The 115343-nt window shown below is 68.6% G+C and carries 106 protein-coding genes (2 of these 106 running past the window's edge); 61 read left to right on the forward strand and 45 right to left on the reverse strand.

All coding sequences use genetic code 11. The annotated features are described in order from the left end of the window. A protein-coding gene (locus tag CQ034_RS01075) for a DUF6541 family protein (RefSeq protein WP_105709639.1) crosses the window boundary here: on the forward strand, positions 1-1462 show its 3' portion. 428 nt of this gene lie to the left of the window's left edge; 1462 of the gene's 1890 nt are visible here — the last part of the coding sequence; its start codon lies beyond the left edge, outside the window; it ends in the stop codon at positions 1460-1462. Here CQ034_RS01075 and CQ034_RS01080 read toward each other — a convergent pair. Together CQ034_RS01080 and CQ034_RS01085 are read right to left on the reverse strand one after the other, a co-directional pair. Beyond that, on the reverse strand, positions 1446-1799 hold the full coding sequence (locus CQ034_RS01080) for a DUF2304 domain-containing protein (protein WP_105709640.1): 354 nt from the start codon (positions 1797-1799) through the stop codon (positions 1446-1448). The genes CQ034_RS01075 and CQ034_RS01080 overlap by 17 nt on opposite strands. Before the next feature lie 3 nt (positions 1800-1802). Next, positions 1803-2501, reverse strand: coding sequence for a glycosyltransferase family 2 protein (locus CQ034_RS01085; protein WP_105709641.1), 699 nt, complete (start codon positions 2499-2501; stop codon positions 1803-1805). Between the two features lie 57 nt (positions 2502-2558). Here CQ034_RS01085 and CQ034_RS01090 point away from each other — a divergent pair, with 57 nt between their 5' ends. From CQ034_RS01090 to CQ034_RS01125, 8 genes are all read left to right on the forward strand, one after another. After that, a complete protein-coding gene (locus CQ034_RS01090) occupies positions 2559-3767 on the forward strand; it encodes a glycosyltransferase family 4 protein (protein WP_105709642.1) in 1209 nt (402 codons plus the stop codon). A gap of 60 nt (positions 3768-3827) precedes the next feature. Further along, a complete protein-coding gene (locus CQ034_RS01095; protein WP_258133919.1) occupies positions 3828-4439 on the forward strand; it encodes an acyltransferase in 612 nt (203 codons plus the stop codon). Beyond that, entirely contained in the window at positions 4436-5533 is a 1098-nt protein-coding gene (locus CQ034_RS01100; RefSeq protein ID WP_105709643.1) for a DegT/DnrJ/EryC1/StrS aminotransferase family protein, read from the forward strand. The genes CQ034_RS01095 and CQ034_RS01100 overlap by 4 nt, the downstream gene beginning before the upstream one ends. Beyond that, positions 5530-6516 (forward strand): Gfo/Idh/MocA family protein, encoded by a 987-nt coding sequence (locus CQ034_RS01105; protein ID WP_219860763.1) that lies wholly within the window; start codon positions 5530-5532, stop codon positions 6514-6516. Before CQ034_RS01100 ends, CQ034_RS01105 begins: the two co-directional genes overlap by 4 nt. A gap of 49 nt (positions 6517-6565) precedes the next feature. After that, positions 6566-7774: a hypothetical protein gene (locus tag CQ034_RS01110; protein WP_105709645.1), complete on the forward strand. Its 1209-nt coding sequence runs from the start codon at positions 6566-6568 to the stop codon at positions 7772-7774. 83 nt (positions 7775-7857) lie between these two features. Next, positions 7858-9582 carry an ABC transporter ATP-binding protein gene (locus tag CQ034_RS01115; RefSeq protein ID WP_105710314.1) on the forward strand — a complete coding sequence of 575 codons (1725 nt, stop codon included), beginning with the start codon at positions 7858-7860 and terminating at the stop codon, positions 9580-9582. Further along, positions 9569-11083: a glycosyltransferase gene (locus CQ034_RS01120; RefSeq protein ID WP_181156179.1), complete on the forward strand. Its 1515-nt coding sequence runs from the start codon at positions 9569-9571 to the stop codon at positions 11081-11083. Before CQ034_RS01115 ends, CQ034_RS01120 begins: the two co-directional genes overlap by 14 nt. Then, positions 11080-12381: a glycosyltransferase gene (locus CQ034_RS01125; protein WP_146114780.1), complete on the forward strand. Its 1302-nt coding sequence runs from the start codon at positions 11080-11082 to the stop codon at positions 12379-12381. Before CQ034_RS01120 ends, CQ034_RS01125 begins: the two co-directional genes overlap by 4 nt. Positions 12382-12391: 10 nt before the next feature. Here the strand turns inward: CQ034_RS01125 and CQ034_RS01130 are convergent, their stop codons facing one another. Together CQ034_RS01130 and CQ034_RS01135 are read right to left on the reverse strand one after the other, a co-directional pair. Next, positions 12392-13525 carry a glycosyltransferase gene (locus tag CQ034_RS01130; RefSeq protein ID WP_105709648.1) on the reverse strand — a complete coding sequence of 378 codons (1134 nt, stop codon included), beginning with the start codon at positions 13523-13525 and terminating at the stop codon, positions 12392-12394. Then, positions 13522-14625, reverse strand: a complete 1104-nt coding sequence (locus CQ034_RS01135; RefSeq protein WP_105709649.1) for a glycosyltransferase — start codon at positions 14623-14625, stop codon at positions 13522-13524. Before CQ034_RS01135 ends, CQ034_RS01130 begins: the two co-directional genes overlap by 4 nt. Before the next feature lie 53 nt (positions 14626-14678). Here CQ034_RS01135 and wecB point away from each other — a divergent pair, with 53 nt between their 5' ends. The 4 genes from wecB to CQ034_RS01155 are packed head-to-tail and all read left to right on the forward strand — an operon-like array spanning position 14679 to position 21231. Next, the gene (gene wecB, locus CQ034_RS01140) at positions 14679-15761 is read left to right on the forward strand and encodes a non-hydrolyzing UDP-N-acetylglucosamine 2-epimerase (protein ID WP_105709650.1); all 1083 of its coding nucleotides are present in this window, start codon (positions 14679-14681) and stop codon (positions 15759-15761) included. Further along, positions 15758-17824, forward strand: a complete 2067-nt coding sequence (locus CQ034_RS01145) for an acyltransferase family protein (RefSeq protein WP_105709651.1) — start codon at positions 15758-15760, stop codon at positions 17822-17824. Before wecB ends, CQ034_RS01145 begins: the two co-directional genes overlap by 4 nt. A gap of 10 nt (positions 17825-17834) precedes the next feature. Beyond that, complete coding sequence (locus CQ034_RS01150) at positions 17835-19139, forward strand: nucleotide sugar dehydrogenase (RefSeq protein WP_105709652.1); 1305 nt, start codon at positions 17835-17837, stop codon at positions 19137-19139. After that, the gene (locus CQ034_RS01155) at positions 19117-21231 is read left to right on the forward strand and encodes an acyltransferase family protein (RefSeq protein WP_258133920.1); all 2115 of its coding nucleotides are present in this window, start codon (positions 19117-19119) and stop codon (positions 21229-21231) included. Before CQ034_RS01150 ends, CQ034_RS01155 begins: the two co-directional genes overlap by 23 nt. A 66-nt stretch (positions 21232-21297) precedes the next feature. On the opposite strand, the gene CQ034_RS01160 is transcribed toward CQ034_RS01155, so the two are convergent. Genes CQ034_RS01160 through CQ034_RS01170 form a run of 3 tightly spaced genes read right to left on the reverse strand, consistent with a single transcriptional unit; the run spans position 21298 to position 23887 of the window. Continuing rightward, a complete protein-coding gene (locus tag CQ034_RS01160) occupies positions 21298-22440 on the reverse strand; it encodes a hypothetical protein (RefSeq protein WP_146114782.1) in 1143 nt (380 codons plus the stop codon). Positions 22441-22494: 54 nt separating this feature from the next. Continuing rightward, complete coding sequence (locus CQ034_RS01165) at positions 22495-23466, reverse strand: glycosyltransferase family 2 protein (protein WP_105709655.1); 972 nt, start codon at positions 23464-23466, stop codon at positions 22495-22497. Next, positions 23459-23887: a GtrA family protein gene (locus CQ034_RS01170; RefSeq protein ID WP_105709656.1), complete on the reverse strand. Its 429-nt coding sequence runs from the start codon at positions 23885-23887 to the stop codon at positions 23459-23461. Before CQ034_RS01170 ends, CQ034_RS01165 begins: the two co-directional genes overlap by 8 nt. Positions 23888-23948: 61 nt before the next feature. Here CQ034_RS01170 and glf point away from each other — a divergent pair, with 61 nt between their 5' ends. Genes glf through CQ034_RS01185 form a run of 3 tightly spaced genes read left to right on the forward strand, consistent with a single transcriptional unit; the run spans position 23949 to position 26621 of the window. Beyond that, positions 23949-25085: a UDP-galactopyranose mutase gene (glf, locus tag CQ034_RS01175; RefSeq protein ID WP_029261992.1), complete on the forward strand. Its 1137-nt coding sequence runs from the start codon at positions 23949-23951 to the stop codon at positions 25083-25085. Between the two features lie 10 nt (positions 25086-25095). Further along, positions 25096-25887: an ABC transporter permease gene (locus CQ034_RS01180; RefSeq protein ID WP_029261991.1), complete on the forward strand. Its 792-nt coding sequence runs from the start codon at positions 25096-25098 to the stop codon at positions 25885-25887. Next, positions 25887-26621: an ABC transporter ATP-binding protein gene (locus CQ034_RS01185; RefSeq protein ID WP_029261990.1), complete on the forward strand. Its 735-nt coding sequence runs from the start codon at positions 25887-25889 to the stop codon at positions 26619-26621. Before CQ034_RS01180 ends, CQ034_RS01185 begins: the two co-directional genes overlap by 1 nt. A 35-nt stretch (positions 26622-26656) precedes the next feature. Here CQ034_RS01185 and CQ034_RS01190 read toward each other — a convergent pair whose 3' ends face one another. The 3 genes from CQ034_RS01190 to CQ034_RS01200 are packed head-to-tail and all read right to left on the reverse strand — an operon-like array spanning position 26657 to position 30134. Next, positions 26657-27262 carry a hypothetical protein gene (locus CQ034_RS01190; protein ID WP_258133921.1) on the reverse strand — a complete coding sequence of 202 codons (606 nt, stop codon included), beginning with the start codon at positions 27260-27262 and terminating at the stop codon, positions 26657-26659. Between the two features lie 2 nt (positions 27263-27264). Beyond that, positions 27265-28227, reverse strand: coding sequence for a glycosyltransferase (locus CQ034_RS01195; protein ID WP_029261988.1), 963 nt, complete (start codon positions 28225-28227; stop codon positions 27265-27267). Beyond that, positions 28224-30134, reverse strand: a complete 1911-nt coding sequence (locus CQ034_RS01200; protein WP_105709658.1) for a glycosyltransferase — start codon at positions 30132-30134, stop codon at positions 28224-28226. Before CQ034_RS01200 ends, CQ034_RS01195 begins: the two co-directional genes overlap by 4 nt. Before the next feature lie 148 nt (positions 30135-30282). Between CQ034_RS01200 and galE the strand changes: the two genes are divergently transcribed. After that, positions 30283-31272 (forward strand): UDP-glucose 4-epimerase GalE, encoded by a 990-nt coding sequence (gene galE, locus CQ034_RS01205; protein WP_105709659.1) that lies wholly within the window; start codon positions 30283-30285, stop codon positions 31270-31272. A gap of 39 nt (positions 31273-31311) precedes the next feature. Here galE and CQ034_RS01210 read toward each other — a convergent pair whose 3' ends face one another. Together CQ034_RS01210 and CQ034_RS01215 are read right to left on the reverse strand one after the other, a co-directional pair. After that, positions 31312-32610 (reverse strand): O-antigen ligase, encoded by a 1299-nt coding sequence (locus CQ034_RS01210; RefSeq protein WP_029261985.1) that lies wholly within the window; start codon positions 32608-32610, stop codon positions 31312-31314. After that, positions 32607-34022: an O-antigen ligase gene (locus CQ034_RS01215; protein WP_105709660.1), complete on the reverse strand. Its 1416-nt coding sequence runs from the start codon at positions 34020-34022 to the stop codon at positions 32607-32609. The genes CQ034_RS01210 and CQ034_RS01215 overlap by 4 nt, the downstream gene beginning before the upstream one ends. A gap of 68 nt (positions 34023-34090) precedes the next feature. Here CQ034_RS01215 and manA point away from each other — a divergent pair, with 68 nt between their 5' ends. The 4 genes from manA to CQ034_RS01235 all read left to right on the forward strand — a co-directional run bounded on the left by manA (position 34091) and on the right by CQ034_RS01235 (position 40233). Further along, positions 34091-35221: a mannose-6-phosphate isomerase, class I gene (manA, locus tag CQ034_RS01220; RefSeq protein WP_105709661.1), complete on the forward strand. Its 1131-nt coding sequence runs from the start codon at positions 34091-34093 to the stop codon at positions 35219-35221. Positions 35222-35383: 162 nt separating this feature from the next. Then, on the forward strand, positions 35384-35704 hold the full coding sequence (locus tag CQ034_RS01225) for a WhiB family transcriptional regulator (RefSeq protein WP_081859873.1): 321 nt from the start codon (positions 35384-35386) through the stop codon (positions 35702-35704). Between the two features lie 120 nt (positions 35705-35824). Continuing rightward, entirely contained in the window at positions 35825-38854 is a 3030-nt protein-coding gene (locus CQ034_RS01230) for a glycosyltransferase (RefSeq protein WP_105709662.1), read from the forward strand. Continuing rightward, a complete protein-coding gene (locus tag CQ034_RS01235; protein ID WP_105709663.1) occupies positions 38851-40233 on the forward strand; it encodes a DUF5719 family protein in 1383 nt (460 codons plus the stop codon). Before CQ034_RS01230 ends, CQ034_RS01235 begins: the two co-directional genes overlap by 4 nt. A 30-nt stretch (positions 40234-40263) precedes the next feature. Here the strand turns inward: CQ034_RS01235 and CQ034_RS01240 are convergent, their stop codons facing one another. Continuing rightward, a complete protein-coding gene (locus tag CQ034_RS01240) occupies positions 40264-40692 on the reverse strand; it encodes a hypothetical protein (protein WP_231481666.1) in 429 nt (142 codons plus the stop codon). A gap of 77 nt (positions 40693-40769) precedes the next feature. Between CQ034_RS01240 and CQ034_RS01245 the strand changes: the two genes are divergently transcribed. The 5 genes from CQ034_RS01245 (at position 40770) to ahcY (ending at position 45503) form a co-directional block, all read left to right on the forward strand. Then, a complete protein-coding gene (locus CQ034_RS01245) occupies positions 40770-40976 on the forward strand; it encodes a DUF3499 family protein (protein WP_029261978.1) in 207 nt (68 codons plus the stop codon). A 101-nt stretch (positions 40977-41077) separates the two neighbouring features. After that, positions 41078-42004, forward strand: a complete 927-nt coding sequence (locus CQ034_RS01250; protein WP_029261977.1) for an efflux RND transporter periplasmic adaptor subunit — start codon at positions 41078-41080, stop codon at positions 42002-42004. After that, positions 42001-42804, forward strand: coding sequence for an ABC transporter ATP-binding protein (locus CQ034_RS01255; protein ID WP_105710315.1), 804 nt, complete (start codon positions 42001-42003; stop codon positions 42802-42804). Before CQ034_RS01250 ends, CQ034_RS01255 begins: the two co-directional genes overlap by 4 nt. Then, the gene (locus CQ034_RS01260; protein WP_105709664.1) at positions 42801-44015 is read left to right on the forward strand and encodes an ABC transporter permease; all 1215 of its coding nucleotides are present in this window, start codon (positions 42801-42803) and stop codon (positions 44013-44015) included. The genes CQ034_RS01255 and CQ034_RS01260 overlap by 4 nt, the downstream gene beginning before the upstream one ends. Before the next feature lie 42 nt (positions 44016-44057). Beyond that, complete coding sequence (gene ahcY, locus CQ034_RS01265) at positions 44058-45503, forward strand: adenosylhomocysteinase (protein ID WP_105709665.1); 1446 nt, start codon at positions 44058-44060, stop codon at positions 45501-45503. Positions 45504-45536: 33 nt separating this feature from the next. Here ahcY and CQ034_RS01270 read toward each other — a convergent pair whose 3' ends face one another. After that, the gene (locus tag CQ034_RS01270) at positions 45537-46346 is read right to left on the reverse strand and encodes an RDD family protein (RefSeq protein ID WP_105709666.1); all 810 of its coding nucleotides are present in this window, start codon (positions 46344-46346) and stop codon (positions 45537-45539) included. A 16-nt stretch (positions 46347-46362) separates the two neighbouring features. Here CQ034_RS01270 and CQ034_RS01275 point away from each other — a divergent pair, with 16 nt between their 5' ends. Next, entirely contained in the window at positions 46363-47355 is a 993-nt protein-coding gene (locus tag CQ034_RS01275; RefSeq protein WP_105709667.1) for a stage II sporulation protein M, read from the forward strand. A 27-nt stretch (positions 47356-47382) separates the two neighbouring features. On the opposite strand, the gene CQ034_RS01280 is transcribed toward CQ034_RS01275, so the two are convergent. From CQ034_RS01280 to CQ034_RS01300, 5 genes are read right to left on the reverse strand one after another with little or no spacing between them, the layout of a single operon-like run. Further along, positions 47383-48690, reverse strand: coding sequence for a DUF58 domain-containing protein (locus CQ034_RS01280; protein WP_105709668.1), 1308 nt, complete (start codon positions 48688-48690; stop codon positions 47383-47385). Further along, complete coding sequence (locus CQ034_RS01285) at positions 48691-49614, reverse strand: MoxR family ATPase (protein WP_258134096.1); 924 nt, start codon at positions 49612-49614, stop codon at positions 48691-48693. It abuts the gene before it with no gap. A gap of 44 nt (positions 49615-49658) precedes the next feature. Further along, positions 49659-50864 (reverse strand): DUF4350 domain-containing protein, encoded by a 1206-nt coding sequence (locus CQ034_RS01290; RefSeq protein ID WP_105709670.1) that lies wholly within the window; start codon positions 50862-50864, stop codon positions 49659-49661. Next, positions 50861-51502 carry a DUF4129 domain-containing protein gene (locus CQ034_RS01295; protein ID WP_105709671.1) on the reverse strand — a complete coding sequence of 214 codons (642 nt, stop codon included), beginning with the start codon at positions 51500-51502 and terminating at the stop codon, positions 50861-50863. Before CQ034_RS01295 ends, CQ034_RS01290 begins: the two co-directional genes overlap by 4 nt. Then, positions 51499-52905 (reverse strand): hypothetical protein, encoded by a 1407-nt coding sequence (locus CQ034_RS01300; RefSeq protein ID WP_258133925.1) that lies wholly within the window; start codon positions 52903-52905, stop codon positions 51499-51501. The genes CQ034_RS01295 and CQ034_RS01300 overlap by 4 nt, the downstream gene beginning before the upstream one ends. A 79-nt stretch (positions 52906-52984) precedes the next feature. Here CQ034_RS01300 and mtrA point away from each other — a divergent pair, with 79 nt between their 5' ends. The 5 genes from mtrA (at position 52985) to hpf (ending at position 58598) form a co-directional block, all read left to right on the forward strand. Next, positions 52985-53665, forward strand: a complete 681-nt coding sequence (gene mtrA / locus CQ034_RS01305) for an MtrAB system response regulator MtrA (RefSeq protein ID WP_029261966.1) — start codon at positions 52985-52987, stop codon at positions 53663-53665. 7 nt (positions 53666-53672) lie between these two features. Next, positions 53673-55355, forward strand: a complete 1683-nt coding sequence (gene mtrB, locus CQ034_RS01310; RefSeq protein ID WP_029261965.1) for an MtrAB system histidine kinase MtrB — start codon at positions 53673-53675, stop codon at positions 55353-55355. Continuing rightward, complete coding sequence (locus tag CQ034_RS01315) at positions 55352-57070, forward strand: GerMN domain-containing protein (RefSeq protein ID WP_258133927.1); 1719 nt, start codon at positions 55352-55354, stop codon at positions 57068-57070. The genes mtrB and CQ034_RS01315 overlap by 4 nt, the downstream gene beginning before the upstream one ends. A 256-nt stretch (positions 57071-57326) precedes the next feature. Beyond that, positions 57327-57806 carry a ComF family protein gene (locus CQ034_RS01320; protein WP_231481859.1) on the forward strand — a complete coding sequence of 160 codons (480 nt, stop codon included), beginning with the start codon at positions 57327-57329 and terminating at the stop codon, positions 57804-57806. Between the two features lie 135 nt (positions 57807-57941). Continuing rightward, positions 57942-58598, forward strand: a complete 657-nt coding sequence (gene hpf, locus CQ034_RS01325; RefSeq protein ID WP_029261962.1) for a ribosome hibernation-promoting factor, HPF/YfiA family — start codon at positions 57942-57944, stop codon at positions 58596-58598. Between the two features lie 72 nt (positions 58599-58670). On the opposite strand, the gene CQ034_RS01330 is transcribed toward hpf, so the two are convergent. The 4 genes from CQ034_RS01330 to CQ034_RS01345 all read right to left on the reverse strand — a co-directional run bounded on the left by CQ034_RS01330 (position 58671) and on the right by CQ034_RS01345 (position 64252). Then, positions 58671-59996, reverse strand: coding sequence for a hypothetical protein (locus CQ034_RS01330; RefSeq protein WP_105709673.1), 1326 nt, complete (start codon positions 59994-59996; stop codon positions 58671-58673). Between the two features lie 76 nt (positions 59997-60072). Further along, the gene (locus tag CQ034_RS01335; protein WP_105709674.1) at positions 60073-62913 is read right to left on the reverse strand and encodes an ABC transporter permease; all 2841 of its coding nucleotides are present in this window, start codon (positions 62911-62913) and stop codon (positions 60073-60075) included. Continuing rightward, positions 62910-63635 carry an ABC transporter ATP-binding protein gene (locus tag CQ034_RS01340; protein WP_029261959.1) on the reverse strand — a complete coding sequence of 242 codons (726 nt, stop codon included), beginning with the start codon at positions 63633-63635 and terminating at the stop codon, positions 62910-62912. The genes CQ034_RS01335 and CQ034_RS01340 overlap by 4 nt, the downstream gene beginning before the upstream one ends. Then, positions 63632-64252 (reverse strand): PadR family transcriptional regulator, encoded by a 621-nt coding sequence (locus CQ034_RS01345; RefSeq protein WP_029261958.1) that lies wholly within the window; start codon positions 64250-64252, stop codon positions 63632-63634. The genes CQ034_RS01340 and CQ034_RS01345 overlap by 4 nt, the downstream gene beginning before the upstream one ends. 188 nt (positions 64253-64440) lie before the next feature. Between CQ034_RS01345 and secA the strand changes: the two genes are divergently transcribed. Both secA and CQ034_RS01355 read left to right on the forward strand, forming a co-directional pair. After that, complete coding sequence (secA, locus tag CQ034_RS01350) at positions 64441-67242, forward strand: preprotein translocase subunit SecA (protein WP_105710317.1); 2802 nt, start codon at positions 64441-64443, stop codon at positions 67240-67242. A 70-nt stretch (positions 67243-67312) separates the two neighbouring features. Further along, positions 67313-68539: a pyridoxal phosphate-dependent aminotransferase gene (locus tag CQ034_RS01355; RefSeq protein ID WP_105709675.1), complete on the forward strand. Its 1227-nt coding sequence runs from the start codon at positions 67313-67315 to the stop codon at positions 68537-68539. Here CQ034_RS01355 and CQ034_RS01360 read toward each other — a convergent pair. Then, the gene (locus CQ034_RS01360) at positions 68463-69710 is read right to left on the reverse strand and encodes a P-loop NTPase (RefSeq protein ID WP_146114783.1); all 1248 of its coding nucleotides are present in this window, start codon (positions 69708-69710) and stop codon (positions 68463-68465) included. The two genes, CQ034_RS01355 and CQ034_RS01360, sit on opposite strands and share 77 nt — an antisense overlap. Continuing rightward, positions 69707-70327 (reverse strand): SAF domain-containing protein, encoded by a 621-nt coding sequence (locus tag CQ034_RS01365; RefSeq protein WP_105709677.1) that lies wholly within the window; start codon positions 70325-70327, stop codon positions 69707-69709. Before CQ034_RS01365 ends, CQ034_RS01360 begins: the two co-directional genes overlap by 4 nt. Positions 70328-70424: 97 nt before the next feature. On the opposite strand from CQ034_RS01365, the gene CQ034_RS01370 reads away from it, so the two are divergent. Beyond that, positions 70425-70703 carry a helix-turn-helix domain-containing protein gene (locus tag CQ034_RS01370; RefSeq protein ID WP_029261953.1) on the forward strand — a complete coding sequence of 93 codons (279 nt, stop codon included), beginning with the start codon at positions 70425-70427 and terminating at the stop codon, positions 70701-70703. Here the strand turns inward: CQ034_RS01370 and CQ034_RS01375 are convergent. Continuing rightward, on the reverse strand, positions 70691-71314 hold the full coding sequence (locus CQ034_RS01375; protein ID WP_105709678.1) for a hypothetical protein: 624 nt from the start codon (positions 71312-71314) through the stop codon (positions 70691-70693). The genes CQ034_RS01370 and CQ034_RS01375 overlap by 13 nt on opposite strands. 130 nt (positions 71315-71444) lie before the next feature. On the opposite strand from CQ034_RS01375, the gene CQ034_RS01380 reads away from it, so the two are divergent. Together CQ034_RS01380 and CQ034_RS01385 are read left to right on the forward strand one after the other, a co-directional pair. Then, positions 71445-71831, forward strand: coding sequence for an Rv3235 family protein (locus CQ034_RS01380; RefSeq protein WP_105709679.1), 387 nt, complete (start codon positions 71445-71447; stop codon positions 71829-71831). Positions 71832-71855: 24 nt separating this feature from the next. After that, positions 71856-73340: a sensor histidine kinase gene (locus CQ034_RS01385; RefSeq protein ID WP_029261950.1), complete on the forward strand. Its 1485-nt coding sequence runs from the start codon at positions 71856-71858 to the stop codon at positions 73338-73340. Positions 73341-73404: 64 nt separating this feature from the next. Here CQ034_RS01385 and CQ034_RS01390 read toward each other — a convergent pair whose 3' ends face one another. Continuing rightward, complete coding sequence (locus tag CQ034_RS01390; RefSeq protein WP_017203224.1) at positions 73405-73653, reverse strand: WhiB family transcriptional regulator; 249 nt, start codon at positions 73651-73653, stop codon at positions 73405-73407. Between the two features lie 230 nt (positions 73654-73883). Here CQ034_RS01390 and CQ034_RS01395 point away from each other — a divergent pair, with 230 nt between their 5' ends. After that, positions 73884-74270, forward strand: coding sequence for a hypothetical protein (locus CQ034_RS01395; protein ID WP_036303399.1), 387 nt, complete (start codon positions 73884-73886; stop codon positions 74268-74270). A 38-nt stretch (positions 74271-74308) separates the two neighbouring features. On the opposite strand, the gene bcp is transcribed toward CQ034_RS01395, so the two are convergent. Genes bcp through aroA form a run of 3 tightly spaced genes read right to left on the reverse strand, consistent with a single transcriptional unit; the run spans position 74309 to position 77181 of the window. Beyond that, positions 74309-74782, reverse strand: a complete 474-nt coding sequence (bcp, locus tag CQ034_RS01400) for a thioredoxin-dependent thiol peroxidase (RefSeq protein ID WP_105709680.1) — start codon at positions 74780-74782, stop codon at positions 74309-74311. Positions 74783-74791: 9 nt separating this feature from the next. Beyond that, a complete protein-coding gene (gene rsgA / locus CQ034_RS01405; protein ID WP_105710318.1) occupies positions 74792-75862 on the reverse strand; it encodes a ribosome small subunit-dependent GTPase A in 1071 nt (356 codons plus the stop codon). Positions 75863-75864: 2 nt separating this feature from the next. Then, positions 75865-77181: a 3-phosphoshikimate 1-carboxyvinyltransferase gene (gene aroA / locus CQ034_RS01410; RefSeq protein ID WP_029261946.1), complete on the reverse strand. Its 1317-nt coding sequence runs from the start codon at positions 77179-77181 to the stop codon at positions 75865-75867. Between the two features lie 70 nt (positions 77182-77251). Between aroA and CQ034_RS01415 the strand changes: the two genes are divergently transcribed. Genes CQ034_RS01415 through CQ034_RS01425 form a run of 3 tightly spaced genes read left to right on the forward strand, consistent with a single transcriptional unit; the run spans position 77252 to position 79494 of the window. Continuing rightward, a complete protein-coding gene (locus CQ034_RS01415) occupies positions 77252-77914 on the forward strand; it encodes a sigma-70 family RNA polymerase sigma factor (protein WP_029261945.1) in 663 nt (220 codons plus the stop codon). After that, entirely contained in the window at positions 77911-78156 is a 246-nt protein-coding gene (locus CQ034_RS01420; protein WP_029261944.1) for a zf-HC2 domain-containing protein, read from the forward strand. The genes CQ034_RS01415 and CQ034_RS01420 overlap by 4 nt, the downstream gene beginning before the upstream one ends. A gap of 33 nt (positions 78157-78189) precedes the next feature. Beyond that, a complete protein-coding gene (locus CQ034_RS01425) occupies positions 78190-79494 on the forward strand; it encodes a GNAT family N-acetyltransferase (protein ID WP_105709681.1) in 1305 nt (434 codons plus the stop codon). Between the two features lie 57 nt (positions 79495-79551). Here the strand turns inward: CQ034_RS01425 and CQ034_RS01430 are convergent, their stop codons facing one another. Beyond that, complete coding sequence (locus CQ034_RS01430; RefSeq protein WP_105709682.1) at positions 79552-83226, reverse strand: multifunctional oxoglutarate decarboxylase/oxoglutarate dehydrogenase thiamine pyrophosphate-binding subunit/dihydrolipoyllysine-residue succinyltransferase subunit; 3675 nt, start codon at positions 83224-83226, stop codon at positions 79552-79554. Between the two features lie 161 nt (positions 83227-83387). On the opposite strand from CQ034_RS01430, the gene CQ034_RS01435 reads away from it, so the two are divergent. The 3 genes from CQ034_RS01435 (at position 83388) to CQ034_RS01445 (ending at position 87329) form a co-directional block, all read left to right on the forward strand. Continuing rightward, positions 83388-84842: a GuaB1 family IMP dehydrogenase-related protein gene (locus CQ034_RS01435; RefSeq protein ID WP_105709683.1), complete on the forward strand. Its 1455-nt coding sequence runs from the start codon at positions 83388-83390 to the stop codon at positions 84840-84842. A gap of 112 nt (positions 84843-84954) precedes the next feature. Beyond that, positions 84955-86271, forward strand: coding sequence for a hemolysin family protein (locus CQ034_RS01440; protein WP_029261940.1), 1317 nt, complete (start codon positions 84955-84957; stop codon positions 86269-86271). Beyond that, positions 86268-87329: a hemolysin family protein gene (locus CQ034_RS01445; protein ID WP_029261939.1), complete on the forward strand. Its 1062-nt coding sequence runs from the start codon at positions 86268-86270 to the stop codon at positions 87327-87329. Before CQ034_RS01440 ends, CQ034_RS01445 begins: the two co-directional genes overlap by 4 nt. 66 nt (positions 87330-87395) lie before the next feature. Here CQ034_RS01445 and CQ034_RS01450 read toward each other — a convergent pair whose 3' ends face one another. Next, positions 87396-88463: an NADH:flavin oxidoreductase/NADH oxidase gene (locus CQ034_RS01450; RefSeq protein ID WP_105709684.1), complete on the reverse strand. Its 1068-nt coding sequence runs from the start codon at positions 88461-88463 to the stop codon at positions 87396-87398. Positions 88464-88519: 56 nt separating this feature from the next. Between CQ034_RS01450 and CQ034_RS01455 the strand changes: the two genes are divergently transcribed. Genes CQ034_RS01455 through CQ034_RS01480 form a run of 6 tightly spaced genes read left to right on the forward strand, consistent with a single transcriptional unit; the run spans position 88520 to position 93257 of the window. Next, positions 88520-89362 (forward strand): NAD(P)H-hydrate dehydratase, encoded by an 843-nt coding sequence (locus CQ034_RS01455; protein ID WP_105709685.1) that lies wholly within the window; start codon positions 88520-88522, stop codon positions 89360-89362. Next, a complete protein-coding gene (locus tag CQ034_RS01460) occupies positions 89359-90594 on the forward strand; it encodes a hypothetical protein (protein ID WP_258133931.1) in 1236 nt (411 codons plus the stop codon). Before CQ034_RS01455 ends, CQ034_RS01460 begins: the two co-directional genes overlap by 4 nt. A 4-nt stretch (positions 90595-90598) precedes the next feature. Further along, a complete protein-coding gene (locus CQ034_RS01465) occupies positions 90599-90928 on the forward strand; it encodes a thiamine-binding protein (protein WP_105709686.1) in 330 nt (109 codons plus the stop codon). After that, positions 90921-91397, forward strand: coding sequence for a GNAT family N-acetyltransferase (locus CQ034_RS01470; protein ID WP_105709687.1), 477 nt, complete (start codon positions 90921-90923; stop codon positions 91395-91397). The genes CQ034_RS01465 and CQ034_RS01470 overlap by 8 nt, the downstream gene beginning before the upstream one ends. A 9-nt stretch (positions 91398-91406) precedes the next feature. Then, a complete protein-coding gene (locus CQ034_RS01475) occupies positions 91407-92636 on the forward strand; it encodes an MFS transporter (protein WP_105709688.1) in 1230 nt (409 codons plus the stop codon). Between the two features lie 9 nt (positions 92637-92645). Further along, a complete protein-coding gene (locus CQ034_RS01480; protein ID WP_105709689.1) occupies positions 92646-93257 on the forward strand; it encodes an NUDIX domain-containing protein in 612 nt (203 codons plus the stop codon). Between the two features lie 10 nt (positions 93258-93267). Here CQ034_RS01480 and CQ034_RS01485 read toward each other — a convergent pair whose 3' ends face one another. The 3 genes from CQ034_RS01485 to CQ034_RS01495 form a co-directional block, all read right to left on the reverse strand. Further along, positions 93268-94473: a homoserine O-acetyltransferase gene (locus CQ034_RS01485; RefSeq protein ID WP_105709690.1), complete on the reverse strand. Its 1206-nt coding sequence runs from the start codon at positions 94471-94473 to the stop codon at positions 93268-93270. A 97-nt stretch (positions 94474-94570) separates the two neighbouring features. Then, complete coding sequence (locus CQ034_RS01490; protein ID WP_105709691.1) at positions 94571-95503, reverse strand: endonuclease/exonuclease/phosphatase family protein; 933 nt, start codon at positions 95501-95503, stop codon at positions 94571-94573. Positions 95504-95638: 135 nt separating this feature from the next. Further along, entirely contained in the window at positions 95639-96961 is a 1323-nt protein-coding gene (locus CQ034_RS01495; RefSeq protein WP_029261929.1) for a bifunctional o-acetylhomoserine/o-acetylserine sulfhydrylase, read from the reverse strand. 196 nt (positions 96962-97157) lie between these two features. Between CQ034_RS01495 and CQ034_RS01500 the strand changes: the two genes are divergently transcribed. The 5 genes from CQ034_RS01500 (at position 97158) to CQ034_RS01520 (ending at position 100572) form a co-directional block, all read left to right on the forward strand. Further along, a complete protein-coding gene (locus tag CQ034_RS01500; RefSeq protein WP_181156181.1) occupies positions 97158-97940 on the forward strand; it encodes an SDR family oxidoreductase in 783 nt (260 codons plus the stop codon). Positions 97941-97942: 2 nt separating this feature from the next. Beyond that, positions 97943-98662, forward strand: a complete 720-nt coding sequence (locus CQ034_RS01505) for a uracil-DNA glycosylase (protein WP_105709692.1) — start codon at positions 97943-97945, stop codon at positions 98660-98662. Positions 98663-98681: 19 nt separating this feature from the next. Then, the gene (locus tag CQ034_RS01510) at positions 98682-99512 is read left to right on the forward strand and encodes a hypothetical protein (protein WP_146114784.1); all 831 of its coding nucleotides are present in this window, start codon (positions 98682-98684) and stop codon (positions 99510-99512) included. 29 nt (positions 99513-99541) lie between these two features. Further along, the gene (locus tag CQ034_RS01515; RefSeq protein WP_105709694.1) at positions 99542-99889 is read left to right on the forward strand and encodes a hypothetical protein; all 348 of its coding nucleotides are present in this window, start codon (positions 99542-99544) and stop codon (positions 99887-99889) included. Positions 99890-99960: 71 nt separating this feature from the next. After that, a complete protein-coding gene (locus CQ034_RS01520; protein WP_105709695.1) occupies positions 99961-100572 on the forward strand; it encodes a GNAT family N-acetyltransferase in 612 nt (203 codons plus the stop codon). Between the two features lie 122 nt (positions 100573-100694). Here CQ034_RS01520 and CQ034_RS01525 read toward each other — a convergent pair whose 3' ends face one another. The 6 genes from CQ034_RS01525 to CQ034_RS01550 form a co-directional block, all read right to left on the reverse strand. Then, positions 100695-101504, reverse strand: a complete 810-nt coding sequence (locus tag CQ034_RS01525) for an ABC transporter ATP-binding protein (protein WP_105709696.1) — start codon at positions 101502-101504, stop codon at positions 100695-100697. Next, entirely contained in the window at positions 101501-102292 is a 792-nt protein-coding gene (locus CQ034_RS01530) for an ABC transporter ATP-binding protein (RefSeq protein ID WP_105709697.1), read from the reverse strand. Before CQ034_RS01530 ends, CQ034_RS01525 begins: the two co-directional genes overlap by 4 nt. Beyond that, on the reverse strand, positions 102289-103158 hold the full coding sequence (locus CQ034_RS01535) for an ABC transporter permease (protein ID WP_105709698.1): 870 nt from the start codon (positions 103156-103158) through the stop codon (positions 102289-102291). The genes CQ034_RS01530 and CQ034_RS01535 overlap by 4 nt, the downstream gene beginning before the upstream one ends. After that, the gene (locus tag CQ034_RS01540; protein WP_029261919.1) at positions 103155-104105 is read right to left on the reverse strand and encodes an ABC transporter permease; all 951 of its coding nucleotides are present in this window, start codon (positions 104103-104105) and stop codon (positions 103155-103157) included. The genes CQ034_RS01535 and CQ034_RS01540 overlap by 4 nt, the downstream gene beginning before the upstream one ends. A 17-nt stretch (positions 104106-104122) precedes the next feature. Continuing rightward, positions 104123-105643, reverse strand: coding sequence for an ABC transporter substrate-binding protein (locus CQ034_RS01545; protein ID WP_105709699.1), 1521 nt, complete (start codon positions 105641-105643; stop codon positions 104123-104125). 92 nt (positions 105644-105735) lie between these two features. Next, positions 105736-106662, reverse strand: coding sequence for an alpha/beta fold hydrolase (locus CQ034_RS01550; RefSeq protein WP_258134097.1), 927 nt, complete (start codon positions 106660-106662; stop codon positions 105736-105738). 171 nt (positions 106663-106833) lie between these two features. Between CQ034_RS01550 and CQ034_RS01555 the strand changes: the two genes are divergently transcribed. From CQ034_RS01555 to CQ034_RS01565, 3 genes are all read left to right on the forward strand, one after another. Next, positions 106834-107310: a carboxymuconolactone decarboxylase family protein gene (locus CQ034_RS01555; protein ID WP_105709701.1), complete on the forward strand. Its 477-nt coding sequence runs from the start codon at positions 106834-106836 to the stop codon at positions 107308-107310. Beyond that, a complete protein-coding gene (locus CQ034_RS01560) occupies positions 107310-108020 on the forward strand; it encodes a tyrosine-protein phosphatase (RefSeq protein WP_029261915.1) in 711 nt (236 codons plus the stop codon). The genes CQ034_RS01555 and CQ034_RS01560 overlap by 1 nt, the downstream gene beginning before the upstream one ends. A 74-nt stretch (positions 108021-108094) precedes the next feature. Beyond that, positions 108095-108565, forward strand: a complete 471-nt coding sequence (locus CQ034_RS01565) for an SIP domain-containing protein (protein ID WP_029261914.1) — start codon at positions 108095-108097, stop codon at positions 108563-108565. 16 nt (positions 108566-108581) lie between these two features. Here the strand turns inward: CQ034_RS01565 and CQ034_RS01570 are convergent, their stop codons facing one another. The 4 genes from CQ034_RS01570 to CQ034_RS01585 form a co-directional block, all read right to left on the reverse strand. Continuing rightward, entirely contained in the window at positions 108582-109025 is a 444-nt protein-coding gene (locus CQ034_RS01570) for a hypothetical protein (RefSeq protein ID WP_029261913.1), read from the reverse strand. After that, a complete protein-coding gene (locus CQ034_RS01575; protein ID WP_029261912.1) occupies positions 109022-109825 on the reverse strand; it encodes an arginase family protein in 804 nt (267 codons plus the stop codon). The genes CQ034_RS01570 and CQ034_RS01575 overlap by 4 nt, the downstream gene beginning before the upstream one ends. A gap of 65 nt (positions 109826-109890) precedes the next feature. After that, a complete protein-coding gene (locus tag CQ034_RS01580; RefSeq protein WP_029261911.1) occupies positions 109891-110634 on the reverse strand; it encodes a PspA/IM30 family protein in 744 nt (247 codons plus the stop codon). 58 nt (positions 110635-110692) lie between these two features. Further along, entirely contained in the window at positions 110693-112732 is a 2040-nt protein-coding gene (locus tag CQ034_RS01585; RefSeq protein WP_105709702.1) for a TPM domain-containing protein, read from the reverse strand. Between the two features lie 122 nt (positions 112733-112854). Here CQ034_RS01585 and CQ034_RS01590 point away from each other — a divergent pair, with 122 nt between their 5' ends. The 3 genes in view from CQ034_RS01590 to CQ034_RS01600 are tightly spaced (at most 53 nt apart) and all read left to right on the forward strand, a layout consistent with a single transcriptional unit that may run on beyond the window. After that, positions 112855-113694 (forward strand): DUF3097 domain-containing protein, encoded by an 840-nt coding sequence (locus CQ034_RS01590; RefSeq protein ID WP_105709703.1) that lies wholly within the window; start codon positions 112855-112857, stop codon positions 113692-113694. A gap of 53 nt (positions 113695-113747) precedes the next feature. Continuing rightward, positions 113748-114473, forward strand: a complete 726-nt coding sequence (trmB, locus tag CQ034_RS01595; RefSeq protein ID WP_105709704.1) for a tRNA (guanosine(46)-N7)-methyltransferase TrmB — start codon at positions 113748-113750, stop codon at positions 114471-114473. Continuing rightward, positions 114470-115343: the 5' portion of a CPBP family intramembrane glutamic endopeptidase gene (locus tag CQ034_RS01600; protein WP_029261907.1), read on the forward strand. 17 nt of this gene lie beyond the right edge of the window; only the first 874 of its 891 coding nucleotides appear in the window; the start codon lies at positions 114470-114472; its stop codon lies off the right edge, out of view. The genes trmB and CQ034_RS01600 overlap by 4 nt, the downstream gene beginning before the upstream one ends.

Here is a 115343-nt window from a genome sequence, read left to right on the forward strand (position 1 = left end):
GACGGGAGATGCATCGCCGCTGCACATGACGATGGTCGTGCCCGATCTCGAAACCTCCTTCTACCCGACGCTCTGGCACGCGCTGGTCAGTCTCGTCGTCCCTGCCGCCGGCAGCATCGTGGCGGCGACGAACGTGACCACGGTCGCGGTCATCGCCCTGATCTGGCCGGTCGCACTCGCCAGTCTCACGTCCGTGGCGTTTCCGAACCGGCCTGGCGCAGTCACCTGGGCACCGCTCGTGAGCTTGGGATTCAGCGTCTTCCCGCTCGGATTCCTCAACTGGGGCGTGCTGTACCCGAATCTGCTGGGGACCGTGCTCATCCCCATCCTCCTCACCATCACGCTCATCGCCTGTGCCCCGGCACTTTCGTGGTCGGGGCGAGTTCTGCGCATCCTCGTCGCGCTGGCCGCCGCAGGCGGTGTCGCCCTCGCCCACCCTTCCGCGCTTCTCGCCGCAGCGGTTCTGCTCGTTCCATATCTGCTCTGGCGTGCGTGGGGCACGGCGCGGGCAGGCGGTGTCGCGATTCGGATCTTCGTGTCCGCCGTGGTCCTCGCCGGTCTCGCGGCGTTGGTCGTCGTCTGGGTCCTGGGCAACGTGACGACCCACGAGTGGCATCCGACCGCATCCATGGCGCAGGCACTCGGCGAGGTCGCCTTCCTCAGCCCCGTCGGCCGTGCGACGGGCCTTCTGCTCGGCCCGCTGGCGGCGATCGGCATCTGGCGCGTCGTGCGGGACCGGACGTGGTGGGTCCTCGGTTCGTACGCCGTGAGTATCTTCTTCTTCCTCATGGCGGCCTGGTTCCCGGTCGAGTCGATCCGCAGCGCTTTCGTCGGCGTCTGGTACGACGACACCACGCGTGTCGGCGCTCTGATCGCGATCTGGGGTCTGCCCCTCGCTGCGCTCGGCGCGTCGATCGTCGCGGAGTGGCTCATCGCGGGATGGCGGGCCGGGCGCACGGGCCTCGTGGTCGCGGTCGTCGCCGTGATCGCCGTCGCCGGTGCGAGCCACCTCCTCGCGCTGCGCAACGACCTGAACTACATGCGGGGTGTGAGCTTCCAGTTCAGCGACGAATCGCAGGGGCTGTCACCCGACGAGGCGGAGCTGTTCGAGGAGATCGACGATGAGATTCCGGATGACAGCCTGGTCATCGGCGACCCGTTGACGGGCGCGGGCTTGCTTTATGCATACACCGATCATGCCGTGGTCTTCCCGCATGTGACCGGGCGGTACGGTGGCGATGCCTTGACGCTCGCCCGCTATCTGGCGGATGGGAGTCCCACCGTGTGCGACGCGATCGAGCGTCTCGGCGTGACCCACGCTCTCGACTTCGGTGACAGGGTGCTGTTCGAGAACCACTACACCAAATTCGACGGACTGCACGGGCTTGAGGATTCCCCGATCCTCACCGAGGTGGATCGAGTCGGGGATGCCGTCCTTTATGAGGTCACGGGTTGTGAGTAGCGTCCTTCTCGTTCTCTGAGGCCTCCAGCAGCGCGATCTTCCGCGCGAGGAGTGTGAGCTGCCGCTGCAGCGCGATGTTGCGCCGATACTGCGAGTACACGAACGCCAGGAACATGACGATCAGGGCGTAGAGCACGAGGTCGGTGCCGCGCCCGACACCGACGAGGCGCGCAAGCCAGCTCAGCCACTGCGGGAACAGCACCGACAGTACGGCCACGATGACGAAGAGCGCCATCAGCAGTCGACGGATGGCGAGGTGGCTGTCTGCGCCAGTGCGTCGCATCATGAACGCGGCCAGCAGCACGATCGCTGCGATCAGAAGTATCTGGATCCACATGGCTTACCTCACGACCAGGTCGACGAGGATGTTGACGGAGTTGAGCACGCTCTGGCCCTTCGCCTTCGAGTAGTCCGTGTAAAGGAGCTCCACCGGATACTCCTTCCAGGGGAGATGGGTGCGACCGAGCTCGAGCACGATCTCGGTGGCGTGCGCCATCCGATCCTGACGGAGATCGATGGCCTCGGCGGCATCACGTCGGATCACGCGCAGGCCGTTGTGAGCGTCGGTGAGCTTGAGGCTCGTGGTGAGGTTGGTGACCCACACCGCCGTCTTGAGGATGACCTTCTTGATCCAACCCGGATTCGTGCGGTCGTCGAGGAACCGGGAGCCGAACACGATGGCCACGTCATCGTGACGGGCGAGCTCCAGCATCCCGATGGCGTCCTCGATCCGATGCTGGCCGTCGGCGTCGAACGTGACGATGTATTCGCATTCGGGGTGGGCGAGCGCGTACGCGAATCCGGTCTGGAGCGCCGCGCCCTGACCGAGGTTGACCGGATGCTGCACCAGCAGTGCGCCAGCTTTCGCGGCCTCCGCGGCGGAGCCGTCGCTGGATCCGTCGTCGATGCAGACGATATGGGCGAAATGAGGCTTCAAGCTCTCGACGACGCCACCGATCACGCTCGCCTCGTTGTAGAGAGGGATGACGACCCAGGCGCTGCGGTCGGGTGCGGAAGGCGCGGGGACGCTCGAGGACATGGTTCTATTGTGTCAGGTGTCCGATCGGACGCTCATCCATCGAGCAGCAGGGGCAGGATGCCGAGAAGAACCCCGCGTCCGCAGCGGATCACGATCGTCTCTCGCATCTACACGCCGGAGCCGTCTGCCGCATCACTACGCCTGCAGGCGCTGTCCCGTGAACTCGCCCGAAGGGGACTGCACGTGCGCGTCCTCACGACGAAGGCACCGAGCGGTCTCGAGGTCGCCGACGCGAACGAGACCGTCTCGCGATGGCCGGTCCTGCGCGATCGGGCCGGTTACGTGCGCGGCTACTTGCAGTACATGAGCTTCGATGTGCCGCTCTTCTTCCGCATCCTGCTCGGCCGTCGTGCCGACGCGTACGTGATCGAGCCGCCGCCCACGACCGGTGCTGTCGCCCGTGCTGCCACCTGGCTGATCCGGCGACCGTACGTCTACTACGCGGCGGACGTCTGGTCCGACGCCGCGCAGATGACGGGCGCCGCAGGATGGGTGGTCAGCGTTGTGCGCTGGCTTGAGAAGTTCAGTCTGCGCGGAGCCGCCGCCGACTTGGTTGTCTCGGACGGCGTCGGAGCACGGATTGAGGCGCTGGCACCGGGTGTGGACATGGTCTCGGTCGGACATGGTGTCGACACCGACATCTTCGCGCCTGACGGACCACGCATCGACGACGCTCCGGACATCGTCTATGCGGGGAGCATGAGCGAATGGCACGGCGCGGGTGTGGCGGTCGATGCACTCGCAATCGTGATGCGCACCGACCCGACGGTGAGCGCGGCGTTCATCGGGCAGGGAGCGGACAAAGACGCACTGCAGCGCTCTGCCGAGGCTCACGGGATCGCCGACAAAGTGCGATTCCTCTCCTCGATGCCGGCTGGAGAGGCCGCGGCCTGGACGCGGTCGGCGCGCGTGGCACTGGCGACGCTCCGGCCCGGGCAGGGGTACGACTTCGCCGTCCCCACGAAGCTCTATGCGGCATTGGCCGTCGGTACCCCTGTCGCGTACTCCGGCCCGGAGCCGCTGCGCACGATGGTGGCCGAAAACGGACTGGGTGCATCGGCGGCCTTCGACGCGGAGGAGTATGCGGCGGCGATCACCGGCCTCCTGCGCAGGAGCGACGGTACCGCCGTCCCTCATCTCGTGGCTTGGGCGCATCGGCACGTCTCGGCACGCTCTGTCGCGGAACGCGCGTCCGACGCGGTCCAGGCGACCGCAGCATCCCGGCAGCGGGTGCGGCCTCGGGCTGAGCGGGCATCCAGAGACTGACCGATAGAATTGCACACCGTCGCGTCATCGCATACGCGGTGTCGACCCGAGGAGAGCTTTGTGACCCACCCCACCAGCGTGCGGATCGTTGATTCCGCCGATGTATCGCCCGCTGCCACCATCGGTGCCGGTTCGTCGATCTGGCATCTGGCGCAGGTCCGCGAGGACGCTCAGCTGGGCGAGAACTGCATCGTCGGTCGTGGCGCATACATCGGAACTGGCGTGATCATGGGCGACAACTGCAAGGTGCAGAACTACGCCCTGGTCTATGAACCCGCGAGACTCGGAGACGGCGTCTTCATCGGGCCGGCGGTGGTACTCACGAATGACACCTATCCTCGCGCGATCAATGCCGACGGAACGATCAAGAGCGCTCATGACTGGGAGCCGGTCGGTGTCATCATCGAACGCGGTGCGGCGATCGGTGCTCGCGCCACCTGCGTCGCGCCGGTCAGGGTCGGCGCATGGGCCACGGTCGCCGCGGGTGCCGTGGTCGTCAAGGACGTCCCGGCCTACGCCCTCGTCGCCGGTGTTCCCGCGCGCCGCCTCGGCTGGGTGGGCGAGTCAGGCGTGCCGTTGACGGCAGGTGACGAAGAGAACATCTGGATCTGCCCGTCGACGGGCGCGCGTTACGTAGAGACTGACGGAACTCTGAGCAAGGAGACAATGTGAGCGATTTCATTCCCCCCGCGAAACCCATCATCGGCGACGAAGAGCGTGAGGCCGTCGACCGCGTGCTGCGCAGCGGCATGGTCGCTCAGGGACCCGAGGTCGCGGCGTTCGAACAGGAGTTCTCGGCGCACTTCGTGCCCGGACGTCCGTCCGTCGCGGTGAACTCCGGCACCGCGGGCCTGCACCTGGGACTCCTGGCGGCCGGCGTCGGGGCTGGCGACGAGGTCATCGTGCCGTCGTTCACATTCGCAGCCACCGGCAACTCCGTCGCTCTCACGGGTGCCACGCCGGTCTTCGTCGACATCGAGCCGGAAACGTTCACGCTCGACCCCGAGGCCGTCGCGGCGGCGATCACGCCGAGGACCAAGGGCATCCTGCCCGTGCATCTGTATGGACACCCCGCGCGGATGCGCGAGCTCGAGGCGCTGGCCGCTGAACGCGGCGTCGCACTCTACGAAGACGCGGCCCAGGCGCACGGCGCCTCCCTCGATGGGCGCCCCGTCGGCTCGTTCGGCGAGTTCGCCATGTTCAGCCTGTATCCGACGAAGAACATGACCAGCGGTGAGGGCGGCATGGTCACCACAGCGACCGACGAGATCGCCCGTCAGGTGAAGCTGCTCCGCAACCAGGGCATGGAGCGCCAGTACGAGAACGAGGTCATCGGCTTCAACGCCAGGATGACGGACATCCATGCGGCCATCGGCCGGGTGCAGCTGACCAAGGTCGACGCATGGACGAAGACCCGCCAGGACAACGCGGCGTTCCTCGACGCGAACCTCGAGGGTGTCGTCGTGCCGCCGGTCGCCGACGGTGCGGTGCACGTGTACCACCAGTACACGGTCCGCGTCCCGGAGGACCGTGACGGCTTCGTCGCTGCCCTCAAGTCCGAGCACAACGTGGGGGCCGGCGTCTACTACCCGATCCCGAACCATCGTCTGCCTTCGCTGACGCACTTCGCGCCGGGGCTGGACCTCCCGGAGACCGAGCGCGCCGCGCGCGAGGTCGCCTCGCTCCCGGTGCACCCGTCGCTCAGCCGGGACGACCTCGAGCGCATTGTCGCCGCGGTCAACGCGGTCGCGAAGGCCGGCGCCTGATGGTGCTGCGCGCCGGGCTCCTCGGCGTCGGAATGATGGGCCGACACCATGCCCGCGTCCTGCGCGAGATCGACGGCGTCGACCTCGTCGCGATCGCCGACCCCGGCGGTGACCCGCACGGTGTGGCCGGAGATCTCGAGATCCTTCCCGACATCGAAGCCCTGATCGAAGCGGGCATCGACATCGCGGTGGTCGCGGTGCCCACAAGGTTCCACGAGGACGCCGCGCTCAAGCTCGCCTCCGCCGGTGTGCACACCCTCGTCGAGAAGCCGATCGCGCACAGCGTCGAAGCCGGTCAGCGAATGGTCGATGCCTTCGCCTCGGCAGGTCTCGTCGGCGCCGTCGGACACATCGAGCGCTTCAACCCGGCGGTGCAGGAACTCCGCCGACGGATCGAGGCCGGCGAACTCGGTGCCGTCTACCAGGTCGTCACCCGCCGTCAGGGACCGTTCCCCTCGCGGATCGCCGATGTCGGCGTCGCGAAGGACCTGGCCTCGCATGACGTCGACCTCACCGCCTGGGTCGTGCAGAGCGATTACGAGCGCGTGTTCGCACAGACCGCCTTCAAGAGCGGGCGAGAGCACGAGGACATGATCACCATCACGGGGCGGACCGCATCCGGCGTCATCGTGAACAACATCGTCAACTGGCTCAGCCCGATGAAGGAGCGCGTCACAGTCGTGACGGGGGAGAAGGGCGCGTTCGTCGCCGACACTTCGACCGGCGATCTCACGTTCTACGCCAACGGTACGATTCCCCTGGAGTGGGAGTCCGTGTCGTCGTTCCGCGGGGTCTCCGAAGGAGACGTCACGCGCTACGCGTTCGCCAAGCGCGAGCCGCTGCGCGTCGAGCATGAGGCCTTCCGTGATGCAGTGCTCGGGCAGGACACCGACGTCGTGACGATGGAGCAGGGACAGCGGACGCTCGCTGTCGTCGAGGCGGCGCTCGAATCGGCGAGAACCGGGGCGTCGCTATCCCTGTGATCCGCTCCGCGGATCGCACGGGTTCCGCGTGTGAATTAAGGATGCTGACGTGACGACCTCTCCTGCGGTGCAGACCGCACTCGTGCTCTCGTACTCCGACATCGCGTCGGATCCACGTGTCCGCCGCGAGATCGACTGGCTCGTGTCGGACGGCTGGACCGTCGACACGATCGGCCTCGGCGCGCATCCCACCGCGTCGGTGCGGGATCATTTCGCCCTGGCGGATGCGGGAGCGTTCGCCCGCTCCCGAGTAGGAACCCTGCTGGCGCACATCCTCCTTCCCCACCGCCAGCGGTTCCGCGCGCTCGTCGCTCGACGCATACCGAAGGAAGCCAGCGGCCGGGTCAGGAGTGGCCAGTACGACCTCGTGGTCTTCAACGAGCCCGAATTCGCGCCATGGGTAGAGGATCGAAAAGACTTCACGCCCGCTGCGAGACGGGGACGGATGCACCTCGACCTGCACGAGTATCACAACCCGGACGTCAGGCGCCGCACCCTCGGTGGACGGATCACCGGTCCGCACTATCGGTGGACGCGGCGCCACATCGGTTCGCCGGCCTTCACCAGCCGGACGGTCGTGAACACCCCCATCGGGCAGCTGTACGCGGACGAATTCGATATCCCGGTCCCGGCACAGGTACGTAACGCGCCTCCGTTCGTTCCCGATCTCCAGCCCAGCCCGGTGGATCCGACCGAGATCCGAATGCTCTTCCACGGGCTCCCCAGCTGGTCGCGGGGGTTCGCAGAGCTGCTCGAGGCGTTGAAGGAACTGCCGGAGATCTTCTCCATGACATTCATGCTCACGCCGAACCCGGTGGTGCACGCCCGGCTTCGCGACGAGATCGCCGTGCATCCGGCCAAGGATCGGATTCAGATCGTCCCGCCAGCGCCCATGCGTGAGATCGCGCAGAGGATCAATCCATACGACGTCGAGGTCGTGTTCTACAAGCCCACCGGAATCAACCTCCAGTTCGCGATGCCGAACAAGTTCTTCGAAGCCGCGCAAGGCCGCCTCGCGCTCGTCGTCGGCGAGACCGCGACGATGGCACCGATCGTCCGCGAGTACGGACACGGACTCGTCGTCCCTGAGTTCACTTGGGAATCACTCCGCGACACGCTCGCCGAACTCGACGCGCCCAAGGTGGAGCGGATGAAGAGACGTTCCGCGATCGTCGCAGAGGCGATCAACTCGGATTCGGAAGGGCGTTCGTTCCTCGGGGCCATCGCCGATTCACCGAAGATCGGGGCATCATCGTGAAGGCGAACTGGAAGCTCTACAAAGAGGTCCTGAGCGTACTGCCTCCTAGTGCAGGCCGCTTCCTGGCGGTGTATGCCTCGATCATGGGTGTTCTGGCCCTCATGGATGGCCTCGCGCTCGGTCTGCTCGCCGTGGTGATCGCTCCGCTCGTGGGCAACACGCCGGTCGTCCTCCCCGTGTTCGGAACGCTCGAGGGAGCGCAGATCCTCATCCCGCTCGTGCTCGTCTGCGTGCTCATCGTGCTGAAGGGCGTGTTCGCGCTCACACTTCAGTGGTTCGCGACGCGAAGGTTCGCGCGTTATGAGCTCGAGCTCGGGGTGCGCGTGTTCGACGGCTACATCCGTGCGCCCTGGGTGGATCGGCTGCGGAGGAACTCGTCCGATCTGGTGCGCATCAGCGACGGCAGCGTGAGCACGACGATTTCGGGTTTCCTCCTGCCTGGCGCTTCCGTCATCGGCGACTTCATGAGCTTCGTCTCGCTGATCCTCGTCCTTGCGATCGCACAGCCCATGGTCGGTGCGGTCACCCTGGTGTATCTCGGACTGATCGCACTCGTGCTTCAGCTCCAGATCTCCCGACGCTCCAAGCAGGCGGGGCAGGTGGCGTTGCGCTACTCCATGCGCTCCTCGCGGTTGATCACCGAGATGATCGGCGCTCTGAAAGAGGTCACGCTACGAGGTAGCGCCGCCGAGGTGGCGGGCGTCGTGAGGGAGAACCGTGCACACGCGACGCGTGCCCGAGCCAACTCACAGTTCCTCGGGCAGGTGCCGCGTTACGTGCTCGACGTCGCTCTGATCGGCGGGATCGTGCTCGTCGGCGCGTCCGGTTACCTCGCCGAGGGCGACGTCCAGGGAGCGATGGCATCGATCGCGCTGTTCGGTCTGGCCGGATTCCGTCTCGCCCCCGCGCTGGTGCGGTTCCAGAGCGTGCTGCAGCAGTTGAACGTCAGCACTCCGCATGCCAGGGCTGTGCTCGATGAGATCCGCAACTCCGACCGCTACATGAAAGCCGCGACCATCGGTGACACCGGTACGCTGCCTGCCGAACCCGCGCGCATCCGCCTGCAGGATGTCGGATTCCGCTATTCCCCGGACGCGAGCGAGGCCGTCCATGGGGTGACGCTCGACGTGCCGTTCGGATCTCAGGTCGCCTTCGTCGGGGCATCGGGTGCGGGCAAGTCCACGATGATCGACCTCCTTCTCGGACTCGTCGAACCGACCTCGGGCACGATCTCCATCGACGATGTGCCGCTCAGTACGGCCCTCAACGCCTGGCGCGCGCAGATCTCGTACGTTCCGCAGGAGGTCTCGCTGTTCGACGCGACAGTGGCTCAGAATGTCGCTCTGAGCTGGCGGTCCGACTTCGACCGCGAGCGGGTGACCGCGGCGCTCGACCAAGCACAGGTGCTGCCGCTCATCGAGGCGAGGGCCGGTGGTATCGACGGCCGGATCGGCGAACGCGGGCTGTCGCTCTCAGGAGGACAGCGGCAGCGTCTCGGAATCGCCAGGGCGCTGTACACCGTGCCCCGGGTCCTCGTCATGGACGAGGCCACCAGCGCCCTCGACACGGCGACAGAGGCGGCGGTCACTCAGGCGATCGAAGGGCTCCGTGGGAGCATCACGACGATCACTGTCGCTCACCGACTCTCGACCATCCGCAACGCCGACATCATCTTCTTCATGCGCAACGGCGAAGTCGCCGCATCCGGAACCTTCGAAGAGGTCGTCGCTGCTGAACCGGAGTTTGCGCTGCAGGCGGCGCTGGCCGGACTCATCGCTCAGGAGGAACAGCAGCGTGAGGGCAGCTGAGCCTGTGGTCGACGTCATCGTCGGAGTCCACAACGACCGACGACCGATCGAGCGTGCCGTGGCGTCGGCACTGCGCAACCGACTCCCGATCCGCGTCAGCGTTGTGGCGCACAACGTGGACGTCGCACTGATCAGGGCGCGCCTCGGAACAGTCGGAGATGATGATCGCGTGCGACTTCTCGAGCTGCAGGATGGCGTGCGATCGCCCGCGAACGCCTTCAATCACGGCCTCAATCACGCGACGGGGGAGTTCGTCTCGATCGTCGGCTCCGACGACGAACTGGAAGAGCACGCACTGGACGAGTGGGTGGCTTTGGCCGATCGCCTGGGAGCCGACATGGTGATCGCGCCCGTCGTCCGAGACGGCGGGGAAGGGGTGCCGACACCGCGTGTTCGCGCGTCACGATTCGGACGGATCGCGGACCCCGACCGCGATCGTCTCTTCGAGCGCGCGGCGGCCCTGGGCCTGCAACGACGCGCTCCGACAGAGCATCTCCGCTACGCCACCGGGCTGCCACGCGGAGAAGACCAGGCGTACGGGCTGGAACTATGGGCCGGGCATCGTGTGGTCTTCGACCCGCGGACCCCCGCGTACAGGGAGCATGCCGATCAGGACGACCGCATCACCCACGTCTTCGGGCCTCTCCTCGATGACTTCACTTTTCTCGATGTCCTGCGTCCGGTCCTTGAGAAGGTCGCGCCTGCCGTCCGCCGTGCCGTCGCGGCCAAGATCGTGCGCGTACACCTCGTCCCCGCGATTCGCGTGCGAGCTACTGCCGGCAGCTTGACCCCAGAGGACCGCGCCGCTGCGGCAGGGGTGCTCCGCGCCATGACCGATCTCGCGCCTTCGTGCCTCGGGCTGCTTCCGCGCACCCTCGCTCCCGAGATCCGTGCCGCCTCCGCGGCGGTCGCGGCCCCGTCGCCGGTAAGGGGTCGACTGGGGGTCGTGCGCGATCTGCTGCCGATCGATCTGCGCGCCCTGCTGCATCGCCACGCCCCGTTGCGTCTGCAACTGGCCGGCCGAGTCGTCGCACGAAGGACCGCGCGTTCAGCCGCCGCGCGGTCACGAGCGTTGACATCGGGTCACGGGACCCAGGGCAACGGCGACGTCGTCGTCGTCGCTCCGCATGGTTCGCCGATCGCTGACGGATTGCGCGTAGAGCATTCCGCCGTGGTCGTCGGCTATGTCGGATCCGGCGCATCCGTCGAGGTTCCCGTCCCGGGGGCACGGTCGCGCTGGTTCCGCGACAGGCTCGGCGATTCGTTCCTCGGACGTCTGTTCTCGCGGCTCGTCGGCGTCGACGACTCATCTCGTTTCGCTGCGGCGGTTCGTCGGACGCCGACCGCCGAGGCGTTGCTGGACAGGGCCGATCTGATCGTCGCCGCCGACGAGGATGCTGTCCTGGCATCGTGGCGCGCAGCCCGGCGAGGAGCGGCGAAATCGGTAGTGCTGGGTCATGCCGCGGCGGCGGCGGCCCTTGCCGAGAGGACGAGCCGATGAGTCGACCGCATTTGCTCTACACCGCCTGGAGCTTTCCCCCGAGCAGGGCGGGTGGGGTATACCGCGCCCTCGCCACCGTGAATGCGTTCGCGGCGGCAGGCTGGGATGTGACGGTGCTCACCGTGCCCGAGAGCGTCTTCAGCGGTTCGACGGGAACGGATGCGGCGCTGCTGCAGGAGGTGGATGGCCGGGTCAGGATCGTCCGTGACGAGCCGGATGTTCCCGCCTTCCAGAACGATCTGACGCGTTGGCCGTGGTTGCGCGCCCGTCAGCCGGAGCTGTACAAGCTCATCGATCTGCGTCGCGATCTGCCGCGGTTTCCGGAACCGAACTACGGACGCTGGCGCCCTCGCCTCGAGGCCGTCGCGGAGCGGATCCATCGAGAGCACCCTGTCGACGTCGCCATCGGGACAGCGAACCCGCATGTCGATTTCATCCCCGGCTGGCATCTGAACCGCCGTTTCGGCGTCAGACATGTGATGGACTATCGCGATGCCTGGCAACTCGATGTCTTCTCCGGTCGGCGCCTGATCACGGCTACACCGGACGTGCGTCGGTGGGAGCGTCGCCTCATGGCCTCCGCCGACGAGATGTGGTTCGTCAACGAGGCGATCCGATCCTGGCATGCGGCGCAGCATCCGGGCGAGTCCGAGAAGATGCACGTCGTCGCGAACGGGTTCGATGAGTACGGGAATCCGCTCAGGGTGCCGGTTCGGGACGGGCGTGAACAGGGGCTGGTCTTCGGCTACATCGGGACCATCACCCCGAAGGTTCCGCTGAAAAACCTGATCCAAGGATGGGCGCGTGCTCGTCGGGAGGAGCCGGCGCTGGCAGGGGCTCGCCTCGATCTGCGCGGCTACCTCGGGCACTTCGGGGCCGGGGAGGTGGAGACGCAGCGTCTCGTCGCGGAGGCCGAGACGGATGGCATCCGCTACCTCGGCCCGGTAGCGAAGACGGCGATCTCGGAGACCTACCGCGGGTTCGACGCGCTCGTGCTCGCGCTCGGCACCGGACGCTACGTCACCAGCGGCAAGGTCTATGAGTACGCGGCGACCGGAATCCCCGTGGTGTCGGTCCACGATCCCGGGAATGCGGCGAGTGACGTTCTCCGTGGTTCGCCGAGCTGGGTGCCGAGCCGCTCGCTGTCGGTCGACGATATCGCTGACGCACTCGCAGCGGGCGCCCGCTTGGCCAGGGATCAGACACCGATGGCGCGGGAGGCCGCGCAGGAGTGGGCGGCGGGTTACTCGCGCACAGCACAGCTCGAACCGCGAATCGCTGCGCTCGCCCCGCGCTGAGTGCGTCCTGTCAGCTACGCAGCCGTGCGATGGCGTCGGTCCAGCCTTCGATCTGCCGCTCGGATGAGAGGTAGTCGGCGGCGCGATCCGCTCGTTCCTTCCATTCCGCGACCTTCGCGGGAGTGAGGGAGTCCAGGGCGCGTGCCACGTCCTCCGCGGTGAACCCCGATGCGACCTCCCCGAAGCCGTGACGTTCGACCAGGCCAGCCATGGCGGGGGTGGGGCCGACGATCACCCCGAGTCTCGCCTGGACGAAGTCGAAGAACTTGTTCGGGAGCGCGAGCCGGTTGTTCGTCGAGGTCGCCGGAAGGATATGGATCCCCACATCGTGGGTGGAGAGTGTGTCCACGAGTTCGGCGTGGGGTACGGGTGGAAGGACACGGATCCGCGGTCCGATCGCCCGGGCGCGCGCGCGCAGTCGATCGATATACGCCGGGTCGTTCGGCATGAGATGGAGGGTGAACTCGATGTCGGCGGTCGACATGCCGACAGCTTCGATCATGGTTTCCAGGTGTCGTCCCTGCAACGCGGCGCCGGAGTGAACGAGTCGGATCGGCTGTGACACCGGTCGTACCGGGAGGTCGCGCAGACGAGAGGCGTTGACCACGACTCCGGACGAGAGACCGAGCGCGCGATAGCGCTCGGCGATCTCCTCGGCGACAGTGGTCGTGGACGCAGCGGGAGCAGCGAAGCGCCGCACGAGCCAGGCGTTGTAGGGTCCGCGGAGTCGTGCCCAGCGGGGGTTGTCGTCGTGGAGACCGGGGAAGTACTCGTGAAGGTCGACGTGAACGCGCCGTGCGGGCGCAATCTGGTAGGCGAGCGGTGCCGCATCGATGTCGTTCGCGAGGACGATGTCCGCCTGCACGCCACGAAGCGCCTGCCGTGCTGCCCGGTGCAGCGGGGACGTCGCGTGGATGAGGCGGTACGCGCGTAGCCGCAGCAGCAGCGACTCGATCAGCATCCGCAGCTGCCGAGAACGTCCGCTCGGGGGCTGAGGGAGAACGATGTGGTGCGTTGCTCCGCCAGGCGCAGGGCCCCATCCCGCGGTGATGAGTTCGTACGAATCGGAGAACGCGTCGATCTGTCGCAGCAGTCGCGCGTCGGTGGACAGGTTCGAGAATGAGATGATCAGGAGGCGGGTCATCGTGCGCCCTTCCGGTGCATGCTCATCGCCTGTTCGAATGCTGCTTCGTATCCTCGCAGCACCGCGGATTCCGAGAACCTCTCGCGGATGGTGGCGGCGACGGCTTCAGGATCCATCTGGTCGAGATGCTCGCTCACGTCGAGTAGGGCATCCGCGTAGGCTTCAGGCGTGCGCGGCGCGACGAGGCGGCCGTTCTGTTCGGTCACGTAGTCGCTCTGACCTCCGAACGCGCCCAACACCACGGGACGACCGTGCGAGATCGCCTCGATGGCGCTCAGGCACAGCGTCTCGCCTCGCGTCGGCAGCAGGAAGACATCGGCCGATGACAGGGCGGCCGAGACTCCATCCGCATCGAGTGACCCATGCAGTGTGATGCCGTCGTCGCCGGCGGTGAGGTCCTCGATCTGGGAGCGCAGTGGGCCTTCGCCGACCCAATCCAAGGTCGTTGGCACACCGCGTCGGCGCAGTTCCTGCACGGTGCGGACTGCGAGCATCGGATCCTTGCCCTTCACGAGGTGCCCCACCGCCACCAGACGGAGGACCGAGGCGTCGCGCACGATAGGCACAGGCATCGCCTCGCGGACGACGGACGGGACGATCATCGTCGGTCCCGTCCGGAATCGTTGGACTTGAGTGAGAAGGTGGCTGCTCACCGCGGTGACCACGTCGGGGCGGCGAAGCAACCGGCCCGTCAGCCGAAGCACGAGGCGTCCGCGATCGGTGAGCGAGGTGGGATCGCCGATCCCCGACCAGTGCTCCGAGTGAACCCAGGGCTTGGCCATCCTGTGGCCCTGGAAGGGGAGGAGCGATTGGAACGCGTGAGTGTGCACGAGATCGAACCCAGGGCTCAGAGTCCGTATGCGCCGCCACGCGGAGAGCAGGTCTCCCGGGCGGGACCGTGACATCGGCACGCGGTGTACGGGAAAGGTCGAAGTGGCGTCGGCTTCCAGATCGGCAGTCCTCAGCAGCGCAGGGTCCACGAGATGGACAAGCTCGACCTCGTGGGACGAGCTGATGAGCTCCGTGTCGCGCTGGACGAAGACCCCCGCGATCGGGGACGCGATCGTCGGATACCAGGGCGTGATGACGAGGATGCGCACTTCCCTACGGTACCAACCGAATTCCCTGACGCGGCCGCCTAGACTTGTGTCCCGTGAAGATCGTCAGCGTCGTGGGCGCGCGCCCACAGTTCGTCAAGCTCGCCCCCATCCACAAGGCCGCGCTCGCCGCGGGCGTCGAGCACATCATCGTCCACACGGGCCAGCACTACGACCCGATGCTCTCCGATGTGTTCTTCGAAGACCTCGGAATCGGGAGCCCAGACGTGCATCTCGGCGTCGGCAGCGGCTCCCACGGTGTGCAGACCGGGGCAATGCTCGCGGCGCTCGATGCGGTGTTCGACGAGCACCGCCCGGACTGGGTTCTGGTCTACGGCGACACGAACTCCACGGTAGCTGCGGCGCTGAGCGCGGTGAAGATGCACATCCCCGTCGCGCACCTCGAAGCGGGCCTTCGCAGCTTCAACCGACGCATGCCCGAGGAGCACAACCGTGTGATGACCGATCACGCCGCCGATCTCCTCCTCGCGCCGACGCAGGTCGCAGTCGACCATCTCGCCAGTGAGGGTCTTGCCGCCCGCACCGCCCTTGTGGGGGATGTGATGACCGACGTCCTGTTCGAAATCCGTGATGAGGTCGGGTCTCGCCGGTCGATGCTGGTCGAGGAGCTGGGCCTGACTCCCGGCGGCTACTACGTCGCGACGATCCATCGCGCCGAGAACACCGACGATCCCGCTCGACTCACGGAGGTCGTCGATGCGCTCGGCGGGCTCGACAAGCCCGTGGTCCTGCTCGCGCACCCGCGGGTGGTCGCGAAGGCCGCCGCGCACGGGATCGCGCTCACCCAGGGCTCCCTCGTCGCCCACCAGTCGCTCGCTTACCCGGAACTGATCGCTGCCGCGCTCTCCAGCGCGGGTGTGGTCACCGACTCCGGAGGTCTCCAGAAAGAAGCATTCCTGCTGCGCGTGCCGTGCACGACGGTGCGGACCGAGACGGAATGGGTCGAGACCGTCCAGCTTGGATGGAACGTGCTGGCGAACACAGCCGCCGAGATCTCCGCCGGCGTCACGCGACCTCGCCCCGGTGAGACCTCCGAAGCGCCCTACGGAGACGGCCATGCCGCGGAGCGTGTGATCCAGGAGCTGATCAGAGCCGCTGAGGAGACGTCGCTCGCGTGACCTCGGTCGAGACCGTCAGCCGAACTCGTCGCGAGTTCCGGACCGATGTCCAGGGGCTTCGGGCGGTCGCGGTCGGGCTGGTGCTCCTCTACCATGCGGGCGTGCCCTTCCTGACGGGCGGCTATGTGGGTGTCGATGTCTTCTTCGTCATCTCCGGGTTCCTGATCTCAAGTCACCTGATGGAGTCTCTCGAGCGGGACGGCCGCATCCGCTTCGCCGATTTCTATGCCAGACGCATCCGGCGGATACTCCCTGCTTCGCTCGTCGTCGCCGTGCTCACGGCAATCGCGGCGATCATCTTCTATCCGCCGCTGGCGCTCGAGGGCGTCCTGCGTGACGCGCTCGCGACCATCCTGTACGTGCCCAACATCTGGTTCGCGATCCAGGACACGGACTATCTTGCGGATCACGCCGCTTCTCCCTACCAGCACTACTGGTCGCTCGGAGTGGAAGAGCAGTTCTACCTGGTATGGCCGCTGATCCTCCTCCTCCTGGTGTTCCTCGTTCGCAGGCGCAGAGCCCTCATCGTCGGCGGCATCGCAGTGCTCGCGGTGGCGAGTCTGCTCAGCGGAGTGCTGCTGACCCCCATCGACCAGCCGTCGGCCTTCTTCCTGCTTCCGACCCGCGCGTGGGAGTTGCTGGCCGGTGGGCTTGTGGGAGCGGTGCTGCTGCGTGGTGCCCTGCGACTCCCCGGCTGGATCGAGGCGGTCGGCGGTTGGGTCGGACTTGCCATGATCGTGGGAGCCGCACTGCTGTACGACGACAGCACGGTATTTCCCGGCACAGCGGCACTACTTCCGGTCCTGGGCACGGCGCTCGTGATCCTGTTCGGTGCGCGGGGGCGGGCGATGGGCCCAACCGGAGTGCTCTCGCTCGGACCGATGCAATTCGTCGGGTTGATCTCCTACTCTCTCTATCTCGTGCACTGGCCCCTGCTGATCGTGACGCAGGCCGCCGTCGGCGACCAGAATCCGCTCAGCCTCGCCGTGAAGTTGTTCGTGGGGATCGTGATAGCCCTGCCGCTCGCCTGGCTGCTGTTCCGATTCATCGAGAGCCCGCTGCGTCGGCCCCGTGTACTCGTGGGCAGGCCCGCTCGGGTGACCCTCTGGGGAACCCTTGCGCTGACTTTGGTGCTGGTGGCTGGAACGCTCGGCGCGGTGCAATGGGCCGCGACGCGGGACGTCGGCACCGGCGATGCGGTCGCGGTCGCGCCGGACTTCCCCGTGTCGCCCCCCAACGGCACGCCTTTCGTGCCGCGCAACATCACGCCGGAACTGGAGGCCGTTGCGGATGACATCCCGCCGATGCATCGCGATGGGTGCCACTACGACGCGAAGCGCGAAGACGTGCAGGACTGCCACTACGCGGACCTCGACGGCACACGGACGATCGCGGTCTTCGGTGATTCGCATTCTGCGCAGTGGTTCCCCGCCGTGGAGGAATTCGCGGACGACGAGGGGGGTATCCGCATCGACACATATACGAAGTCCTCCTGCCCGGCGGCAGATGTGACGGTGCTGGACAAGGGTGTTCCCTACACATCGTGCGATCGATGGCGCGACGCCGTTCTGGAGGCGCTGGTCGCCGATCCGCCCGACCTCGTCGTGATATCGAATTACGCGAACCTTGCGCTCGCGGGTGTCGCAGACCAGGAGTCGCGCTCCAGGGCGTGGAGAGACGGGGTCGAGCGCACCGTCGGTCGCCTCAGAGACGCCGGAAGCGAGGTCCTGGTGATTGCAGACACGCCGCGGTTCGCCGTGTCTCCCGCCATCTGCGCATCGTCCAACGTCCTGGATGTCACGCCGTGCGCGGGCGAGCGTGCGGAAGTGCTCGATGCCGATTTCGCTGCCCAGGAGCATGCTGCGGCAGAAGCAGCCGGCGCGGTCTACGTCGACCTCAACGACTACATCTGCACTCAGGACAGCTGCCCGGTGATAATCGACAACATGTTGGTGTATTTCGACGTGAACCACCTGACGGCGACCGTGGTCTCCTATCTCGAGCCGGCGCTCGAGCCGACGTTCGCCTCGCTGCTCGGCATCGACGCCGGAACCGACCCGTAGAATGGAAACCATGCGTATCGCCGTCGTCGCCCTTGGAAAGATCGGGCTTCCCCTCGCCGTCCAGTTCGCCGATTCCGGTCATGAAGTCGTCGGAGTCGACGTGAACCAGAGGGCCGTCGACACGATCAACGCGGGCCTCGAGCCGTTCCCCGGTGAGGCGCACCTCCAGGAGAAGCTCGCCGAGCTCGTCCCGTCGAGAAGGCTTCGCGCGACGACCAACTACGCCGAGGCCATCCCCGGTGCGGACGCGGTCGTATTGGTCGCCCCCGTCTTCGTGAACGACGAGACCTGGGAGCCGGACTTCAAGTACATGGACGCGGCGACCCGGTCCCTCGCCGAGCATCTGACCGCCGGCACCCTGGTCTCGTACGAGACCACCCTCCCCGTCGGCACCACGCGCGAGCGCTTCACCCCGATGCTCGAGGCCGGTTCCGGTCTCACAGAGGGCACGGACTTCCACGTCGCGTACTCGCCGGAACGCGTGCTCACCGGCCGTGTCTTCGCCGACCTGCGCAAGTACCCCAAGCTGATCGGTGCGCTCTCCGACGAGGGCAACCGTCGTGCCCGTGAGTTCTACGAAGCCGTCCTGCAGTTCGACGAGCGCCCCGACCTACCCCGCCCGAACGGCGTTTGGGATCTCGGTACCACCGAGGCCTCCGAGATGGCGAAGCTCGCGGAGACGACTTACCGTGACGTCAACATCGGCCTCGCGAACCAGTTCGGCCTGTTCGCCGCATCGCACGGCATCGACGTCTACAAGGTGATCGAGGCCTGCAACTCCCAGCCCTACAGTCACATTCACCGACCCGGGATCGCCGTCGGCGGGCACTGCATCCCCGTGTACCCGCGTCTGTACCTGTCGACCGATCCCGACGCCGACATCGTCCGCGTCGCGCGCCAGCTCAACGCCTCGATGCCGGAGCGTCTGGTCGCGCAGGCAGAGGGCATCCTCGGCGACCTGAGCGGTCTGCGCGCCGTCGTCCTCGGTGCGGCATACCGCGGTGGCGTGAAGGAGACAGCGTTCTCCGGCGTCTTCCCGACGGTCAAGGCACTCAAGGATCGCGGGGCGGAGGTCGTCGTGCACGACCCGCTGTACTCCGACGAGGAGCTGCGCGGTCTCGGGTTCGAGCCGTACGCGATCGGCGGCGAGGTCGACCTGGCAATCCTGCAGACGGACCACGCCGACTACAAGGAGCTCTCTCCTGCGCAGTTGCCGGGAATCAAGCTCATCGTGGACGGTCGTGCGGCGACGGACCCTGCGCGTTGGGCGGGCACCCCGCGCATCGTCGTCGGTGCGGCGAACACCGGAGTCTGAACTGACGCAGACGCTGTCCGCGCCGACGGCGTCGCGGACCGGGTTCCGACCCGACATCCAGGCTCTGCGCGCGGTGGCGATCCTCGCTGTCGTGCTCAATCACCTGTGGCCGACCAGGTTGACCGGTGGCTATGTCGGGGTCGACGTCTTCTTCGTCATCTCCGGCTTCCTGATCACGAGCCACCTGGTCCGTGAGGCGACCGCGAGCGGACGCATAGCACTGGCGTCGTTCTACGCCCGCCGAGTGCGGAGGCTGCTTCCCGCAGCGCTCCTGGTGCTCGCGGTCAGCGCCGTCGGGACGCTCGTCTTCCTTCCGTACCCCCGCTGGACGCGGGCGGGGGCGGAGATCATGGCGAGTGCCGGCTATGTCGAGAACTGGTACCTCTCGGCGGCCTCAGTGGACTACTCGGCGATCAACGATCAGGCGACCGTCGCCCAGCACTACTGGTCGTTGTCGGTCGAGGAGCAGTTCTACCTCGTCTGGCCGCTGCTCCTCCTCGCAGCCTGGTGGTGGGCGGCGAAGAGGACCTGGCCGCCGCGTGTCGTCGCTGTGATCGCCCTCAGCATCGTCATCGTGACAGGAATCATCGCGAGCGGGCTCGCGACCGCAGGGATGCCGAGTCAGGCCTATTTCGTCACCTACACCCGCGCGTGGGAGTTCGGAATCGGCGGACTCCTCGCCCTCCTTCCGTTCGGCCGCCTTTCGAGACTCGCGGCCAATGTCCTCGCGGTCGTCGGGTTCGCCGCGATCGCGGTCGCGGCCACGGCATTCGGCCCGACGACGCCGTTTCCCGGAGTCTTGGCCCTCGTCCCCGCACTCGGCACGGCAGCCGTCATCGCGGCGGGCACCGCCACGTCGCGCCTCTGGCATTCAGTGCTGACGTCACGGCGCCCGGTGCAGTGGTTGGGCGACGTCTCGTACTCGCTGTATCTGTGGCACTGGCCGCTCATCGTCCTGGTGCCGTTCGCCGTCGGCACCACGCTGTCCACGGTGACGAAAGTGGCGATCCTGTGTGTCGCTCTGGTGCTCGCCTGGCTGACGTACCGGTTGGTGGAGCGTCCAGGACAGCGCTGGCCCCTGGTCGCGGCGTCGAACCGGCGCACCTTCGTGGCGATGCTGGCAGGCATGGGTGCGGTGGTGCTCGCCGGTGGCGCGCTCATGGTGGCGGGGAATCTCCGTGCGGCCGCGGACGTGCCGCCCGTCTCCGTGACGATCGAGGAATGTGTCGGGCCGCAGGCGATGTCCTCGCCGGAGGAGTGCCCGAACCGGTTCGCTCCCGCATCCGAGACGGTGATGGGGGCGAGGAACTCCTACTTCCATGTGCCGTCGGAATGCGTCGCGCGCCCCGATCTGCTGCCGTTCGGCAGTCGGACCGCCACCGTGGAGTGCGATTTCAGTGCGGGCGAGGCGCACCCCACCACGGTGTGGCTCGTCGGCGATTCGCACGCTGAGCAGTGGAAGGGAGCGGTGTTCGATCTGGCGAGGCAGAAGCACTGGTCCGTGCTGGCGAGTTTCGGCGGCGGATGTCCGGTCATCGACGCGCCGTTCATCGGCTTCCGTGAACCGGCGCCGGCAGCGGATCAGGAGCGTTGCCGGGCATGGTCGACAGCAGTCCGCGAGGCCGTCGTGCAGCAGAAGCCCGACTACGTTCTCACCTCGTCCGCAGGGCGAGTCCAGCTCGTCGATGACGGGACGGGGCGACCCCAGGGCATGCAGTTCACCGACGGCCTCGAGCGGACGTGGACCGTGTGGGCGGATGCAGGCGTCACGGTGGTGGCTCTCGGCGGCGTTCCGTTCAACGGAGAGGTGCGCTCTCCCGATTGCGTCCTGGTGAACGCCGGCGACCCGCTGGCCTGTGCAGCGTCACGGGGGGAGGCGCAGCCCCGTGACCCGTACCTCGACGCCGCCGCACAGGCGAATTCTCCCGGGATCCGCGCCTTCGATGCCGATCCTTACTTCTGCGACGCCGACAACTGCTACGCCGTGATCGGCGGCGTGGTCGTGTACTACGACGCCGACCATCTCAATCTCGACTACGTCCGTCGGCTCGCGCCACCTCTTGCTCAGGCGATGGGGATCGACTCGCGCTGACACACCGGCCGGACGCGCGTCCTATTCCGCCCGGGACTGCGGGGACCGAGTCGGAGCGGATGCCGGTTAGGTGACGCTTTCCGTCTGGCGTGACGCTGCGCGCAACGTGAGCGCGGCGGACAGGACGAAGAAGATGAGGCCGGGCACCGCGTAACGGAATTGTGTCGGTGTGCCGTTGGTGATGTTGTACAGCGCCGTTCCGAGGATCGCGCCGAGCAGCAGGTGAGCTTCCGGGCGCCGGAAGAACAGCACCATGCCGACGAGCGCGAGAATGATCAGCAGCAGCAGCGTGAGATCACGTTCCAAGAACGTCCCGAGGTCGCCCGAGAGAATCCGCAGGGCCATGCGAGGAACCGCGAGGATCGCCTCGCCGATGGAGTCGGCTTCGGCCTTCTTGAGGAACTGGTCGAGCTGCGAGAACGAGGGGAAGAGGACCGTCTGCAGGAGCTGGCATCCGATCGCCGTGCCGGCGACGACGAGGGCCGGCCATCCCCATTCGCTCCATCGTCGTCCGAACAGCGATCCGAGAAGCCACGCCATCACGAACGCACCGGCCACGATGAACGTCGCCTGCCGGGTGAATGCCGAGCCGACCACCGTGAGTGCCACGACCACAAGCATCCATGAGCTCCGCTTGCGGAACCACGCCCACGTGGCGACGAGGGTGAGCGCTGTCCACAAAGCCGAGAGCGACTCGGTGAGCATGCCCCCGTTGAACATCATGAGCTGATAACTCGCGTTGACGAGGATCATCACGGTGACGGCGACCCCGTTGCCGAAACGACGACGGAGGATCTGGGTGAACACGACCGTCATCACCAAGGTGATGAGCAGCACCGTCCCGGCGAGACCGAACGGGCCGAAGAGACGAACCGGGAGCGCGGCGAGAGCAGGGAGCACGACGCGCGGCTGCACCAGGCCCCATCCGAACAGCTGATCGACGTCGGGGACGGGTACTCGGTACGCATCGGCGAAGTCGATGGTGAGCTCACGTGCGGATTCCTGCGACTCGCCCCCGAACCAATACGCCATGGCGAGGTAGTACCGGGAGTCCGGGTAGAAGAACGGGAGCCTGCGCACGTAGGCGACGTAGCCGACGGCGAAGCTGCCGAGCACGATGAGCCACGTGAGGATGTCGCCGCTGTGTGTGCCCACCCAGGTGCGTGCGCCTCGAAGACGCGACGGGGCGGAGGGGGAGGAAGAGCTCATGTGACGGTTCTCGTTCGTTGTCGTGCGGCGGCATCGGAGACGCGCAGATCGGTGTCAGTCCGGTGGGTGCGTGCTGAACGGGGAGTAGGTCGGTGTCGAGGGCGTCGCCTGGATGTCGAGTTGCAGGGCGCTGATGAGCATCTGTGTACCGATCATCAGCGGGAGTGCGGCGAGCATGACGGTGGCGGCGGTGGCGACGACGGAACCGGCGATCTGGAAGATCACCCAGATGCTGATACCGACACCGATCACGAACAGCAGCAGCCCCATGAAGAGGAGCAGCGCGATGGGGGAGAACGACCAGAGGACGTAGCGGTACCAGATTCGCGACCAGTATCCGACCGTCAGACGATTGAGGAGCTCCGGGATCACCTTGCTCAGCCGGATGCTGGAGACTTCATCGCCGTACACCGCGGGGATCGGAACGTCCGTCGCCGGCACCTGCAGGATGTTCAGGTGGATGAGGAGATCGTTCTCGAAGCTGTATCGCTTCGCCACGCGATCCAGTGGCACTCGTTCGAGGACCTCTGTCCGGATGGCCGTGTATCCGTTCTGCGGGTCGAAGAGATTCCAGTACCCCGATGCCAGCTTTGTGAAGAACGAGAGCACGATGTTCCCGAAAACGCGGTGCCCCGGCATTCCGCGGAATGACTCGGGGGAGTAGAAGCGATTGGCCTTGGCGAACCCGAAACCGCCGTCCGTCACCCTGTCGAGAAGTGCCGGAAGGTAGTCGGGATCCATCTGCGCATCGCCAGCCATAACCACGTTCACGTCGGCACCCAGCTTCATCGCCGCACGATGCGCGGTGATGATCGCACCGCCCACGCCTTGGTTCTCCTCGTGACGGATGAGTGTGACTCTCGGATCACCGACGTCGCTCACCACCTGGCTGGTCGCATCGGGGCTGCAATCGTCGACGATGACGATGTGGTCGACGAAGTCGGGCATCGTCCTGATGACCGTGGCGATCATCTTTTCTTCCTTGTACGCAGGCACGACCGCCGCGATGGTCGCATTCTTATACATCGGAACTCCGGGTCGAGGGGGTGACGAACACCCAGTAACGATAGGCGAAGTAGTTCCAGAGGGTCGTCGCCACGACGGCGACGACCTTTCCTGCGAACCAACCGGCACCGCTCTGGTCGAGGAGCCAGACGATCCCGGTCGTGGCCAGCGTGTTGAACACGACGAGTGCCGTGTAGCGGGCCACGCTCGGGACGACTTTGGAATCCGACGCGAATGCCACCACGCGCTGCAGCGTGTACGTCACTGCGAAGGAGGCGAGGAAGGCGACGGGAGTCGCGATTGCGAGCGGCACCCCGAGAACGTCGTGGGCCAGCCACAGCAGGCCCACATCGACCAGGAAGCAGAATCCACCGACGATCAGATACCTGACAGCGCTGCTGCTCCAGGCGAGGCGCGCCAGGTCGCGGGCAGTTTTCGGCATGGACCCAGTCTCTCAGACGACACGCGCAGGTTCGAGCAGTCGCCGCCGATACGATTGGTGCATGGATCTTCTCGTCGTCGGGTCGGGTTTCTTCGGCCTCACCATCGCTGAGCGCGCCGCTGAAGCCGGCCGCAAGGTAACCGTCATCGACCGCCGCCCTCACATCGGCGGCAACGCCTACAGCGAGGCGGAGCCCGAGACCGGCATCGAGGTCCACCGCTACGGTGCGCACCTCTTCCACACCTCGAACGCGACGGTGTGGGAGTACGTCAACCGCTTCACCAGCTTCACGAACTACGTCCACCGCGTCTACACGACGCACAAGGGCACGGTCTTCCCGATGCCGGTGAACCTCGGCACGATCAATCAGTTCTTCCAGTCGGCGTACACGCCCGACCAGGCGCGTGCACTGGTCAAGGAGCAGGCGGGCGAGTTCGATGCCAAGACGGCCGCGAACTTCGAGGAGAAGGGCATCGCCCTCGTCGGGCGCCCCCTTTTCGAGGCCTTCTTCCGCGACTACACCGCGAAGCAGTGGCAGACCGATCCGCAGAAGCTCTCGGGCGACATCATCAGCCGCCTTCCCGTGCGCTACACGTACGACAACCGCTACTTCAACGACACCTGGGAGGGCCTTCCCACCGACGGCTACACCGCGTGGCTGGAGCGCATGGCGGACCACCCCAACATCGAGGTCAAGCTCGGCGTCGACTACTTCGACGACGCGCAGCCGCTCAGCAAGAAGGCGACCGTCGGTCAGCTCCCGGTCGTCTACACTGGACCGGTCGACCGCTACTTCGACTACACCGAGGGGGCGCTGAGCTGGCGGACGCTCGACTTCGAGCAGGAAGTGCTGAACGTGGGCGACTTCCAGGGTACGAGCGTCATGAACTACCCGGACATGGATGTGCCGTACACCCGCATCCACGAGTTCAAGCACTTCCACCCGGAGCGCAAGGACGTCTACGCGCAGGACAAGACGGTGATCATGCGCGAGTTCTCGCGTTTCGCCGAGCGCGAGGACGAGCCGTACTACCCGGTGAACACCCCGGCCGACCGGGAAGGGCTGCTGGCCTACCGCGAACTCGCCAAGGGGGAGAAGGCGGTCCATTTCGGCGGCCGGCTCGGTACGTACCAGTACCTCGACATGCACATGGCCATCGGCTCGGCGCTGTCGCTCTGGAACAACACTCTCTCCTAGACTCGACATCGTGAGTCACGCTGCTGTCGGGGCGCCCGGGACGCCCCGGCGCTATCTGCATTCGTTGTGGCTGCTGTCCGCCCGCGACCTGAAGGTCCGGTACGCGACGAGCTCCCTCGGCTACCTGTGGTCGATCCTCGATCCGCTCGTCATGAGCGCGATCTACTGGTTCGTCTTCACGCAGGTCTTCAACAGGAGCGTCGGCGAAGATCCGTACATCGTCTTCCTCATCGTCGCGTTGCTGCCCTGGGTGTGGTTCAACACCTCGGTGTCCGACTTCACCCGGGCGTTCAAGAAGGACGCGCGGCTCGTGCGGTCCACGGCGATCCCGCGCTCGATCTGGGTGAACCGCATCGTGCTCAGCAAGGGGATCGAGTTCCTGCTCTCGATTCCGGTGCTCGTCCTCTTCGCCGTGTTCAGCGGCGCTCATGTGAACTGGATGCTGCTCTGGTTCCCGGTCGCGGTACTCCTGCAGATCATGCTGCTGGTCGGTCTCGGGCTCCTGGTCGCCCCGCTCTGCGTGCTGTACTCGGATCTCGAGCGCACCACCGCGCTGATTCTCCGCGCCCTGTTCTACGCGTCGCCCGTCATCTACAGCTTCCGTGATCTCCCGGCGCCTTTCGACACCATCGGGGCGTTCAACCCGCTCGCGGGCATCTTCACGCTCTACCGGGTCGGTTTCTTCCCCGACCTGTGGCAGACCGCGCCGGTGGTCATCAGTGCCGTGATGTGCATCGTCATCCTCGCTCTCGGTGTGTGGACCTTCCGGAGCCTCGAACGACCTGTGCTGAAGGAGCTGTGATGTCGGCGGCGATCGAAGTGCAGGGTCTCGGAGTCCGGTTCCGCCGGAACCGGAGGGGCCGACGCAGTTTCAAGGACCTCTTCTCCGGTTCCTCGCGACGTTCGCGTCCCGGTGAGTTCTGGGCGCTCCGTGATGTGTCCTTCACTGTGCAACCGGGGGAATCGATCGGCGTGGTGGGACGCAACGGGCAGGGCAAATCCACGCTGCTCCGCCTGGTCGCCAAGGTTCTGCTCCCCGACGAGGGGACCGTCTCCGTGAACGGCGGCGTCGCCCCCCTGATCGAGATCACCGGCGGATTCGTAGGCGACCTCACCGTGCGTGAGAACGTGCGGCTGACGGCCGGCCTGCACGGGATGTCCCGCGACGAGGTATCCCGTCGCTACGACGACATCATCGCGTTCGCGGAGCTCGCCGGCTTCGAGGAGACGCCCTACAAGCACCTCTCGAACGGCATGAAGGTCCGGCTCGCGTTCTCCGTCGTGTCCCAGCTCGACGAACCGATCCTGCTGGTGGACGAGGTGCTCGCCGTCGGCGACAAGGCCTTCCGCGACAAGTGCTACAAGCGCATCGACGAGCTGCTGGCCGAGGGGCGGACGCTGTTCTTCGTCAGCCACAACGAGCGCGATCTCCGACGGTTCTGCACCCGCGGACTCTACCTCGACAAGGGCGCGCTGGCGCTGGATGCGCCGATCGCCGAGGTGCTGGACCGCTACAACGCCGACTACGCGGTGTAGCGATCAGCGCTTCGACGAGCTGATCGACGGTCCGCTCAGAGACCCACCAGGCTCCGGAGGGCGGTGACGGACTTCCGTGCCGCATCCACGGCAGCGGGGACACCGGAATCGTTCGTGATCGCCGCCTGGAGCTGCGTGAGACGCTGGGCGTAGTCCGTCACACCGTCGTACCACTTCGAGGCGATGGATGAAGGCGCCTGCGCATCCGACATTCGCTGCGCGTCCTGCTGCAGCGTGTCGACGACGGGGAGGGCGTCCTGCCCGCTGGCGCCCGCGATGATGTCGAGCCCGCGGGGTGCGGAGTTCAGCCATCCGCTCACCTGTCCGCGGAACACCTCGACGGTGGGGTCGGTCGCCGGGGGAGGCGTGAGGGCCGGTGTCGGCTCCGGCTCGGGAGCGGCGGTGGTCGTCGGCGTGGGCGTCGGTGTGGGTGTCGATGTGGGGGTCACAGATGCCGTCGGCGTCGGCGATGCGGACTCCGACGGGGTGGGGGCGTCGCCCCGCGGCAGGAGGAAGAACAGCAGCAGGCCCACGATCGCGAGAGCGGCGACCGAGAGGCCGACGATGAGCCATATCCGTCCGGTCCGCTTCGGCTGCGGAGGCAGAGGTGCCCAGCGCAGTTCCGGCTGCGAATCGTCCATCGTCACCCCTCCAGAGGAGGCATCGGCTGCCAGCTGCGGTCCCGGCCGGCCTTGCCGCCGTCGCGGATGCCGCGGAAGAGGTTGCTCGTGCCGCGCACGGTCCTCTCGACGAACACGAGCCGGATGAGTTCCTTGAAGAACGTCGCCGCGGTGCCGAGGCCGAAGAGCACCGGGTTGTAGACGCCGTGGACGCGGTAGTACTGCTTGATGAATCCGCGGTTGCGCATGATGTAGTAGCGGTACGCATTGCTGGACGCGTTCATGTGGCGGATGCCCATGTCCCACTGCTTGATCTCACGGGTGCGGCGCAGCACGAACTCGTCGACGATCACCGCGGTCGTCAGCCGCGAGGCCAGCCACCCGTACATCTGGTCGTCCCAGTAGATGAAGAACCGCGGGTCGGGGAGGCCGATCTGCTGCACGATCGAGCGATGGATGAACATGCCCTCGAAGCATCCGCTGTTCATCTCCTTGTAGCCCGTCTCGTCGAAGCCGGACGGAGCGAACGGAATGGGGATGCCCATGCGCTCGGCGATGCGGTACTGCCAGTAGAACTCGCTGCCGTCGTAGTCGAAGCGGCGCCCTTGGATGCTCTTGAACCGGCTGCTCCAGGCGCCCATCTTCGCGAGCCCCTCGGTGAGCACCTCGACGTCGTCGTCCATCATCCAGATCCACTCGGAGCCGAGCTCGTACGCGGTGCGCATGCCTTCGCTGAAGCCGCCGGAGCCGCCGGTGTTCTTCTCGAGTCGCCGGTACACGATCTCGGTGCCGATGTCCTCGCGGAACGATTCGACGACGTCGGTGGTGTCGTCTGCCGAGGCGTTGTCGATGATCACGACGTGGCCGGGCTTGGGGTCCATCGCGGTGATGCTCGTGAGCAGACCCGAGAGCAGGTGAGAGCGGTTGAAGGTGACGATGACGATCGTCGCGGCCGTGGGGTCGAATGCAGCGGGCGCCGCGGTCATGCCTTCTCCTCGAAGATCTGCTGCCAGGACTGGGGTGAGACGAGATCGGGCAGCGCCTCGCGGTACTGCTTCTGCAGATCCGGCCAGCGGCGGCGGAGTTCGGCATGCAGCCGCACCGTGTCACGCAGCATCCGCCGGTACTTCGCGCGATCACGCGTGTAGATGTTCTTTCCGGAGCCGTCGGCGGCACTCACCAGTGCGCTGTCGAACGCCGGGACGCGCCACCAGTGCGCGTCTTCCTTGCCGAACTCGACCTCGGGCTGTGCGATGTTCGCCGGGTTCGGGCGGTGGAGGAAGTGCGAGGTCAGCGTGGAGAGGGTGAACAACCGCAACCGCATCCCCTTCGGGCTGTCCAGGTCGTTCTTCGGGAGCTGCTTGTACACCTGGCGGCCGCGACGCGCGTGCAGCACGGCGGACGGGTCGCGGTGCACGACCGTCTCCGGATAGTCGGCGGCGAGGGCACGGGCGGCGGGCATGGCGGTCGCCAGGTTGCGACGCATGTGTTCGGGTCCGGAGAGGATGTCGCGCAACGCCTGCGCGCGCAGTGCCACGGGGTAGTACTGCATCATCATGAGGTGCTTCAGATCCACGCGGCGGCTGTGGACGAGCAGCCGGCCGCCCCTCGGTGCGTTGGAGTGCAGGAGACCTGCCACGATGCGATTGCGGGCATGGAAATATGCCTGCCAGTCGATCGAGTCGTCCTTATTCACCCACGAGATGTGCCAGAGCGCCACTCCCGGCATCGACACGGTCGGGAAGCCCGCCTCGCCGGCACGGAGGCAGAACTCGGCATCGTCCCACTTGATGAACGCGGGGAGGGAGAGGCCGACCTTGCGGATCGCGTCGAGCGGGATGAGACACATCCACCAGCCGTTGTAGTCGGCGTCCATGCGCATGTGCAGGAGCGTGGACTGCCGCAGGTTCGAGACGCCGAAGTCGTGCGGCATCTTCTCCTGGTACAGATTGCGCCACATGAACGGATATTCGTCGACGACCTCAGCCCAGCCGTGCAGCTTCGGGCGGTCGAGCAGGTCGAACATGTGGCCGCCGACCAGGACCGGGGTCGTCGCGTACTGACCGAAGACGATGGAGCGGCGCAGCGACTCCGGTTCGAGCCGCACATCGTCGTCGAGAAGCTGCACGAAGTCGCTCTCCGGACGCTGGAGCGTCTCGTGCATGGCCCGGGCGAACCCTCCGGATCCGCCGAGGTTGCCCTGACGGATGACCTGGAGCGTCTCGCCGAGGCTCGCCGCGACGTCGTCGTAGCCCTCCTGATCCGCGACGAGCTGGGTCCCCTGATCGATCAGGAAGATGCGATCCACGAACTCCAGAGCGTCCGGCGACGCGGCGAGTGCCCGCAGGGTCTCGACGCAGTAGTCGGGCTTGTTGTACGTCGTGATGCCGAGCGAGGCCTTGCCGGTGCGCTTCGGCTCCTGGTCGGTCGTCCACTCCGCGCCCTCGAGCACGGCGGGCTTCTCATCGGCCACGATGTCGAACCAGATCCAGCCGCCGTCGCTGTACTGTGTGAGCTCGAGGTCGAACGACGTCGATGCCTCGCCCGTCACCTCGCGGGTGGCCACGCGCTGGCGGACTCCGGAACCGTTGGAGCGGTACACCAGGATCGTCGCCGGCCCGGTGGTGCGCACCGTCAGCTGTACCTGTCGGACGCTCGTCCAGTGCTGCCAGTAGGACGCGGGGAAGGCGTTGAAATACGTTCCCATCGACACACGCCGCCCGGCCACGATACGGGCGCGATGCCGACCGAGGATGTTCCCGAGGTGAGCGCGGTTCGAGACGCGGACGGGTTCGTCCTCGATCACGGACCAGGTCTCCGGGTCGGCGTAGAGCGGAAGAAGGTCGGGGTCGCGATCAAGTGGGAAGACGACGTTCTGAAGGACGTGGGCCACTGGCAGGTTCTCCGATGTTGGTGCCGCAGGCCACTGTCAGAGGACAGTGCGGGACTCGACGAGCAGTGAGTAGCCTACCGTCGATGACCTTCGCATCTGCGGAGAGTCGCCCCGTGCCCCCTCGGATGCCCTGGGTAGACTGACCGCGATGAAGGTACTGATCTCCGGCGGCGCCGGCTACATTGGCTCAACCGTTGCGACGGCGTGCATCGAGGCCGGAATCGAGGTCGTCATCCTCGACGACCTCTCCACGGGGCTTCGATCCTTCGGCGAAGGCCGGAACCTCTACGTCGGCGACATCGCCGATGGCCCGGTGGTGGAGGCGCTGTTGGCGGATCATCCCGACATCGACGCCGTGATCCACTGCGCGGCCCGCATCGTGGTGCCGGAGTCGGTCGCCGACCCGCTCGGGTACTACGACGCCAACGTGGGCAAGACGATCGTGCTGCTGCGGCGTCTGCGCGACGCGGGTATCCCGCGCATCGTGTTCAGCTCCTCGGCATCCGTCTACGCCGGTGAGACGGGCGACGGCGTGGACGAGGGCGGCACGCTCGCGCCGTCGAGCCCGTACGCCAGGACCAAGGCGATGGTCGAGCAGATCCTCGAAGACGCCGCGACGGCGGGCGACTTCCGCGCGATCGCGCTGCGCTACTTCAACCCGATCGGTGCCGACCCGCGGCTGCGGACGGGCCTGCAGAACCCGACGCCGTCGCATGCGCTGGGAAAGATCATGCAGGCGCGCGTGGCCGGAGAGCCCTTCACCATCACCGGAACGGACTGGGAGACCCGCGACGGCTCCGGTCTTCGCGACTACATCCACGTCTGGGACCTCGCTCTCGCGCATGTCGCGGCCGTGCAGAAGTTCGACGAGGTCGCCACGCCGGACGACCCCTACCAGGTGATCAACCTCGGCACGGGAGACGGCGTGACGGTGCGCGAACTCGTCGCGGCTTTCGAGCGAGTGACGGGCGAACCGCTTCCGGTGACGGAGACCGACCGCCGGCCCGGAGATCAGGCCGGTGCGTTCGCGATCGTCGACCGCGCTGCCGCGGTCCTGCAGTGGCATGCCCAGCGGTCGGTCGACGACGGGGTTCGCGACGCGATCGCCTGGGCGGAGAAGCTGCGCGCCACGCTCTGAGGTGCAAGAGGTGATTCGTCCCGTGAGAGGATTCGTCGGCTATTCCAGCGAACGCAGCGTCGAGATCGCGCCCGTGTGGGCGGCGTCGATGTTCTCGCGCCAGGAGCGCGACTGCCCCGCGCGCAGCGCACACAGCACGAGCATGAACCACCCTGCTCCGACCAGCGTGAAGCTCTCGAACATCGAGTCGACGGCGAGAGTGACGAGGATGATCGGCGTCCACGCGTAGACCACGGACCGCCGGACGCTCGCGACCAGCCAGGATCGGATCAGTGCGACCCCGCCGAGGAGCAGGAAGAGCACCAGCCCTGCGGCCCCGAGCTGGAGCAGCACGTCGAAGAACGCGTTCAGCGCGCTCTGGTGATGGTCGTCGAGTTGGAAGTTGATGTAGGTGAACGGGTACTCGCCGCGCGCCCAGTCGCCGAACCACCCCCAGCCCTGGATCGGCTTGAGGGCGACGAAGTCGAGGATCGTGTTCCAGAGCGACGCGCGCATCGAGAAGTCCGATCCGGCATCGAGCAGGGCGATGATCTGATGGCGCAACGCGAACGCGATCGTGAGTGCGAGCGCCACCAGGACGCCGAGCATCCACTGCACGAGGTTTCGCCGCGCCGGCGACGTGTGCCGCACGATCGTGAGGGCGAGCGTCACGATGCCGACCGCGACCGCGAGCACGAGCACGGTGGGAGAGGCCGAGAGGAACGCCAGAGACCCGGCGAGGCCGACCGAGACCACAGCGAGAGGAGCGTTCACCGACTGCGTGCGCCACTCGATCACGAAGGTGATCAGGGCGATCACCGCGACGAATCCGAGCATGTTGCGGCTGCCGAACAGGCCCTGCACCGGGCCGCCGGCGGCGAGGTCGCCCTGGATCGCGAGGAAGGTGAAGGGCACGTCGAGCAGGATGCCGGAGAGGATCTCGACCCCGAGGGAGAGGGCCAACAGTGCACGCAGGGTGTCGCCGATGGCGCGCACGGTCTGCAGTGTGTCGCGGATATGGCCGATGGTGATCGCGAGGAATGCGTACCCGAACAGCGACATCCATCCGAAGAACGTGTCCGAGCGGTCCGTCGTCCACACCATGCTCACCAGGGCCCAGCCCAGGAAAGCGAAAAGCGACGAGGGAGCGATGCGCAGCGGGGAGAGCTCGTCGCGGCGCACCCAGAGGATCGCGGCGCCGAGCACGCACAGCACCGCGATGATCGTGGCCAGGGTGACCGTCGAGGTCATCCGTCCGATCGCGTACGAGCCGAAGATGGCGGTGAGCGCCGTGAGCGTGAAGGCTCGCGCGAGCTCCACGGAGCCGAGCAGGCGGACCAACGGCCGGACCGGTGTCACGGAACCCGCCGTTGCCGCGTGCCGCGTTCGAAGACCAGGTCGCGTTCCCCGACGCCCACCAGCGGCACCGACTTCAGCTTGAAGGACAGGAGCACCAGGAGCATCCACCCCCAGAGCATGATCGGCGTCGACTCCGAGAAGCCCTGGACCAGCAGCACCACGGTGAACAGGCTCGGAAGCAGGGTCAGCGGAGAGAAGGGACGTCGGGCGTGGAGATCCCAGCGGGGCCGGTCGACCGCGAAGAACCAGGAGCGCCACAGCAGGCTCAGGTACGCGATTCCCATCAGGATCACGCCCAGCACGCCGAGCTGGAACAGCACGTCGAGCCACATGTTGTGGGCGTGGAACACCGTGATGCCGTGATCCACGATCCAGTGGTCGAAGGCGGGGTCCGTCGGGATCCACGGACTGGAGAACCCGTTGCCGAACAGGGGGTGCTCCCGCACCCGCTCGAGCACCTTCGACCAGATCAGGTCGGAGCGGCCGGTGAGGTCGGAGCTGCGCCCGACCAGTCCGAGCAGCGGTTCGCGCAGCAGCCAGACGGCGGCGGCGGCCAGTGCTGTTCCGCCGATGGCCGTCACATAGATGCGCGTGCGGGCGCCCGGGGTGCGGGCGCGGCGCATCAGCAGCGCCACGAGGAGGACCAGCGCGGCGGCGGCCGCGCACGCGAGGGCGGTGACCGACGACGTACGCAAGAGGAAGTACGCCGCGAGCAGCATCCACAGGGCGAGCGTCGTGCGCCAGCGGGCGCGAGCGGCGAACAGCACGCCGAAGGTGATGATCGCGAACAGCGAGATGATCGCCAACAGGTTCGCGTTGCCGACGATGCCCTGGATCCGTCCGCCGTCGAAGAGGTTGTCCCTGACCCAGTACCACTGCGGGTCGATCTCCCCCTCCGGCACGGTCGCGAAGTTCGGCAGCAGCGGCCCGTGCAGGACGAGTGAGACCCACAGCTCGATCGCCAGCGAGAGCCCGAGGATCCACTTGAAGGCGGACGAGAGGGCCCGGATGATCTCGTGCCAGGTGAGCACGTGGGCGATGAACAGCCCGTTCACGGTGACGGCCGCCAGCAGCACCCAGGTGATCAGCGTCGGTCCTCGCCATTGGGACCACGCGACCGAGACCAGGGCGAGTGTCGCGTATCCCATCGCCGTCCACGGCAGGCGACGCCAGCGGAACGGCTGCGGGCGGTTCCGGGCGAGCATCGGGATACCGATGCCGAGCGTCGCGAGAGTGAAGACGACGAGGGTGACGGCGGCGCCCTCCATGCCGATGAGGTTGTACACCGCGGTGTGCGCGAAGGTCACGATGAGCACGAGGATCACATAACCGCGCAGCAGAAGGTGCCCCGTCGACTCGCGCTCCGGCGCCGAGGGCGGGGCTGTCACCGGGTGCTTGGTGTACTGGGCCATCGCGTTCAGGCTACCGCGCCGCGCTCGGCGCGTGCCTGAACGCCGCAGCGCGGCTCTACGCTGGTGGCATGCTGCTGAGCCTCACGAACGCACCCCGCGACTACGCCTGGGGATCCGACTCCCTCCTCGCCGCACTCGAAGGGCGCACGCCGACCGGTGCCCCCGAGGCGGAGGTGTGGTTCGGGGATCATCCCGGCGACCCCGCGGACGTCGCGGGTGGCGGTACCCTCGATCAGATCACCGGCGGCACGCTCCCGTACCTGTTGAAGCTGCTCGCCGCGGGCGGGCCGCTCTCGATCCAGGTGCATCCGACGATCGCGCAGGCGCGCGACGGCTGGGCGAGGGAGAGCGGGCTCGCCGCAGACGACCCGCAGCGCAACTATCGCGACGACAACCACAAACCCGAACTCATCGTGGCTCTCAGCGAGCGGTTCGAATCGCTGAGCGGCCTGCGCCCGGTGAAGGACACGCTCGCTCTGCTGGACCTGCTGGACGACAGCGACGGCGTCGCACAGCTCCGCGCCCGTCTCGGGGGCGGAGCCGATGAGCTGCGGGATGCCATCGGGTGGTTGCTCGGAGGCGACGTGCAGCGAGAGGTCGACGAGATCATCGCCGCGGTGGTGCGGGCAGCGGAGCGAACCGACACGGGGGAGTGGGGCACGACGCTGAGTGCCATCGCGGGCGTGGCGGCGAACTACCCGGGCGATCCTGGGGTGGTCGTGGCGCTGCTGATGAACCATGTCGTGCTGCGACGAGGAGAGGGCGTGTTCCTGCGCGCCGGCCTTCTGCATGCCTACCTCTCGGGTCTCGGCGTCGAGATCATGGCGGCGAGCGACAACGTGCTTCGCGGCGGCCTGACTCCCAAGCGCATCGACGTCCCCGAGCTGCTGGCGATCCTCGACCCGACGCCCGGTGAGGTCCCGGTGCTGCGGCCTGCGGAGGGCGACGCGGTCACGGTCTATCCGGTTCCCGTGCCCGACTTCGCGCTCAGCAGGGTCACGGTGGAGGGTGCTCCGATCACGGTCGAGGTCTCGGGACCGACGATGGTGCTCGCGACCGCAGGGGCCATCACGGTCACCTCTTCGTCCGGCGAGGAAGTGCAGGTCCCCGTGGGAAGCGTGGCTTTCGCGGGCGGCGACGAGAGCACGCTCACCGTGTCCGGCGAGGGCGAGGCGTTCGTGGCCGGACCGGGGCGCTGAACGCCGCGCGCTCGCCGCGCCGCGACACGCCGATGGATCGTCATGAACCTTCAAGACCGTATTGAGGGTTTACGATCCGCGACTTGACCGGAGCGAATGACACGGGTGTAATTAGTCATGCGCACGGCCCGCCGGGGGGCGGAGACAGGGTTGGAGATCGAGATGACGGGATACCGTTCCGACGTACCGGAGAATTGGTTCGTCGATCCGATCAACCTCGGTGTTCCCGGGGTGCGACGCACGGACGCCGCCGACGACGACAACGCCCTCGCCTGGCAGGCCGACGCCCTCTGCTCGCAGACGGATCCTGAGGCCTTCTTCCCGGAGAAGGGCGGATCGACCAGAGACGCCAAGCGGATCTGCACCACCTGCGACGTGCGTGGCGAATGCCTCGAATACGCGCTCAACAACGATGAGCGCTTCGGCATCTGGGGCGGACTCTCCGAGCGCGAGCGCCGCAAGCTCAAGCGTCGCGCCAGCTGATCGGCGTCGCGCCAGCTGATCGGCTGAGCCGGTCGCCGCGGGCTGCGGCCGCATCGCTTCGCAGGCGCGCCGCGTCCACTGCTCCAGGGCAGGTCTTGACACGCATAGGCTGACGACGTCATGCCAGCCCGAGTTCACGCAATCATCGTCGCGCGCCCCGGATCCTCGTCCCGCGCGCAACTCCTCCGCACTCTCGAAGCCGTTCGCTCCCAGACCTCGCCCGCCGAGGCGGTGACGCTCGTCATGTGCGGCGATGCATCTTCCCTGCGCGAGAGCGAAGCCGTCGCGGCCGTCGTCGAGGGGATCATCGAAGCTCGCACGACGACCTCGTTCGCTGAGGCGGTGGAGCTCGCGCGTCCCCGTGTGAACGCAGGCTCCGCGATCTGGCTGCTCGCGCAGGACACGGCTCCGCATCCGCGGGCGCTGGAGCGGCTCCGGGGAACGCTCGAGCGTTCGCCCTCCGCGGCGATCGTCGCGCCCAAGCTCGTCGCGACCGACAACGATCGGGAGATCGTCTCACTCGGTGTCAGCATGACGACGTTCGGTCGCTCGGTCGAACTCGCGGCAGGGGAACTCGACCAGGGACAGCACGACCGCATGGACGACGCGCTCGGTTCCGACGTGCGCGGCGTCCTCATCCGCGGAGAGGTCCGCGACGCGCTGCGACCCGATCCCGCGCTCGCCGGCGCCGACGAAGGCCTCGATCTGGGCGTCCGTGCGCGCCTGGGCGGCGGTCGGCTCGTGCTCTCACCGAGTGCGCGGGTCTCCGCGGCGCCGGGCGGTCCCGCCGCGCTGCCCTCCGGCCGATCCCGTCGCGCCTACGTCACCCGGCTGGCGCAGTTGCACCGGCGACTCGCATACGCCCCGGCGGGCGCGGTGCCGCTGCACTGGCTCAGTCTGCTCCCGCTCGCGCTGTGGCGCTCCATCACGCATCTCGTCGGCAAGCGGCCGGAAGCGGTGCTCCCCGAGTGGGGGGCGGCCCTCACCGCGATGCTGCGCGTCGGTGCGGTCGCGCGGTCCCGCTCGCGCATCCGCGCCTTCCGCTCTTCCACCTGGGCGAGCATCGCGCCGTTGCGGGTGACGTCGTCCGATCTGCGCCGGCGTCTCGATGACGGGCATGGCAGTGAAGGCGGTGCCGTCAGCGAACTCCGTTTCTTCTCCGGCGGCGGTGCCTGGGCCGTGCTCGCGGCGCTCGTCGTGAGCATCGCCTCCTTCACGACCCTGCTCGCGTGGCCGGCCCTCGGCGGCGGCGCGCTCCTGCCGCTGCGTCAGACCGTCTCGGCGCTCTGGAGCGATGCGGCGTGGGGCGCTCGCGGCACGGGGATCGGCCTCGTCGGCCCGGCAGACCCGTTCGCCGCGGTCGTGGCTGTGCTCGGCTCTCTGTGGCCGGCCGGACCGTCGTTCGTGATGGTGCTGCTGTGGATTCTCGCGCTTCCGCTCGCCGTCCTCGGAGGCTGGTTCGCTGCGACGCGAGTGACCGACCGGTCGGGGCTTCGTATCTTCGCCGGTGTCGCGTGGGCGCTGGCGCCCACCTTCCTCACTGCGCTCGTCGACGGCCGCCCGAGCGCCGTGCTGGTGCACCTCCTGCTGCCATGGCTCTTCCATTCCGCCGTGGTGGCGCACCGCTCCTGGGGTGCGGCCGGAAGCGCCTCCCTCCTGCTCGCCGCCGTGATCGCCTGTGCTCCGTCGTTGGCGCCCGCACTCGCGCTGCTGTGGGTCGTGGCGGTGGGTATCGTGCTCGGCACCGCGCAGTTCCGTGGGGCCGGACGTCTGCTGTGGCTGCTCGTGCCGACGGCCGCACTGTTCGCTCCACTCGTCTTCTGGCAGGTCGCACACGGGACGCCGTTGGCGATCCTGGGCGATCCCGGACTGGTGTGGGCGGGACCACAGGCGGCCGCCGACGCCGCGGGTCGGCTGGCGCTCGCCACCGGATTCCCCACCATGGACCTCGCGGGGTGGTCGTGGTTCGTTCCCGCGCCGATCGCTGCGTGGGCTCCGGTGCTGTGTGCGCCGATGGCCCTGCTCGCACTCGGCGCGGCCGTCGCCCCCCGGTGGCGCGCGGGCATCACACTGCTCGTCGTCGCTCTGGCAGGCCTCGCGACGGCGTTCCTCGCCGTCGGCATCACGGTGAGCTTCGCGCAGGGCACCGGAGTGGCGATCTGGCCCGGCGCAGGGCTCAGCCTGGCCTGGGTCGGGGTCGTGGGGGCCGCGCTCGTCACGCTGGACACCGCCATCACGCTTCCGAGGCTGCGGGTCCTCTCCGCCGTCGTCGCAGCGGTGGCGCTCGGAATCTGTGCCGTACCGGCGCTCAGCGCCCTCCACCTGGGTCGGTCGGTCCTCACGAACGGCCCCGAATCGACGCTGCCCGCCTACGTCGCCGCCCAAGCCGCCGGGGACCGTCCGCTCGCGACGCTCGTGATGACTCCGCAGAACGACGGAGGACTCGCGGTCGAGGTGGTCTGGGGGGCGAGCGAGACTCTCGGATCCCAGACCACGATGGTCTCGACCGCCGTCGAGCCGCAGGGGGACGACATCGCGACGCTCGCCGTCGATCTCCTCTCCGCCCGCGACTTCGATGCTCCGGGCGAGCTGGCTGCGAAGGGGATCAGCTACGTGCTGCTCTCGGAGCTGTCCGGGAGCGAAGGAGACAAGGCTCGCGCTCTGCGCACCGCGGCCGTCGCCTCGATCGATCAGCGTGCCGGCCTGGTCCATGCAGGCGAGAGCGATCGCGGAGTGCTCTGGCGTCTGGAGGCCGAGATCGCTGCGCCACCGACACTGACTTCCGCTCAGGAGGGAACCGCTCGCCTCGTGTTGACGATCCAGCTGCTGGCCGTCCTCGTGGCGCTGCTGCTGTCGATCCCGACCAGGGCTTCGCGTCGCGCGGCGCGAGCGCAATCCCGCATCGTCGGCCGCGCGCCGGATGAGCCGATGATCCTGCCTCGGCACGCGGAGGACCAGGTCTCGCTCGAGGAGCAGACGCCGGTCGGAGCGATCGAGGAGCCGCAGGACGAGGCCGCGCTGAACGACGAGGCGCTGGTTCCGATCGCCGAGCCCGATCCCATCGCCCAGGACCCTTCGGAATCCGTCGACGCGGAATCCGACGGGAGCGACGACGAGAGAGCCGAGACGACAGGGGAGGGGGACCGATGAGTGGTTCGCGTGCATTCAAGGTCGCCGCGACGGGTGCTCGCCTCGCCACCGGAGTCGCCGTCATCGCCGCCTGCGTCGTCGGGATCGTCGCCGCGGTCCACGCACCGTGGCCGGTCTTCCGGCATGATGCCGCCCGCGTCGACGTCACGCCGCTCCCCGGAGACAGCGTCCTGGTGTGCAACGGCGACCTGCGCGCGCTCGGACGGGACGCCATGGATCCGCTGGCGCTGAGCTCTGCGGGGTCGCCGACCCTTACGGCTGGCGGAACGTCGGGCGATCCGTCCTCGGCGGGTCTGACGGTGCAGGATCTTCCCGACGCGGGCGAGGTGCGCGTTCTCACGGGCGCTGTCGAAGGACGCTCAGCACCGTTGATCGCCGCCGCGGAGTCGATCACTCTCGCCACGGACGACCTCTCCGGATTCGCGGCCGCCGCCTGTGGAGTTCCCCGACTGAGTTCCTGGCTCGTCGGCGGGAGCACCGCCACCGGCACCGAGGACATCGTCACCCTGACCAATGCCGCGGAGGTCCCCTCGACCGTGACGCTGTCGGTCTACGGCGAGACCAGAAGCGCACGCACGGTCATCGTGCCCGCGCGCACGCAGACCGCGCTGCCGCTCACGTCGATCGCCGCCGGCGACACCGCGCCCGTCGTCCGCGTCGATGCGACCGGGGCTCCGGTCCGTGCGGTGCTGCAGTCGTCGCTCACCCAGGTGCTCGACCCCGCCGGCATGGACCTGCAGGACGCGGTGCCCGGCGCGCAGCAGAAGCTGGTGCTCACCGGAGTGGAGGTGTTCGCCTCTGACGGGGACGACGACGAGATGGCGGTTCTGCGCCTGCTCTCGCCCGGCGCGGACGCACGTGTTCAGGTCCGGGTCGTCGCGGAGGGTGCCGGTTCTGCAGCGGACGAGTTCACGGTTCCGCTCGAACCCGATCTCCCCGCTCAGGTTTCGCTCAGCGGTCTCGAACCCGGCCGTTACACCGTCGAGGTCGATTCGGAGGCACCGGTCGTGGCCGCGCTGCGCCAGCAGGACGGCTTCGGCCGTGATGCCGACTTCGCGTGGGTCACCCCGGCACCGGAGGTCGACGGCGAGGTGGTGTTCGCGGTGCCGTCGGGTCCGCCGGGCCGACTCCAGCTGGCGAACTCGTCGGATGAGGACGCCACGGTGACGATCGAGCCGCTCGACGGCGGAGCATCCCACGAAGTCCTGATAGCCGCAGGCGCGACGGCCGGGATCGATGTCGAGCCCGGTGCGACCTATCGGATGCAGTCGACGGGCCCGGTGCACGCCGCGGTCGCGCTCACCGCTCCGGGCGCGCTCGCCGTGCTGCCGGTGCAGCCGAGTGCCGGTGTCGAGAAGGCGATCGCGGTCTACCCCTGATCAGTTCCCGGGGGTGAAGACCCCGCGAGCTCAGTGCTCGTGGCCGAGGTCCCACGGCTCACGGCCGACGTACTCCGCGGCGGCCCGGAACACGGCGCTCTCGATCGCCATCCGGCGGTGCGGAGCGTCGTCGTGCCCCGGGGGCAGGAGCCGCTCGATGGGCAGCCGGAACAGCACGATGCGCCGATTCTCCCGATCGAGGTACCAGCGCGGTACCGCATCGGCAGCGTCGAATGCGGGAATCGCCCCGATCTCGAACCTGACGTCCTGCAGCTCTGGCCACGTCCCGCGTAGGAACTCAACGGCAGTGCCCACGGTCAGGTCGAAGCGATCGAGACGGCCGTCGAGCGGCGCAAGCGGCGGGCGCACGACTTCGCTGCGACCCAGACGCCCGTGGCGGCCGTGTCGCGCGCCGCGCCGTGGTGCGGCGGGGGCGTGAGCGGTGCGGCGACGGGGCATGTCGAAAGTCTAGGCCGTGCCGACGTGTGCGGCGCGGCATCCCCGGCTCGGATGCGCGCGACCGTACGCTGGCGGAGATGGACGGACGACTGTGCTCGAAGGTCGGCTGCGCGCGAGAAGCCGTGGCCACCCTCACTTACGACTATGGGGACAAGATGGCGGCGCTCGGTCCGCTCGGCGCCGCGAACGACCCGCAGGCGCATGATCTGTGCTCCCCGCACGCCGATCGGCTCTCGGTGCCCGCGGGCTGGCTCGTCGTGCGGCACGAGGCGCTTCGGGCCTGAGGAAGGCCCCCGACACGCGGTCACCTTCGCTATACCCGGAAATCATTTTTTGGGTACGCTGACTCCAGGCGTGCCAGGGCGGCGCTGCCGGAAAGGCACTCGTGATCGTCTGGCGTCGCTGGATCTTCCCCCTGCTTCTCGTCGTGGTCATCGGCGCGTGCGCCGCAGCACTCGTCAAGATCGCTTTCTTCCCTGACCGAGCCGAGAGCATGGTCAGCCCGGAAGCGACGATCACCGACCCGATCGTGGCGGTGGAGCGCGGATCCGTCGTGAATGCGCTGAGCCTGACCGGCAACGTCGCGCGCGATGAGATCTTCGCGGTTCGCAGCGAGATCGACGGCACGGTCACCGCCGTCCACGTGAGTGAGGGCGCCGCGGTGTCGGCCGGCCAGAAGCTGTTCACCATCCGTCAGGAAGATCCCCGCAAGGACATCGATGTGCTCGCGCCCGAGGCCGGCGACGTGTCCGAGATCGCGCTCGTGAAGGGGCAGCCGACCTCGGTGGGCACCGAGATCTTCAGTCTCACCCCCGCGCGCTACCACCTCCTCGCGACCGTCGACCCTGTGCAGCTGTACCGCCTCGTCAACGCGCCGACCGAGGGCACGGTCACCATCACGGGTGGTCCGGCACCGTTCGCCTGCACCGGCGTCCGTGTGCAGGTGACGGCAGAGGGCACCGCGAGCGTGCGCTGCGCCATCCCCGCCGGTCAGACCGTGTTCGCCGGACTCCCCGCGACGATGGACCTGGCCCTCGGCCAGGTCGAGGACGCGCTCGTGATCCCGGTCACCGCCGTCCAGGGCGGCGCGGGCTCCGGGAACGTGTGGGTCGATGCGGCCGACGGGGCAGAACCCGAGGAGCGCGCGGTGAAGCTCGGTGTGAACGACGGGACGATCGTCGAGGTCACCGAGGGGCTGGAGGAGGGCGAGAGCATCCGTCAGTTCGTGCCGGGCTTCGTCGCCCCCGTCGAGGAGTTCTGCTACGAGGTCTCGCCGGGCGTGGAGCAGTGCGACAGCGGGATGAGCTGGTGAGTCTGGTCGCTCTGGAGGACGTCACCAAGAGCGTCCTCCTGGCAGACGATTCGCGGCTCGAGATCCTCCGCGGCATCACGCTCGAGGTCGGCGCCGGTGACCATGTGTCGATCGTCGGCCGCTCCGGCTCCGGCAAGTCGACGCTGCTCAACATCCTCGGGATGCTGGACTCGCCGACGTCGGGCTCGGTGTCGTTCGAGGGACGGGAGGTTCGTCGCATGCGGTCGGGGCGTCTGGACCGGCTGCGCGGCGACAACGTCGGCTTCGTCTTCCAGCAGTTCAACCTGCTGCCGGGGCGCACCGCACTCGACAACGTGATGATGCCCCTCGGCCACGCGAAGGGGAAGGTTTTCTGGAACCGTCGGCAGATCGCCGCGGACATGCTCGAGCGGGTGGGACTCGGGCACAGGGTCGGGCAGATCGCCGACAAGCTCTCCGGCGGTGAGCAGCAGCGGGTCGCGATCGCCAGGGCACTGGTGCGCAGGCCCGTGCTGATCCTCGCGGACGAGCCGACGGGCGCGCTCGACATCGACACCGGCGCATCCGTCATGTCGCTCCTCGACGAGGTCGCCACCGAGACGGACGCCGCGCTGGTCACCATCACGCACGACCTCCACGTCGCGGCACGCGCGCGCCGGCACTACCGCCTGGATGCCGGACGCCTGGAGACCGCGGACCTCAGTCGCGCGTTCGAAGCCTCGACCCTCGCGGCTTCCGTGCCCTCCGCTCCGGCACCGCCCGTGACCGTGGCGCCGGCACCGCCCGTGACCGTGGCGCCCGCATCCGAGGTCGTGTCGTGACCGGCTTCCTCGGCGCGCTCTCCGATGCGTGGGCCGAGATCCGGGTGCACAAGCTCCGTGTGCTGCTCAGTCTGATCGGCATCGCTGTATCCGTCGGAGCGCTCACCGCGGTCGTGGCGATCTCGGAGTATCAGCGACAGTTCCAGGCGGAGCAGTCCGACCGCTGGGGAGGGCGCGCGGCCACGATCGTCGTGGCCGCGAGCACTGCCGACGGCACCCCCGTGGACGCCGATGACTTCGACGCCCGCTTCAGCCGAGTCTCCGAGCGATTCGGTTTCAGCCATACGGCGCGCATCGCGCAGGGGGTCATGCTGGACGCGCAGCTGCCGGAGGGGGTCACCCCGGTCCCCGCGCGCATCATGGATCCCGCCTACTCGCAGATCCACCGCGAGCAGCTTCTCGAGGGGCGCTGGTTCCTCGACTCCGATCTGGAGGCCCTGGCCCCGCCGGTGGTCATCACCGAGGCGCTGTGGGAGCGTCTGGGACGCGTGCCCCTGACGCAGCATCCGACCGTCGTGTTCGATGGTCCGGCCGGGGGCACCTATCAGGTGATCGGCATCGTCCCGCGGCAGGGCTTCGGTGACGAGGAGCTGCGGGTCGACCTGCTCTACGATGCGTATCGCTCTCGCGTGGACGCCCTGCCGCCGGATGCGACGACCCAGTACGAGATCTGGGTGGGCGCTCAGCAGGCTGACCAGATCGGACCGGTGCTCGCGATGGATCTGCGCGCAGGGCTGCCGGAGGGGCAGACGGTCTCGGTGAGCCGCACCGACTGGGCGGCTCAATCGGGCGCCATGGATGCGCAGGCCACGTTCGAGATGATCACGGGCGGAATCGCCGCCCTGATCCTCGCGCTCGGGGCCCTGAGCCTGATCAACATCCAGCTGGTCGCGATGCGCCAGCGCGTGCGTGAGATCGGGGTCCGACGTGCTTTCGGCGCCAGTTCAGGGCGGGTGTTCTTCGCCGTGTTCCTGGAGAGTCTCGTCGCCACGACGGTCGCCGGAGTGATCGGGATCGCGATCGTCGTCGCGGTGCTGCGCTCGGACTGGATCGTCACCTCGATGTTCTACGGCATCCAGGACGTGCCGCCGTTCCCGATGCGGGCTGCACTCATCGGACTCGTCGCCTCGGTGATCGTCGGCGCGGTGTCGGGTTTCATCCCCGCACTCGTCGCACTGCGGGTGAAGGTGATCGACGCGATCCGCTTCTGACGCACACACCGGGCGGGCGGCGTCGGGTGGAAGAATGTGAGGATGCCTGAGCTCGAGTACCGCGTCGCCGACCTGTCCCTCGCCGAAGCCGGCCGTCACCAGCTGCGCCTCGCCGAGAACGAGATGCCGGGATTGATGTCCCTCCGGGAGGAGTTCGGTGCGGCGCAGCCGCTGAAGGGCGCCAGGATCGCCGGCTCGCTGCACATGACGGTGCAGACGGCGGTGCTCATCGAGACGCTCGTGGCGCTCGGGGCGGAGGTGCGGTGGGCGAGCTGCAACATCTTCTCCACTCAGGACGAAGCGGCCGCCGCCGTCGTGGTCGGCCCGGGCGGTACGGTCGACGCCCCGGCGGGCGTGCCGGTCTTCGCCTGGAAGGGGGAGACGCTCGAGGAGTACTGGGCGTGCACCGAGCGCATCTTCGACTGGTCGTCGACGGGATTCGACGGTCCGAACCTCATCCTCGACGACGGCGGCGACGCCACGCTGCTCGTGCACAAGGGCGTCGAGTTCGAGAAGGCGGGCGCGGTCCCGGCGACGACGGAATCCGACTCGCACGAGTTCTCGGTCATCCTCGAGCTGCTGCGCGGGTCGCTCGCGTCGTCGACCGATCGCTGGACGAAGCTCGCGGCCGGACTCATCGGGGTGACGGAGGAGACCACCACCGGCGTGCATCGTCTCTATGAGCTCGCCGCCTCCGGGGAACTGCTCTTCCCTGCCATCAACGTCAACGACTCGGTGACCAAGAGCAAGTTCGACAACAAGTACGGTATCCGTCACTCGCTCCCGGATGGGCTGAACCGCGCCACCGACGTGCTCATGGGTGGCAAGATCGCCTTCGTGTGCGGGTACGGCGACGTGGGCAAGGGTGCAGCCGAGGCGCTCCGCGGACAGGGCGCCCGGGTGATCGTCAGCGAGGTCGACCCGATCTGCGCGCTGCAGGCGGCGATGGACGGTTTCCAGGTGGCACGCCTGATCGACGTCGCCGGCGAGGTCGACATCGTGGTGACCGGCACCGGCAACCGCGATGTCGTCACGACCGAGCATCTCCAGGCGCTGAAGCACCTCGCGATCGTCGCGAACGTCGGCCACTTCGACAACGAGATCGACATGGCGGGCCTCGAAGCCATCGAGGGCGTCGAGAAGATCGAGATCAAGCCGCAGGTGCACGAGTGGCGTCTGCCGAGCGGACGCAGCGTCCTGGTGCTCAGCGAGGGGCGACTGATGAACCTCGGCAACGCCACGGGGCATCCGTCGTTCGTCATGAGCGCCTCATTCACCAACCAGGTGCTCGCCCAGCTGGAGCTCTACACGAACATCGCCGCCTACCCCACGGGCGTGTACGTCCTGCCGAAGGCGCTCGACGAGAAGGTCGCACGCCTCCACCTCGACGCACTGGGAGTGCAGCTCACGACTCTCAGCGACGAGCAGGCGGCGTACATCGGTGTTCCGGTGGACGGACCGTACAAGCTCGAGCACTACCGCTACTGAGCGATCGCGAGACTGAGCATCCCGCCAGCCGGATCAGACGCCGACGCGCCGGCCGGTGAGTCGCTCGGCTCGATGGTCGGCGTTCTCCAGCGCGCGTCGCTCCCGCTCCCGGCGGAGCACCGTGATGCCCACCAGTACGTGTTCCGGCGGCGCGGAAGGCATCGGGGAGACGAAGGGTGTGGCCTCGGCGAGCAGGTCGTGCGCCACCCGCGCTCGAGCGGCGGGGACCATCCGCGGCGCGCTCACGAGGAACTGCGAGATCCGGCGTGCGAGCCGGTCGGGCATGCGCGCCACATCGGCGATCTGCGCCCAGCCATCGAGGGCAGGGGGCAGCACCGGGATGTGGGAGGGGAGTGCGGGCGTGCGGACGCGCTGGCTGTAGGTGCCGGCGACCAGGTCGCCCAGACGCTGCGATCGCGCCGTGAAGGCACCCGTGAGCACCGCGATGCCGCCGAAGGTCATGTAGATCTCCAGCACTCCGAGAAGCGCCCGGATGAACGCGTGCCGGAACCCGGCCGCACCGCCGTCCACGCGGACGATCCGCCCTCCGACGGCGAGCTTGCCGAGGCTGCGGCCCTTCAGGGCGACCTCCATCGTGATGGGCAGCACCACGAAGCTCACGACGATCGCCGCGACCGTGGCGATGCGGTCGGTGGCATCGCTGAGCACCCCGGCATCGAGCAGCCAGATGCGCAGGAAGAGCCAGAGGATGAACACCGCATATCCGAGGAGCATGTCGATCGCGGCGCCCAGCGCGCGGAGGAGGAAGCCGACCGGCTGCACGTCGATCGCGACGGCCTCGCCGGAGAGCACCTCGTCGGAGACGTCGATCGGGACGGACATGAGTACAGTAAATCAGGTGGATGCCGATGCGCTGACCGATGCTCGCCGTGCGGAATGGGAACGGCTCGAGGAACTCAGCCGCGCCCGGCTCGACGGCGCCGGGGTGGACGAACTGATCGTGCGGTACCGCGCCGCCTCTGCAGATCTCGCCGAGCTGAAGACGTCGGTCGGCGACTCTCCGCAGGGTGCCTACCTCTCCACGATCCTGGTCCGCGCCCGGCTGCGCCTCACCGGAGCCTCCGACAGCATCCTGACCCAGACCGCGCGGTTCTTCCGTCTGCAGCTTCCGGCCGCCCTGTACCGGTTGCGGTGGACGACACTGGTCATCGCTCTCGCTTTCATCGCCGTCGCGGTCGGCACAGCGGCGTGGATCGCGAGCGACCCGGCCCTCATCGCGACGCTCGGCCCACCCGACCAGCTCGAACAGTATGCCGATGAGAGCTTCACCGGTTACTACACCGAGAACCCCGCTGCCGAGTTCATGGGCATGGTCTGGACGAACAATGCCTGGATCGCCATGCAGTGCGTGCTCTTCGGCGTCACGGGGATCTGGCCGGTGTACATGCTCGTGCAGAACGCCATGGGCCTCGGTACGTCGGGCGCGGTGATGGCTGCGCACGACAAGGCCGATCTGATGGTGCTCTACATCCTTCCGCACGGCATGCTCGAGATGACCTGCATCTTCGTCGCAGCGGCCGCCGGTCTGCACGTGTTCTGGGCCTGGGTGGCTCCGGGGCACCGTACCCGTGGGGAAGCGCTGGCCGAAGAGGGGCGCTCACTCGCGACGGTCGCTCTCGGCCTCGTGTTCGCCCTGTTCCTCGCCGGACTCGTCGAGGGTTTCGTCACCGGTTGGGGGCTGCCGTGGCCGGTGAAGATCGGCATCGGCGCTGCCGCCCTGGCCGTGTTCCTCATCTACATGCTCGTCGTCGGCGGCCGCGCGCATCGACGGGGCGAGACGGGCGACCTCGTCGAGTACGAAGCCGGGACGCCGCGCCTCATCGCCGGCTGACCGCGGACGGGTCGAGGACAGCAGTCGTCAGAGCCGGCCCGCCGCCTTCAGCTCCAGGTAGCGGTCGGCGATGCGGGGCGGAAGCTGTTCCGGGTCGGCGGCGATCGCCTCGCCACCGGCTCTGCGGATCGCATCCGCGACGTTCTCGGCGTCACGAAGCGTCCGCTCCGCCGCGGCAGCGAGATAGACCTCTTCGCGGGAACCGCGTTCGCGCGCCAGCGCAGCGATGCCGTCATCGGTGACCGATCCGACGAGCACGGTGGTCGCACGTGACGCGTTCGGGAAGGCGCCGAGGAACCCTCGAGCGGATTCTGCCGCGTCCTGCGCGGTCAGCACGACGATCAGAGAAGGCCGCGTGGTGAGCGTGCGCACGGCGGCGAAGGCACCGTGCCAGTCCGTGTCCACCAGGCGCGCGTCCACGGGCGCCATGGCGTCGCTCATCGCCGGCAGGAGTGCCGCGCCGTCCACGCCGGTGACCCGGCCGCGCACCACGCGGTCGTACATCAGCAGATGCACGTGGTCACCCGCGCGAGCGGCGAGTGCAGCCAGCAGCAGCGCCGCTTCCAGAGCGGCGTCGACGCGGGTGCCGTCGCCGACGCGTGCGGCCGCCGTCCGACCGGTGTCGATGATGATGACGACATGCCGGTCGCGTTCGGGGCGCCAGGTGCGCAGCATCGTGGTGCCGGCGCGGGCGGTCGCGCGCCAGTCGATCGAACGCACGTCGTCGCCCCGGACGTACTCGCGCAACGAGTCGAATTCGGTTCCCTGGCCGCGGACCTGGATGCTCGTGTTGCCGTCCAGCTCGCGCAGTCGCGCCAGGCGCGAGGGCAGGTGCTTTCGCGAGGTGAAGGCGGGAAGCACCCGGATCGCGCCGCGGACCGGATGCCGTGCCTGCCGACCGGCGAGGCCGAGGGGCCCGCGGGAGCGGATCATCACGAACTCGCTCACCAGTTCGCCGCGTCGGCGGGGGGTGAGGGGGATGGCGACGCGGCCTCGCTCGCCCGGGGCGACCTGCAGCTGCTGTCTCTCCGCGGGAGCACCGGCCGTGGGCTGCCAGGCGTCGCGGAGCACTGCGTGCAGCGCCCTGGTGCCGTGGTTGTTCACGGCGACACTCACCGGGACCTGTTCGCCGAGTCGGGCGCGCTTCGGCACGCGGCGACTCACGGTCACCGACCGGGCGCTGGCGGCGAGAGAGACGTCCACGACCACCAGCAGGATGCACAGGCCGATCCAGGCGCCCAGCACCGCGTACGCCGGGTAACCCGCGAGCCCGGCGAGGACCAGCGGGACGATGCCGACGGCGAGAGCGACGGCGAGACGACCGGTGATGAACACCTAGATCGGTACCCTGGTCTGCTGCACCACCGAGGTGAGCACCGCGTCCGCGGAGACGCCCTCCATCTGCGCGTCGGGCCGCAGCTGGAGCCGGTGCCGCCATACGGGCACCAGCATCGTCTGCACATGATCGGGGGTCACCGCGGTGGAGGCGTTCAACCACGCCCAGGCCTTGGCCGCGGCGAGGAGGCCGGTCGACGCACGCGGGCTGGCACCGAGTTCCACGGAGGGGGACTGCCTCGTCGCTCGCGCCAGATCGACGACGTAGCCGAGCACGTCGTCGGTGACGTCCACCGAGGCGGCTGCCTGCTGCGCCGCGCGGATCTCGTCCGCAGAGACCACGGCCTCGACGCCGGTCAGCTCACGCGGGGAGAAGCCCTCGGCGTGCCGGCGGAGCACCGACACCTCGGCATTGCGTTCCGGCATACCGACGACGAGCTTCATCAGGAAGCGATCCAACTGCGCTTCCGGCAGTGAGTACGTGCCCTCGTGTTCGATCGGGTTCTGCGTCGCGGCGACGAGGAAGGGGTCGGGCAGCGAGCGGCTGATGCCGTCGGCCGAAACCTGGCGCTCCTCCATGGCTTCGAGGAGGGCGGCCTGCGTCTTCGGCGGCGTCCGGTTGATCTCGTCCGCGAGCAGGATGTTCGTGAAGACCGGGCCGGCACGGAAGTCGAACTCACCCGTGCGTGCGTCGTACACGAGGGAACCCGTGACGTCGCCCGGCATCAGGTCCGGCGTGAACTGCACGCGTTTCGTGTCGAGGCCGAGGGCGCGGGCGAACGAGCGGACCACCAACGTCTTGGCGACGCCGGGCACTCCTTCCAGGAGCACATGGCCGCGTGCGAGCAGCGAGACGAGGAGGCCGGTGACGGTGCCGGCCTGGCCGATGACCGCCTTATCGACCTCGGTGCGCACCCGGTGCATGGCCTGACGAAGCGCGGCGTCGTCGGTGGAGTGGTTCTCAACGGTCACGTGGTTCCCTCGGCTTCTGTGGGATGGATGGTCGGTCGGCGGGTGCTGGTCTCCACGGCCGCCTCGAGCTCATCGAGACGCCGAGCGAGGTCGACCAGGGCGGCGTCGTCGGTGGGAAGAGGTCCCGCCAGCAGCGTCTGCAGTGTTCCCCGAGGGATCCGGAGCCGGTCGGACGCGGCGTCGGCGACCTCGTCTGCGCCGGCATGCACGGCCAGGCCCAGTCGGCGGGCGAGGCGCCGCTGCGCGCCGTCGCGAAGGGCCTCTGCAGCGTGCGCGGCGTCGGCCGCTCTGGCCGTGAGGCGTGCACGACCGTGCATCGTCTCGGACGCGCGCACCGTCACCGGCAAGGTCTCGGCGACCAGGGGCCCGAAACGCTGACCGCGCCAGATCGACGCGGCGACCCCGGCGAGCAGCAGCAGGAGGATCGCCGGAGTGACCCAGGGCGGTGTGAGGCTCCCCAGCGTGTCGACCGACTTGCCCTCGATGTCGGAGTCACTGAAGCTCGGGACATACCAGACGACCCGCTCGGTCTGCCCGAGCAGCGCGAGCGCCAGGGCGGCGTTGCCGTTCTCCGCCAGGTACGCGTTGCTGAAGAGCCTGGTGCCCTCGACGACGGCGACGCGGTCACCGCCGCGGTCGTCGATGAGCACGGCGGCGCCGTCGGCATCGCCGAAGCACCCCTCAACTTCGGCGGCGGGCGCGAAGAGTCGATCGGCCCGGATCGTGCCGACCTCGGCGAACTCCGGGACATCGCATCCTGCCGTCACGGCCGCGCGTGTGCCCGGGGCGTTCTCGCCGATGCGCAGTGCGCTCATCAGGTGCGAGCTTGTCGAGAGGAAGACGACGCGATCCGCCGGTTCCATCAGCGTCTCCAGGGCGCCATCGGTCAGCGTGTACGGGTTCGCCATCACCAGCGTGGTTCCCCCGTCGACGGCGGCACGTGCCTCCGCCCGTGATCGGTGGATGTCGACCTCGACCCCCTGGTCACGCAGGATCTCCGCGAGGGCGAGGGCGCCGGAGTCATCACGCCCTTCGGGATCGAGAGCTCCGTGTTCGCCCGGCGGTGCAGCACTGACGCGGATGGCGACGAAGACGACGAGCACGACGAGGACGACGAGGATCAGCCAGCCGACGATGGACTTCGTCCTGCGCGGTCGGCGCTCGGCCGTCGCCGGGACACCGCTCTGCTCGGTTGCGGTCATGCGGGCACCGCCTCGAGCCGACGGGTGCGGAGACGCTCGTCGGTTGCCGCGAGGTCCTGATAGATCTCTTCCGTCGCCGGGCGGCCGAGGTAGCGGACGTCGTCGAACGCCACGGCCGCGCGGCGCAGGGCCGGGGCCTCGTCAGCGAAGACGGCGGCGGCGTCGCGGGCTATCGACTGCGCGGTGGCACCGGGAGCGGGGTCGATCAGATCGCGTTCCAGCAGGCTGCGCGCGATCGCGCGGTAGCGGAGGATCGTCGCCGTGTTCCAGTCGCCGGCACGGGCACTGCGCTCGGAATCGGACCGGAGCTGCGCTGCCGTGCGGTCATCGGACTCGCCGAGGAGGTCGCCCCGTGCACGTCGCACGGCACGGGAGCTGCGCGGCCGACCCCAGATGACGAGGGCCGCGATGAGAGCCGCCACGATGAAGACCGTCACGATGATGAGGGCGGACGGGCCGATGTTCGCCCCGTTTTCCGAGCTGAACAGATCGGCGAGGAAGCGGCCGATGTCCCGCGCGACCAGATCGAACCACGTGGGCTTCGCATCCGCATACCGCGGGTTGGCGAGCTCGTCTTCCGCCCATCGGCGTGCCTCATCCCCGTCGGGGATGAACAGGTCGTCGAACCGGGAGATCATGCCGTGTCGTCGCTGCCGGGAGCAGCCCAGCCTCCGTCAGCGGGGCCGGGCGTCGGGCGAGGCGTGACGGCACTCGCCGCAGGGGGCGGCGGCGTTGGGAACGCCCCGGGTGCGTCCGCGACCGGCGCGGGTGCGGTCGTCGTCACGCCGTTCTGCTGCGGCGCGTGCGGCTGCTGCCCGTAAGACTGTCCGGGGTACGGCTGCGGCTGCGGTGCGTATGCCTGCGGTTGCTGCGGATACGACTGTCCCGGGTATGGCTGCGGGTAGGCGCCCTGTGCCATCAGCGCGTGGTCCGGCACCTGCCGGGGCGGAGGCGCCGAGCTGACGGCTCGCGCGGGATCGACGATGAACGGGTCGCCCAGCTCCTCGTCCGCCCTCCCGAGATCACGGTGCTCGACATAAGCGATGAGCGTCTGGTCCAGCCCCTCGTACCGCATCCGGCAGTCGAGGTAGACGAGCGCCGAACCGGTGCTCTGCACGACGAGGGTGATCGCCTGGATGACGAGGAGCAGGATCTGGGGTGCGAGGAAGGCGAGGACGAAACCGACGATGGCGCTCGGATCTTCGGCGCCCGTCGGCGCGATGACCGACCCGAGAAGGCTGCTCAGCAGCGTGGCCGGGATGCTGACCACCTGCGCCGCGACGCCCATGATGGCGCTGATGAGGAAGGTGACCCCGAAGGCGACCCAGAAACGGCCCCGGGTGAGTCGCCAGGAGCGCACGAAGGCGTCGCGGAACCGTGCGCGCTCGAGGACGAGGATCGACGGCACCAGCAGCAGCTTCGTCGTCAGCCAGACGGACAGCGGGATCGCGGCGAGTCCGAGGAGGACCACGACGAGGACGACGATCCCGATGAGCTCGACGCTTCCCCCCGCACCACCGGCCACGAACGCGGCAATGATGGTCACGACGATCGCGAGGACACCGAACAGTGCGATCACCGAAAGCGACGCGAAACCGGCGAGACGCCAGAAAGCCGGCGCCATCCGGCGCCAGAGCATCCGCAGCGTCGCTTTGACCCCGACGGCGGCGTAGCCGATCTCCGCGGCGACCACGCCCTGCATCATGGCCGTGAAGGCGATCGAGGCCAGTCCGACGCCGAGGCCGGCGATGAGGTTGATGCCGATGGTCCCGGCCAGCACGGCCTCGAAGTCGGGCGAGGAGGGGGAGACGGTCTCGAGGCGCGAGAAGGTCGTGAACAGGACGACCCCCATCACGGACGCCGTGACGACGGTCGCGACGAGCTGGATCACGACGGCGAAGCCGAACAGCACCTTCGGGTTGTGTCGCAGCGCCGCGAAGGCCCTGCCCAGCAGCATCCCGAACGTCAGCGGATGAAGGGGGATGATCCCCTTCTTCGGCGCGGGCGTCCACATCTGGCCACTCAAAGGCACTCCCTCCATGGTGGCTCCATCGTGTCACACCGCACACGTGGTGCGCAGACCTGGGGTCGGCGGGACTCGGTGCCATAAGGTAACAGTTATGACCTCACGCATTCTCGTGGTCGACGATGACACAGCGCTCGCCGAGATGATCGGCATCGTGCTGCGCACCGAGGGATTCGAGCCGGTGTTCTGCGCAGACGGCGCGCGAGCCGTCGACGAGTGGCGCTCGCAGCGGCCCGATCTCGTGCTGCTCGACCTCATGCTGCCCGGGATGGACGGGATCGAGATCTGCACCCGCATACGCGCGGAATCAGGCGTGCCGATCATCATGCTCACGGCGCGCAGCGACACCGCGGACGTCGTCCGCGGACTCGAGGTGGGCGCCGACGACTACATGGTCAAGCCCTTCAACCCGAAGGAGCTCGTCGCCCGGATCCGCACCCGACTGCGTCCGACGCCGCAGACCACCAGCGAGCAACTGCGGGTGGGGGACCTCACCGTCGATGTCGACGCCCATGAGGTGCGTCGCGGCACGGCGCCGATCGCGCTCACACCGCTGGAGTTCCAGCTGCTGGTCGCACTCGCCTCCAAGCCGCAGCAGGTGTTCTCCCGCGAGATGCTCCTCGAGCAGGTGTGGGGGTATCACTACAAGGCCGACACCCGTCTGGTGAACGTGCACGTGCAGCGCCTCCGCGCGAAGGTCGAGCTCGACCCGGACAACCCGAAGATCGTGATGACGGTGCGTGGCGTCGGCTACCGTGCCGGGAGCGTCGGCTAGGAGCACGATGGCCGCGACGACAGCGACCACCACGACGGTCGCTGTCCTGCGCGACTGGCGCGGCTGGCCGACGATGCTCGGCACCCTGTGGCGTCGCTCGCTGCGGTTCCGCACTCTGTCCATCACACTGCTCGCGACCTCGCTGGCGATCTTCATCACCTGCGTGACGATGGCTCTCGTGATCCAGAACGACCTCTTCATCTCCCGCAAGACGGTCGCTCTCGAAGACGCACGCCGCGCGGTCGACCAGGCCCAGCGCATCCTCGACGTGGCGGAGGTGGGAGATGATCCCGCTGCGCTCTCGAGCCTCTGGGCCGGCATCCAGGACACGCTCGCTCGCACATCGAGTACCGATCAGCTCGCGGGCTACAAGATCGACACCGGCGCGGACACCGCGCGGCTGAACGGCTTCGAGGCGGGATTGAACGAGAGCCTGTTGAGCCCGAACCTCCGCGCCCGGGTGGTCAAGCTCGACGATCGCCAGGCGTGGCAGTCGGTGGCGCTCCCGGTGGCGGACGGCGCGGCGGTTCCCGGCATCGTCGTGGGGCAGCAGCTGCAGGTGCCCGAGGCCGGACCCTTCGAGATCTACTTCGCCTACGACCTCGGCGATGCCGATCAGACCCTCGTGTTCGTGCAGCGCACACTGTGGATCGCCGGGATCGGGCTGGTGGCCATCGTCGCCGCGATCTCGTGGATCGTGCTGCGGGCGGTGGCTTCCCCGATCGTGCAGGCCGCGGAGACGAGCGCACGTCTCGCTGCGGGCGAGCTCGGAGTGCGCATCGACGTGCACGGCGAGGACGAACTCGCCGTGCTCGGTCGGTCCTTCAACGCGATGGCCGACAGCATCGAGGCGCAGATCAAGGAGCTCGGCGAGCTGTCGATGGTGCAGCAGCGCTTCGTCTCCGATGTCTCGCACGAGCTCCGCACTCCGCTCACCACGATCCGGCTCGCCGCCGACATGCTCAACGACCAGCGCGAGGAGTTCGATCCCACCACCGCACGCACCGCTGAACTGCTGCACACGCAGGTGCAGCGGTTCGAGACACTGCTCTCCGACCTGCTGGAGATCAGTCGGTACGATGCGGGGTCGGTGCAGCTCGAGTTGGAGGCGACGAGCCTCGCGCATCTGGCGGAGGACATCATCGATCAGATGCGACCGCTCGCGGAGGGACACGGCACGGAGCTGAGGCTGGTCGCCCCCGGCGGGTATTCGCCGGTCGACATGGACCCGCGGCGCGTGCGGCGAGTGCTGCGCAACCTGATCGGCAACGCCATCGAGCACGGTGAGGGGCGCCCGGTCGTCATCACGATCGACAGCAACCAGCATGCGGTGGCAGCGGGCGTGCGAGACTTCGGGATGGGAATGGAGCCGGACGACGCGGAACGGGTGTTCGACCGATTCTGGCGCGCTGATCCCTCTCGTCAGCGGACGATCGGAGGGACCGGGCTGGGACTGTCCATCGCGCTCGGCGACGCCACGCTGCACGGCGGTACGCTCGCCGTCTGGTCGGAGCTGGGCGTCGGCACGAACTTCGTCCTCACCATCCCTCGTCACGACGGTGTGCTGGACGGCCCGAGCCCCGTCCCGATCGAACCGCAGGAGCCCCTCGCCGAACTCGGGGATGCGACCCAGCCGATCTCCCTGGCCGAGCCTCCTCCCGAGCTCTTCGACGAGAGTGACAGATCATGAATCGGACGAGGTGGACGAGGACGCTGCGCGGCGGCGCGGTGGCCCTCGTGGCGCTCCTGCTCTCGGCCTGTGCCGGGCTTCCGACCAGCGGTGGGGTCTCGGTGGGGCTCGAGCTCGGCGAGTCCACGCAGGATGTCGACTTCCTCCCCGTGGCCTCCGGGCCGATCAAGGGCGCCGGTCCCGAGGAGATCGTCGAGGGATTCCTCGAAGCGGGGATCACGACGTCCGACAACTGGGCGACGGCGCGGGAGTTCCTCGCTCCCGACCTGCAGCGCACGTGGCGGCCGGCGGCGGGGGTGTCGATCGACACCGGAACGGACACGCGGACCATCACCTCGACCGTTCCTCCCGCGGACGTCGAGGATGCGGACTCGGCCGACGTCCAGGTCCTGCTCGATCTGGTCGCCAGCGTCGACGATGCCAACACCTATTCGGAAGCGCTCGGAGCCTCCACCATGCCGTTCACGCTGCAGCGCATGGAGGACGGCGAATGGCGCATCACGGAAGCGCTCGACGGGATCGTGATCGATGAGCCGCGGTTCGAGAACGTCTTCGAGGGCTATCCGCTCCAGTACTTCGACCTCAGCTGGTCGCGACTGGTACCCGACATGCGGTGGTTCCCGCGGCGGCAGAGTCCGGCGACGACGGTGACGCAAGCCCTGATCGGCGGTGCTCCCAGCGATTGGCTCGACCCGGCCGTGCAGAACGCCTTCCCTGCCGACGTGCAGCTTGCCCAGGATGCCGTCCTCATCACCGGGCAGGTGGCCGACGTCGCCCTCACCCGTCCGGCGACCGCGCTCGACGAGACCACGCTCTCTCGCATGCGCACGCAGTTGCAGGCCACTCTCCGGGCCGCGGGGGTCGCCGTCACCCGCGTGCAGTTCACCGTGGACGGCCGTAGCGTCGACGCCGGGGTCGTCGACGTCGTGGAGCCGTCGGCGGAGATTGGCACGCTCGTGCTGCAGAACGGCGCGTTCGGTCGCATCGTGGGGGACGAGATCTCCCCGATCGCCGGGATCAGTACCGAGATCGCTGCGATGCCGCAGCCCATCGCATCGATCGATGTGGCACTCGACGACTCCATCGCGGCCGTCCAGCTCGGTGACGGGCGGGTGTACCGGGTGGGCGATGGAAGCCGCAACGAGTTCGATGCGCCACCGGGGCTCATCGAACCGTCCCTGGATCCATACGGTTACACCTGGACCGTTCCTGAAGGAGACCCGGCGGCCCTGCAGGCCTGGGGGAGCGATATCGCCGCGCACGCGATCGGGAATGCGTGGCCGACGGCGTCAGCGATCTCGGACCTGCGCGTCGCCGGAGACGGCAGCCGCGTGGCAGCGGTGGTCACCGTCGGCAAGCAGCGCTGGGTCGTCGTGGCCGCCGTCGTCCGCGACTCGGCGGGACTCCCGGTGGAACTCGGAGATGCCAAGCAGCTGGTGCAGATCGACGAGCCGGCGACCGGTCTGGTGTGGCTGGGGCCGGATCGGCTGGGTGTGCTGGTGGATCCGGTCAGCCCCCGGCTCATCACCCAGACGGTGGGCGGACCCGGCACGTCGGAGGCCGCTCCGGGCGACGCCGTCTCGGCCGCAGGTGCGCGGACCACTGCCGGCGTTCGCATCCTCGGCGCCGGCGGGCAGCTGTTCGCTCATGCGGGGTCGGCGTGGCGCGAGGTGGCGTCCGACGTCTCGGTGCTCGCCACGCGCGTCGGAGAGTGACTCTTCCTGCACGCCAGGGGACTGGTCGCGGTTCTCGGCGGCAGCGGCTTCTTCGTCTGCGTGGTCGAGGGCGCGGCCCCAGAATCGTCGGATGCGGACATCTTCTCGTCTCCTCGGTGTCGGAACGGAGTTGGCGGCGTTCCTGCTGGCGGCGACGTGCGCAGGCTGTGACCAGCCGGGAACGCTGCTGTGTCCGCGGTGCCGGTGCGACCTGACACCGCGCCCGCGATCCTCGCTGACGCCGGGAGGTCTGCCTGTGCACGCCGCGCTCGAGTTCGAAGGGGTCGCGGCACGCTGCATCCGCCGGCTCAAGGGTGAGGGTGAGACGTATCTCGCGCGGCCGCTGGCCACGGCGCTCGCGACGGTGCTCTCCCCATTCGTGACGCCGATGACCTGGATCGTGCCGGTCCCCACCGCGCGAAGAGCGTTCCGCCGCCGTGGCTATCGCGTCCCCGAGCTGCTGATCCGTCGTGCACACGCACAGCCGCAGCCGCTGCTCGCGGTCGTGGCCGCAGCGGCCGACCAGCGTGGCCTGGGTGCGCGTGAGCGCGAGGAGAACGTTCGCGGCACGATGCGTGCACGGGGACGGGGAGGGGGCGCCGAGGTCGTGCTCGTCGACGACGTCGTCACCACCGGTGCCACGCTCGACGAGGCAGCCAGGGCGCTCCGAGCGGCCGGCTTTCGCACTGTGGTGGCGGTCGCGCTCGCCGCCACGCCGCATCGATCGGGATTCTGAGGAACCTCATCGAGAACGCACCGGCGACACAGGGTCGCAACCCCGTGACATCCGTCGACGGTCGGACTACGGTGGGGTGACACAAGGCGACCACGGTCCGCCCTTGGCCGGGAGGACCGGGACAAGGAGGCAGCAATGGAAACAAGCATCGTTGGCGTCGGAGTGGGTATCACCGATCGCTTCCGAACCGTTGTCGAAGAGAAGATCGCCAAGGTCCAGATGTTTGCGTCACGGGCGCAACGGTTGGACGTCAAAGTCACCCACCGCGTGTATCGCAACGGCCGCATCCCGGACGAGACCGTCGAGCTGACGCTGGTGGGCAAGGGACCGGTCGTCCGCGCGGAGGCGACGGACGGCGACAAGTTCGTGGCTCTCGACCTCGCCATCGACAAGATGTCCGAGCAGCTTCGTCGTGCGAAGGAGAAGCGTGTCGATGGCCGACAGCACCCGCGCGGCGCCCACTTCGAGAAGGGCAGCGGATCGCTGGAAGGCATCGACGTCCAGCCGGCATCCGCGGATGTTCTTCATGCCGTCGCGACGGGCAACGTGCCGGTGCAGCAGCCGGAAGACGAGACCTACTCGCCCGTCGTCATCCGCACGAAGAGTTTCGACGCCGAGTGGATGACTGTGGAAGAGGCGGTCGATCGGATGGAACTGGTCGGACACGACTTCTTCCTCTTCGTCGATGTCCGCACCGACCACCCGAGCGTCGTGTACCGACGCAAGGGCTGGGACTACGGCGTGATCGCACTGAGCACGCAGGCGCCGCCGTCTGAGGCGCTCGCTTCCTGACGGAGTCGCAGAACGGCCCGGTCCCTCGCGGGACCGGGCCGTTCTGGCGTCTGAGGACGCAGGTGCGGGTCGTCAGTCGAAGATGCCGTCCAGGAGGCTGCCGATCACGAGTCCGCCGAGGATGCCGGATGCGAGGTCGCCGCCGCCACCACCGCGCCGCGGCCCGCCGCCCCAGCCGCCACCGCCGCCCCAGTCCTGATCGCGCGGACGCGAGGAATCGATGTCGCGCTGGGCGAGCTGGAGAGCCTCGGAAGCGAGGTGCGCGACCCGACGGGCCTGCACCAGGGCGGCTTCGCGCGTGTCCTCCGCTGGCAGGAGATCGGAGACATCGACGCGGAGTCGCTCGGCCTCGGCCAGGCGCGTGCGGGCGTCGGCACCGATCCAGCCGCGGTGGCCGGCGATGAGGCCGCGCGCGACGCCGAGCTGACGGTCGGCGTCGTCGATCGCATGCTGCACCTGGGCGAGGCTGGGGAGTGGATTCTCGGCGCGGTGCCGGGCCTTGGCGATCGCCTCGTCCAGCGCGGAGTTGGCGTCGCGCAACTGGGACAGCTCGGCGAACGGGTCATTGGGCTGACCGGCCGGTGTGAGAGCGGCGAGGGCGGCTTGGAGCGCGGCCACCGCTTCGGCGACGGCCGGCACCGACGGGGCGTTGCGTGCCGCGATGAGGTCGCCGCGCGAGTCGGCGACGACTTCGGCGAGGGTGGATTCTGCTCGGAGTGCCTCGATCTCGAAGTCCTCGACCGCATCCAGAAGCGCGGATGCGCGCCGGGTGGCCTCGGTCGCTGTCTCGAGGGCGACATTCGCCTCTTCGTTCTGTTTGGCTGCACGACGGCGTTCGGAGATGTCGGCGCTGTGGGTGGCGAAGCGGATGAGCTGCTCGGCCTCGGCGGCGCTGGCGGTGATCTGGTGCATCGCGGAATCGGCGTAGCGAGCCGAGAGGCGTGCGACGGCCTCGTTGGTCTGGGGGATGCGGGTGCTGAGCGCGGCGGCATCCGCCCGCACCTGCGCGATGATCTCGGGTGCTCGGCGAACCTTGGCGACGGATTCGGCGAGGACGGAGGTCTTCTCGTCGAGAAGGTCCTGAGCCCAGTCGCAGAGCTGCAGGATGCGCGCATTCCGCGTGCGCAGCTCCTCGGCCGTGTCGGGGATCTCGTCATGGTTCAGCTGGTGGAGCTGGAATGCCTCGCGCAGATGGGTGCGCACCGCGGTGAGAGCCGTGCGCAGGTCGGCGGTCAGCGATTCACCCAGCTCGGCCTCGGCGAAGGAGAGCTCGTCCGACGTCGTGCGAATCCGCTCGTCGGCGCCGACCAGCGCCTGCTCGGCGCGACGTGCGAGATCGGCGTCCTGTGCGGCGAGTTCTTCCTGTTCGCGTTTGCGTCTGCCCCAAATTCCAGCCATAGGTCGATCCTAGTTTCTCGCGTACCGGCGGTGGCTGAGCATCCGCTCCGGGCAGGCGCTGTTCGCTCAGGGCACGTCAGGCGATCGCCGTACGTCGCGTGAGCTCTGCGCGCCGTGGGGGGATGAGCCAGCTGACCGCGGCGATCGCGAGAGGCAGGGCGACCGCAAGCAGGGCGAGCACGCCCCAGGGGATGTCGGGGATCAGAAGAACGCCTCGCGACTGGATCGCGAACCCGATCGGGGGGAGCACCCCGGCCACCGCACCCGCGAGAGTACCGAACCCGGCGATGATGAGTCCCTGCCAGAGGCCGACCCGGCGACGGAGCCCGTTCGTGCCGCCGATCGCGGAGAGCGTGGCGTCGTCGGGGCGGCGCTCGAACCGCGCCAGGCTCAGGGCCACCCCGCTCGCGCCGAGGACGAGGACACCCACGGCGCTCAGGATCGGCACGATCCACAGCGAGTCGTCGGGCGGGCCGTTCTCGAAGTACGGGGAGAGGATCCAGTCTGCTGTGCCCAGCGCATCGGCGTTCTCCTGCACGCGGTCGCGTACCTCCACCGGCACGGGGGCGTCGAACGCGGCGATCACCATGCTGGGACGCGTCGCCATCTCGAACTCCGCCGCCGTCTCCGGGGCGACCGCTACCGCGACGGCCTGGTGGGGGAGCTCGAGTGCGATGGCGTCGACCTTCCGCTCCCAGAGCGGCTCGCCACGTGATGGTCCGTCTTCCCATGCGGTCCAGATGTTGTCGGGCACCTTCCCGTCGTACACATCGCGGCCGCTCCAGGCCCCGACGTCGATCGTGCCGTCGGTGACGTATTGCGGGTCGGTGACGATCGCGGCGCCGTCTCGGTAGGCGGCGCGCTGTGCGGAACTCACCGTGACGCCGAGGGCCTCGTCGAGCTCGTCCACCGAGACCACCGCGATCGGGTTCGGTCGGTTCTGTCCGTTCGCCGTGAACGAGTTCTCGACCTCCGGGTCGAAAAGATGACGGTCCGGCATCACGGCGATGACCCTCGTCTCGTCCGCGGGGATGTCGAGGGAGTTCGCGTAGCCCCACACCTCGGGCTGGCGGGCGATCACGGCCGTGCCGGACGCCCCCACGCTGTCCGCGAGCGCGATTCCCGCGTCGGTCGCCTCGGAAGCGACGGAGGAGTCGACGGTCGACTCCGCTCCGGTCGGCTGGATCGCGATGGCGAGGGTGCCGACCGGAGCCTGGTAGGCCCAATCCCGCGCGGTCCACGCGTTCTGCATGGAGGTCTGGCTCATGGCGAAGACCGCGACGAAGACGGTCGCGGCGATCGCAGCGAAAGCGGGAACCGTGCGTGAGGAGTTCGCCGCGGCGTCGCGGGCGGCGATGCGAGCGGCGACGCTGACGGGCGAGAGCGCTTTGGCGGTGATCCACAGCAGCCAGCGACCGGAGAGCAGGATGCCGATCTGCACGAGGATCGGCCCGATGACGATGCCGAACGGAGGAATAGCCCGCAGCGGCGAGTCCCACGGCAGATCCGTGACCTCGATGGCGAGGATCGCGAACGCGCTGCCGATCGTGAGCGCGACGCCGAGGATCAGCAGGATCGATCCCCAGATCGGTCGCGACGCACGGGGTCTCTGCGGACGACGCGCGCCGCGCAGCGCACTGAGGGTGTCGGTGCGGGCGACCGTGCGTGCGGGAAGCACTGCGGATGCGGTTCCCACCAGCACCGAGAAGGTCAGGATCCCCGCCAGGATCAGCCACGGCACGTGGAAGCCCCAGAACTGGGTGGCCGATCCGTCGGCGAGGAGTGCCATCGTCACCGCGGCCGCCCCGACGCCGAGGGCGAGACCGAGAATGCCGGAGATGAGGCCCAGGGCCGTGCCCTGGAGCAGGATGACCCGGCGGAGGTCGGCCGGCGCGGCTCCCACGCTCGCGGCGACGGCGAGAGACCGCTGCTGGCGGCGTGCGGCGACCGCGAAGGCGGCGCCCGCCAGCATCACGACGACGTACGCGGCGAAGAGCCCGCCGGCGATGAGTACGATGAGCACCGTCCACAGGGCGCCGTCGTCTGCTCCGGACCACCCGCCCCTCGTCTTGTCCGAGAGGACCGGCGGCTCCTGGATCACCGACCGCGAGTAGGCGACCACACCGTCTTCGTTCAGCTTCTCGACCTCCGGCCAGTTGAGCGACAGGTCGGGGAGATACCAGCGGGCGTCGCCCGAGAGTCCGGCGCTCGCCGGCAGGAAGAGCGCGGAGGTCGCATCGGAGAGGACCGCCGAGTCCAGGGTTCCGACGACCGTGTAGCTGCGGTCGCCGTCGGTGACGACGACCTCGTCACCGATCGCGATCCCGAGCCGCTCGAGTGCGGCCGGGGTCGCCATGATCTCGCGGCCGGACCGCGGGGTCGCCCCGTCGAGAATCTCGTACCGTCCCTCGAAGCGCTCATCCCAGACCTCGCCTCCCCACGCGGGCATCCCGGTGACGCCGTCGGGAGTCTGCACACGCACGGTGGACTCGACGACCCGGATCGCCTCGGTGCCGGACGGCAGCGCGGCGGTCGGATCGGCGATCGGCGTCCCCTCGGGGGTATTGCCGGAGTTGTCGGGATATCCCGTCCACGTGGGGTCGATGGGGGACTGCCAGAATCCGCTGTCCGGTATACCGCCCACCGAGACCCATGCCTCCATCCGTCCCAGTTCCGCGGTCACGCGTTCCTGCGGGGTGCCGATCATGCTCGCCCCTATGACCGCGTAGGCGGTCATGGCTGCGATCGGGAGCAGGACGAGCGTGCCGATGAGGGCGCTCGACAGCAGGGTGCGTCGCAGCTGCCGGTGCGCAAGCCGGGCGGCGACGCGCCAGCGGGCGCGTCTTCCCGGCCGTTGGACGGACGAGGAGGGACGGTCGGACGTCCTCGTCTCCGGTCGGTCGACGGTCGCGGTCATCGCCCCGTCCCGCTCAGCAGCACCTCGGCGTCGTCGCGCCGGGTCTCGTCGACGATCCTCCCGTCCCGGAGAAACACGATCCGGTCGGCGAATGCCGCATGGCGCGCCTCGTGCGTGACGAGGATGCCCGCCGCACCCGCATCCACTCGTCCGCGGAGCATCCGGAGCACCAGTTCGCCGGTGACGGAATCCAATGCGCCCGTCGGCTCGTCGGCGAGGATGAGTCGTCGTCCGCCGACCACGGCGCGAGCGATCGCGACGCGCTGCTGCTGACCTCCGGAGAGATCGTCCGGATAGGAGTCGAGCTTGTCCGCCAGGCCGACGGACTGCAGGGCGTCCTTCCCCGCGCGGCGGGCGACCCGGGTGCGGAAGCCGTCGAGTTCCAGCGGGAGTGTCACGTTTTCGATGGCGGTGAGCGTGGGGATCAGATTGAAGTCCTGGAAGACGAAACCGAGGGAACGTCGACGCAGGCGGGCGACCTCCGCGGCGCTCTGTTCGCTGAGGAACGCGCCCTCGATGACGACTTCACCGGTGGTGGGTCGAGCGAGACCGCCGGCTATGGCGAGCAGAGTCGACTTGCCGGAGCCGGAGGCACCCATGACGGCGACGAGCTCCCCGCGGCGAACCTCCAGATCGACACCCGAGAGTGCCGACACCGCCGTCGCGCCGTTCCCGTACTGCTGCGTGACCCCGACCAGTCGCAGGACCGTCTCGGCGCTCACAGTGAGGGAGCCGCATCCGCGAAGGGAGCACCAGCTTTCGCGGGCCGCCCGCGCTTGGGGCGCTCGGTCGCGAGTTCGAGCGCCATCGCCTGTCGCGGGTGCAGGGCGAGGCGCTGTTCCGTGTGGTCGAGCCACCGCACCTCGGCCTCCGCGGCGAAGATCATCGAATCGACGACCAGCGCCCAGGAGAGTTCCTCCGGGCCGTCGGCGTCACCGCCGGCGTACTTCGCCCGCTGCAGGGACTGCAGCTGTCGCAGCGACGCCGTGCGCTGCGACTGGATGACCGCTGCGACGTCGACTCCGGGCAGCGTCGCGGCCACGGCGAGCTTGATCGCGAGCTCGTCCCGCGTCGCCTGCGTCCGCACCACGGGGGAGGAGAGCCACTGCGCGACCTCGGCGGAGCCGGCATCCGTGATCTGCCAGTACACATGACCCTGCTCGTCGGCATCCCCGCGCTCGACGAGGCCGTCACGCTCGAGACGCTCGAGCGTGTTGTAGATCTGTCCGACGTTCAGCGGCCAGGTGGAACCGGTGCGACGGTCGAATTCGTGCCGCAGCTGATAGCCGTAGCAGGGGCCCTGATCGAGGATCGCGAGCAGGCTCTGACGTACCGACATGGTGGGCTCCCTGGTTGTCGAGATGAATGCAATACCGAGTATATGCATACTCGGCAACTATTCGGATCTTCTCGTGGAAGGCTCGTGCAGGCGACGTGCAGGTCACAGGCCGGTAACATGGCAAAGCATGCCTGGCGTCGGGTTCACCGGCGGCCGGCGATTTACCCACTGACAGGGAGATGACATCCGTGGCCAATCCTCTTGAGAAGCTGCTGCGTGCGGGCGAGGGGCGGGTCATCCGCCGCCTGAATCAGGTCGTCAAGGCAGTGGGAGCGCTGGAAGAGGACATCTCCAAGCTCACCGACGACGAACTGCGCAATGAGACCGTCGAGCTGCGCGCGCGCTTCGAGAAGGGCGAGACCCTCGACCAGCTCATGCCCGAAGCCTTCGCCGCGGTGCGAGAGGCGGCCAAGCGCACGCTCGGCATGCGCGCCTACGACGTGCAGATCATGGGTGGTGCCGCGCTCCACCTCGGCAACATCGCCGAGATGAAGACCGGTGAGGGCAAGACCCTCGTCGCGACCCTGCCCGCGTATCTGAACGCGATCGCCGGCAAGGGCGTGCACGTCATCACGGTCAACGACTTCCTCGCGAGCTACCAGGCCGAGCTGATGGGGCGTGTGTTCCGCGCCCTCGGCATGACCACCGGCATCATCGTCTCCGGCCAGACCCCCGCGGTCCGCCGGGAGCAGTACGCGGCCGACATCACGTACGGCACGAACAACGAGTTCGGCTTCGACTACCTGCGCGACAACATGGCGTGGCGCAAGGAAGACCTCGTCCAGCGTGAGCACTTCTTCGCGATCGTCGACGAGGTCGACTCGATCCTCATCGACGAGGCTCGTACGCCGCTCATCATCTCGGGCCCGTCCTCGGGCGAGGCGAACCGCTGGTTCGCCGAGTTCGCGAAGATCGCCCGCACGCTCGAGGTCGGCGAGGACTACGAGGTCGACGAGAAGAAGCGCACGGTCGGCGTGCTCGAGCCCGGTATCGAGAAGGTCGAGGACTACCTCGGCATCGACAACCTCTACGAGTCGGCCAACACCCCGCTGATCTCGTTCCTCAACAACTCGATCAAGGCACTCGCGCTGTTCAAGAAGGACACCGACTACGTCGTGATGAACGACGAGGTCATGATCGTCGACGAGCACACCGGCCGCATCCTGGTCGGCCGCCGCTACAACGAGGGCATCCACCAGGCGATCGAGGCCAAGGAGGGCGTGCCGGTCAAGGCCGAGAACCAGACCCTTGCCACCGTCACTCTGCAGAACTACTTCCGCCTCTACGACAAGCTCGCCGGCATGACGGGTACGGCCGAGACCGAGGCCGCGGAGTTCATGTCGACCTACAAGCTCGGCGTCATCCCGATCCCGACCAACCGGCCGATGATCCGCAAGGACCAGTCCGACCTCGTCTACAAGAACGAGACCGCCAAGTTCGCGCAGGTCGTCGAGGACATCGCCGAGCGTCATGCCGCCGGCCAGCCGGTGCTGGTCGGAACGGTGAGCGTCGAGAAGAGCGAGTACCTGTCGCGCCTGCTCGCGAAGAAGGGCGTCAAGCACGAGGTCCTCAACGCGAAGAACCACGCACGCGAGGCCGAGATCGTCGCCCGCGCCGGACGTCTGGGTGCCGTCACCGTCGCCACGAACATGGCCGGCCGAGGCACCGACATCATGCTCGGCGGAAACGCCGAGTTCCTTGCGGTCCAGGAGCTCAAGGGCAAGGGGCTCGACCCCGTCGAGACGCCCGAGGAGTACGAGGTCGCGTGGGATGAGACCTACGAGTCGATGAAGAGCATCGTCGCCGAGGAGGCCGAGAAGGTCATCGAGGCCGGCGGGCTCTACGTGCTGGGCACCGAACGACACGAGTCGCGTCGCATCGACAACCAGCTCCGTGGCCGTTCCGGGCGTCAGGGCGACCCCGGTGAGAGCCGCTTCTACCTGAGCCTGACCGACGACCTGATGCGTCTGTTCCAGTCGGGTGCCGCGGAGGCGATCCTCGCCCGCACGAACTTCCCGGACGATGTGCCGATCGAATCGGGCCTCGTCTCCCGAGCGATCCGCAGCGCCCAGTCCCAGGTCGAGTCGCGCAACGCCGAGATGCGCAAGAACGTCCTCAAGTACGACGACGTCCTGAATCGTCAGCGCGAGGCGATCTACGCCGACCGTCGACACATCCTGCAGGGCGATGACATCGCCGACCGCGTGCAGCACTTCATCGAGGATGCGATCAGCGGCGTGGTCCGCGACCACACCGGTGAGGGGCACAACGAGAGCTGGGACTTCGACGCGCTCTGGACCGAGCTCAAGACGCTCTACCCGGTCGGCGTGACGATCGACGAGGTCGTCTCGGAGGCTGCGGGGCGCAAGGGAGGGATCACGGCGGACGGACTCACCCGCGAGCTGCTCTCCGACGCGAAGATCGCATACGAGGCTCGCGAGGAGGCGCTCGGCGAGGCTGCGACGCGCGAACTGGAACGTCGCGTGGTGCTCCAGGTGCTCGACCGCCGCTGGCGTGACCACCTCTACGAGATGGACTACCTCAAGGACGGCATCGGCCTGCGCGCGATGGCTCAGCGCGATCCGCTCATCGAGTACCAGCGCGAGGGCTACGCGATGTTCCAATCGATGATGGGGCAGATCAAGGAGGAATCCGTCGGGTACCTCTACAACCTCGAGGTCGAGGTGCGTCGGGCCGGAGATTCCCAGACCGCCGAGGTCGAGGCCAAGGGGCTCGCTTCCGACGGGGGAGAGCAGCGTCTCGAGTACTCCGCAGCGAACGATGCAGGCGAAGTCGAGGTCCGCAACGATCGCGGTCAGGTCCAGCAGGCGGCCACCGATCGTGTCCGTCAGGCGGCGGCTCGCGCTCAGGCCCCGCAGACCGAACCGGAAGAGGCGCCACGAGGCGCCTTCGGGCAGCGCACCGATGCGGAGGCTCCGGCCGCCGGCAACCGCGAGCAGCGTCGCGCCCAGGGCAAGAAGAAGAAGTAGCTCCCGCGCAGAGGAGAGGAGGGCCAGTCCGGGTGGATTGGCCCTCCTTTCGTCGCTGTAGGCTTGGTCGATGACACCAACGCGCAACTTCGACCAGTCGTCGAAGCTCAAGAACGTCCTGTACGAGATCCGCGGAAACGCGCTCGTCGAGGCGGCGCGTCTGGAGGCCGAAGGCCACAAGATCCTCAAGCTGAACACCGGGAATCCGGCGATCTTCGGCTTCGATGCTCCTCATCAGATCGTGCACGACATGCTTGCGTCGCTTCCGTCCGCGCATGGCTACAGCGACAGCAAGGGCATCATCTCGGCCCGCCGCGCGGTCGTGAGCCGCTACGAGCAGATCGAGGGCTTTCCCCGTTTCGACCCCGACGACGTCTATCTCGGCAACGGCGTCTCCGAGCTCATCACCATGACGATGCAGGCGCTGCTGGACGAGGGCGACGAGGTGCTCATCCCGGCCCCGGATTACCCCCTCTGGACAGCGATGACCAGCCTCGCCGGCGGCACGCCCGTGCATTATCTGTGCGATGAGGATGACGAGTGGCAGCCCGATCTCGAGGACATCCGCTCGAAGATCACGCCGCGCACCAAAGCTCTCGTCATCATCAACCCGAACAACCCCACCGGCGTCGTGTACTCGCGCCAGATCCTCGAGGGGCTCGTGCAGATCGCTCGTGAACATGAGCTCCTGCTGCTGTCGGATGAGATCTACGACCGGATTCTGTTCGACGGCGCCGTGCACATCCCCACCGCGACCCTCGCTCCCGATCTGCTCTGCCTGACATTCAACGGGCTGTCCAAGACCTATCGTGTCGCGGGCTACCGCTCGGGCTGGATGGTCATCACCGGGCCGCAGGGCCACGCCAAGGGATTCATCGAGGGCATCACGCTGCTGGCGTCGACGCGACTGTGTCCGAACGTTCCCGCCCAGCACGCGGTGCAGGCGGCGCTGTCGGGCGTACAGTCCATCGACGCGCTGATCGCCCCGACCGGTCGCCTGCGCGAACAGCGTGACATCGCGTGGGAAGGCCTCGAGTCGATCCCGGGGGTCTCGTGCGTCAAGCCGCAGGGAGCACTGTATGCGTTCCCGCGTCTCGATCCGAACGTGCATGAGATCCGGGACGACGCCCGCCTGGTCTACGACCTGCTCGTCTCGGAGCACATCCTCCTGGTGCAGGGGACGGGTTTCAACTGGGCGACCCCGGACCACCTCCGACTCGTCACGCTCCCCGAACCCCGAGTATTGAGCGAAGCCGTCGAGCGACTCGGGAACTTCCTCTCGAGCTACCGGCAGTAACGGGCTCCGCGTCGACGGGAGACAGCGTCGCCGCGAGCCCTCGAATGCCGGCGACGAGCGTCGAGCGCGGTGTGACATCCGTCATCGGGCGGGCATGCAGCAACGAGGCATCGGCAGCGCGCTGGTCGAACGGGAGGAATGTGACGTCCGTGATTCCCGCGAACCGCTCGAGCGTGCGTCGAACCTGCCCGCGGGCATCGATCCCCAGCGGTCCCGGCCGGACCTGATTGACGACGACCGACACCGGCGTCGGCGCGGTGAGCCGGCGGACTTCTGCGTGATCCCGGAGGAATCGGCTGATCCCCAGCGGATCGGCTGCGGCCACGGCGACGATCAGGTCGGCTTCGCTCAGCGTCGCCGACGTCGCGGCATGGCGTCGAGGGCCGGCGATATCGTAGGTCACCTCGTCGTCTGCATCGAAGGCTCCCGCCACATCGACGACCGTCTCTTCCCGCCACTCCCGACACGCGCCCAAAGCCATTCGGAGACGGGCCGCCCCCAGCTCCGGCCACCGGCTCGGGCGGTTTATACCGGCGAGCACCTCGACCGCCTCGCCGCCGCCGGTGGCGACCGTCGTGGCGAGTCGAGTCAGCTCCGTCGCGTCGAGGGTGCCTCGCTCGGCACGACGGCAGGCCGCAGCGATCCCGGGTGCGTCGTCGCTGTGCCCGAGCAGCAGCGCGAGTGATGGAGCGACCGTATCGGCGTCGACCAGGGCGGTGGTGCGGCCGGACCGTGCGAGTTCCACCGCGAGCTCGATGGCGATCCTGGAGCGGCCCGGTGCGCCGTGCGGCCCCCACACGGCGATGACCCGGTGCGGATGGCGTGATCGAGGTGCGCTCACGTGGTCGGCATCGGCGCGCAACGCCGCCGCCACCTCCCAGCCGGCCGCCTCGGGCGGCAACGCGGCAGACAAGCCGAGTCGTCCGAGCAGGCGGCTGTCGGCACCCCCGAGTGGGAGGATGCGGACTCCCGCCCGATCGCAGGTGGAAACCAGCTCGGCCGTGAGTACTGCACGTGCGGCCGTCACGATGATCGCCTCGGCGTCACGAGGGAGCTCGAGATCGGCGGCGGGCAGAGGCAGGATGGCGAGGACGGTGACTCCCTCCATCTCCAACTCCGCAGCCAGTTCGCTGGCGCGCGGTTCCGGGATCGCCACGACGACCGCCGTCACGAGCCGGCCCCGACCGGGAGGACGGAGAGTGCTGCGCCTCCGGTGATCGCGGCGAGCACATCGGCTGTATCGCTCCTGTCGATCACGAGTTCGAGCCTGGCCGCGGTATCTGCCAGCATGCCGTTCGACTCGATCACGTCGCGGACGACCACATCCGTGACGAGGATTCGCGGAGTGTCGTACGTGCGCCCGTCGTCGAGCGGTGGGGCGAACCAGACGTCGACCACCGAACCGGCCTGTACCTCGCCGGGGATCCCGGTGCTGCTCTCGACCACGATGGTGGTGCTGCGGTCTCGGTCGGCATCAGCCAGCGCAGCCGTCGGCACGATCTCGCCCTTCGTGAGTGTGCGCGCCGCGACCTGACCGGGCTGCAGATCTTCGGGGCCGAGGTAGTCGTCGCCGGACAGGCCCAGCCCGACTTCGATCACCTGGAAGTCGCCCGCACTCAGCCTCTCGCCCTGCACGATGGTGCGGTCGGCTCGGAGCACCGGCCGCGCCTGGTCGGATCCGGTGACGATGAGCCACACTGCGGTGATGGAGAGCACGACCAGAACGATCCCGACGAGGAAGCGGGTGTCGCCCCAGAACGCACGCCGAGGGCGAGAGAGGGAAGCCATGGCGATATCGTCACAGAAATCCCGGATGTGCTCCGCCGGTTATCCACAGGACCGCGGAGCGCCTGATCCTCCTGATCCCGTCGTGGAGAATGGGGGGATGGCACCCCCGACCCGGCCCGCGTCGCGATTCCTCGCCCCCGCACAGGTGGCCGAACTCCTGAGCATCGGTGTGGACGAGGTGATCGACCTCCTCCATGAAGGAAGGCTCCGCGGAGCGCAGCTCGGATCGCCGCCGCGCTGGCGAGTCGAGGAGTCGAGTCTTGAGGGCTACCTGGCAGAGGAATCGGAGAACGCCCGCCGCATGGCGTTGTGGAGACAGTCGCAGGTCGCGAGCTTTCCGGAGGTCTGGGGCACCTCCTCGGCTCACCGCAGCTGATCTCCCGGGGTGCGCACGGCGACGAGCGTTGAGAACGGGATGATGCGGAAGCCGTGCACAGCTCCGGCGAGACGCGCCTGCCCCGGATCATGCAGCGCCAGATCGAGGTGATCCGCTGCTGCACGGTCGATCGTGCCGTGGGCGTCGTCGCCGACGTGCACGCTGATGTGCACAGGGACCCGTCGTCGAGCGAGATCCCGCAGCACGAACCCGAGTGTCATCCGCTCGCGAAGCGGGTGTACTTCCGTCGCAGAGTCGTCGAGGCTCGCCAGGATCATGCCGTGGTCCGTCGTGATGCCGGCGACGGCGTGCAGAGGGAGGATCAGTGCCGATGCTGCCGCGCCCGTCGTGTGGCGGGAGCCGCCGACATCGCGTGAGGCCACGGCGAGCCAGTCTGCTCCGAGTGCCTGGAGTGTGACAGGCAGCCGTCGTCCGTTCACGAGGTCGATCGTCGCGTCGGTGCCGGCGCTGCACAACGTCCGGAGGCGGCCGCGCAGGTCCAGCTTCGCGATCCGTAGTCGCTCGGACTCGGCGTCGAGCACGGCCCGCTCCGCCTCCCAGTCCGACGCCAGCTGGCCTTCGAGGTCTTCGAACAGACGATCCCAGTGCACCCGACAGAGCGTAGGCGACGGCCGGATCTCACGTACGAGTTATCCACATAGTTGCTCGATGCGCCCCCGCCGGGGGACGACGCGGTGCTGTACTGACGGACTTCCAGACCTCCCCGACCGAGAGTTCGACATGATGCCTCACGAGTACTTCGCCGCCCAGCCCACGCCGACCAGCGAACTTCCCGATCCCTCACCGCTCCTGCGGAGTCTCACCACCGGCGTCCTCGAGGCTCTCGCCGGGATCCGGGAGGTCGATCAGCTCGCTCGATGGCTCAGTGAGGATGCCTACCGGAGCCTGGTCACCAGAGCCAACCTTTCGGCGAGAGCGCGAAGCGCACGGGGTGTCGCTCCGGCACGACCGGCGTTCGCGATCAGGTCGCTGCGCGTGGCCGAGCCGACCGACGGCGTGATCGAAGCCGTCGTCGTGGTGGCGGGGCCGGGGCGTACGCGCGCGGTCGCCATCCGGCTGGACGGCATCGATCGGCGTTGGCGTGCGACGTCCCTGGCCATCCTCTGACGGATCTGACCGTAGGCTGGTGGGGTGTCAACCCTCAGTGATCTCGCCCATGCCCAGGGTCTCCTGACCGACAGCGACGTCGAGTGGCTGCACCGACTCGCCGGTGACGGGCAGCTCCTCGCCGATCTCGCGTCGGCGGACATCGTCATCTGGATTCAGACGGAGGACGGTACCTTCATCGCGGTCGCTCATGCACGGCCGAGCGGGGCAGCGACGCTGTTCTACCGTGACATCGTCGGTGAGCGGGTGCGACCGCAGTGGCGCACGCAGGTCCAGGGCGCCTTCGAGTCGGCCGAGATCGTGGACTCGTCGTCGCCGGACTGGTTCGAGGAGACCCCGACCAGGGTGCGCGCCGTGCCGATCGTGAGCGAACGACGCGGCGCAGATGCCGGGCCCACCGTGATCGGCGTGGTGACCAGGCACACCAACCTGGGCGAGTTGCGCACTCCGTCTCGCCAGCAGATCACTTTCGACGAGTGCGCGAACGATCTGTTCCGGATGATCGCGGACGGCAGCTTCCCCGACCTCACTGCACCGACGTCACCGCGTCGGGGCGCTCCGCGCGCGTCGGATGGCCTCATCCGGATCGACGTCGACGGGATCAGCACGTTCGCCAGCCCGAACGCACTGTCTGCGTTCAACCGCATGGGGTTCGATGACGAGCTCGAAGGGGAGTCCCTCGCCGAGGTCACCACTCGGCTCGTCCCACCCTCCCGGCAGGTCGATGAATCCCTGCCCGTCGTGGTGACCGGCCGCGCTCCCTGGCGGACCGACATCGAGGCGCGAGGCGTCACGGTGTCGTTGCGCGCGATCCCGTTGAAGGACCATGGGACGCGCATCGGCGCGATCGTGCTCTGTCGCGACGTGTCGGAGCTGCGGCATCAGGAGCAGGAGCTCATCACCAAGGACGCGACGATCCGCGAGATCCACCATCGTGTGAAGAACAACCTCCAGACCGTGGCGTCGCTCCTGCGTATCCAGGCGCGCCGCACCCATTCCGATGAGGCCCGTGATGCCCTCACGCAGGCGATGCGTCGCGTCGATGCGATCGCGGTCGTCCACGACACCCTCGCTCAGGGCCTCACGCAGAAGGTCGATTTCGACGAGGTCTTCCACCGGGTGCTCAAGCTCGTGGCCGAGGTCGCCTCGGCGCCGAACACGCGCGCGCGCACGCAGTCGACAGGGCGGTTCGGGGTGCTTCCGAGCGAGTACGCGACCCCCCTCGCTCTCGCGCTCACCGAAGTCGTCACGAACGCCGTCGAGCACGGTCTCGCCGGCCAGGAGGGCATCGTCACCATCGACGCCGCCCGGACCGAGGAGAACCTCCGCGTCACCGTGCGCGACACCGGTCTCGGTCTCCCCGAGGGTCGGATCGGTCAGGGCCTCGGTACACAGATCATCCGTACCCTCATCCAGGGGGAGCTGGGCGGCACAATCGAGTGGCACGGAAGCGATGGCGAGGGCACAGAGGTGGTCATCGACATCCCTCTGCGCTGGCTCGATCGCTGACCGGCCGCACGCAGGGCAGACGAAAGCGGCCTGAGACCTCGTCTCAGGCCGCTTTCGTGCAGGTTCAGGAGGCGCGGCGTGCGCGTGCGGCGCGACGCTTCAGAGCGCGGCGCTCGTCTTCGGAGAGACCGCCCCACACGCCGGAGTCCTGGCTGGTCTCCAGGGCGTACTGCAGACAGATCTCCGTGACTGTGCAGGTGGCGCAGACGGTCTTCGCCTTCTCGATCTGATCGACGGCCGGGCCGGTGTTCCCCACGGGGAAGAAAAGCTCGGGGTCGACAGTCAGGCAGGCGGCCTTATCGCGCCAGTCCATGGGGGCTCCTCGGTGTGGATTTCAAGAGATGTCGCGATGCGACCTCTCGGATTCGGGCAGCAGTTCGGGTTCGGCTACCCTGGTGATGTGCGGACGGGATGCCCGCGATTTGTGATGCGAGCGTGATTGCTCGCCCCACGCCGCTGTGGGAGCACATGACTTTCTCTATTCTGTTACATGAAAACCCCGAAATCAAGGGTTTTGTTCTCTTTCGATGCTTGGGAGATGCTGTGCGCGCACCTGGAATCGCTCTCGCTGCAGCGGCGGTGCTCGCCGCGGAAGCAGCGGCACTCCTCGTCTTCGCGGTGATCGAACTGGTGGGGCTCGGCGCCGGTGACGCGGCGTCGTTGCCGACCGCTGTGGCCCTGATCGCACTCACCCTCATCGGCGCCGCAGCGTTGGTGGCCTTCGCTATCGGCGTTCGCAGCGGCAAGTCCTGGGCGCGGTCCGGGGGAGTGGTGTTCCAGGTGCTCGCGGTAGCCCTGGCGCTGGCCTCCCTCACGCTGCAGCCGGTGTCGTGGGCCTTCACCTTCGGGGTCGGACTCCCCGGGCTTGTGGGCTTCGTGCTGCTGATCTCGAGCGCGCGCCGCGAGGGCGAGCAACGCGCGGCGGAGTGACCTCCGCGGCGCGCCGAGCGTGAACTCCGCGCCGGGTGTCAGGCGTCGATACCGAGCTGCTTGCGCAGGCGCGCCACGTGACCGGTGGCCTTCACGTTGTACTGCGCGAGGACGATCGTTCCGTCCTCGTCGAGGACGAAGGTGGAGCGGATGACGCCCTCGACGAGCTTGCCGTAGTTCATCTTCTCGCCCCACGCACCGTACGCGGTGTGGGTCGCATGGTCGGGGTCGCTCAGCAGCGGGAAGGTGAGTCCGTCGCGTTCGCGGAACTTCGTGAGCGTGGCGGGCTCATCGCGCGAGATGCCGATCACTCGATAGCCCGCGCCCTGGAGCGACGAGATGCTGTCGCGGAAGTCGCAGGCCTCCGTGGTGCAGCCGGGCGTCATCGCAGCGGGGTAGAAGTACAGCACCGTCTTCTGGCCGTGCAGATCGGCGAGGCGCACGGTCTTCCCGTCCTGGTCGAGGAGGGAGAAGTCAGGGGCTGCGGTTCCGGGTTCCAGGCGCTGGGTCACGCCTCCAGCCTAACGGCCGGGAGCTTGCTCCGCTTTGTCTGCGAACGTCTGGAGCAGACGCTGCAGGGAATCGAGCCGCGCACGGCCGGTGTCGCCGAGCTCACCCCGTTCCGCCGCTTCGATGAGCGCGCAGTCGGGGGCGTCGGTGAGGTGCGTGCACCCTCTGGGGCAATCCTGGGCGATCGCGGCGAGCTCCGTGAACGCGGCCAGGATGTTGGCGGGATCCACGTGGCCGAGACCGAACGAGCGGACGCCGGGGGTGTCGATCACCCAGCCGCTGCCCCCGGCCCCCTCATAGCGCAGCGAGACGGTCGAGGAGGAGGTGTGGCGGCCGCGTCCGGTGACCTGGTTCACATGTCCGGTGGCTCGCAGAGCCGTGGGCACGAGCGCGTTGACGAGGGTGGACTTGCCGACCCCCGAGTGGCCGACGAAGACGGTGGAGTGCCCGACGAGCGCTTCGCCGATCTCCTCGACGGGCATCTCCTCCTGCGCACTGGTGAACACGCGCAGGTCGAGACCGTCGAAGTGGGTGAGGAATTCCGTCGGGTCGGCGATGTCGGTCTTCGTGACGACCAGGAGCGGTCGTATCCCCGCGTCCAGCGCAGCGACGAGGTAGCGGTCGACCAGACGGGCCCGCGGCTCGGGGTCGGCCGCGGCGACCACGACGAGCATCTGATCGGCGTTCGCGACGATGACGCGCTCGACCTGGTCGGTGTCGTCAGCGCTGCGACGCAGAAGCGAGGTGCGCTCGACGATGCCGACGATGCGGGCGAGCGTGCCCTCGTCGCCCGAGGTGTCGCCGACCACCCGCGCCTGATCGCCTGTGACGATCGGCATGCGACGCAGTTCCCGGGCCCTGGTGGTCGTGATCATGCGCTCGTCGGAAGTGTTCTCGCCGAGGAGCACCGAGTACCGGCCGCGGTCGACGCCGAGGACCCTGCCCACCTGGGCGTCCTCGTGCGCGGGTCGGCGCTTGGTGCGCGGGCGGTTCGCCTTGGGGTTCGGGCGCGTCCTGATGCTGCTCTCGTCGAAGTCCTCGAAGTCGTCATCGAGGTCGTCGCCGTCGTCGAGCCAGCTCACCATCAACCTCGCAGCATCCGCTCCCAGAGCATCGTGAACTCCGGGAGGGTCTTGGCGGTGGTTCCGATGTCGTCGATCTCGACGCCCGGAACGCGCAGGCCGATCAGTGCGCCGGTCGTGGCCATCCGGTGATCGTGGTGGGCGGCCCAGCTGCCGCCGTGCAGCGGGCGGGGGATGATGCGGAGCCCGTCCGGGAGCTCCTCGGCCTCCCCGCCGAGTGCGCGGAGGTTGCCGATGAGCGCCGCGATCCGGTCGGTCTCGTGGAGGCGGATGTGGCCGATGCCACGGATGGTCGTCGGGGACTCCGCGAACGCGGCGAGGCCGACGAGGGTCGGAGTCAGCTCGCTCGCCGCGGAGAGATCGAGGTCGAGACCGCGTATGCCGGAGCCGGCGCGCACCGTGAGGGTGCCGCCGTGTCGACCAACGTGCGCTCCGGTGGCCTGCAGGATGTCCGGCAGCAGCGCCCCCGGCTGCGTGGAGTGCGCCGGCCAGCCGGTGACGGAGACGGAGCCACCGGACACGAGGGCTGCCGCGAGGAACGGTGCGGCGTTGGAGAGATCCGGCTCGATCGCGATCTCCTTCGCACGCGGCACGCCGGCTTCGACGAGCCACTCGCCGACCGCCGGACGCTCGATGCGGATGCCGCGGCGGCTCAGAGCCTCGATGGTCATGTCGATGTGCGGAAGGCTCGGGAGGTGCTCGCCGACGTGGACGAGATGGAGTCCGACATCGAATCGAGGAGCGGCGAGCAGGAGCCCGGAGACGAACTGACTCGACGCCGACGCGTCGATCTCGACTCGACCGCCGCGGATGCGCCCGTGACCGCGGATGGTGAACGGGAGCGCCCAGGTCCCCTCGTCGTCGATGTCGACGCCGAGGTCCCGCAGCGTGCTGATCAGCCCGCCCATAGGGCGATGCAGTGCGGTCTCATGCGCCGTGAGGTGCACGTCGTGCTCGGCGAGGCCCGCCAGCGGGGCGATGAAGCGCATCACGGTGCCCGCCTGGCCGCAGTCGATCGTCGTGCCACCACGGAGCTTCGCCGGGGTGACAACGAGGTCGGGGCCGAACTCGTGTCCGGCCTCCACCTCTTCGATGCCGACGCCGAGGGCGCGCAGAGCATCGACCATGCGTGCCGAGTCATCGGAATGGAGAGGAGCGATCAATCGGCCGGGGCCGTCGGCGATCGCAGCGATCATCAGCTCGCGATTCGTCAGCGATTTCGAGCCCGGAATCGTGAGCTCGGCGTGCACCGGCACGTCGGTGGTGGGCGCAGGATAGGTGCCCTGCACCCGGGCGGGGGAATACCTGTTGGCGCTCATCGGTTCTCACCTTAGTAAACGCGGGAAGCTTCGTCGCGAAAGACAGGCTCCTGAAAGCGAAGGAGAGAGAATGCCGGCGACCTTGGAGCGCGAGGTGATCGACCTCAGCGGCCTAGACTGGCCGGTGATGGATGACACCGCAACCGCAGACATCGTCGGCGACCCCCGACGCGAGTTCGAGGAGCAGGCGATCCCTTTCATGGATCAGCTCTACGCCGCCGCGATGCGCATGACGCGCAACCCCGCTGACGCCGCCGACCTCGTGCAGGAGACGTTCGTGAAGGCGTACGGCTCCTGGTCGACGTTCTCGCAGGGGACCAACCTCAAGGCGTGGCTCTACCGCATCCTCACGAACACGTACATCAACATCTACCGTAAGCGCCAGCGCGAGCCGTTCCAGGGCACGATCGATGAGCTCGAGGACTGGCAGCTGGGCGGTGCGGAATCCACGACGGCTTCGCACAGCCGTTCCGCCGAGGCGGAGGCCATCGACCGGATGCCGGCATCCGTGGTCAAGGACGCGTTGCAGGCCGTGCCGGAGGACTTCCGCCTGGCGGTGTACCTCGCGGACGTCGAGGGCTTCGCGTACCAGGAGATCGCCGACATCATGAAGACCCCCATCGGCACCGTCATGAGCCGCCTGCATCGTGGCAGGCGGATGCTGCGGGAGCTGCTGGCAGATTACGCCGCTGAGCGGGGCATCGCCGCGGCTGAGACGAGGAGCAAGAAATGAGCGACTGCGGCTGCGACAAAGCGCGTCAGGATCTGGAGGAGTACCTCCGCAACGAGGTGTGCAAGACCGAGCACACCGAGATCCGTGAGCACCTCGAGCACTGCCCGTCCTGCCGTGATGAGGCGCTCGTGGCGACGACCCTCACCGAGGTCATCGCCCGTGCATGCAAGGAGACCGCTCCCGAGCAGCTGCGCGACCAGGTGTTCGCTCGCCTCCGCGAAGCCCAGGCTGCCCAGCACTGACCGCGCGTCCGAGCCCGTCGGTAGTGTGGATGGATGAGCTCCATCGATGCGCGGGATGTGCCCGCAGACACCACCTCGACTGAACGACTGGCGGCCGCCGGACTCGAGTACCGCGTCGTCGATCTGAACGATGACGCGAGCGCCGTGGCATTCCAGCGTGCGGTCGACCGCGGGTTCCTCGGCGCAGAACCAAGCAGTGAGATGCTCGCCCAGGTCACGAAGACCTTCGCCGCACGACGCAACATCGGCGTGTTCGAGAAGTCGGCAGCGGAAACGGCGCTGCCGGTCGCGACCACCAACGCGTGGGCGACTCCGCTCACGCTTCCGGGCGGCGGCGAGATCGACATGTGGGCGATCAGCGTCGTCACCGTCGCGGCGACCCATCGGCGCCGAGGCATCGCCAGAGCCCTTCTGGAGGGGGAGCTGCGGGCCGCAGCATCAGCCGGTGTCGCCGTCGCGGGTCTCACCGTGACGGAGGCGACGATCTACGGGCGCTACGGCTTCGGCTCCGCCGTTCCGGTCGCGCGCCTGACCGTGGACACACGACGGGCGGGGTGGGGCGGCGAGACCTCGCCGGGACGCCTCGAATACGTCGACCGCGAGACACTCGCCGCCGACCTCGGGGCTGTCCACGAGCGCGCGCGTCGACGAACGGCCGGACAGATCCCCGGCTGGCGCGGCCGCTGGGAGGGGTATGCGGGCGTCGCGCCGACCGCAGATCGGGATCAGGCCCGTGGCGTGCGCTATCTCGACGAGGACGGTGCGCTTCGAGGCGTCATGGCATACACCGTGAGTGAGGCGAACGGCACTTTGCGCTTCCGCCTGGACGTGCGGCTGCTCGTGGCGGAGACCACCGAAGCGCGCGCTGCCCTGTGGCGTTTCGCGCTGCAGCACGACCTCGTCGACGAGGTCGTCGCCGACCTCCGTCCCCTCGACGATCCGCTGCCCTGGCTCGTCGCCGACTCCCGCGGCGTGAAGCAGGAGGTGCATGACCACGGCTGGCTGCGCATCCTCGATCTCCCGGCCGCGCTGACCGCACGACGCTACTCCGCTCCGCTCGACACGGTGCTGCGCGTCGAGGACTCGCTCGGGTTCGCGAACGGCGACTGGCGCGTGCGCATCGACGAGTCCGGTGACGCGACGGTCGAGGTCGCCGAGGATGGAGATCCCGCCGACATCGTGCTCGACGTGTCGGCGCTGTCTTCGCTGTACGCCGGGGGAGTTCGCGCGGCGTCTCTGCACGCCGCCGGTCGGATCTCGGGCGACGCTGCGGCCGTCGAGGCGCTCGACCGGGCGCTGGTCGCCTTCCCCGTGCCGTCCCTCGACATCTGGTACTGAACCGGAACGAGGAAGGGCGCCCCGACCGTGGTCGGGGCGCCCTTCCTCGTCGATGGATCAGCCGAGCGTGACGGCCGAGCGGATCAGTGCGGCCTGCTCGGCCGCGTGCACCTTGGACGATCCCGTCGCCGGCGATGCCGATGCCGTGCGGGCGACGGGACGGAAGGAACGGTCGCCGGGGACGTCGGCGAAGGCGAGCGCGAGGAACGGCCAGGCGCCCTGGTTCTCCGGCTCCTCCTGCACCCACACCAGTTCGGCGTTCGGGTAGGAGTCGGTGATGGCCTTGAGGTCGTCGATCGGCGTCGGGTAGAGCTGCTCGAGCCGGACGAGGGCGACCTCGGGGTTCGGGTTCTTATCGAGTTCGGCGCGCAGATCCCAGTGCACCTTGCCCGCGTGCACGAGGACGCGCTTCACGGCCGAGCGGTCGAGACCGCGGTCGTCGTCGATCACCGGCTCGAACCGGCCCTGGGTGAACGCCTCGACCGGGCTCGTCGCGCCGCGCAGACGCAGCATCGCCTTCGGAGTGAACACGATGAGCGGCTTGCGAGGACGGGCATAGGCCTGGCGGCGCAGCAGGTGGAAGTACGACGCCGGGGTCGACGGACGGGAGACGATCATGTTCTCCTGTGCGCACAGCTGCAGGAATCGCTCGATGCGCGCCGACGAGTGGTCGGGTCCTTGGCCCTCGTAGCCGTGGGGGAGGAGCAGCGTCACGCTGGACTGCTGGCCCCACTTCTGCTCGGCGGCGGAGATGTACTCGTCGATGACGGACTGGGCGCCGTTGACGAAGTCGCCGAACTGCGCCTCCCAGAGCACGAGTGCTTCGGGGGCCTCGACCGAGTAGCCGTATTCGAATCCGAGGGCGGCGTACTCGCTGAGGAGCGAGTCGTAGACGAAGAACCGGCCCTGCGCGTCGGACAGGTTCGACAGCGGCAGCCACTCCTGGCCGTTCGCACGGTCGTGAAGGGTCGCGTGACGCTGCACGAACGTGCCGCGGCGCGCATCCTGCCCGGCGAGACGCACCGGGGTGCCCTCGACCAGAAGAGAGCCGAATGCGAGCAGCTCGCCGAAGCCCCAGTCGATACCGCCGTTGCGGCTCATGTCGAGACGCTTCTCCAGCAGCTGCTGGATCTTCGGGTGCACCGTGAAACCCTCGGGCTTGTTCACGAACGCGTCGCCGATGAGCTGGATGACCTCACCCGGCACGCCGGTGACCTCGGGCGCGCCGACCTGATCTTCCACCGGAGGCAGGTCGGGTGCGATCGGCGTCGCCCCGGTCTCCGCCGCGTGCGTCTCGGCGAAGGCGATCTCGAGACGGTTCTGGAAGTCCGCCTTGGCCTCGTCGTACTCCTGCTCCGTGATGTCGCCACGGCCGACGAGCGACTCGGTGTACAGCCGGCGGACCGACCGCTTCGCCTGGATCAGGTCGGTCATCAGCGGCTGCGTCATCGAGGGGTCGTCGCCCTCGTTGTGACCGCGTCGGCGGTAGCACACGAGGTCGATGACGACGTCGCGGTGGAAGCGCTCGCGGTACTCGAACGCGAGCTGCGCCACGTGGATGACGGCCTCGGGGTCGTCGCCGTTCACGTGGAACACCGGTGCCTGGATGGTCTTCGCCACGTCGGTGGAGTACACCGAGGTGCGTCCGTCGTTCGGGGTCGTCGTGAAGCCGACCTGGTTGTTCACCACGACGTGGATCGTGCCGCCGGTGCGGTAGCCGCGCAGCTGCGACATCTGCAGCGTCTCGACCACGACGCCCTGCCCGGCGAAGGCGGCGTCGCCGTGGACGAGGATCGGCAGCCAGGCGAACGTGCCGATCGGCTTGCGGTCCTGCTTGGCGCGGACGATTCCTTCCAGCACGCCGTCGACCGTCTCGAGGTGCGAGGGGTTGGCCGCGAGGTAGACCGGCAGCTCGGACTTGTCGTCGGCGACGAAGGTGCCCTCGGTGCCGAGGTGGTACTTCACATCGCCGGAGCCGCGCTGGTTGCCGGGGGTCTGGGTGCCCTCGAACTCCCGGAACACCTGGCCGTACGTCTTGCCGGCGATGTTCGTGAGCACGTTGAGGCGGCCGCGGTGGGCCATACCGATCGCGGCACCCTCGAGACCTGCGGTCGCGGCGCCCTGGAGGATCTCGTCGAGCAGCGGGATCAGCGACTCGCCGCCCTCGAGCGAGAAGCGCTTCTGGCCGACGAACTTCGTCTGCAGGAAGGTCTCGAACGCCTCGGCCTCGTTCAGCTTGCGGAGAACCCGCAGCTGCTCGTCGTGGCCGGGCTTCTGGTACTTGACCTCGACCTTCTCCTGGAACCAGCGACGCTGCTCCGGGTCCTGGATGTGCATGTACTCGATGCCGAGCGTGCGGCAGTACGAGTCGCGGAGCACCCCGAGGATGTCGCGGAGCTTGGCGATGCGCCGACCGCCGAACCCGCCGGTGACGAACTCGCGGTCGAGGTCCCAGAAGGTGAGCCCGTGGCTCTCGATCTCGAGGTCGGGGTGCGAGCGCTGCTGGTACTCGAGCGGGTCGATGTCGGCCATCAGGTGGCCACGGACGCGGAAGGAGTTGATGAGCTCCTGCACACGGGACTGCTTGTCGACGCGCTCGGCGAGGTCGACCGCGATGTCGGGGTTCCACCGGATGGGGGCGTACGGGATGCGGAGCGCCGCGAAGATGTCGTCGTAGAAGCCGCGCTGGCCGATGAGCAGCTCATGCACCTTCTTGAGGAACTCGCCCGACCCGGCACCCTGGATGACGCGGTGGTCGTAGGTGCTGGTGAGCGTGATCGTCTTGCCGATCGCCAGCTCGTTGAGCGTCTTGTCGCTCGCGCCCTGGAACTCGGCGGGGTACTCGAGGGCGCCGGCGCCGATGATGCACCCCTGGCCCTTCATGAGTCGCGGCACGGAGTGCACGGTGCCGATGCCGCCCGGGTTGGTCAGCGAGACGGTGGTGCCCTGGAAGTCGGCGGCGGTGAGCTTGTTGCCGCGCGCGCGGGTGACCAGGTCTTCGTAGGCGCTGAGGTACTCCGTGAAGGACAGGGTGTCGGCGCGCTTGATGCTGGGCACCATGAGTGCGCGAGTTCCGTCGGGCTTGGGCAGGTCGATCGCGATGCCGAGGTTGACGTGCGCCGGGGCGACGACCGAGGGTTTGCCGTCGATCTCGGCGTAGAACACGTTCTGGCTGCGGAACTCGTCGAGCGTGCGGATGAGCGCCCAGCCGATGAGGTGGGTGAAGCTGATCTTGCCGCCGCGGGTGCGCGCCATGTGGTTGTTGATGACGATGCGGTTGTCGATCATCAGCTTCGCGGGCACGGTGCGCACGCTGGTCGCGGTCGGGACGGTCAGCGACTCGTCCATGTTCGCCGCGAGGGTCTTCGGCAGGCCGCGCAGCGGCGTGACCTTGTCCTCCTCGACCGTCTCGGCGGCTTCCTTCGACTCGGGCTTGGGCGCGGGCTTGGGGGCCTGGGCCGGGATCGGCGCGGCGGCCGCGGGCTTCGCGGTCGTGCGGGCGACCGGCTGCGAGCCGATCACGGGGATCGGGGCGGTCACCGGATGTGCCGACGTGTCCGCGGCGGCGGGTGCCGATGAGGACGTGTCCGAGTGGTACTTCTCGAGGATCGGCCACCACTCCTTGTCGACGGAGTCGCGGTTCACCTTGAACTGCTCGTAGAGCTCTTCGACGAGCCAGGAATTGGCTCCGAACCCCCCGTCGCCGTTGACGCCGGTCACCTGGTTCGACACTCTCGATCGCCCTCTTTCATCGCTGAAGCTCTCTGGTGCGGACGTCGACGCAGGATGCGTTCGGATCCGCACACTCTCGACCAACAAGCCTAACGTGTTTCGCTCGAGGAATCGTCGGAAGCGACGCGCCCACGCGGCTGCGATCTGGGTACCGTGGACACATGGAGTTCTCTGGAGCGCAGCCGACCGTCGACCTGACCTACTCGGACGTCTTCCTGGTGCCGCGGCGATCCGGGGTCACCAGCCGTCTTCAGGTCGATCTGGCACCACTGGACGGCACCCCGGCCACCCTTCCGATCGTCGCCGCGAACATGAACTCCGTGACCGGACCGCGCATCGCGGCGGTGCTCGCCCGCCGAGGTGCGCTCGGCGTCCTTCCCCAGGACCTGCCGCTGCAGGATCTCGATTCCGCGATCCGCGACGTGAAGGCGCAGCCGGTCCTCTGGGACACCCCGATCGTGCTCCCGCCCGAGGCCTCCGTCTCCGACGCCCTCCGTCTGCTCCCGGCCGCCGCCGGCCACGGGATCGTGGTGGCGCAGGGTGCCGCGCCGATCGAGGTCGGCCGGATCCTCGGCGTGCTCCCGGCGACCAGACTCGCCACCGCTCTGCCGGATGCCCAGCTCGGAGATCTCGTGCACCGCGGGACGCCGTCCATCGACGCGGACGACATCGGTTCGGAGCGGCACGCCTTCGACGTCATCACGGACGCCGACGTCGAGATGGTGACCGTGGTCCATCACGGACATCTCGTGGGCACCCTGAGCGCGCGCAGTGCGCTGCGCTCGACCCTGTACCGCCCGGCCGTCGATACCGACGGGCGTCTGGCCGTCGCCGCGGCCGTCGGAATCAACGGCGACGTCGCAGCGAAGGCCAAGGCGCTCGCCGGAGCCGGTGTCGACGTGCTGGTCGTCGACACCGCGCACGGCCACCAGGAGAGCATGCTGCGCGCTCTGCGTGCGATCGCCGAGCTCGACCTCGGCCTGCCCATCGTCGCCGGCAACATCGTCACCGCCGACGGCGTCGCCGACCTGGTCGATGCGGGCGCGACGATCCTCAAGGTGGGCGTGGGCCCGGGGGCGATGTGCACGACGCGCATGATGACCGCGGTCGGCCGCCCCCAGTTCTCCGCGGTGCTCGAGACCGCCCAGGCCGCCAAGGAGCTCGGCGCCCATGTCTGGGCCGACGGCGGCGTGCGGTACCCCCGCGACGTCGCGCTCGCGCTCGCGGCCGGCGCGGCATCCGTCATGGTCGGCTCATGGTTCGCCGGCACGATCGAGGCGCCGGGGGAGCTCCAGCGCGACGGCGACGGACGCCTGTTCAAGGAATCCTGGGGCATGGCGTCGACCAAGGCGGTGCAGGCGCGCTTCGGCCGACTCGACGCCTACGAGAGGGCACGCAAAGAGCTCTTCGCCGAGGGCATCTCCTCGTCCAAGATCTATCTCGACCCCCTGCGTCCCGGCGTGGAGGACCTGCTGGACATGATCACCTCGGGCGTGCGTTCGTCGTTCACGTATGCGGGTGCGTCGTCCGTGCCGGAGTTCCACGATCGCGCGCTGGTCGGACTCCAGTCGGCGGCGGGGTACGAAGAGGGCAAGGCGCTGCCCGTCAGCTGGTGATCGCGAGCGCGAGCACAGTCGTCTTCTGTACAATCGTCCGCATAATGGACGACCCTCCCAGTTGCAGAACATCGCCCCACTGTCCGCCTCTCTCGCAGGAGAGGAACCGCTGATGGACTACATCATGTTGGGCGTGGGGCTCCTTCTCACGGTCGGCACCGGCCTCTTCGTCGCCAGCGAGTTCGCGCTGGTCAACCTCGACCGCGCCGAGCTCGAGGCGCGACAGGCCAGAGGTGAATCCCGGCTCTCGCTCACGATCGGCGCCCTCAGGCACACGTCCACGCATCTCTCCGCAGCGCAGCTCGGCATCACCCTGACGACGCTGCTCACCGGTTACACGATGGAGCCGGCGCTGTCGAACCTGCTTCGTCCGACGCTCCTCGCTTGGAGCATCCCGGAGGCGGCGGTCGCGCCCATCGCGACGATCGTGGCGATGCTCGTCGCCACCGTGCTCTCGATGATCCTCGGCGAACTCGTGCCGAAGAACTTCGCGCTCGCCCTGCCGCTGGCGACGGCGAAGCTCGTCATCCCCTTCCAGGTCGCCTTCACGACAGTCTTCAAACCGGCCGTGGTCGTGCTCAACGGCAGTGCCAACGGCGTGCTGCGGAGCATGGGCATCGAGCCCAAGGAGGAGCTCTCCGGTGCCCGCAGCGCGGAGGAGCTCTCCTCGCTCGTCCGACGCTCCGCCAATGCGGGCCTGCTCGAGGCCGACACCGCGACGCTGCTCGACCGCACCCTGATGTTCTCCCGGCTGACCGCCGCCGATGTGATGACCGCGCGGCCGAGCATGCACGCGATCGCCGCGGGCGACTCGGTGGACGACGTCATCCAACTCGCGCGACGGACCGGCCACAGCCGCTTCCCGGTCTACGACGACGATCTCGACGACATCACGGGCGTCGTGCACCTCAAGGCGGCCATCTCGGTGCCGCGTGATCGCCGGATCGACGTCCCCGTCGGTGCTCTGGCGACCGAGCCCCTGCGCGTACCCGAGACGGTGCACGTCGACGCCCTGATCTCCGAGCTCCGTGCTCGCGGTTACCAGCTCGCCGTCGTCGTCGACGAATACGGCGGGACTGCGGGTCTCGTCACCCTCGAAGACCTCGTCGAGGAGCTGGTCGGCGAGGTCGCCGACGAGCACGATCGCACCAGAGCAGGAGTCATCCGCAACCGGGAGGGTGTGACCTTCCCCGGCGAGCTGCGGCCCGATGAGCTGCGCCGTCGCGCGGGCGTCGAGGTGCCGGAGGGCGACGTGTACGACACAGTGGGCGGCTACGTCATGAGCGTGCTCGAGCGCGTGCCCTCGGTCGGCGACGAGGTGCCGCTCGACAGCGGCATCCTCCAGGTCGTCCGCATGGACGGCCGGCGCGTCGACCGCGTCCGCTACGTTCCGAGTCCGCTCGACGGGGGAGAGGAGGCCACCCGATGAACGATTGGGGAGGACTCGCCTGGCTCGTCGTGCTTCTGATCGCGAACGCGTTCTTCGTCGGTGGAGAGTTCGCGGTGATCTCGGCTCGTCGGTCGCAGATCGAACCGCGCGCAGACCAGGGCTCGCGTGCAGCGAAGACGGCGCTGTACGCGATGGAGCACGCGACTCTGATGCTCGCGACCTCGCAGCTCGGCATCACCATCTGCTCGCTCCTGATCCTGAACGTCTCGGAGCCCGCGATCCACCACCTGCTCGCCGTGCCGCTGCATGCGCTCGGCTGGCCGGACGGTGCCGTCGATGCGGTCTCCTTCGCGATCGCGCTGCTGATCGTCTCGTTCCTGCACGTCGTGTTCGGCGAGATGGTGCCGAAGAACCTGGCGTTCTCGGTGCCGGATCGTGCCGTGCTGATCCTGGCTCCGCCGCTCGTGTGGGTGTCGAAGGTCTTCATGCCGGTGATCTGGGTGCTCAACGCGGCCGCCAACGGTGTGCTGCGCCTCTTCCGGGTGGAGCCGAAGAACGAGGCCGCCTCCACGTTCACGCTCGACGAGGTCGCGACCATCGTGAGCCAGTCGCGACGTGAGGGTCTGCTGATGGACACCGCGGGAACGGTCGCCGCCGCCGTCGAATTCACCGACAAGAAGGCGCGGGATGTCGCCGTGCCGCTCGGCGATCTCGTGACGCTGCCGCAGTCGACCACGCCGGACGACATCGAGAAGGCCGTGTCCCGCTACGGGTTCTCCCGCTACGTGATCGTCGACGACGAAGCGGTACCGATCGGGTATGTCCACCTGAAGGACATCCTCCGCGCATCCGAAGGGCCGGATGCCGAGACGAAGATGATCCAGCCGGTCCCGGCCAAGCGCATCCACCACATGGTGCCGGTGCAGGAGGATACGGATCTGGAGGATGCCCTCGCGGTCATGCGCCGCGCGGGCCGCCACCTCGCGAAGGTGCGCGACGCGCAGGGGAACACCACCGCCGTGCTGTTCCTGGAGGACATCCTGGAGGAGCTGGTCGGCGAGGTGCAGGACGCGACGCGTCGCTTCCGCGGACGCTGATCCGGACAGATACGCGAAGGCCGCCGACCCGGGAGGATCGGCGGCCTTCGTCGCGTGCGCGCCCGCTCAGCGCCAGTGCGCGCGCTCGTACTGCGGGGGCCAGGCGATCTCCGCACCGAGCTCGTGGGCGGCGCGGAGGGCGAAGTGCGGGTCACGCAACCACTCCCGACCCGCGAAGATCACGTCCGCCGCGCCGTCGGCGAGCACCTGCTCCGCCTGGGCCGACGCGGTGATGAGCCCGACGGCGGACACCGGGATGCGGCCGCCCTGGCGCACCCTCTCGGCGAGCGGCACCTGGTAGCCGGGGAACACGTCGATCCGCTGATGCGCGACGAGGCCGCCGCTGGAGACGTCGATCAGGTCGGCCCCGTGCTGTGCCGCCCAGTCGCCGACGATCGTCGCCTCCTCCGGGGTGAAGCCGCCGTCCGCGTGATCGGTGGCCGAGATGCGCACGAGCAGCGGCACCTCGGCGCCGGCGGTGGCACGAACGGCGTCGACCACGCGGAGCAGCAGTCGGGCACGGTTCTCGAGCGATCCGCCGTACTCGTCGTCGCGCAGGTTCGACAGCGGCGACAGGAACTGGTGCAGGAGGTAGCCGTGCGCCCCGTGGATCTCTATGACGTCGAAGCCGGCGTCGAGCGCGCGGCGCGTGGCGGACGCGAACCCCTCGACCACGCGGTCGATGCCCGCCAGGTCGAGGGCCACCGGTTCCGCGAAGCCGTCGAACGCCACTGCCGAGGGCGCCGTGGTCGTCCAGCCGCCGTCCTCCTGCGGGACGGAGCCGCGCTGGGGAGCCCAGGGCCACCAGGTCGAGGCCTTCCGTCCCGCGTGCGCGAGCTGGATGCCGGCGTGCGCTCCGCGGTCGTGGATGGCCTGCACGATCGGCGTGAGTGCGTCGCGCTGCTCGTCGTTCCAGAGGCCGACGTCGCGAGGGGAGATCCGGCCCTCGGGGACGACCGAGGTGGCCTCGGCGACGATCAGCCCGGCGCCGCCCGAGGCGAACTGGGCGAGGTGGGCGTGGTGCCACTCCTGAGCGACGCCGTCGACGGCGCTGTACATGCACATGGGTGAGACCCAGAGGCGATTGCGGAAGGTGACGGATCGGATGCTCAGAGGGGAGAAGAGAAGACTCACCGTTCGACGCTACCCCCGCGGGCGTGCGCCTCGGGCCGCCGCACTAACGTGGAGTCATGATCGAGGTGCGGGAGTGGTCACGCAGCGATACGGCACGCCTGTTCCGTGCGCCCACGGCGGAGGACGACAAGTACGCCCGCGGGGTCGTGGCGCTGCGTACCGGATCTCCCGCCTACCCCGGCGCCGCGGTGCTCGGAGTCGAGGCGGCCTGGCGGGCCGGGGCGGGGTTCGTGCGGTACGTGGGCGCGGAACGGGTGGCGGACGCCGTGCTGGCTCGGCGACCCGAGACCGTCGTGGGAGCGGACATCGGCAGTTCGCGCGTCGGAGCCTGGGTGATCGGCTCCGGGACGGATCCGATGCACCGCACGGACGCGGAGAGCGTCGCGCTCCGCGAGATCCTCGCCGGCACGGCCCCCGTCGTCATCGATGCGGGTGCCCTGGACCTCGCGCCGGGAGCACGGGCGCCGTTCCTCGTCACTCCTCACGCACGGGAGTTCGCCCGGTTGCAGGAGCGTCTCCGCGTGCAGCCCCACGACGACGAAGACGACGATCGGGCGGATGCGGCACGACAGGTGGCCGCGAAGATCGGCGGCACCGTGCTGCTCAAGGGGGCACGGACGCTGGTCGCCGACCCCGACGGAGCCGTCATCGCCGTCGAAGCGGGAACGGGGTGGCTGGCGACGGCCGGTACCGGAGACGTGCTCGCGGGCGTACTCGGGGCGGTCATGGCCGCGAACCCCGGAGCGGCGCTCGCCGAGGTTGCGGCCGCGGGCGCCTGGCTGCATGGTCATGCCGCGCGGATCGCCGCCGGCACGCTCGCCGGCGGCCCGGGTCACCCGATCGTCGCGATGGACGTGGCCGAGGCGCTCCCGCACGCGATCCAGGACGTCCTGGCGTGAGCCGCGACTCGACGACGAGGGTGCTCGTCCTGTGGGGCGCATTCCTCCTCGTCCACCTGCTCACCGCGCTGCTCGGGTGGGTGTATCCGAGCCAGCCCATGGGTGATGTCGTGCTCGTGTACGAGCCGTGGGCGTCGGCGGCTCTCGGGGGCGGACCGATCGTCGGCATCACCGAGACCTGGGTTTACCCCCAGCTCGCGCTGGTGCCCCTGCTGCTCGCCGCCGGACTCGCCGCGCCTCTGGTTCCCGTGCTCGGCGTCTCGAGCGCTTACCTCGTCGGCTGGGCCGTGCTGGTCATCGTCCTCGATGCGGTCGCCTTCGGCGTGCTCATCTGGCGCTCACCCTCGCATGCGCGGCGGGTCGCTGCCTGGTTCTGGTGCGGCGCCGTCCTGCTGCTCGGACCGATCGCGCTGTACCGGATCGACGCGATCACCGTGCCCCTCGCCGTGATCGGCGGACTCTGGCTCGTCGCGCGACCGATGATCGCCGCCGCCCTGTTGACGGCCGGCGCCTGGATCAAGATCTGGCCCGGCGCACTCGTCGTGGCCGCCGTCGTCGCGGTCCGCGCGCGGCTGCGAGTGCTGCTCGGCGCGGTCGTCGTCACGGGCGGCGTGCTGGCGCTGCTGCTCCTGTTCGGCGCGGACACCGAGATCCTCGGGTTCCTAACCGAGCAGACCGGGCGCGGGCTGCAGATCGAGGCGGTCGCAGCGACGCCGTTCCTCTGGCTCGCTGTCGCGGGGGCTGCACGCATCGAGTACAGCTTCGAGATCCTCACCTTCCAGGTGACGGCGCCGGGGGTGGATGCCGTCGCGGCGGCCCTCACCCCGTTGATGGTGATCTGCGTGCTGGTGGTCGCGGCGATCGGCGCGGTGAAGGCGATGCGCGGTGCCGCCTTCCCCCGGCTGTTCCCGCCGCTCGCCCTCACGCTCGTGACACTGCTCATCGTCAGCAACAAGGTCGGCTCTCCCCAGTTCCAGACCTGGCTCATCGCGCCGGTGATCCTGTGGATCGTGCTCGACCGTGCCAGAGCGCGCACGCCCGCGGTCATCGTCCTCGCACTCTGTCTGCTCACCTGTCTCGTGTATCCGCTCGGCTACGACGCCCTCCTGCGCGCTGAAGCGCTTCCCGTCGCGGTGCTTACGGTGCGAAACGTCCTTCTCCTCGTCCTGCTCGTCCTCGGCATCCGCGCTCTCCTGCGCGTGCCCGTCCGTCATCCGAAACTCCAGGAGTGAACCCATGCTGATCGCCTTCTCCGTCGCCCCGAGCGGCACACCCGCCGAAGGAACCGAGCGGACCGATGCCTCCGTGCACGACGCGGTGGCCGCGGCTGTGCGCGTGGTGCGCGAGTCAGGTCTGCCGCACCGCACGACGAGCATGTTCACCGAGGTCGAGGGTCCCGATTGGGACACGGTGATGGACGTCGTGAAGCGCGCCACCGAGGCCGTCATGCCGTTCGGCTCGCGGGTGTCGCTGGTGCTCAAGGCCGACATCCGCCCCGGGTACTCGGGCGAGCTCGACGCGAAGATCGAGCGCCTCGAGGCGGCGATCGAGGAGTCGGATGACTGATCGGCGCGCTCCTGCCGAGGTCCGGACACGTCCGGCTGTCGACGATGACGTCGACTGGATCGCGGAACTGCGGGCGATCGTGCTCCGGTCCGATCTGACGCGGCTCGGTCGCTACGACGACGTGCGCGTGCGGCAGCGATTCCGGGACGCGTTCGCGCCGGAGGAGACCCGCGTCATCATCGTGGACGGAGAGGAGGTCGGCTCCGTCGCGCTCCGTGACGAAGGCGGGTCGCGCTGGCTGGAGCACTTCTACATCGCTCCTTCGCACCAGGGGGCCGGCGTCGGAGGTCGCATCCTGACGATGCTCCTGGACGTTGACGTGCCCCATCGTCTCAACGTGCTCCAGGGCAGTCCTGCCCGGGCGCTGTATGAACGCCACGGCTTCGTCCTCGAGAGGCAGGACGAGGTCGACGTCTTCATGTTGCGTGAGCGGACGAGCACGGACGGCGTGGCGTCGGACGGCCGCTAGGCTGTACCGGTGAATCCCTCGACTGAATCGAGGGGTGCGGCGAAGTGGGCGCTCCTCTCTCTCGCCATCGGCAGCTTCGGCATCGGCATGACCGAGTTCGTGGTCATGGGTCTACTGCCCAACATCGCCGCCGACCTGCTGCCCTCGCTCTGGGCCACCAGCCAGGAAGACGCGCTGAGCCAGGCCGGTTGGCTGATCTCGCTGTACGCGCTGGGCGTGGTGGTCGGTGCGCCGACCATCGCCGGCTTCGTCGCGCGCTTCCCGAGGCACCGGGTAATGATCGTGCTGGCCCTCGCCCTGACGGTCTTCAACGCGCTCACAGTCATCCTGCCCACGTTCGAACTGGTCGCCGCCTCCCGGTTCCTGGCAGGGCTCCCGCATGGCGCGTACTTCGGCATCGGCGCCCTGGTCGCGGCCGACGTTATGGGGCCGGGGAACCGTGCCAAGGGCGTGGCATTCATCCTCACGGGACTGACGGTCGCCAACGTGGTCGGCGTGCCGCTCGGCACGTTCCTCGGACAGGTGTGGGGATGGCGCGCGGCGTTCGCCGTCGTCGCGATCGTGTTCGCGTTGGCGACGGTCTTCATCGCGGTGTTCGTGCCGCAGCACCCCGGTGATCCCGGACGCACGATGCGCCAGGAGCTCCGGGTCTTCCGCATCCCGCAGGTGTGGTTCACACTCGGCGTCGGTGCGATCGGTTTCGGTGGCTTCTTCGCCGTCTACAGCTACATCGCGCCTCTCGTGACCGAGGTCGCCGGGTCGCCGGACTGGGCGGTGCCGATCGTCCTGGTGCTGATGGGGCTCGGCATGACCGCGGGAAACCTCGTCGGCGGCCACCTCGCAGACATCGACCTGCGCCGCACGCTGCTCTACGGACTCGCGGCCCTCGTCGTCGTCCTCGGCCTGCTCGCGGTCTTGGCCTTCTGGATCGTGACGCTCGGGCTGCTGGTCTTCGTGGTCGGGTTCGTGTCGTCGGTGCTGAGCCCGACGATCCAGACGCGCCTGATGGATGTGGCCGAAGACAACCAGTCGATCGCCGCGGCGATGAACCACTCGGCCCTCAACATCGGGAACAGCCTGGGCGCATTCCTCGGTGGGCTCGTGATCGCGGCAGGCTGGGGCTTCACGGCGCCCGCATGGACCGGTGCCGCGCTCGCCGTGGCGGGATTGCTGATCGCCCTGCTGTCCTACCGCGTGGACGCGCGTCGGCCCGCCGCCAGGGAACGCATCGCGTCGTAGAGTGACGGGGTGATCACGCCCGATTCGTCCTTGCCCGTCGCCGGCACGGTCGTGCTGCTGCGCGCAGCCGACCCCGGCTTCGAAGTGCTGCTGATGCGGCGTCCCGATCGTGGATCATTCGCGGGCGCGTGGGTCTTCCCCGGCGGCAAGGTCGAGCCGGCCGATCGGCGTGACGGTGACGAAGAGGTCGAGGACGCGTGTCGTGCCGCGATCCGAGAGACCTTCGAAGAGGTCGGGGTCGTCGTCGAGGAGCTGGTGGCGTTCTCCCAGTGGCATCCGCCGGTCGAGGCACCCACGCGCATCCGCACCTGGTTCTTCCTCGCCGCGGCGCCGGCCGCCGATCCGTCACCCGCCGAAGACGAGGTGGCCGCGATCGCCTGGGTCCGTCCTGCCGAGGCTCTCGCGCGGCACGGTGCAGGGGAGTGGATGCTGTATCCGCCGACCTGGATCACGCTGCATCAGCTGTCGGCGTTCACCGACGCGGCATCCGCGTTGGCGTCCGGCGGTGCCGTGCAGCTGTTCCAGACACGTGTTCTGGGTTCGGGCGTCGCGCAGGCGTTCGCGTGGGAGCAGGGGCGTCTCGAGGCGGGCGAACTGCCGTGGCGGTTCGTCCCGGGCTGAGCGACGCGGATCAGCTCTCGAGCAGCCGCCGCAGGTTCGCGCCGACGATCTCGGTCTCGATGAGGAAGCCGTCGTGCCCGAAGTCGCTGGAGACCACGACGGCCTCCCGGTCGATCACGTTCCGGATGCTGCGGGCGATGCGCTGCTGTCCGTCGACGGGGAACAGGCGGTCGCTGTCGATGCCGAGGACGAGCGTGGTGGCCGTGACCGCGTGCAGCGCCTCTTCGACACCGCCGCGCCCGCGCCCGACATCGTGCGAGTTCATGGCCTCCACGAGCGTGATGTAGCTGTTCGCGTCGAAGCGACGGGTGAACTTGTTGCCGTGGAAATCGAGGTACGACTCCACGGCGAAGCGCCCGCCGTGACCGAGAGGTGAGACATCCGACTGCCACGACCGCTGGAAGCGCTGGTTCAACTCGATCGGGCTGCGGTAGTTCAGCAGAGCCATCCGCCGTGCCAGCGCGAGTCCGCGGTGCGGGCCGTCGCCGTCTCCGAGGTCGTAGTACTCGCCGCCCTGGAACCGAGGGTCCATCCGGATCGTCTCCAGCTGCACGGTGTTCAGCGCGATCTGGTCGGCCGTTGTCACCGGGGGAGAGGAGAGCACAGCCAGCCGCTGCACGCGCTCCGGGTGCGTCACCGCCCACTCCAGGGCGTGCATGCCGCCCATGGATCCGCCGATGACCGCGGCAAAGCTGTCGATGCCCAGCGCGTCGGCGAGCCGCACCTGCGCCGCCACCTGGTCGCGGATCGTCAGGTAGGGGAAGCGCGACGCCCATTCGTAGCCGTCGGGGGCGACGCTTGCCGGTCCGGTCGATCCCTGGCAGCCGCCCAGCATGTTCGGAGCGATCACGAACCAGCGGTCGGTGTCGAGCGGCGCACCGGGGCCGGTGAGGTCTTCCCACCACCCCGCGGTCGGATGGCCGGAGCCTGCAGGACCCCGCACATGACTGTCGCCCGTGAGCGCATGCAGCACGAGGATCGCGTTGTCGCGAGCGGCATTCAGTTCGCCCCACGACTCGTACGCGATGCGGATGCCCGGCAGCTCGCGACCGCTCTCGGTCGAGAAGGCGCCGAACGCCGCGAAACGCCGACCGCCGACCGGGTCGCCGTCGCGCCACGCGCCCGTCGCCGGTGGGCGAGCACGGAGCAGCCGCACGTCGGCCTCCGTCACGGGCGCCGACGGCACCGTGTCTTCGGATGTCGTCTGCCAGTCCATCCCTCCATTGTCGCCTGGTCGAGCACCCGGCGGCGGCAGGTTACGACCCGGTGTCGTGTCGCCGTGCGCGCGACGGCTCGGACGAAGGGCGTGCGACTCAGCGCACGCGCGTCATCGTGGCGAGGTGGTCGCTGTTCCCGGCACGTCGGGTGCTCGAGTCGACGACGTCGAGTCCGCGGACGAACACCTGGTCGATCCGGACGAGCGGGAAGGCGGCGGGCCAGGTGAACCCGAGGGTGCCGTCGGTCGGCCGTGCCCACTCGGCTTCCGTTCGCAGCGCAGCCAGGCTCGGGTCCGTCGAGGGTGCGTTGAAGTCACCGACGACGACGAGCGCGGTGGCCGCGTCGGAGGCGACCTGCTCCGCGATGCCGTTGAGCATCGTGTCGCGGTCCTGCTGCTGCCCGGGGCGCACGGAGGCGGCATGCAACACGTAGACGGCGACCGGTCCCGCGGGGCTCTGCACCTCGACGCGGAGCGCGCGCTTCCAGCTGAGCCCGAGCGTGAGCGGTTCGGCGCTCGCCAGGGGGTATCGACTCCACAGCGCCACCGTGCCGACCGTGTAGGAGTGCGGGTAGGCGTCGGCGAGCACCTCGCTCGCGGCGGAGAGGCTGTCGCCGTCGAGTTCGGTGAGGGCGATCACATCCGCCTCGCTCTGCGCGAGTTCTGTGGCGGAGGCGGCGGCGCTGCCGGAGTGCGCGCGCACGTTCTGGCTGGCGATCGTGAGTTCGCTCTGCGCACTGCCCGATCCGGGGAGTCCGGGGAACGCCGGGGCCATCGCGAGGAACCAGAGGAGCGTGGGCACCAGGAGGAGGACGATCACGCGCCGCGCGAGGAAGAGCGCGATGACCACGAGTGCGAGGAGGACGAGTCCGAGCCAGGGGAGGACGGCGGCGACGGCGGTGCCGATCACGCCAGGAACCCATCCGCACACGAGCAGGATCAGCACGGCGATGCCGGCGATCGCGAGACGGCGGGCGTGGCGCGTCGTGGTGCGTCGGGCGAGCGGTGGTCGGTGTTCGACGTCGATCATGCTCTCCTCACAGCGGGGATCCCATTCTCAACGGAGCCGCCTGTGGGTCGGCCGGGTGGTGCCCGCACCCCGCGAACGCGAGGATGCCCCGGACCGCGTGGTCCGAGGCATCCTCGTGGTGGTGCGTGTGGAACGTCAGGCGCGAGCAGCCTCCGACACGGCGCGTGCCGCAGCGAGAGCCTGGTCGAGGTCGGCCTTCAGATCGTCGATGTTCTCGATGCCCACGGAGAGGCGGACGAGGCCCGGGGTGACACCCGCGGTGAGCTGCTGCTCGGGGGTGAGCTGCGCGTGCGTGGTCGACGCGGGGTGGATGACGAGCGAGCGCACGTCGCCGATGTTGGCGAGGTGGCTGAACAGCGACAGGCTGTTCACGAACTCGCGGCCGGCCTCGACACCGCCCTTGAGCTCGAACGACAGCACCGCGCCGACGCCCTTGGGGGCGTACTCGTTCGCCTTGGCGTACCACGGCGAGGAGGGAAGGCCCGAGTAGTTGACGGTCGCGACGTCGTCACGGCTGTCGAGCCACTCGGCGATCTCCTGCGCGTTCTGCACGTGACGCTCGATGCGCAGCGACAGGGTCTCGATGCCCTGGATGAGGTTCCACGCGCTCTGCGGCGCGATGGCCGAGCCGAGGTCGCGCAGCAGCTGCACGCGGGCCTTGATGATGTAGGCGAGCGGGTCGCCGACCGCGGCGGTGTAGCTGGCACCGTGGTACGAGGGGTCCGGAACCGTGAGGCCCGGGAACTTGTCGACGTTCTTCGACCACTCGAACGTTCCGCCGTCGACGATGGCGCCGCCGATGGTGGTGCCGTGTCCGCCGAGGAACTTCGTGACCGAGTGCACGACGATGTCGGCGCCGAACTCGAACGGACGGATCAGGTACGGGGTGGCGATCGTGTTGTCGACGATCAGCGGGACGCCGGACTCGTGTGCGATGTCGGCGACGGCGCGGATGTCGAGGATGTTGATCTGCGGGTTGCCGATGGTCTCCGCGAAGAACAGCTTCGTGTTCGGGCGCACCGCGCGGCGCCACTCCTCGGCGTCATCCTGGTTCTCGACGAAGGTGACCTCGATGCCGAGCTTGGCGAGGGTGTACTTGAAGAGGTTGTAGGTGCCGCCGTAGATCGAGCTCGAGGCGACGAAGTGGTCGCCGGCCTGAGCGATGTTGAGGATCGCGAAGGTCGAGGCTGCCTGGCCGCTGGCGAGCACGAGTGCGCCGGTGCCGCCTTCGAGCGCGGCGAGACGCTGCTCGAGCACGTCCTGCGTCGGGTTCTGGATGCGGGTGTAGATGTTGCCGAACTCCGCGAGGGCGAAGAGGTTGGCCGCATGGTCCGCGCTGTCGAACACGTACGACGTGGTCTGGTAGATCGGCGTGGCGCGGGCCTTCGTGACCGGGTCGGGGGCGGCGCCGGAGTGGATCTGCTTGGTCTCGAAGCGCCAGGACTCGGGTGCGGACATGATTTCCCCCAGGAGTGGTCGGAAGGTCGGATGGCGGATGCCGTTGCAGCGAGAGTACGGAACATCGGCCCGTGTCAACAACAACCGGGAAATGTGACGTAACACGGCGGAGGCCCGGAATCACGGGGGAGAGAGGGTTCCGCGACAGCCCCGTGCGGGACTCCGCAATCTCGGCGGAACATCGTACGGTGGAGGCATGGTGAACAGACGTGCAGTGGTGACAGGTGCGAGTTCGGGAATCGGCGCGGCGACGGTGCGCGCGCTCCGGGCACGAGGATGGGATGTCGTCGGTGTCGCCCGACGCGAGGATCGTCTGTCCGCGCTCGCCGCGGAGACCGGGGCTTCGGCCATCGCGTGCGACCTGACCGACCCGGCCGCGGTCGACGCGCTGGTCTCGGAGCTCGAAGCATCCGGCCCGGTACACGCGCTCGTGCAGGTGGCCGGAGGCGCCCGCGGGACCGACCGCATCGAGGATGCCTCGGTCGAGGACTGGCAGTGGATGTTCGACGCCAACGTGCTGGCGACGCAGCGACTGGTCGCCGGCCTGCTCCCGCTGCTGCGGCGGGCCGCTGCGGCAGACGGCCACGCCGACACGATCTTCGTGACCTCGACCGCCGCGCAGTCGGCGTACGCGGGCGGCGCCGGGTACAACGCGGCGAAGGCCGCCGAGGGCATGCTGGTGAAGGTGCTTCGCCAGGAGCTCAACGGCGAGCCGATCCGCGTCGTGGAGGTCGCGCCCGGCATGGTCCACACCGAGGAGTTCACGCTGAACCGCCTCGGGGGAGACGCCGTCGCCGCCGAAGCCGTGTACTCCGGCGTCGAAGCGCCTCTTCTCGCCGAAGACGTCGCTGACGTGATCGCCTATGCGCTGGAGTCGCCGGCACACGTCAACCTCGACCTGATCACGATGCGCCCGGTCGCACAGTCGGCTCAGCACCTGCTCGCGCGCGGTCCGCTGCGCGTGCGCTCCATCGACTGACGATGGCGCGGTCTCTCGCCGAGCTCGCTGCCGACGGGCGGATCGACGCGGGGTGGGCGGAGGCGCTCGCTCCGGTACAGGACACCATCACGGAGATCGGCGAGCGACTCCGCGCCGAGCAGGCGGCCGGGCACGGGTACCTGCCGTCCGGCGAGAACGTGCTCCGGGCCTTCCAGCGGCCACTCGCCGATGTGCGGGTGCTGATCACCGGACAGGATCCCTATCCCACCCCGGGTCACCCGATCGGTCTGTCGTTCGCGGTCGACCGTGACGTGCGACCGCTGCCGCGCAGTCTCACCAACATCTACAAGGAGCGCGAGAGCGATCTCGGCATCCCGCCGGCACCCCACGGCGACCTGACCGCGTGGAGCGATCAAGGCGTGCTCCTCCTCAACCGCGTGCTCACCGTGCGCCCAGGTGCCGCCGCCTCACACCGCGGTTGGGGGTGGGAGAAGGTCACCGAGCTCGCGATTCGGACGCTTGTCGCGCGCGATCAGCCGCTCGTCGCCGTGCTGTGGGGAAAGGATGCCGCGAATCTGCAGCCGATGCTGGGTTCGACGCCGATCCTCGCCTCGGCCCACCCGTCTCCGCTGTCTGCCAGCCGCGGCTTCTTCGGCTCCCGTCCGTTCTCCCGCGTGAATGCGCTCCTCGCGGAGCAGGGTGCGGAGGCGATCGACTGGCGGGTGGGCGGCGAGCCTGCGGAGCACGACCGTTTGATCTAGGCGCTCCCTTCCTGGCGGAGTGTCGGTCGCGCTGAGCGCGTCAGGGACGAATGGTGTGTCGGCGTCGTGGCAGTATCCGAGTCTTCTCGGGCACACGCTGGTGACCGGTGACGGGGCTGGCCACGGGGCACTGCAGCTTTACGAACCGTTCGGTCAGCCGTTGGATATGACCACGTTCGCGATCGGCACTATCGCCGCCAATGCCGCCGGGCAGAACGATGGCGCGAGCGGATGGCATCAGGGCGCCCGGAAGTCGGTTGAAGCGGAATCAACTGTCCTGATGATCGAGATGGGGGCGAGGCTCTATGTGCCGGCCCTCGGTCGATTCCTTCAGGTCGACCCGGTCGAGGGCGGCGTCGACAACGACTACGTCTGGCCGACAGATCCCATCGGGATGAGTGATCTTTCTGGTAAGGCATGGGACTGGGGCCTAACACTCGAGATCGGGCTGACGGTGTTGTCGGCGGCGCTTCTGGTGACAGGCGTTGGGGCACCGCTGGCCGGCGCGTTGCTGGTTGCTAGAGCGGCGACGTTCGCGGTGCGCGCCGCTAAAGTGGTGAAAGACGTGGTGCAAACAACCCAGATCGTTGTTCGCGCTTCTCGGTATACGCGCGGTGTAGCTGGCGCGGCCCGAGAGATGGTCGCGTCCCCCCGCGCTGCTAGTTGGGCAGGGCGTGCCTGGTCGCAGGGCGCGAAAGCGAGCGAGCGTCTATCAAGTCACGCAACTCGCATGCGCACTGGTCCGAGCGGGCGTTGGGTGCGCGGCCCAGGCGTCAGTCAGACTGGAAGGATCAAGGTGAATTTTGGGCGGAACGGAGTTCGCTGGAACTTCCACGTGTGGCTGCAATGAGCGGGGTAACGGGTTCGACCGCAGATGCAGTGACGCGCATCCTCGCTGGTGGTGCCATCGGTTTTTCTCGCACTGCGGACTGGGGGCCGTTCTACCTGAAGTTCGTGACCGAGTCGCGGCCGCAAGACGTCTTGATCGAGGTGACGTTCAACCCGGAGTTCGTCGTGCTCGATCCACCGCATCCGACTGATGTCCTGGTCTTCTGGGGCGATCGAAGCGAAGTGAGCGAGCGGGTATCTGCGCTTCTGGCGGAGTTCGTCGTGGAACTGTGCCCCCTGCCGCAAGAGAAAGAGGCTGATTCGTATCTCTTCCGAACCGATGCAGATGAGGTGCAAGTCATCGACCCCGAGTCGCCGTGGCGGTTCACAGATCATTAGCGTGATCGCGCCTGCGGCACCCAGAAGTCCGGATCTACCGCCGCGGAACGTGCTCCCAATAGGCTGAGCGCATGCAGTTCGAACCGGGGGATCGCCGCCGTGTCCTCCCGCGCCACCTCCGCCCCGAGGTCGCGCCCGAGGTCTTCTCGTACACGATCCGTGTGGTGCGTCCGGCGGACCTGCCTCACGTCCGCGAGATCTACAACCATTTCGTGAGCAACTCGGCGGTGACGCTCGACGAGCGGCGCAGCAGCATCCCGTACTGGCGCGACAAGTACGCGCTGCTCACCCGCCTGGAGCTGCCGTTCCTCGTGGCGGTCTCGCCGGCCGGTGTGGTGATCGGCTACGCGCTCGCGCAGCCCTGGGCCGGCAAGAACGCCTACAAGTACACCGTCGAGGACTCGATCTACCTCGGTCCGGGCGCGGGCGGGAAGGGACTCGGCGCGGCCCTGCTGCAGGCGCTCATCGATGCCTGCGAGCAGATCGGTCTGCGCGAGATGGTCGCGGTGATCAGCGACAGCGGCGCGGAGGCGTCGATCCGGCTGCACGAGAAGCTGGGGTTCGTCGAAGCCGGTCGCATGGGGCGGGTCGGCTACAAGTTCGGCCGCGACCTCGGCACGGTGTACATGCGGCGTGTGCTCAAGCCCACCGGACGCCGGCGAAGGCTCTTCGGTTCGCGCTGACGACCCATCCCCTCACGATCCCGCCGACCCACCCCTTTCTGTGCGAACCGCCCCCTTCCGTGCGCACGCAAGGGGGCGGTTCGCGCACAAGAGCGTGGTTCGACGTCGCGTGTAGCGGCGGCTCAGTCGCCGGAGGGGCGAGGGGGAGCGGCCGGGATCACCGGGATCGCCGCGAGCAGCGTCTTCGTGTAGTCCTCCGTGGGGTGCAGCAGCACATCCTGCGTCGAACCTCGCTCGACGATGTGGCTGTCCTTCATCACGACGACCGCGTCGCACAGGTTCTGCACCACGCCGATGTCGTGCGACACCAGCAGCAGGGTGAGATCGGTCGTGCGGCGGAGCTCGATCAGCAGCTCGAGGATCTGTGCGCGCACCGTCACGTCGAGGGCGGAGAGCGGCTCGTCGCCGACGAGGATTCGGGGGCGATGCACGATCGCCCGCGCGAGCGCGATCCGCTGTCGCTGGCCGCCCGAGAACTCGTGTGGATAACGGTCGCCCATGTCGGGCTCGAGCCCGACCTGCCCCAGCACTTCGCGTACTCGCGCCCGGTGGTCTCCCTCGATGCCGAGCGCCCACAGCGGCTCTCGCACGATCTGTCCGGCCGTCATGCGCGGGTCCAGCGACGCGTACGGATCCTGGAAGACGAGTCCGGTCTCGCGCCGCAGCCAGTGCAGCGACTTCGCGGATCCCGTGGCGTCTACGGGGCGTCCGTCGATCGACACGGTCCCGGACGTCGGGCGGTCGAGACCGAGTATCAGTCGGACCAGCGTGGACTTTCCCGACCCCGACTCGCCGATGATCCCCACGGATGAACCCTCGACGACATCGAGGTCGGTCGCCGCCAGCGCCGTCTGCGTGCGCGTGCGCTCGAATGCGGTCCGCTTCGGCACGATGAAGTCCCGGCGGAGTCCCCGTGCCTCGATCAGGCTCATGCCGCACCGCCGTCCGGCCGCCAGAGAGTCGCGGTGGCGTCCCGCAGCAGACCCTGGGTGATCGGCGAGGCCGGAGTCGACAGCAGCGTCGAGACGGCGGCGGCCTCGACGACGCGTCCGTGCTCGAGCACCACGCCCTCGGTCGCGACCTGCGCGAGCACGGCGAGGTCGTGGGTGATGAACACGAGCGACATCCCCTCGTCGGCGACGAGCGCGAGCAGCAGGGAGAGGATCTCGGCCTGGATCGTGACGTCGAGCGCCGTGGTCGGCTCGTCGGCGATGAGTAGCCGCGGGCGGCACGCGAGTGCCATGGCGATCGCGACGCGCTGCCGCTGCCCGCCCGAGAGCTGGTGCGGATAGCGGTCCACGATCGTCTCGGGATCGGGGAGCCGTACGCGTGCCGCTTCCGCGATCGCGCGCTCCCGGGCTTCCCGACGACCGAGTCCCTCGTGGATGCGGATGGACTCCGCGATCTGCCGACCCACCGTCCGGATGGGGTTGAGCGCCGTCCGGGGCTCCTGGAACACGATGCCGATGTCGTCCCCGCGGAGCTTCGCCAGTTCGCGATCCGGCATCCCGATCAGCTCGATGCCGTTCCAGCGGATGCTGCCGCTGGCCGTCGCGCCGTCGGGGAGCAGCCCGAGGACCGCGAGCGCGGTGAGAGACTTGCCCGATCCCGACTCGCCGATCAGTCCGAGTCGCGCACCGTCGGGTACCTCGAACGAGATCCCGTCGACGACGCGACGCCCGTCGATCTCGATCACCAGATTGCCCACAGACAGGCTCATGCGACCACTCCCGGCGTGTGGACCTCGGCGGCGCGATGCCGCAGGGTCGGATCCGTCGCCTCGCGCAGTCCGTCGCCGAGGAGGTTGAGCGCGAGCACCGTGATCGTGATCGCGAGCCCCGGCCAGATCACCGACAGCGGATGCACGCCGATGTAGCGCTGGAGATCGGCGAGCAGGAGCCCCCAGCTCGGCTCGACCACCGACGCGCCGAATCCGAGGTACGACAGACCGGCCTCGGCGAGCACGGCGACGGCCATGGACCAGGAGAGCTGCACGATGAAGACCGGGGCGACGTTCGGCAGCAGGTGTCGCACGAGGCTCTGTGTGGGCGTGAGACCTGCGGCGCGGGCGGCGAGCACGAAGTCGCTCTGCTGCACCCGGCGCAGCTCGGGCCGGGTGACACGGGCGATGTTCACGCCGAAGCCGATCCCCACGGCCCAGATCACGACCCAGAGCGACCCGCCCCAGACGGACGAGATCATCATGGCGATCAGCAGCACGGGGAAGGCGATCAGGATGTCGACGAGAACCGCGACGGCCTCACGCACCCACCGTGCGGTGAGGGCGCCGAGGGCTGCCAGGGCGATGCCGACGAGCGTGGCCACGATTCCCGCGCCGACGCTGACGAAGACGGTCGTGCGCGCGCCCGCCATCAGCAGGCTCAGGATGTCGCGGCCGGTGTCGTCGGTGCCGAGCAGGTGCGGCCAAGTCGGCGGCAACCAGCGGTCGCCGATGTCCGACGCCTGCGGGTCGAACGGGGTCCAGAACAGCGCCACGATCGCGGTCAGGGCGATCACGACGACGACGATGATCCCGAAGCGCCCCGTCGGGGTGCCCCAGAGTCGGCCGAGCCAGCGCGGCGTCATGCGGCCTCCCGCTGTCGAGGATCGATGGCGCGGTGCAGCAGGTCGACGACGAAGCCCACGACCAGCACGAAGCCGGTGAGCACGAGGAGCTCGCTCTGCACCTTGATGAGGTCGCGGGTGCCGACGTCGGCGACCAGCATCCGTCCGATCCCGGGGAGGGTGAAAAGCTGCTCGATGATGACGGATCCGACGATGATCCCGGCGACCTGGAGTCCGAGCACCGTGATGATCGACAGTCCCACCGCAGGGATGCCGTGCTGGATGAGCGCGCGGGTGCGGGTGAGTCCCTTCGCCGCGGCCGTGCGGACGAAGTCCTGTCCCGCGGCCTGCAGGGTCGCGCTGCGCACGAAGCGCATGAGCATGGCCCCCTCCACCACGCCGATCGTCAGCGCGGGGAGGAGCAGCGACTCGATCGCACGCCCGGGCGTCGACCAGCCGGTGCGGGGGAACCCCTGCGGCGGGAGCCAGCCGAGCCAGACCGAGAACACGACGATGAGCATCATGCCGGCCCACACGACGGGCACGGCGGCCAGCGTCTGGGCGCCGACGCTGAGGGCGGTGCCGGTGCGGCGGCCGCGCAGGAGGGCGGCGAGGATCCCGAACGGCACCGCGATGAGCACGGCGATGAGCAGCGACATGATGCCGAGGGGCACGGTGACCTGGGCCTTGAGCAGCAGTTCCTCGCCCACCGAGGCGCCAGAGAGCAGCGAGGTGCCGAGGTCGCCCCGGAAGATGCCTCCGATCCAGTCGGTGTACTGCGCGAGCAGCGGCTGGTTCAGCCCGAGCGACTCCCGGAGCGCGTCGACCTCGGCGGGGGAGGCCTGCGTGCCGGCGATCAGCTGAGCGACATCTCCCGGGAAGACCCGGAGGGTGAGGAAGATGAGCACGCTCGACACGAGGAGCCCTGCGATGAGCAGGGCTCCTCGGACGAGCGCGTAGCGGATCACGGAGGGGTAACCGCTTGCTACTTCTCTGCGGAGACGGTCACGCCGGCGAGGTTGATCCGGGAGTTGATCGAGTCCTCGGGGAACCCAGTGACGATCGGTGCCACGGCCGTGATGGTCTCGCCGTTGTACAGCCAGTCGGCAGCGTGGTCCTCCGACACGATGCGCGCGGCCTGCGCGAGCAGCTCGGCGGACTTGTCGGGGTCCACCTCGGCCAGAGCCTTGGAGTACAGGTCCTGCACCTCGGCGTTGTCGTAACCGAAGTAGTAGTCGGGGTTGGCGAAGTTGCCGAAGTCGCGCGGCTCGACGTGCAGCACGAAGCTGAGGTCGTAGTCCTTGTTCGTGTACACGTCTTCGAGCCAGGTCGGGAACTCGACCGAGTTGACGTCGAGGGCGACGCCGACCTTCTTGAAGTCGGAGATCAGCACTTTGGGCACCGTCGTCCCGTAGAACGCGGGGATCGTGAGGGTGAGCTCCAGGTCTTCCTGGCCGGCTTCGGCGAGCAGGTCCTTGGCCTTCTCCGGGTCGTACGAGATCACGTCCGACAGGTCTTCGTAGCCGGGGTCGAGCTCGGGGATCGGGCCGAACAGCGTCGTGCCCGCGCCGACCGCCTCGATGAGGGCATCGTGGTCGATGGCCAGGCGGAGTGCCTCGCGCACGCGGACGTCGTCGAGCGGCGCCTTCTTGTTGTTGAACGCCAGTGTGGCCTTGTCGGTGGTGCGGCCCTTCGTCAGCGCAAACTCTCCGGAGTCCTCGAGCTGCGGCGCGAGGTTGGGATCGACGGCGGTGAGCACCTCGACGTCGCCGGCGAGTGCGGCGTTGACGCCCGCCGTGAAGTCCGGGATGTACTGGAACTCGACCTGCGCGACACCGGCCGGGTCTCCCCAGTACTCGTCGTTGCGGGCGAAGGTGATGGTGCTGCCCTTGTTCCAGCGGGTCAGCGTGAACGGTCCGGTGCCGTTCTCGGCCGACTTCAGGTCGGTGGTGTCGCCGGTCTTGAAGACCAGCCCCGCCGGACCCGTCAGGGCGAACAGGAAGTTCTGGTTCGGCTCGGTGAGCACGATCTGCACCGTGGTGGCATCCGGCGCCGTGATCGATGAGACCGCTGCGAAGTCGGCGTTCCCCTGCACGGTGGTGTCCGTGCGGACGGTCTCGTACGAGGAGACGACGTCGGCGGAGGTGAGCGGGGTGCCGTCGTGGAAGAGGATGCCCTCGCCGAGGGTGAAGGTGTAGGTCAACCCGTCGTCGGAGACCTCGTAGTCCGTGGCCAGTCGCCCTTCGATCTCGTTGTCCTGCGTGCGGGTGACGAGGCCCTCGTAGATGTTGTCGATGAGGATCTGCTCGAGAGCTGCGCCGCTGGTGTGCCGGATGTCGAGGTTGGTCGGTTCGAGGACCAGTCCGACGTGCAGGGTCGCGTCGGGGTCGGGCTCGCCGGCGCTCTCGGAAGGGCTGGGCGCAGGGGAGCCGGCGCAGGCGCTGAGTATGACGGCGGTGGCCGCGAGCGCGGAGATCAGCGCGAGGCGTCGGGTGCGTCGGAACATGGGCGTTTCCTCTCGGTGCGGCAGTTGCTGTGTGCCGTTGTGTCGAGCCTAGAGTTGCGTGGCGGGGTGCGGGTCGGGTGTGGAATGGAACGTCATATTCCGCGAGCGGCGGATGCCGTGGCGATGAGGCCGGCCAACTCGACCGGAGCGGTCTCCTGCACGTTGTGCGTCGCGTCCAGGGTCACCACGCGGGCCTCGGGCACGCGCTGCTGGAAGTCCGCGGCGTCGGTCTCGCTGACGAAACCGCGAGCGGCACGCACCAGGGTGATCGGGGCGCTGACCCCGGACAGGTCGTCCCACCCGGTCTCGTGCAGGACCGACGGTGCGGTGGCCGAACCCGGATCGTGAGCGGCGAGGGCTTGTGCGGCGAGGTGTGCGAAGTGGTGCTTCCACTCCACTCGTCCGTCGGGTCGCACGCGGGTGTTGAGGAAGACGCCGCGCTCGGTCTCGGGACGGCTGCCGCCGAAGCCGAGCGACATCGCCTTGTCGACGAGTTCGTCCCTGGAGGCGAAGTCCGTGGGGCCGGCGTAGAACTCGCGCAGCGCGGCCGGTCCGGCGGTGACGTCGATGCCGGGGGTGATGTCGACGATCACGAGCTCGGAGACCAGATCGGGTCGGGAAGCGGCGAGGGCGGCGCCGGTGAGTCCGCCGAGTGACTGTCCGACGACGACCTGCGGCTGTGAGGTCCAGGCGTCGAGGGCCTCTGCGACATCGCGTGCGAGGGTGCGCGGCGTGTAGTCGACGTCGTCCCGCCAGGAGGAGTCGCCGTGGCCGGCCAGGTCGATGGCGAGCAGCGGACGCTGGAGCGCGAGGGAGGTGGTGTCCCACGTGTGCGCGTTCAGGCCCGCGCCGTGCAGCAGTGTGACCTGCGGCTCCGCCCCACCGAACCGCAGAGCGCTCACCGAGCGTCCATCGGCGAGGGGGAGGGTGAGGCGCTCCACTTCCGGGAGCGGAACGCCGAGCGCTTCGGCCTGTGCGGGAAGATAGCTGAACTCGCTGATGTCGATCGCCACGTGGATATTCTGCTCCTCCGCGATGATGCAGGAGAAATGCTGGAGCAATGCGCCAAGCGAGAACCCGGAATCGCTTGGCTTTATGTCGCGCATAGCGCCCTTTGGCCTGGCGTTGTGCATTCTTCGTCGTCGACGCGAGCCACGACCGCGAGGGCGGGCGCCGAATATCATGGAGTCATGAGTGAGACGCGTGTGCACCTGTCCAAGACCGAGCCGACCGCTTATCAGGCGCTCGATGCGTTCTCGAAGACCGTCGGGCAGATCTGCGCGGTGAACGGCATCGACGATCGCCTCAAGGAGATCGTCATGATCCACTGCTCGCAGCTCAACGGGTGCGCATACTGCGCCCGCATCCACGTCGACCGCGCCGTCGCCGCCGGCATCGACACCGACACGCTCACCCAGATCCCGACCTGGCGCGAGAGTGGCGTGTTCAGCGAGCGCGAGCGCGCGGCCCTCGAGCTCGCCGAGGCGTTCACCTTCATCTCCGAGGACGGAGTCTCCGACGAGGTGTACGACCTGGTCGGCAGCGTCTTCACAGAGAAGGAGTACGCGGCGCTCAGCTGGGCGTGCGTCTCCATCAACGCGTTCAACCGCGTCGTGATCGCCGGACGCTATCCGGTTCCCGCCCGGACTCCGCAGGCGCAGGCGTGATGATCCTCGACGTCGACGGGGTCACCAACGTCCGCGATGTCGGCGGCATCCCGACGTCCGGCGGCCGCATCCGGGCGGGCGTGCTGCTGCGGTCGGGTCAGCTTTCGGGCGCCACGACGAACGGAGCGGCCGTGCTCCGTGCGACGGTGCAGCACATCGTCGACCTCCGCGACGGCGAGGAGGTGGCGGCGGAGCCCACCGAGATCGAGGGACCGGACACCACGCACCTCCCGCTGTTCCTGGGCTCGGTCCGGTCGTTCTTCGAAGCCGACACGAGCCTCGACGATCTCTACCTGCATCTGCTGGAGGAGAGTGGGGAGCGCCTGGTCGAGGCCATCCGCATCATCGCAGCAGGGGCGCCCACCCTGGTGCACTGCACAGTCGGCAAGGACCGCACGGGGGTCACGGTGGCCCTCGCCCTCTCCGCCGTCGGCGCCGATCGTGAGGCCGTGATCGCCGACTACGCACTCACGGAGTCGCAGCTGCCGGCGGAGCGTTCGCGGCGCATCGCCGCGTATCTCCGCGCCGAGCACCCCGAGGCGGTGCATGCGGTGGCCCTCGCGACGCAGTCGCCCGCTTCGGTGATGCGGAGTCTGCTGGAGCAGGTCGATGAGCGCTGGGGTTCCGCCGCGGGTTACCTGCGGGCCAACGGGATGACCGAGGCGGAGCTCTCCGCGCTGACCGCCGCCCTCGTCGAGCCGACTGAGTAGCGCGCATCGGGACCGCGCCCGGCCCGAGGAAGCAAGGTAAGGCAAGCCTTCACTTGGTGTACCATGAGAGCATCATGAACACCTCGTTCGAGACTCGCAGCACGCGCGCAGCACGCCGCGCGGCACGTCAGCGCGCGCACCACCTGGTGACGGCGGACGAACAGTCCCTCACCGAGCTCGAGGTCTTCCTGACGACGCTGCCGCTGTGCGCCTCCGGCCGCATCTTCATCGAGGTGCCCACGGTCGCCGATATCGGCGTGATCGAGGCTCCGGGACGGATGACCGTCACGTGGCTCGCGCGCGAGCAGCGTTCCGGTGCTCCCGGCAGTGGCCGCGCCTGCGCCCCCGGTCAGGCCCTGGCACGCGCGACCTGCGCGTGGGCCGACGAGATGATGTGCGACGACGAGATCGAGACGCGCGTCACGCTGCTCGGTGGCTACCTGGGCACCGCCGACATCGTCGAACACCTGACGAGCGCGCTGCAGGTCTCGCCCGCACTCATCCGCACCCCCGAGCGCTTCGGCCTGCTGCCCGCCGACCGCTGACCACGCGAGCGCGGCGTCAGCGCGACCGGCGCACGTAGTTGCCGTCTTCCAGCCCCGCCTCGATCTCGAAGCGGTTGCGCAGAGGATCCCGGCCGGCGAACAGATACAGCACCGGCATCAGGAAGCCGTAGCGGAGCCACTGCTCCTTGTGCACGGCCTCGTGACGCAGGACGGCATCGCTCGGGCGGGCGTCACCGGTGAGGAAGCACCCGCCGACGCACACGCCCCCACGGTTGAAGGTCCAGCTCGGCATGCCCCGGAAGATCCACAGCCCGGCCCGCCTCTCGACGGGGCCGGTGCTCCACAGCGAACCCCAGAGCCACCCGACAGCCGTGCCCCAGGCATAGCCGAGGCGACTGATCGGCGAACGCAGCAGGAACGCGGGGATCCGCCGGTCGAGGCGACGCCCGCGGGCCAGCGCCTCGTCGGCGGCAGGACGCCAGTCCGCAGCCGGGTTCACGCCACGGCTCCGACCAACCGGAGCAGTGCTCCGAGGTCGTCGACCGCATCGGCCGGCGTTCGCGGGGCGAATCCGGCGATCGTCGCGCCGGCCAGTGGGATCTCGGTGCGCAGCGCGCGGATGGCAGTGCTCAGCGCTGCGGGGGAGAGCCCGAACGGCACGGAGGAGGAGACGCCGGCGAAGTCGGAGGGGTCGAGCACATCCACGTCGATGTGGACCCAGACCCGTGATGCCCCGGTCGCTCTGACCGCGTCGAGCAGCGCATCGGGTCGTTCGAGGTCGTCGACCGAGAGGTTCGTCAGACCCTCGAGGGGGGCGACCTCGGCGTCGTCGAGATTGCGCACGCCCACGGTTACCACCCGGTCGGCGCGGATCGCGGGGGAGAGGACGAGCTGCTCCTCGCCCTCGCCGAGCAGGGCGCGCAACGCCATTCCGGAGAAGGCTCCGGAGGGAGAGGTATCGGGCGTGTGGAGGTCGGCGTGGGCATCGCACCACACGACGGCGAGATCGTCGGTGCCGCCCGGGAGCGCATCGATCGCGGCGACGGTGATGCTGCAGTCGCCGCCGATCACGACCGTATCCGAGTCGATGTGCCCGTGGGTGAGCTCGCGTGTGCGCAGCAGCGCGCTCAGGCGGCGCACCCCGGTGCCGAGGGATTCACCCGCCTCGACCGGCACCTCCAGCACGGTCGTGGCTGCCCGAGGAAGGTCTCCGGCGATGGCTGCGGCACCGTCGACGAGGAGCATCGCGCGCGGTGCGGGGGAACCCTGCCACTGCGGGATGACGAGGAATCGCACCATGGGTGCCTCCGAGAAGAAGAGCGCGGATGTCCCGGGCGTACGGCCCGGGACACCCGCTGGTGGTGTCAGTTGCCTTCGATGGCCTGACGGGGAGCGCTGCCGCCGGCCTTGAGCTCGGCGAGACGCGCCTCGACCTCGGTCAGCTCGCCGAGGTCTTCCAGGCTCTCGAACTGCGCGTCGAGGCTGGACGCCGCGAGCTCGATCTTGCCCTGAGCGATGGCCTCCTGGCGACGGACCTTGTCTTCGAACCGGCCCAGCTCGCTGGTGGGGTCGAGCACGTTGATCGAGCCCACAGCGTCCTGCACCTTGGTCTGCGCCTCGGCGACCTTGGCACGCGCGAGAAGCTCGCTGCGCTTGTTCTTGAGCTCGACGAGCTTGTCCTTCATGCCGTTGAGGCCGCTCTTGAGCTTGTCGACGATCTCGGTCTGTGCCGCGATCTGCGGCTCGGCGCCGGTCGCCTCGCGCTCGGCGCTGATCTGGCGCTGCAGCGCGATCTTGGCGAGGTTGTCGAACTTGTCGGCATCGGTGGCGTCGCCGCTCTTGCGCATCTCGTCGGCCTTGCGGCTGGCGGCGAGGGCCTTGTTGCCCCACTCGGTCGCGGCCTGCACGTCTTCCTCGTGGTCACGCTCGAGGAGTCGCAGGTTGCCGATGGTCTCGGCGATCGCGGACTCGGCGTCGGCGATGCTGTTCGTGTAGTCGCGAACGAGCTGGTCGATCATCTTCTGCGGGTCTTCCGCGGAGTCCAGGAGGGAGTTGATGTTCGCGCGGACGAGGGTCGAGATACGTCCGAAGATGGACTGCTTGGTCATGCGTGGTTCCTTTCAGAGGGCGTCTTCGAGAGCTTGGCGTAAATGTCTGTGTGGCGGATCAGAAGCGTCTACCTCCGGATCGACCGCTGCGGCCTCCACCGCCGCGGGATCCCCCGCCGCCGAAACCGGAGCTACGGAAACCACCGCCCCCGGAGGAGCGCCAGCCGCTGCTGCTGCGGCGGGACGACCCGCCGCCACCACCGGCGAGGAGTCCGCCGATGATGCCGCCGAGGATGTCGCCGCCGATTCCGGAACCGCCGGACGAGGAGGTGGATCCGCCGAACGGGCTGCCCCAGCCGCTGTCGTACCCGGGCGGGTTGTACGCCTGGACGTCGGACTGGGCGGCGGAAGTGGCCTGGCCGGCGAGGGCGAGTGCGCGGTTCGCCTCGGCCAGAGACGCTTCGGGGTCGGTGGCGCGCAGGTTCAACGCCTGGGTGAGACTGGCCTCGGCGTTGGCGAGCCGGGTTCGTGCGGTCGAGCCGACCGTGCCGCGTCGGGTCTCGATGAACTCGCGCGCTGCACGGATCTCGGAATTCGCCTGCGCGAGGGTCTGCTCGAGCATCTGCTGCAGGCGGCGCGAGCGCTCGACGCCTTCTCGGCCCTGGGCGATGGCCGCATCGATCTCGGCGTTCGCGGCACTCAGCGCCTCGAGCACCCGCTGCGGATTGCGCTTCGTGCTGGCGAGGTCGGCCTGCGCCAGTTGGAGCTGCTGTGCGGTCGCGGAAGAGGCCGCCGCGATCGCACCGGTCGTATCCGGCAGCTGCTGTGCCGCGGCGAGGTCGGCCTGAAGTTCCGTGACCAGCGCCTGCGACTGTGTCTCGATGGCGGCCAGCTCGGCGCCCAAGGTCGAGACCGCCTGGGCGAGCTGTGCGGCCTGTGCGACCGACTGCTCGGCGGTGCGGATCGCGAAGGCTGCTTCGCCGGATCGGCCGGCCGCGATCGCCTGGGCGGCCGCCTCGATCGAGCGGTCGGCCAGGTCGGCGCGCTCCTGTGCCTGCGCGGGGTTGTCCGCGACCGTGCTCAGGGCTGCCGGGTCATACGTCGCCGACAGCGCGGACAGAGCCGGGGAGGCGGAGGCGAGGACCGGGTTCAGCGCCGCGCGTTCGCCGCGGACCCTCTCGAGTTCCTGCGGCGCATTCTGCTCGAGCTTGCGAAGGGCGTCGAAAGCCTCGGTGTTGTCGTCGAGCACATCGTCGATCTCTTCGGCGATACGGATGATGCGGATGTGCCAGGCCCGGCGGTCGTGGATCGTGTCCTCGATCTCGTCGTCGAGCTTCTGCTTGAGGTCGAAGGCCTCAGCGATCTTGGCCTTCGCCGCGTCGACGACGCGGGTGAACTCCTCGGTGGCGCCCTCACCGAACTGTGCGACCGCGAAGCCGAGCTCCTCCTTGCTGGAGGTGATGGCGTCATCGGCCTGCACGAGTGCGAGCCCGGCCTGCGTCTCGACCTGTTCGTCGGTGAGGGTGGAGAACGGATCAGCGGGGTCGGGTGTCTCCGGCATCGCGCCGCGTCGGCGGATCTCGGCCTTGCGCCGCGCGCGTCGGACGAGCGCGACGATGAGCCAGATGAGCAGAGCGGCCGCGATGACGGCCACCACGATCAGCGTGACACGGAGCGCTCCGGCACCCCCATCGCCCTGGATCTCATCGGCGGCGAGAGTGATCGCCCCGACCCAGTCGCCGTCGGCGGCGAGCGGGACCATCTTGTCTTCGATGGCGTCGAGCTGATCGAAGCTCACCGGCCCGTCGGGCGCCGCCGAGATGTAGTAGCTGCGGCCGTCGACAGCGATCGCGAGGAGATACTGCTCGCTGCCGATACGGTTCGCCTCCGCGACCGCGTCTGCCCAGGCGGCGCTGTCGCTCGGGTTGGTGAAGTCGTCCACCAGCACGACGAACAGATCGGCGTTCGAGTTGGCGGTCAGCTCCTCGAGCCGGGCCTCGACAGTGGCTTCTTCATCGGCACTGAGCGCGTCGGCCTGGTCGGTGACGTATCCGGAATCGAGGGTGAGCGGATCGGTGGCGGAGGCGGCGGACGCGGTGAACGCTCCTGCCACGGCGGCCAGCGCGAGTGCGGCCAGCGTGAGCCACCGTTTCGTCATCGTGTTCCCTCCGACCGGCAGCCGAGCCCCATGCCATGAGTCTATGCACAGAGCCCGACACGCGACAGCACCAGCGGCGGGTTCGCCGTTCGCCCTCAGCGGAGGCACATACCCTGGAAGGCATGGACGACATGTACGGTTCGGATGTGCTGGCGACAGGCTGGCGCGAACGCGGCGCGAAGAAGGTGCCGCAGGTCGCGGCGGAGGCGGATCTGGTCGTCGAGGTCGCCGATGACGGCTTCTGCGGCGCGGTCACCCGCGTGCAGGCTGGCAACGTCGAGCTGGAGGATCGCGTCGGCCGTCGACGCCTGTTCCCCCTCGGTGGCGGGTTCCTCATCGACGGCGCACCGGTGCGGCTCGTCGTGCCGGCGGCGAAGGAACAGGGTCCGCGGCGCACCGCATCCGGGTCGTTCGTCGTCGCGGATCAGCGCGCACGCGTCGCGCTGCCCAGTCGCATCCTCGTCGAGGGCAGGCACGATGCCGAGCTGGTGGAGAAGGTCTGGGGCGCCGATCTGCGCGTCGAGGGCGTGGTCGTCGAGTTCCTGCAGGGCGTCGATCTGCTCGACGATCTGCTGAGCGCCGAGCCGCCCAGCGCCACCCGCCGATACGGCGTGCTCGTCGACCACCTCGTGCCCGGTTCCAAGGAGACCAGGATCGCGCAGGCCATCGCGCGCGGCCCGCACGGCCGGCACCTCCGCATCGTCGGACACCCCTTCATCGACGTCTGGCAGTGCGTCACCCCACGAGCCCTCGGCATCGCGAAGTGGCCGGAGATCCCGCGCGGCATCGAGTGGAAGGTCGGGATCTGCCGGGCCTTCGGGTGGCCCCATGAGACACAGGCCGACATCGCCCGCGCGTGGCAGCACATCCTCTCGAAGGTGACCACCTATCGGGACCTGGAGCCTGCGCTGCTCGGCCGTGTGGAGGAGCTCATCGACTTCGTCACGGCCCCGGCGGGCTGACGCCTCCCCGACGGACGCAGGGAGCGCGGGGCGCCGACGACTACCCTGGAATCATGCCCGAACCCCGTACCTTCCGAGACGAGCCGGTGTCGTTCGTACGCCGCAGCGGCCGGATGTCCGAGGCGCAGGAGCGCGCCTTCACCGAGCTCGGCCCGCACTACCTGCTCGACGTCCCGCGCGACGTCGCCTGGACCTCGGTGCACCCGGAGGCCCGCCTCGATCCGGCGACCGAGTACGGCCGTACCGCCGACCTCTATGTGGAGATCGGATCCGGTCAGGGGCACGCGATCGTCGCGGCGGCCTCCTCCCGTCCCGATGACGACTTCCTCGCCGTCGAGGTCTTCCGTGCCGGCCTCGCCCGGACGATGCTCGATGCCGACAGGGAGGGTGCCCGAAACGTCCGCGTCGTCGAGGCGAACGCACCCGAGGTTCTCTCGTCGTACCTTCCCGAGGCTGCGGCACGCGAGGTGTGGATCTTCTTCCCCGACCCGTGGCACAAGAAGAAGCACACCAAGCGGCGTCTGGTGCGGCCGGGATTCGGCGACACCGCGGCGAGGGCGCTGAAAGACGGCGGCCTGCTGCGTCTCGCGACCGACTGGGAGGACTACGCCCTGCAGATGCGCGAGGTGCTCGACGCCGAACCGCTGTTCGAGCGCGCGTTCGACGGGGAGTGGGCCGAGCGCTTCGACGGCCGGGTGATGACCGCGTTCGAGCGCAAGGGCATCGCGAAGGGGCGCGACATCCGCGATCTGGTCTACCGGCGCCGGGCGCGCCCGTGACCGAGGTCCGGCGGGAGACGACGCTGCGCCTCGCCTTCGTGCCGGCGTTACTCGTCTGTGCCGCTGCTCCGGCGTTCTTCGTGCTGGAGATCCCGTGGCTGGGCTGGGCGCTGCTCGCCCTGGGGATCCTGGTCGCCTGGCTGCTCGAACGCGGCCGGCCGGCTGAGGACCAGGTCGTGAGCATGGGTGCACGGCGGGAGACCGCGAAGGTGATCGGCGTGCATCGGCCGCCCTCGCTCACCAGGGACCTCTCCCTGATCGCCGTCGGCCTGCTGATCGTCAGCGTCATCCCGCTCGCCGCCGAACTCGACAACCTGGCGATGCTGCGTTTCACGCTCGCGCTGGGCGGTGCGGTCGCGGTGCCCTACGTCATCTCCCGGTTCGTCTACCGCGACCGCGCCATCAGCTTCCCGTGGCGCACGCACCGTCGATGGGGTCGTCTGCAGTGGGGATGGCTGGTGGCGGTGCTGATCCTGGGGTGGTTGATCCTGCCCTTCTACTTCATCACCAGCGGCGTCTACCAGAACTGGCCCGTCGTCGACACGCCCGAGCTCATCGCCCGGCTCTTCGTCGGAGTCGGCGCCGTGGGCATCTGGGACGAGCTGTTCTTCATCTGCACGGTGTTCGCGCTGCTGCGGCGTCACTTCCCGAACCTGGTCGCGAACCTGCTGCAGGCGATCGTGTTCGTCTCGTTCCTCTGGGAGCTGGGGTACCGCGAGTGGGGTCCGCTGCTGACGATCCCGTTCGCGCTGCTGCAGGGCTACATCTTCCTGCGCACCCATTCGCTCGCCTACGTCGTCACCGTGCACCTGCTGTTCGACGCCGTGGTGTTCGCGGTGCTCGTGCATGCGCACAACCCCGGGCTGCTGC

It is taken from the genome of Microbacterium sp. MYb45 (assembly GCF_002979655.1).
Taxonomy (GTDB): domain Bacteria; phylum Actinomycetota; class Actinomycetes; order Actinomycetales; family Microbacteriaceae; genus Microbacterium.

Bases quoted from the DNA above. Each gene is read 5' to 3' on its own strand.
- CQ034_RS01160 (WP_146114782.1), bottom strand. From the start codon at position 22,440: ATGAGCTCTTCCTCCCCCTCCGCCCCGTCGCGTCTTCGAGGCGCACGC.
- CQ034_RS01090 (WP_105709642.1), top strand. From the start codon at position 2,559: ATGCCGAGAAGAACCCCGCGTCCGCAGCGGATCACGATCGTCTCTCGC.
- CQ034_RS01535 (WP_105709698.1), bottom strand. From the start codon at position 103,158: ATGACGCCGCGCTGGCTCGGCCGACTCTGGGGCACCCCGACGGGGCGC.
- CQ034_RS01365 (WP_105709677.1), bottom strand. From the start codon at position 70,327: ATGGCTTCCCTCTCTCGCCCTCGGCGTGCGTTCTGGGGCGACACCCGC.
- CQ034_RS01330 (WP_105709673.1), bottom strand. From the start codon at position 59,996: ATGGCTGGAATTTGGGGCAGACGCAAACGCGAACAGGAAGAACTCGCC.
- CQ034_RS01240 (WP_231481666.1), bottom strand. From the start codon at position 40,692: ATGCCCCGTCGCCGCACCGCTCACGCCCCCGCCGCACCACGGCGCGGC.
- CQ034_RS01445 (WP_029261939.1), top strand. From the start codon at position 86,268: ATGAACGATTGGGGAGGACTCGCCTGGCTCGTCGTGCTTCTGATCGCG.
- CQ034_RS01505 (WP_105709692.1), top strand. From the start codon at position 97,943: ATGGCGCGGTCTCTCGCCGAGCTCGCTGCCGACGGGCGGATCGACGCG.
- aroA (WP_029261946.1), bottom strand. From the start codon at position 77,181: ATGAGCGCCAACAGGTATTCCCCCGCCCGGGTGCAGGGCACCTATCCT.
- CQ034_RS01455 (WP_105709685.1), top strand. From the start codon at position 88,520: ATGATCGAGGTGCGGGAGTGGTCACGCAGCGATACGGCACGCCTGTTC.
- CQ034_RS01485 (WP_105709690.1), bottom strand. From the start codon at position 94,473: ATGGACTGGCAGACGACATCCGAAGACACGGTGCCGTCGGCGCCCGTG.
- CQ034_RS01080 (WP_105709640.1), bottom strand. From the start codon at position 1,799: ATGTGGATCCAGATACTTCTGATCGCAGCGATCGTGCTGCTGGCCGCG.
- CQ034_RS01585 (WP_105709702.1), bottom strand. From the start codon at position 112,732: ATGACGAAACGGTGGCTCACGCTGGCCGCACTCGCGCTGGCCGCCGTG.
- CQ034_RS01300 (WP_258133925.1), bottom strand. From the start codon at position 52,905: ATGGAGGGAGTGCCTTTGAGTGGCCAGATGTGGACGCCCGCGCCGAAG.
- CQ034_RS01225 (WP_081859873.1), top strand. From the start codon at position 35,384: ATGACGGGATACCGTTCCGACGTACCGGAGAATTGGTTCGTCGATCCG.
- CQ034_RS01355 (WP_105709675.1), top strand. From the start codon at position 67,313: ATGACACCAACGCGCAACTTCGACCAGTCGTCGAAGCTCAAGAACGTC.
- CQ034_RS01185 (WP_029261990.1), top strand. From the start codon at position 25,887: ATGTCGGCGGCGATCGAAGTGCAGGGTCTCGGAGTCCGGTTCCGCCGG.
- CQ034_RS01380 (WP_105709679.1), top strand. From the start codon at position 71,445: ATGATGCCTCACGAGTACTTCGCCGCCCAGCCCACGCCGACCAGCGAA.
- CQ034_RS01555 (WP_105709701.1), top strand. From the start codon at position 106,834: ATGAGTGAGACGCGTGTGCACCTGTCCAAGACCGAGCCGACCGCTTAT.
- hpf (WP_029261962.1), top strand. From the start codon at position 57,942: ATGGAAACAAGCATCGTTGGCGTCGGAGTGGGTATCACCGATCGCTTC.
- CQ034_RS01495 (WP_029261929.1), bottom strand. From the start codon at position 96,961: ATGTCCGCACCCGAGTCCTGGCGCTTCGAGACCAAGCAGATCCACTCC.
- CQ034_RS01230 (WP_105709662.1), top strand. From the start codon at position 35,825: ATGCCAGCCCGAGTTCACGCAATCATCGTCGCGCGCCCCGGATCCTCG.
- CQ034_RS01345 (WP_029261958.1), bottom strand. From the start codon at position 64,252: ATGTCGGTACGTCAGAGCCTGCTCGCGATCCTCGATCAGGGCCCCTGC.
- manA (WP_105709661.1), top strand. From the start codon at position 34,091: ATGCTGCTGAGCCTCACGAACGCACCCCGCGACTACGCCTGGGGATCC.
- CQ034_RS01575 (WP_029261912.1), bottom strand. From the start codon at position 109,825: ATGGTGCGATTCCTCGTCATCCCGCAGTGGCAGGGTTCCCCCGCACCG.
- CQ034_RS01435 (WP_105709683.1), top strand. From the start codon at position 83,388: ATGGAGTTCTCTGGAGCGCAGCCGACCGTCGACCTGACCTACTCGGAC.
- CQ034_RS01500 (WP_181156181.1), top strand. From the start codon at position 97,158: ATGGTGAACAGACGTGCAGTGGTGACAGGTGCGAGTTCGGGAATCGGC.
- CQ034_RS01420 (WP_029261944.1), top strand. From the start codon at position 77,911: ATGAGCGACTGCGGCTGCGACAAAGCGCGTCAGGATCTGGAGGAGTAC.
- CQ034_RS01580 (WP_029261911.1), bottom strand. From the start codon at position 110,634: ATGACCAAGCAGTCCATCTTCGGACGTATCTCGACCCTCGTCCGCGCG.
- mtrA (WP_029261966.1), top strand. From the start codon at position 52,985: ATGACCTCACGCATTCTCGTGGTCGACGATGACACAGCGCTCGCCGAG.
- CQ034_RS01245 (WP_029261978.1), top strand. From the start codon at position 40,770: ATGGACGGACGACTGTGCTCGAAGGTCGGCTGCGCGCGAGAAGCCGTG.
- CQ034_RS01490 (WP_105709691.1), bottom strand. From the start codon at position 95,503: ATGATCGACGTCGAACACCGACCACCGCTCGCCCGACGCACCACGACG.
- CQ034_RS01425 (WP_105709681.1), top strand. From the start codon at position 78,190: ATGAGCTCCATCGATGCGCGGGATGTGCCCGCAGACACCACCTCGACT.
- CQ034_RS01565 (WP_029261914.1), top strand. From the start codon at position 108,095: ATGAACACCTCGTTCGAGACTCGCAGCACGCGCGCAGCACGCCGCGCG.
- CQ034_RS01520 (WP_105709695.1), top strand. From the start codon at position 99,961: ATGCAGTTCGAACCGGGGGATCGCCGCCGTGTCCTCCCGCGCCACCTC.
- CQ034_RS01440 (WP_029261940.1), top strand. From the start codon at position 84,955: ATGGACTACATCATGTTGGGCGTGGGGCTCCTTCTCACGGTCGGCACC.
- CQ034_RS01115 (WP_105710314.1), top strand. From the start codon at position 7,858: ATGGGTGTTCTGGCCCTCATGGATGGCCTCGCGCTCGGTCTGCTCGCC.
- CQ034_RS01270 (WP_105709666.1), bottom strand. From the start codon at position 46,346: ATGTCCGTCCCGATCGACGTCTCCGACGAGGTGCTCTCCGGCGAGGCC.
- CQ034_RS01195 (WP_029261988.1), bottom strand. From the start codon at position 28,227: ATGACCGCGGCGCCCGCTGCATTCGACCCCACGGCCGCGACGATCGTC.
- CQ034_RS01150 (WP_105709652.1), top strand. From the start codon at position 17,835: ATGCGTATCGCCGTCGTCGCCCTTGGAAAGATCGGGCTTCCCCTCGCC.
- CQ034_RS01530 (WP_105709697.1), bottom strand. From the start codon at position 102,292: ATGAGCCTGTCTGTGGGCAATCTGGTGATCGAGATCGACGGGCGTCGC.
- CQ034_RS01545 (WP_105709699.1), bottom strand. From the start codon at position 105,643: ATGTTCCGACGCACCCGACGCCTCGCGCTGATCTCCGCGCTCGCGGCC.
- glf (WP_029261992.1), top strand. From the start codon at position 23,949: ATGGATCTTCTCGTCGTCGGGTCGGGTTTCTTCGGCCTCACCATCGCT.
- CQ034_RS01315 (WP_258133927.1), top strand. From the start codon at position 55,352: ATGAATCGGACGAGGTGGACGAGGACGCTGCGCGGCGGCGCGGTGGCC.
- galE (WP_105709659.1), top strand. From the start codon at position 30,283: ATGAAGGTACTGATCTCCGGCGGCGCCGGCTACATTGGCTCAACCGTT.
- CQ034_RS01215 (WP_105709660.1), bottom strand. From the start codon at position 34,022: ATGGCCCAGTACACCAAGCACCCGGTGACAGCCCCGCCCTCGGCGCCG.
- CQ034_RS01525 (WP_105709696.1), bottom strand. From the start codon at position 101,504: ATGAGCCTGATCGAGGCACGGGGACTCCGCCGGGACTTCATCGTGCCG.
- CQ034_RS01370 (WP_029261953.1), top strand. From the start codon at position 70,425: ATGGCACCCCCGACCCGGCCCGCGTCGCGATTCCTCGCCCCCGCACAG.
- CQ034_RS01170 (WP_105709656.1), bottom strand. From the start codon at position 23,887: ATGCCGAAAACTGCCCGCGACCTGGCGCGCCTCGCCTGGAGCAGCAGC.
- CQ034_RS01130 (WP_105709648.1), bottom strand. From the start codon at position 13,525: ATGACCCGCCTCCTGATCATCTCATTCTCGAACCTGTCCACCGACGCG.
- CQ034_RS01590 (WP_105709703.1), top strand. From the start codon at position 112,855: ATGGACGACATGTACGGTTCGGATGTGCTGGCGACAGGCTGGCGCGAA.
- CQ034_RS01290 (WP_105709670.1), bottom strand. From the start codon at position 50,864: ATGACCGCAACCGAGCAGAGCGGTGTCCCGGCGACGGCCGAGCGCCGA.
- CQ034_RS01390 (WP_017203224.1), bottom strand. From the start codon at position 73,653: ATGGACTGGCGCGATAAGGCCGCCTGCCTGACTGTCGACCCCGAGCTT.
- CQ034_RS01285 (WP_258134096.1), bottom strand. From the start codon at position 49,614: ATGCACCGGGTGCGCACCGAGGTCGATAAGGCGGTCATCGGCCAGGCC.
- mtrB (WP_029261965.1), top strand. From the start codon at position 53,673: ATGGCCGCGACGACAGCGACCACCACGACGGTCGCTGTCCTGCGCGAC.
- CQ034_RS01235 (WP_105709663.1), top strand. From the start codon at position 38,851: ATGAGTGGTTCGCGTGCATTCAAGGTCGCCGCGACGGGTGCTCGCCTC.
- CQ034_RS01190 (WP_258133921.1), bottom strand. From the start codon at position 27,262: ATGGACGATTCGCAGCCGGAACTGCGCTGGGCACCTCTGCCTCCGCAG.
- CQ034_RS01470 (WP_105709687.1), top strand. From the start codon at position 90,921: ATGACTGATCGGCGCGCTCCTGCCGAGGTCCGGACACGTCCGGCTGTC.
- ahcY (WP_105709665.1), top strand. From the start codon at position 44,058: ATGCCTGAGCTCGAGTACCGCGTCGCCGACCTGTCCCTCGCCGAAGCC.
- CQ034_RS01125 (WP_146114780.1), top strand. From the start codon at position 11,080: ATGAGTCGACCGCATTTGCTCTACACCGCCTGGAGCTTTCCCCCGAGC.
- CQ034_RS01085 (WP_105709641.1), bottom strand. From the start codon at position 2,501: ATGTCCTCGAGCGTCCCCGCGCCTTCCGCACCCGACCGCAGCGCCTGG.
- CQ034_RS01560 (WP_029261915.1), top strand. From the start codon at position 107,310: ATGATCCTCGACGTCGACGGGGTCACCAACGTCCGCGATGTCGGCGGC.
- CQ034_RS01295 (WP_105709671.1), bottom strand. From the start codon at position 51,502: ATGATCTCCCGGTTCGACGACCTGTTCATCCCCGACGGGGATGAGGCA.
- trmB (WP_105709704.1), top strand. From the start codon at position 113,748: ATGCCCGAACCCCGTACCTTCCGAGACGAGCCGGTGTCGTTCGTACGC.
- CQ034_RS01415 (WP_029261945.1), top strand. From the start codon at position 77,252: ATGCCGGCGACCTTGGAGCGCGAGGTGATCGACCTCAGCGGCCTAGAC.
- CQ034_RS01165 (WP_105709655.1), bottom strand. From the start codon at position 23,466: ATGTATAAGAATGCGACCATCGCGGCGGTCGTGCCTGCGTACAAGGAA.
- CQ034_RS01465 (WP_105709686.1), top strand. From the start codon at position 90,599: ATGCTGATCGCCTTCTCCGTCGCCCCGAGCGGCACACCCGCCGAAGGA.
- CQ034_RS01335 (WP_105709674.1), bottom strand. From the start codon at position 62,913: ATGACCGCGACCGTCGACCGACCGGAGACGAGGACGTCCGACCGTCCC.